Source organism: Pseudoxanthomonas helianthi (assembly GCF_017939625.1).
GTDB classification, from domain to species: domain Bacteria; phylum Pseudomonadota; class Gammaproteobacteria; order Xanthomonadales; family Xanthomonadaceae; genus Pseudoxanthomonas_A; species Pseudoxanthomonas_A helianthi.
Genome location: NZ_JAGKTC010000001.1, coordinates 413 through 114,318, shown reverse-complemented (window position 1 = coordinate 114,318; position 113,906 = coordinate 413). Strand labels below are relative to the sequence as shown.

The 113,906-nt window shown below is 66.9% G+C and carries 105 protein-coding genes and 1 pseudogene (1 of these 106 cut by a window edge); 68 read left to right on the top strand and 38 right to left on the bottom strand.

Going from position 1 to position 113,906, the window contains the following annotated elements:
• On the top strand, positions 1-525 hold the 3' portion of the coding sequence (locus tag J5837_RS00535; RefSeq protein ID WP_244755457.1) for an aldehyde dehydrogenase family protein. The gene continues 921 nt to the left of window position 1, outside the view; 525 of the gene's 1,446 nt are visible here — the last part of the coding sequence; its start codon lies off the left edge, out of view; it ends in the stop codon at positions 523-525.
• A gap of 146 nt (positions 526-671) precedes the next feature.
• Here the strand turns inward: J5837_RS00535 and J5837_RS00530 are convergent, their stop codons facing one another.
• From J5837_RS00530 to J5837_RS00520, 3 genes are all read right to left on the bottom strand, one after another.
• On the bottom strand, positions 672-1,997 hold the full coding sequence (locus tag J5837_RS00530; RefSeq protein ID WP_210534774.1) for an NAD(P)/FAD-dependent oxidoreductase: 1,326 nt from the start codon (positions 1,995-1,997) through the stop codon (positions 672-674).
• Positions 1,998-2,293: 296 nt separating this feature from the next.
• The gene (locus J5837_RS00525; protein WP_210534773.1) at positions 2,294-2,698 is read right to left on the bottom strand and encodes a RidA family protein; all 405 of its coding nucleotides are present in this window, start codon (positions 2,696-2,698) and stop codon (positions 2,294-2,296) included.
• Entirely contained in the window at positions 2,698-3,861 is a 1,164-nt protein-coding gene (locus tag J5837_RS00520; RefSeq protein ID WP_342345486.1) for a DSD1 family PLP-dependent enzyme, read from the bottom strand. The genes J5837_RS00525 and J5837_RS00520 overlap by 1 nt, the downstream gene beginning before the upstream one ends.
• Before the next feature lie 153 nt (positions 3,862-4,014).
• Here J5837_RS00520 and J5837_RS00515 point away from each other — a divergent pair, with 153 nt between their 5' ends.
• The 9 genes from J5837_RS00515 (at position 4,015) to aspA (ending at position 14,974) form a co-directional block, all read left to right on the top strand.
• Positions 4,015-4,953: a LysR family transcriptional regulator gene (locus tag J5837_RS00515; RefSeq protein WP_210534772.1), complete on the top strand. Its 939-nt coding sequence runs from the start codon at positions 4,015-4,017 to the stop codon at positions 4,951-4,953.
• A gap of 232 nt (positions 4,954-5,185) precedes the next feature.
• Positions 5,186-5,851, top strand: coding sequence for a haloacid dehalogenase type II (locus J5837_RS00510; RefSeq protein ID WP_210534771.1), 666 nt, complete (start codon positions 5,186-5,188; stop codon positions 5,849-5,851).
• Positions 5,852-5,863: 12 nt separating this feature from the next.
• Complete coding sequence (locus J5837_RS00505) at positions 5,864-7,480, top strand: ABC transporter substrate-binding protein (protein ID WP_210534770.1); 1,617 nt, start codon at positions 5,864-5,866, stop codon at positions 7,478-7,480.
• Entirely contained in the window at positions 7,477-8,433 is a 957-nt protein-coding gene (locus J5837_RS00500; protein ID WP_210534769.1) for an ABC transporter permease, read from the top strand. Before J5837_RS00505 ends, J5837_RS00500 begins: the two co-directional genes overlap by 4 nt.
• Positions 8,430-9,296, top strand: a complete 867-nt coding sequence (locus J5837_RS00495) for an ABC transporter permease (protein ID WP_210534768.1) — start codon at positions 8,430-8,432, stop codon at positions 9,294-9,296. The genes J5837_RS00500 and J5837_RS00495 overlap by 4 nt, the downstream gene beginning before the upstream one ends.
• On the top strand, positions 9,296-10,948 hold the full coding sequence (locus J5837_RS00490) for an ABC transporter ATP-binding protein (protein ID WP_210534767.1): 1,653 nt from the start codon (positions 9,296-9,298) through the stop codon (positions 10,946-10,948). The genes J5837_RS00495 and J5837_RS00490 overlap by 1 nt, the downstream gene beginning before the upstream one ends.
• Positions 10,945-12,030 (top strand): tartrate dehydrogenase, encoded by a 1,086-nt coding sequence (locus J5837_RS00485; protein WP_210534766.1) that lies wholly within the window; start codon positions 10,945-10,947, stop codon positions 12,028-12,030. Before J5837_RS00490 ends, J5837_RS00485 begins: the two co-directional genes overlap by 4 nt.
• A gap of 38 nt (positions 12,031-12,068) precedes the next feature.
• On the top strand, positions 12,069-13,541 hold the full coding sequence (locus J5837_RS00480) for an NAD-dependent succinate-semialdehyde dehydrogenase (protein ID WP_210534765.1): 1,473 nt from the start codon (positions 12,069-12,071) through the stop codon (positions 13,539-13,541).
• A gap of 35 nt (positions 13,542-13,576) precedes the next feature.
• Positions 13,577-14,974 (top strand): aspartate ammonia-lyase, encoded by a 1,398-nt coding sequence (gene aspA / locus J5837_RS00475; RefSeq protein WP_210534764.1) that lies wholly within the window; start codon positions 13,577-13,579, stop codon positions 14,972-14,974.
• 158 nt (positions 14,975-15,132) lie between these two features.
• Here the strand turns inward: aspA and J5837_RS00470 are convergent, their stop codons facing one another.
• On the bottom strand, positions 15,133-15,570 hold the full coding sequence (locus J5837_RS00470; protein ID WP_210534763.1) for a hypothetical protein: 438 nt from the start codon (positions 15,568-15,570) through the stop codon (positions 15,133-15,135).
• A 115-nt stretch (positions 15,571-15,685) separates the two neighbouring features.
• Positions 15,686-16,702, bottom strand: a complete 1,017-nt coding sequence (dmeF, locus tag J5837_RS00465; protein ID WP_210534762.1) for a CDF family Co(II)/Ni(II) efflux transporter DmeF — start codon at positions 16,700-16,702, stop codon at positions 15,686-15,688.
• Positions 16,703-16,757: 55 nt separating this feature from the next.
• On the opposite strand from dmeF, the gene J5837_RS00460 reads away from it, so the two are divergent.
• Together J5837_RS00460 and J5837_RS00455 are read left to right on the top strand one after the other, a co-directional pair.
• Entirely contained in the window at positions 16,758-17,030 is a 273-nt protein-coding gene (locus J5837_RS00460) for a metal/formaldehyde-sensitive transcriptional repressor (protein WP_210534761.1), read from the top strand.
• Between the two features lie 117 nt (positions 17,031-17,147).
• Entirely contained in the window at positions 17,148-18,953 is a 1,806-nt protein-coding gene (locus J5837_RS00455; RefSeq protein ID WP_210534760.1) for a hypothetical protein, read from the top strand.
• A 39-nt stretch (positions 18,954-18,992) separates the two neighbouring features.
• Here J5837_RS00455 and J5837_RS00450 read toward each other — a convergent pair whose 3' ends face one another.
• The gene (locus tag J5837_RS00450) at positions 18,993-19,913 is read right to left on the bottom strand and encodes an AraC family transcriptional regulator (RefSeq protein ID WP_210534759.1); all 921 of its coding nucleotides are present in this window, start codon (positions 19,911-19,913) and stop codon (positions 18,993-18,995) included.
• 97 nt (positions 19,914-20,010) lie between these two features.
• Between J5837_RS00450 and J5837_RS00445 the strand changes: the two genes are divergently transcribed.
• Positions 20,011-20,754, top strand: a complete 744-nt coding sequence (locus tag J5837_RS00445) for an SDR family oxidoreductase (RefSeq protein ID WP_210534758.1) — start codon at positions 20,011-20,013, stop codon at positions 20,752-20,754.
• Positions 20,755-20,805: 51 nt separating this feature from the next.
• Here J5837_RS00445 and J5837_RS00440 read toward each other — a convergent pair whose 3' ends face one another.
• Positions 20,806-22,266, bottom strand: a complete 1,461-nt coding sequence (locus tag J5837_RS00440; protein WP_210534757.1) for an NAD-dependent succinate-semialdehyde dehydrogenase — start codon at positions 22,264-22,266, stop codon at positions 20,806-20,808.
• Positions 22,267-22,492: 226 nt separating this feature from the next.
• On the opposite strand from J5837_RS00440, the gene J5837_RS00435 reads away from it, so the two are divergent.
• The 5 genes from J5837_RS00435 to J5837_RS00415 all read left to right on the top strand — a co-directional run bounded on the left by J5837_RS00435 (position 22,493) and on the right by J5837_RS00415 (position 28,038).
• Positions 22,493-23,950, top strand: coding sequence for an OprO/OprP family phosphate-selective porin (locus J5837_RS00435; RefSeq protein ID WP_210534756.1), 1,458 nt, complete (start codon positions 22,493-22,495; stop codon positions 23,948-23,950).
• Positions 23,951-23,969: 19 nt separating this feature from the next.
• A complete protein-coding gene (locus J5837_RS00430) occupies positions 23,970-24,983 on the top strand; it encodes a sulfate ABC transporter substrate-binding protein (protein ID WP_210534755.1) in 1,014 nt (337 codons plus the stop codon).
• A gap of 13 nt (positions 24,984-24,996) precedes the next feature.
• Positions 24,997-25,863 (top strand): sulfate ABC transporter permease subunit CysT, encoded by an 867-nt coding sequence (gene cysT, locus J5837_RS00425; protein ID WP_210534754.1) that lies wholly within the window; start codon positions 24,997-24,999, stop codon positions 25,861-25,863.
• A 106-nt stretch (positions 25,864-25,969) separates the two neighbouring features.
• A complete protein-coding gene (gene cysW, locus J5837_RS00420) occupies positions 25,970-26,857 on the top strand; it encodes a sulfate ABC transporter permease subunit CysW (RefSeq protein WP_425504824.1) in 888 nt (295 codons plus the stop codon).
• A 125-nt stretch (positions 26,858-26,982) separates the two neighbouring features.
• Positions 26,983-28,038 carry a sulfate/molybdate ABC transporter ATP-binding protein gene (locus J5837_RS00415; protein WP_210534752.1) on the top strand — a complete coding sequence of 352 codons (1,056 nt, stop codon included), beginning with the start codon at positions 26,983-26,985 and terminating at the stop codon, positions 28,036-28,038.
• A gap of 85 nt (positions 28,039-28,123) precedes the next feature.
• Here J5837_RS00415 and tdh read toward each other — a convergent pair whose 3' ends face one another.
• Positions 28,124-29,146, bottom strand: coding sequence for an L-threonine 3-dehydrogenase (gene tdh / locus J5837_RS00410; RefSeq protein WP_425504823.1), 1,023 nt, complete (start codon positions 29,144-29,146; stop codon positions 28,124-28,126).
• A gap of 237 nt (positions 29,147-29,383) precedes the next feature.
• Here tdh and J5837_RS00405 point away from each other — a divergent pair, with 237 nt between their 5' ends.
• The 7 genes from J5837_RS00405 (at position 29,384) to J5837_RS00375 (ending at position 36,193) form a co-directional block, all read left to right on the top strand.
• The gene (locus J5837_RS00405; protein WP_210534750.1) at positions 29,384-30,028 is read left to right on the top strand and encodes a histidine phosphatase family protein; all 645 of its coding nucleotides are present in this window, start codon (positions 29,384-29,386) and stop codon (positions 30,026-30,028) included.
• Between the two features lie 17 nt (positions 30,029-30,045).
• Entirely contained in the window at positions 30,046-30,630 is a 585-nt protein-coding gene (locus J5837_RS00400; protein ID WP_210534749.1) for a hypothetical protein, read from the top strand.
• On the top strand, positions 30,627-31,895 hold the full coding sequence (gene folC / locus J5837_RS00395) for a bifunctional tetrahydrofolate synthase/dihydrofolate synthase (RefSeq protein ID WP_210534748.1): 1,269 nt from the start codon (positions 30,627-30,629) through the stop codon (positions 31,893-31,895). The genes J5837_RS00400 and folC overlap by 4 nt, the downstream gene beginning before the upstream one ends.
• A 65-nt stretch (positions 31,896-31,960) precedes the next feature.
• Positions 31,961-32,971, top strand: a complete 1,011-nt coding sequence (locus J5837_RS00390; RefSeq protein ID WP_210534747.1) for an SPOR domain-containing protein — start codon at positions 31,961-31,963, stop codon at positions 32,969-32,971.
• Between the two features lie 206 nt (positions 32,972-33,177).
• Entirely contained in the window at positions 33,178-33,753 is a 576-nt protein-coding gene (locus tag J5837_RS00385; RefSeq protein WP_210534746.1) for a CvpA family protein, read from the top strand.
• Positions 33,754-33,796: 43 nt separating this feature from the next.
• A complete protein-coding gene (gene purF, locus J5837_RS00380) occupies positions 33,797-35,263 on the top strand; it encodes an amidophosphoribosyltransferase (protein WP_210534745.1) in 1,467 nt (488 codons plus the stop codon).
• A gap of 129 nt (positions 35,264-35,392) precedes the next feature.
• On the top strand, positions 35,393-36,193 hold the full coding sequence (locus J5837_RS00375; protein ID WP_425504806.1) for a ferritin-like domain-containing protein: 801 nt from the start codon (positions 35,393-35,395) through the stop codon (positions 36,191-36,193).
• Positions 36,194-36,303: 110 nt separating this feature from the next.
• Here the strand turns inward: J5837_RS00375 and lpxH are convergent, their stop codons facing one another.
• Positions 36,304-37,041, bottom strand: coding sequence for a UDP-2,3-diacylglucosamine diphosphatase (gene lpxH, locus J5837_RS00370; RefSeq protein ID WP_210534743.1), 738 nt, complete (start codon positions 37,039-37,041; stop codon positions 36,304-36,306).
• A 167-nt stretch (positions 37,042-37,208) separates the two neighbouring features.
• Between lpxH and gltX the strand changes: the two genes are divergently transcribed.
• Both gltX and J5837_RS00360 read left to right on the top strand, forming a co-directional pair.
• Positions 37,209-38,615 carry a glutamate--tRNA ligase gene (gene gltX, locus J5837_RS00365; RefSeq protein ID WP_210534742.1) on the top strand — a complete coding sequence of 469 codons (1,407 nt, stop codon included), beginning with the start codon at positions 37,209-37,211 and terminating at the stop codon, positions 38,613-38,615.
• A 9-nt stretch (positions 38,616-38,624) separates the two neighbouring features.
• Entirely contained in the window at positions 38,625-39,164 is a 540-nt protein-coding gene (locus J5837_RS00360; RefSeq protein ID WP_210534741.1) for a Fur family transcriptional regulator, read from the top strand.
• 97 nt (positions 39,165-39,261) lie between these two features.
• On the opposite strand, the gene J5837_RS00355 is transcribed toward J5837_RS00360, so the two are convergent.
• The 4 genes from J5837_RS00355 to J5837_RS00340 form a co-directional block, all read right to left on the bottom strand.
• Positions 39,262-39,603 (bottom strand): DUF3175 domain-containing protein, encoded by a 342-nt coding sequence (locus tag J5837_RS00355; RefSeq protein ID WP_244755455.1) that lies wholly within the window; start codon positions 39,601-39,603, stop codon positions 39,262-39,264.
• Between the two features lie 128 nt (positions 39,604-39,731).
• Positions 39,732-40,955 (bottom strand): MFS transporter, encoded by a 1,224-nt coding sequence (locus tag J5837_RS00350; protein ID WP_244755453.1) that lies wholly within the window; start codon positions 40,953-40,955, stop codon positions 39,732-39,734.
• Positions 40,952-41,383, bottom strand: a complete 432-nt coding sequence (locus J5837_RS00345; protein ID WP_210534740.1) for a MarR family winged helix-turn-helix transcriptional regulator — start codon at positions 41,381-41,383, stop codon at positions 40,952-40,954. The genes J5837_RS00350 and J5837_RS00345 overlap by 4 nt, the downstream gene beginning before the upstream one ends.
• A 302-nt stretch (positions 41,384-41,685) precedes the next feature.
• On the bottom strand, positions 41,686-43,728 hold the full coding sequence (locus J5837_RS00340; RefSeq protein ID WP_210534739.1) for a TonB-dependent receptor: 2,043 nt from the start codon (positions 43,726-43,728) through the stop codon (positions 41,686-41,688).
• Between the two features lie 89 nt (positions 43,729-43,817).
• Here J5837_RS00340 and J5837_RS00335 point away from each other — a divergent pair, with 89 nt between their 5' ends.
• Together J5837_RS00335 and J5837_RS00330 are read left to right on the top strand one after the other, a co-directional pair.
• On the top strand, positions 43,818-44,237 hold the full coding sequence (locus J5837_RS00335; RefSeq protein WP_210534738.1) for a MerC domain-containing protein: 420 nt from the start codon (positions 43,818-43,820) through the stop codon (positions 44,235-44,237).
• 211 nt (positions 44,238-44,448) lie between these two features.
• On the top strand, positions 44,449-44,625 hold the full coding sequence (locus J5837_RS00330) for a 30S ribosomal protein THX (RefSeq protein ID WP_210534737.1): 177 nt from the start codon (positions 44,449-44,451) through the stop codon (positions 44,623-44,625).
• A gap of 67 nt (positions 44,626-44,692) precedes the next feature.
• Here the strand turns inward: J5837_RS00330 and J5837_RS00325 are convergent, their stop codons facing one another.
• Together J5837_RS00325 and hutI are read right to left on the bottom strand one after the other, a co-directional pair.
• A complete protein-coding gene (locus J5837_RS00325; RefSeq protein WP_210534736.1) occupies positions 44,693-45,889 on the bottom strand; it encodes a dipeptidase in 1,197 nt (398 codons plus the stop codon).
• Positions 45,890-46,006: 117 nt separating this feature from the next.
• Entirely contained in the window at positions 46,007-47,233 is a 1,227-nt protein-coding gene (hutI, locus tag J5837_RS00320) for an imidazolonepropionase (protein WP_210534735.1), read from the bottom strand.
• A gap of 125 nt (positions 47,234-47,358) precedes the next feature.
• Here hutI and J5837_RS00315 point away from each other — a divergent pair, with 125 nt between their 5' ends.
• Complete coding sequence (locus tag J5837_RS00315) at positions 47,359-48,591, top strand: formimidoylglutamate deiminase (RefSeq protein ID WP_210534734.1); 1,233 nt, start codon at positions 47,359-47,361, stop codon at positions 48,589-48,591.
• Between the two features lie 152 nt (positions 48,592-48,743).
• Here the strand turns inward: J5837_RS00315 and J5837_RS00310 are convergent, their stop codons facing one another.
• The 3 genes from J5837_RS00310 to J5837_RS00300 all read right to left on the bottom strand — a co-directional run bounded on the left by J5837_RS00310 (position 48,744) and on the right by J5837_RS00300 (position 52,054).
• Positions 48,744-49,247, bottom strand: a complete 504-nt coding sequence (locus J5837_RS00310) for a methylated-DNA--[protein]-cysteine S-methyltransferase (RefSeq protein ID WP_210534733.1) — start codon at positions 49,245-49,247, stop codon at positions 48,744-48,746.
• A complete protein-coding gene (locus J5837_RS00305) occupies positions 49,244-50,749 on the bottom strand; it encodes a DNA-3-methyladenine glycosylase 2 (RefSeq protein WP_210534732.1) in 1,506 nt (501 codons plus the stop codon). The genes J5837_RS00310 and J5837_RS00305 overlap by 4 nt, the downstream gene beginning before the upstream one ends.
• 66 nt (positions 50,750-50,815) lie before the next feature.
• Positions 50,816-52,054 (bottom strand): alkaline phosphatase family protein, encoded by a 1,239-nt coding sequence (locus tag J5837_RS00300; protein ID WP_210534731.1) that lies wholly within the window; start codon positions 52,052-52,054, stop codon positions 50,816-50,818.
• Positions 52,055-52,115: 61 nt separating this feature from the next.
• On the opposite strand from J5837_RS00300, the gene J5837_RS00295 reads away from it, so the two are divergent.
• Positions 52,116-52,652, top strand: coding sequence for a YybH family protein (locus J5837_RS00295; protein ID WP_244755451.1), 537 nt, complete (start codon positions 52,116-52,118; stop codon positions 52,650-52,652).
• Between the two features lie 4 nt (positions 52,653-52,656).
• Here J5837_RS00295 and J5837_RS00290 read toward each other — a convergent pair whose 3' ends face one another.
• The gene (locus tag J5837_RS00290; RefSeq protein WP_210534730.1) at positions 52,657-53,388 is read right to left on the bottom strand and encodes a ThuA domain-containing protein; all 732 of its coding nucleotides are present in this window, start codon (positions 53,386-53,388) and stop codon (positions 52,657-52,659) included.
• A 71-nt stretch (positions 53,389-53,459) separates the two neighbouring features.
• On the opposite strand from J5837_RS00290, the gene hutU reads away from it, so the two are divergent.
• The 14 genes from hutU (at position 53,460) to J5837_RS00220 (ending at position 71,305) form a co-directional block, all read left to right on the top strand.
• Complete coding sequence (hutU, locus tag J5837_RS00285) at positions 53,460-55,127, top strand: urocanate hydratase (protein ID WP_210534729.1); 1,668 nt, start codon at positions 53,460-53,462, stop codon at positions 55,125-55,127.
• A gap of 4 nt (positions 55,128-55,131) precedes the next feature.
• On the top strand, positions 55,132-57,363 hold the full coding sequence (locus J5837_RS00280; protein WP_210534728.1) for a CocE/NonD family hydrolase: 2,232 nt from the start codon (positions 55,132-55,134) through the stop codon (positions 57,361-57,363).
• A gap of 11 nt (positions 57,364-57,374) precedes the next feature.
• Positions 57,375-57,941 (top strand): GNAT family N-acetyltransferase, encoded by a 567-nt coding sequence (locus tag J5837_RS00275; RefSeq protein WP_210534727.1) that lies wholly within the window; start codon positions 57,375-57,377, stop codon positions 57,939-57,941.
• Positions 57,938-58,825, top strand: a complete 888-nt coding sequence (locus tag J5837_RS00270) for an ATP-grasp domain-containing protein (protein WP_210534726.1) — start codon at positions 57,938-57,940, stop codon at positions 58,823-58,825. The genes J5837_RS00275 and J5837_RS00270 overlap by 4 nt, the downstream gene beginning before the upstream one ends.
• On the top strand, positions 58,822-59,472 hold the full coding sequence (locus tag J5837_RS00265) for a DsbA family oxidoreductase (RefSeq protein WP_210534725.1): 651 nt from the start codon (positions 58,822-58,824) through the stop codon (positions 59,470-59,472). Before J5837_RS00270 ends, J5837_RS00265 begins: the two co-directional genes overlap by 4 nt.
• 115 nt (positions 59,473-59,587) lie before the next feature.
• Positions 59,588-61,450, top strand: coding sequence for a PQQ-dependent sugar dehydrogenase (locus tag J5837_RS00260; protein WP_210534724.1), 1,863 nt, complete (start codon positions 59,588-59,590; stop codon positions 61,448-61,450).
• 332 nt (positions 61,451-61,782) lie between these two features.
• Positions 61,783-62,838 (top strand): MBL fold metallo-hydrolase, encoded by a 1,056-nt coding sequence (locus J5837_RS00255; RefSeq protein WP_244755449.1) that lies wholly within the window; start codon positions 61,783-61,785, stop codon positions 62,836-62,838.
• 102 nt (positions 62,839-62,940) lie between these two features.
• Complete coding sequence (locus J5837_RS00250) at positions 62,941-64,500, top strand: PQQ-dependent sugar dehydrogenase (RefSeq protein ID WP_210534723.1); 1,560 nt, start codon at positions 62,941-62,943, stop codon at positions 64,498-64,500.
• Positions 64,501-64,590: 90 nt separating this feature from the next.
• Positions 64,591-65,289: a GNAT family N-acetyltransferase gene (locus tag J5837_RS00245; RefSeq protein WP_210534722.1), complete on the top strand. Its 699-nt coding sequence runs from the start codon at positions 64,591-64,593 to the stop codon at positions 65,287-65,289.
• Complete coding sequence (locus J5837_RS00240; RefSeq protein WP_342345485.1) at positions 65,286-66,116, top strand: glycoside hydrolase family 16 protein; 831 nt, start codon at positions 65,286-65,288, stop codon at positions 66,114-66,116. Before J5837_RS00245 ends, J5837_RS00240 begins: the two co-directional genes overlap by 4 nt.
• A 24-nt stretch (positions 66,117-66,140) precedes the next feature.
• A complete protein-coding gene (locus J5837_RS00235) occupies positions 66,141-66,656 on the top strand; it encodes a DUF1697 domain-containing protein (RefSeq protein WP_210534721.1) in 516 nt (171 codons plus the stop codon).
• Between the two features lie 79 nt (positions 66,657-66,735).
• On the top strand, positions 66,736-68,175 hold the full coding sequence (locus J5837_RS00230) for an MATE family efflux transporter (RefSeq protein ID WP_210534720.1): 1,440 nt from the start codon (positions 66,736-66,738) through the stop codon (positions 68,173-68,175).
• Positions 68,176-68,785: 610 nt separating this feature from the next.
• Positions 68,786-70,057 (top strand): MFS transporter, encoded by a 1,272-nt coding sequence (locus J5837_RS00225; RefSeq protein ID WP_210534719.1) that lies wholly within the window; start codon positions 68,786-68,788, stop codon positions 70,055-70,057.
• Between the two features lie 120 nt (positions 70,058-70,177).
• Positions 70,178-71,305, top strand: coding sequence for a COG3904 family protein (locus J5837_RS00220; protein ID WP_210534718.1), 1,128 nt, complete (start codon positions 70,178-70,180; stop codon positions 71,303-71,305).
• A gap of 19 nt (positions 71,306-71,324) precedes the next feature.
• On the opposite strand, the gene J5837_RS00215 is transcribed toward J5837_RS00220, so the two are convergent.
• From J5837_RS00215 to J5837_RS00205, 3 genes are read right to left on the bottom strand one after another with little or no spacing between them, the layout of a single operon-like run.
• On the bottom strand, positions 71,325-71,546 hold the full coding sequence (locus J5837_RS00215) for an RNA-binding S4 domain-containing protein (RefSeq protein ID WP_210534717.1): 222 nt from the start codon (positions 71,544-71,546) through the stop codon (positions 71,325-71,327).
• A 23-nt stretch (positions 71,547-71,569) separates the two neighbouring features.
• Positions 71,570-72,229 (bottom strand): serine/threonine protein kinase, encoded by a 660-nt coding sequence (locus tag J5837_RS00210; RefSeq protein WP_210534716.1) that lies wholly within the window; start codon positions 72,227-72,229, stop codon positions 71,570-71,572.
• Positions 72,230-72,256: 27 nt separating this feature from the next.
• Complete coding sequence (locus J5837_RS00205; protein ID WP_210534715.1) at positions 72,257-72,769, bottom strand: RNA polymerase sigma factor; 513 nt, start codon at positions 72,767-72,769, stop codon at positions 72,257-72,259.
• Positions 72,770-72,890: 121 nt separating this feature from the next.
• Between J5837_RS00205 and J5837_RS00200 the strand changes: the two genes are divergently transcribed.
• The 4 genes from J5837_RS00200 to J5837_RS00185 all read left to right on the top strand — a co-directional run bounded on the left by J5837_RS00200 (position 72,891) and on the right by J5837_RS00185 (position 79,085).
• Positions 72,891-73,754: an endonuclease/exonuclease/phosphatase family protein gene (locus J5837_RS00200; protein WP_210534714.1), complete on the top strand. Its 864-nt coding sequence runs from the start codon at positions 72,891-72,893 to the stop codon at positions 73,752-73,754.
• Between the two features lie 167 nt (positions 73,755-73,921).
• A complete protein-coding gene (locus tag J5837_RS00195) occupies positions 73,922-75,757 on the top strand; it encodes a DEAD/DEAH box helicase (protein WP_210534713.1) in 1,836 nt (611 codons plus the stop codon).
• A gap of 188 nt (positions 75,758-75,945) precedes the next feature.
• Positions 75,946-78,351 carry a putative bifunctional diguanylate cyclase/phosphodiesterase gene (locus tag J5837_RS00190; RefSeq protein WP_210534712.1) on the top strand — a complete coding sequence of 802 codons (2,406 nt, stop codon included), beginning with the start codon at positions 75,946-75,948 and terminating at the stop codon, positions 78,349-78,351.
• Positions 78,348-79,085 (top strand): pseudouridine synthase, encoded by a 738-nt coding sequence (locus tag J5837_RS00185; RefSeq protein WP_210534711.1) that lies wholly within the window; start codon positions 78,348-78,350, stop codon positions 79,083-79,085. Before J5837_RS00190 ends, J5837_RS00185 begins: the two co-directional genes overlap by 4 nt.
• 183 nt (positions 79,086-79,268) lie before the next feature.
• Here J5837_RS00185 and J5837_RS00180 read toward each other — a convergent pair whose 3' ends face one another.
• On the bottom strand, positions 79,269-79,922 hold the full coding sequence (locus tag J5837_RS00180; protein ID WP_210534710.1) for a general secretion pathway protein GspB: 654 nt from the start codon (positions 79,920-79,922) through the stop codon (positions 79,269-79,271).
• 13 nt (positions 79,923-79,935) lie between these two features.
• Positions 79,936-81,564 carry an ExeA family protein gene (locus J5837_RS00175; protein ID WP_210534709.1) on the bottom strand — a complete coding sequence of 543 codons (1,629 nt, stop codon included), beginning with the start codon at positions 81,562-81,564 and terminating at the stop codon, positions 79,936-79,938.
• Positions 81,565-81,674: 110 nt separating this feature from the next.
• On the opposite strand from J5837_RS00175, the gene J5837_RS00170 reads away from it, so the two are divergent.
• Positions 81,675-82,313: a Pr6Pr family membrane protein gene (locus J5837_RS00170; protein WP_210534708.1), complete on the top strand. Its 639-nt coding sequence runs from the start codon at positions 81,675-81,677 to the stop codon at positions 82,311-82,313.
• A gap of 280 nt (positions 82,314-82,593) precedes the next feature.
• Here J5837_RS00170 and J5837_RS00165 read toward each other — a convergent pair whose 3' ends face one another.
• On the bottom strand, positions 82,594-83,421 hold the full coding sequence (locus tag J5837_RS00165) for a DUF72 domain-containing protein (RefSeq protein ID WP_210534707.1): 828 nt from the start codon (positions 83,419-83,421) through the stop codon (positions 82,594-82,596).
• A gap of 103 nt (positions 83,422-83,524) precedes the next feature.
• On the opposite strand from J5837_RS00165, the gene J5837_RS00160 reads away from it, so the two are divergent.
• From J5837_RS00160 to J5837_RS00150, 3 genes are read left to right on the top strand one after another with little or no spacing between them, the layout of a single operon-like run.
• Positions 83,525-84,553 (top strand): lipid A deacylase LpxR family protein, encoded by a 1,029-nt coding sequence (locus J5837_RS00160; protein ID WP_210534706.1) that lies wholly within the window; start codon positions 83,525-83,527, stop codon positions 84,551-84,553.
• 47 nt (positions 84,554-84,600) lie between these two features.
• On the top strand, positions 84,601-85,083 hold the full coding sequence (rraA, locus tag J5837_RS00155) for a ribonuclease E activity regulator RraA (protein ID WP_210534705.1): 483 nt from the start codon (positions 84,601-84,603) through the stop codon (positions 85,081-85,083).
• Positions 85,083-86,912 (top strand): ABC transporter ATP-binding protein, encoded by a 1,830-nt coding sequence (locus J5837_RS00150; RefSeq protein ID WP_210536082.1) that lies wholly within the window; start codon positions 85,083-85,085, stop codon positions 86,910-86,912. The genes rraA and J5837_RS00150 overlap by 1 nt, the downstream gene beginning before the upstream one ends.
• Before the next feature lie 172 nt (positions 86,913-87,084).
• On the opposite strand, the gene J5837_RS00145 is transcribed toward J5837_RS00150, so the two are convergent.
• The 3 genes from J5837_RS00145 to J5837_RS00135 all read right to left on the bottom strand — a co-directional run bounded on the left by J5837_RS00145 (position 87,085) and on the right by J5837_RS00135 (position 92,097).
• Complete coding sequence (locus J5837_RS00145) at positions 87,085-88,047, bottom strand: hypothetical protein (RefSeq protein WP_210534704.1); 963 nt, start codon at positions 88,045-88,047, stop codon at positions 87,085-87,087.
• Positions 88,044-90,218 (bottom strand): M1 family metallopeptidase, encoded by a 2,175-nt coding sequence (locus tag J5837_RS00140; protein WP_210534703.1) that lies wholly within the window; start codon positions 90,216-90,218, stop codon positions 88,044-88,046. Before J5837_RS00140 ends, J5837_RS00145 begins: the two co-directional genes overlap by 4 nt.
• 70 nt (positions 90,219-90,288) lie before the next feature.
• Positions 90,289-92,097, bottom strand: a complete 1,809-nt coding sequence (locus tag J5837_RS00135; protein ID WP_210534702.1) for a DUF885 domain-containing protein — start codon at positions 92,095-92,097, stop codon at positions 90,289-90,291.
• 127 nt (positions 92,098-92,224) lie between these two features.
• On the opposite strand from J5837_RS00135, the gene J5837_RS00130 reads away from it, so the two are divergent.
• The 6 genes from J5837_RS00130 to J5837_RS00105 all read left to right on the top strand — a co-directional run bounded on the left by J5837_RS00130 (position 92,225) and on the right by J5837_RS00105 (position 96,889).
• A complete protein-coding gene (locus J5837_RS00130; RefSeq protein WP_210534701.1) occupies positions 92,225-92,575 on the top strand; it encodes a GFA family protein in 351 nt (116 codons plus the stop codon).
• Positions 92,576-92,616: 41 nt separating this feature from the next.
• Positions 92,617-93,360 (top strand): SGNH/GDSL hydrolase family protein, encoded by a 744-nt coding sequence (locus J5837_RS00125; RefSeq protein WP_210536081.1) that lies wholly within the window; start codon positions 92,617-92,619, stop codon positions 93,358-93,360.
• 70 nt (positions 93,361-93,430) lie between these two features.
• Positions 93,431-94,267, top strand: coding sequence for a DUF2785 domain-containing protein (locus J5837_RS00120; protein ID WP_210534700.1), 837 nt, complete (start codon positions 93,431-93,433; stop codon positions 94,265-94,267).
• A gap of 43 nt (positions 94,268-94,310) precedes the next feature.
• Positions 94,311-95,582, top strand: coding sequence for an SGNH/GDSL hydrolase family protein (locus J5837_RS00115; protein WP_210534699.1), 1,272 nt, complete (start codon positions 94,311-94,313; stop codon positions 95,580-95,582).
• A 126-nt stretch (positions 95,583-95,708) separates the two neighbouring features.
• Positions 95,709-96,032 (top strand): cupin domain-containing protein, encoded by a 324-nt coding sequence (locus J5837_RS00110; protein ID WP_210534698.1) that lies wholly within the window; start codon positions 95,709-95,711, stop codon positions 96,030-96,032.
• Complete coding sequence (locus J5837_RS00105) at positions 96,029-96,889, top strand: MBL fold metallo-hydrolase (protein WP_210534697.1); 861 nt, start codon at positions 96,029-96,031, stop codon at positions 96,887-96,889. The genes J5837_RS00110 and J5837_RS00105 overlap by 4 nt, the downstream gene beginning before the upstream one ends.
• Positions 96,890-96,929: 40 nt before the next feature.
• Here the strand turns inward: J5837_RS00105 and J5837_RS00100 are convergent, their stop codons facing one another.
• The 3 genes from J5837_RS00100 to J5837_RS00090 form a co-directional block, all read right to left on the bottom strand.
• Positions 96,930-97,859 carry a peptidylprolyl isomerase gene (locus J5837_RS00100; RefSeq protein ID WP_210534696.1) on the bottom strand — a complete coding sequence of 310 codons (930 nt, stop codon included), beginning with the start codon at positions 97,857-97,859 and terminating at the stop codon, positions 96,930-96,932.
• Positions 97,860-97,941: 82 nt separating this feature from the next.
• Positions 97,942-98,544 carry a TetR/AcrR family transcriptional regulator gene (locus tag J5837_RS00095; protein ID WP_210534695.1) on the bottom strand — a complete coding sequence of 201 codons (603 nt, stop codon included), beginning with the start codon at positions 98,542-98,544 and terminating at the stop codon, positions 97,942-97,944.
• 7 nt (positions 98,545-98,551) lie between these two features.
• Entirely contained in the window at positions 98,552-99,037 is a 486-nt protein-coding gene (locus J5837_RS00090; protein WP_244755446.1) for a hypothetical protein, read from the bottom strand.
• Positions 99,038-99,184: 147 nt separating this feature from the next.
• Between J5837_RS00090 and J5837_RS00085 the strand changes: the two genes are divergently transcribed.
• Positions 99,185-99,562, top strand: coding sequence for a PadR family transcriptional regulator (locus J5837_RS00085; RefSeq protein WP_210534694.1), 378 nt, complete (start codon positions 99,185-99,187; stop codon positions 99,560-99,562).
• Complete coding sequence (locus J5837_RS00080; RefSeq protein ID WP_210534693.1) at positions 99,559-100,464, top strand: sensor domain-containing protein; 906 nt, start codon at positions 99,559-99,561, stop codon at positions 100,462-100,464. Before J5837_RS00085 ends, J5837_RS00080 begins: the two co-directional genes overlap by 4 nt.
• Positions 100,465-100,535: 71 nt before the next feature.
• Here the strand turns inward: J5837_RS00080 and J5837_RS00075 are convergent.
• A pseudogene (locus J5837_RS00075) lies at positions 100,536-101,774 on the bottom strand (polyhydroxyalkanoate depolymerase); the annotation flags it as partial.
• 80 nt (positions 101,775-101,854) lie between these two features.
• Complete coding sequence (locus tag J5837_RS00070; protein ID WP_210534691.1) at positions 101,855-102,445, bottom strand: class I SAM-dependent DNA methyltransferase; 591 nt, start codon at positions 102,443-102,445, stop codon at positions 101,855-101,857.
• A gap of 229 nt (positions 102,446-102,674) precedes the next feature.
• Between J5837_RS00070 and J5837_RS00065 the strand changes: the two genes are divergently transcribed.
• Positions 102,675-103,097 (top strand): CopD family protein, encoded by a 423-nt coding sequence (locus tag J5837_RS00065; protein ID WP_210534690.1) that lies wholly within the window; start codon positions 102,675-102,677, stop codon positions 103,095-103,097.
• Between the two features lie 41 nt (positions 103,098-103,138).
• Here J5837_RS00065 and J5837_RS00060 read toward each other — a convergent pair whose 3' ends face one another.
• Positions 103,139-103,735: a GNAT family N-acetyltransferase gene (locus tag J5837_RS00060; protein WP_210534689.1), complete on the bottom strand. Its 597-nt coding sequence runs from the start codon at positions 103,733-103,735 to the stop codon at positions 103,139-103,141.
• Positions 103,736-104,102: 367 nt separating this feature from the next.
• Between J5837_RS00060 and J5837_RS00055 the strand changes: the two genes are divergently transcribed.
• Positions 104,103-107,102, top strand: a complete 3,000-nt coding sequence (locus J5837_RS00055) for an autotransporter family protein (protein WP_210534688.1) — start codon at positions 104,103-104,105, stop codon at positions 107,100-107,102.
• Positions 107,103-107,172: 70 nt separating this feature from the next.
• Here the strand turns inward: J5837_RS00055 and J5837_RS00050 are convergent, their stop codons facing one another.
• Entirely contained in the window at positions 107,173-107,541 is a 369-nt protein-coding gene (locus J5837_RS00050) for a helix-turn-helix domain-containing protein (protein ID WP_210534687.1), read from the bottom strand.
• 292 nt (positions 107,542-107,833) lie between these two features.
• Here J5837_RS00050 and J5837_RS00045 point away from each other — a divergent pair, with 292 nt between their 5' ends.
• The 5 genes from J5837_RS00045 (at position 107,834) to J5837_RS00025 (ending at position 112,034) form a co-directional block, all read left to right on the top strand.
• A complete protein-coding gene (locus J5837_RS00045; protein ID WP_210534686.1) occupies positions 107,834-109,099 on the top strand; it encodes an HlyD family secretion protein in 1,266 nt (421 codons plus the stop codon).
• A gap of 65 nt (positions 109,100-109,164) precedes the next feature.
• Entirely contained in the window at positions 109,165-109,311 is a 147-nt protein-coding gene (locus J5837_RS00040; protein ID WP_210534685.1) for a hypothetical protein, read from the top strand.
• Between the two features lies 1 nt (position 109,312).
• A complete protein-coding gene (locus J5837_RS00035; RefSeq protein ID WP_210534684.1) occupies positions 109,313-109,465 on the top strand; it encodes a hypothetical protein in 153 nt (50 codons plus the stop codon).
• Positions 109,466-109,570: 105 nt separating this feature from the next.
• Complete coding sequence (locus tag J5837_RS00030; RefSeq protein WP_210534683.1) at positions 109,571-109,834, top strand: hypothetical protein; 264 nt, start codon at positions 109,571-109,573, stop codon at positions 109,832-109,834.
• Between the two features lie 91 nt (positions 109,835-109,925).
• Positions 109,926-112,034, top strand: coding sequence for a peptidase domain-containing ABC transporter (locus J5837_RS00025; protein ID WP_210534682.1), 2,109 nt, complete (start codon positions 109,926-109,928; stop codon positions 112,032-112,034).
• A gap of 196 nt (positions 112,035-112,230) precedes the next feature.
• Here the strand turns inward: J5837_RS00025 and J5837_RS00020 are convergent, their stop codons facing one another.
• The 3 genes from J5837_RS00020 to J5837_RS00010 form a co-directional block, all read right to left on the bottom strand.
• Positions 112,231-112,614: a tautomerase family protein gene (locus tag J5837_RS00020; protein WP_210534681.1), complete on the bottom strand. Its 384-nt coding sequence runs from the start codon at positions 112,612-112,614 to the stop codon at positions 112,231-112,233.
• 88 nt (positions 112,615-112,702) lie between these two features.
• Complete coding sequence (locus J5837_RS00015; RefSeq protein ID WP_484573292.1) at positions 112,703-113,110, bottom strand: GFA family protein; 408 nt, start codon at positions 113,108-113,110, stop codon at positions 112,703-112,705.
• 44 nt (positions 113,111-113,154) lie between these two features.
• Positions 113,155-113,424, bottom strand: a complete 270-nt coding sequence (locus J5837_RS00010; RefSeq protein ID WP_210534679.1) for a hypothetical protein — start codon at positions 113,422-113,424, stop codon at positions 113,155-113,157.
• Positions 113,425-113,906 lie beyond the last annotated feature (482 nt).

The window sequence follows — 113,906 nt, the reverse complement described above, 5'->3', positions numbered from 1 at the left end:
GAAACGGCCGACGCCATCGTCGTCGGTGATCCGCGCGAGGAAGGCACGGCGCTGGGGCCGTTGGCCAACCGCGCGCAATTCGACCGCGTGCAGGAAATGATCCGCGTCGGCATCGACGAGGGCGCGAAACTGCTGTGCGGCGGCCTCGGCAGGCCGCAAGGCCTGGCCCACGGCTTCTTCGCCAGGCCGACGATCTTCTCCGAAGTGACCACCTCGATGCGGATCGCGCAGGAAGAAATCTTCGGACCGGTGCTGTGCATCCTTCCCTACGACGGCGTGGACGAAGCGGTCGACATCGCCAACGACACCCAGTACGGGCTGGGTGGGCACGTGCAGGGCACCGACCTGGCGCAGGCCCGCGCGGTGGCGCTGCGCATCCGTACCGGACAGGTGCACATCAACCATCCGGCCTGGGATCCGAACGCGCCGTTCGGCGGCTACAAGCGCTCCGGCAACGGCCGCGAATACGGCGAGCACGGCCTGGGCGAATTCCTCGAAACCAAGTCGATCCTCGGCTTCGATTGAGCCGTTCCCGCGTCCAGCCGACGCGGCGACGAACGACGGAAATCCACTCGATGCCGGTCCGTCGAAGGGCGGAAAAGTAGCTTCCGGTCGGTCTGCGCTGGAGCGGCGGCAGGAGCGCCTGCCTGGCGTCGCGACGAGAGCGCCGATCAGAAATCGGCGACCTGGGTTTTCTGCGAGCTGGCGAAGCGATCCGGATGGTACGGGCGCGGATCGACGATGGGATTGGCGCCGCTGGCGATATCGGCGATCAGGTGACCGGCGCCGGGGCCAATGCCGAAGCCGTGGCCGCTGAAGCCCGCGGCCAGGATGAAGCCGGGCAACTTCGGAATTTCGCCCACGCCGGGTACGCCGTCGGGCGTGCTGTCGACATAGCCCGACCACGACGCGACAACAGGCCGGTTCTTCAGCGCGGGAATGAGTTCGATGGCGCGCGCACGGGTCAGTTCGACCGTCGCGCGATCGACGGCGGGGTCGAGGATGCGCATGCGCTCCATCGGCGTCACCTGGTCGTTGCGCCAACGCGACAGATTTTCATGGCCCGAGCGGACGCCTTCCAGGCCGCCGAGGGAAAGGCTGCGCCAGCGCTTGCCGAACATCGGCAGGAACTGCGGCGAGAAGCGCAGCAACTGCGGCGTGGGATCCACGCGCGCACGGCCGCTGATCGCCAGCGTGTGTCCCAGCGTGCCGCGGCGCGTGATCGAAAGGGACGAGGTATACATCGCGTCGGGCAACGGCTCGGGGCCGTCGGCAACGGCGAGGATCGACTGGCGAATGGCCGCTTGCGGGAAACGGATGCCGAGCTGCCTGCAGAACGACGAGGCCCACGCGCCGGCCGCGAGGATGGCGATGGGCGTACGGATCGTGCCTTTTTCGGTGACCACGCTCGAGACCTTGCCGCCTTCCGTTTCCAGTCCGCGCGCCGCGCAATGCTGGTGGATGGTGCCGCCCAGCGCGAGGATCGCCCGTCCGACCGCGGGCGCGGCATTGATGGGGTCGGCGATGCCGTCGCTCGGCGAATAGACGCCGCCGCGCCATTGCCGGTTGGTCAGCTTTCCGCGCTCGCTGGCTTCGGCGCTGCTCAGCATGTGGGTGGTCACGCCCGCGGTCCTGGCGAAATCGCGCCAGCTCGCCCAGCCGGCGAGTTCCGCTTCGTCGTTGCTGAGGTACAGCAGGCCGCAGCGCCTGAACCCGGTGTCTTCGCCGGTCTCCGCTGCGAAACGCTCCCACAGGTCGAGGCTTCTGGTCACCAGCGGCAGCTCGCGCGCGTCGCGGTTCTGCTGGCGGCACCAGCCCCAGTTGCGGCTCGATTGTTCCGCGCCGACCAGGCCCTTCTCGACGACGGCGACCTTCATCCCGCGTTGGGTGAGGTAATAGGCGGTGAAAACCCCGATGATGCCGCCGCCGATTATCACGGCATCGGCGCTTGCGGGCAGTTCGGTCGAGGTCTCGATCCGGGTCAGCGGTGCGGGCATGCGAGGTTCCTGTTTCAGGTCAGGATAGCCAGAGTGGATCCATGCAGGTTGCTGTATTCGCCTGTTCCGACAGCACGGAATCCCGTGCTTCGGTGCGGCAAGTCCTGCGGCGTTTGGCGGGCCTGCATGGAAGATGGAAACCATGTCGGCCGGAACGGCCGCGCAACGTGTCCAGGGCGCGCGGCCGCGCTCGGACCTCGGCCTGCTGGCGCGGCCCCGAAGCCGGTGGCTGCGCGTTCGCCTGCGCTTGATCGGCAAGGGTCGCCATGGTTCTTCCCGTCGCCTAGGCCAAAGGCTTATCGGCAATCGCCGGCCGCAACGGCGTCGATTTCGATCAGATAGCCGTAATGCAGTTCGGGAACCGGGACCACGGAGCGGGCCGGTCGCGCCTCTCCCATCGCTTCGGCATAGATCGCGTTGAAGCGCGGCCAGTTCTCGACGCCCACGATGTAGGCCGTCACCTTCAACAACCGTCCGGGATCGCTGCCGGCCGCACGCAATATCGCGAACAGGTTGTCCAATGCCGTCCGCACCTGCGCATCGAAACCGGCTTCCGGCTGGTGCGAGCCGTCCGGCAGCAGGGGAAGTTGTCCCGAAACATGGACCAGGCCGCCGTGAACGATCGCCTGGGCATAGTGTCCCTTCGGTTCGGGTGCGTTCCCGGTGGAGATGGATTCGATGCGGGCGCGGCCTGCGGCCATTACCAGCCTCCGAAGCGCGGCCACTCCGCTTCGACCGCTTCGGAAGCGCCGCGCACCACGTGGTAGCTGCCGTGCTGCGCACCGGTGGCGCAGGCATGGTTCGGCAGTATCCGCACGCGGTCGCCGATCGCCAGGTCGGGCAGCCTTGCGTTCGAACCGGGACGGACCGCGATGATGCCGTGCTCCTGGTTGGCGTCGGCGAGGATCAGGTCCGCATACGGCTTGCCGGCCAGATCGCACACCACGCCGTAGCCCTGGTTGATCTCCTGCTTCGAGGTGCCGCGGTCCTGCGACATCGCCATCCAGCCGGCATCGACCAGGATCCAGCCTTTTTCGCGCTGGTGCCCGATCACGGTCGCCAGCACCGAAAGGGCGATGTCCTCGATCCGGCACACGCCCACGCCGGCCATGAACAGATCGAAGAACACGAACACGCCGGCGCGGACTTCGGTCACGCCGGTCAGGTCGGTGGCGTTGTGCGCGGTGGGCGTGGAGCCGACGCTGACCACGGGGCAGGGCAAGCCGGCCTCGCGCAGGGTCGTGGCGGCATCCACCACGCTGCGGCGTTCGGCTTCGGCGCATTGCCGCAGCGCTTCGACGCCGCGCGCGGCATAGCTCGCGCCGGCATGGGTGATGACGCCGCGCAGTTCCGCCCCCTCGGCCAGGCAGCGGCCGATCTCCAGCAACTGCGCGCTGTCGCCCGGCCGGATGCCCGAACGATGGCCATCGCAGTCGATCTCGATCAACGCCGGAATGCGCACGCCCGCATCGAGCGAAGCCTTGGCGACCGCCCGCGCTTGTTCCGCGGTGTCGAGCACCACGGCGATGTCGACGCCCTGTGCGCGCAATTCGAGGACCTGGGGCAGCTTCGACGGCGCGATGCCGACCGCATAGATGATGTCGCGCACGCCGGCCCCCGCGAAGCGGGAGGCCTCGCGCAATGTCGAAACGGTGGCGGGGCCGGCGGGCGAAGCCATGACCCGCCGCGCCACTTCGACGCTTTTGCTCGTTTTCAGATGGGGGCGCAGCGTCACGCCCAGCGAGTCGAGCCGGGTCCTGAGCCGCGCGATGTTGCGATCCATGCGCTCGACGTCGAGGATCAGGCAGGGCGTGTCGAGGTCGCGCAACGTGGCCTGTCCGGCCCGAATAGGTTGTTCGTTCACCGTGGGTCCTCTGTCGCTGGGTCCGAAAATTGAAGTTGCCTTTGGTTTGAAGCCAGCCACCGGAGCGGGGGTTCAAACCACCATTGCATCCTGATCGCCTGCAATGAAGAATGGAATTAATCCAGCTTGGCTCCTTCATTAAGGCGGGAATTAATGATTACGTCGGACGACCTGGTGTTCTTCAACGTCGTGGCCGGTTCTGTCTCGCTGGCGGAAAGCGCGCGCAAATTGAATGTCACCGCCCCGGCCGTGACCCAGCGCCTGCGTGCGCTGGAGCAGCGCGTGGGCATGCGTCTGGTCGAACGGTCGGGGCGCAGGCTGAGCCTCACCGACGAAGGAGCCTTGGTCGCGTCGCACGGCATGGCCGTGGTGGACGCGCTGGAAGCGCTTTCCGACATGCTGGCGGGCCGCCGGAATGCGGTCAGCGGACATCTGCACGTGGTTGCCCCGCACGGCTTCGGCCGCCTGCACGTGGCACCGGTGGTGGACGCCTTCGCCCGGGCGCACCCCGGGGTCACGGTCGCGCTGGACCTGACCGACAATCCGGCCGCGGGCATGCTCGAAAGCAGCGACGTCATCGTTCACATCGGGCGGCCCGGCCCGCTGGACCAGATCGTCACCACGCTGGCGCCGAACCGCAGGATCCTTTGCGCCAGTCCCGGTTACCTGGCCGGGGTTCCCGCCCTTCGCGCGCCGGCCGACCTGACCCGGCATCGTTGCCTGGTCGTGCGCGAGAACGCGGAGGACGTCACCTTGTGGCGGTTCCGCCACGCCACCCGCGGCCAGGCCACCGTGCGCATCCATCCCGCGCTGTCCAGCAACGATGGTGCGGTCGTGCGCGAATGGGCGCTTGCGGGCCAGGGCATCGCCATCCGCTCGGAGTGGGACGTCGCCGCGGATCTGGCGCAAGGTCGCCTCAAACAGGTATTGCCGGGTTGGGAACCGCCCTCCGCGGCCGTGGTGGCGATGCTGGGTACCCGCCATGGCCGCAGTGCACGGACCACCGCTTTCCTGTCCAGCCTGCGCCAGTCGCTGAGCCCGCCGCCGTGGCGCAGGAAGGATCCCGCAGGCCCTGCGGCCGGCCGCGGATGACTGGCGACGATGCTGCGGCAAGGCATCCGGGCGGGATCCGACGCGCCGGAATCGGTCCGGGGGCGGGGAGACGCCACACAGGATCTGCTGAGCGGCGCGCGTAAACCGCAGTTTCGCGCCGGCGCCGTGCCGAGTACGCGATAACGCTGCGGCAGGCGCATGCTTCAATTTCGTGCATGCAACGGGGACGCGTCCCGCCACCCGACCACTTCCATCGATCAGGCGCATTGCGATGACCTTCAGGCCCAAGTACATCTCCTTCGACTGCTACGGCACGCTGATCAACTACAAGCCGAACGACATGGCGAAAGTGATCTTCGCCGACCGCGTCGCGGCCGAGCGCATGCCGCAGTTCCTCGCCGACTTCACCGCCTATCGCCTGGATGAAGTGCTGGGCCCGTGGCAGCCGCTCGGCGACGTGCTGAAGAACGCGCTGCGCCGCCTGACCCGCAAATGGAAACTGCAGTACATCGACGCCGAAGCGCAGAGCATCTGCGACGCGGTGCCGACCTGGGGTCCGCACCCCGATGTCGTCGCCGGGCTGGCGAAGATCGCCGACAAGATCCCGCTGGTGATCCTGTCCAACGCCGACGACAAGGACATCCTGAAGAACGTCAAGCTGCTGGAAGTGCCGTTCCACCGCGTCTACACCGCCGAACAGGCGCAGGCCTACAAGCCGCGCATGCGTCCGTTCGAGTACATGATCGACGCGCTGGGCTGCAATCCGGAAGACATGCTGCACGTGTCCTCGAGCCTGCGCTACGACCTGATGACCGCCAACGACGTCGGCATCCGCGACAAGGCGTGGATCAACCGCGGCCATGGCCCGGGCAATCCCGAATACGGCTATACCGAAATCGCCGACGCCGGCGGCCTGGCCGCGCTGGTCGGCCTGTAAGCGAAACGGCGCATGAGCGACGACGCGCTGCGCGATCGACTGGGGCCGGCCGACAGCGGCCGTGTCCTCGACGCGCTCGCGCGGGGCGCCTCGCGCCGCGACGTGCTGAAGCTGCTGCTCGGCGCGGGCGTCGGCCTGGTGGCCTCGTCCGGCATCGTCACCCTGGCCGAGGCCGCAGTCGCCGCGCGCCCGCGCTACGGCGGGCGCGTGCGCGTGGCCACGGCCACCGCATCGATCGCCGACACGCTGGACCCGGCCAAGCTGGCCAACCAGACCGACTATGCGCGTTCGCGCATGCTGTACAGCTGCCTGACCCGTTTCGACGCGCGGTTGACGCCGGAACCGGCCCTGGCCGAACGCTACGAGACGCGCGATGCGAAGCGCTGGACGCTCAAGCTGCGCAACGGCGTGACTTTCCACGACGGCCGGCCGCTGCGCGCGCAGGACGTGGTGTTCTCGCTGATGCGGCACAAGGATCCGGCCACGGCATCGAAGGCGAAGATCTTCGCCGACCAGATCGACAGCGTGCGCGCGTCCGCGCCCGGCGAAGTCGAAGTGCTGCTGCACGAGCCCAACGCCGACCTGCCAGCCATGCTGGCGACGTTCTGGTTCGCCATCGTTCCCGACGGTACCCGCGACTTCAATCGCGGCATCGGGACCGGGCCGTTCAAGCTGAAGGAATTCAAGCGCGGGCTGCGTTCGGTGATGGTGCGCAATCCGGACTACTGGCGCGATGGCCGTCCGTACGTGGACGAGATCGAAGTCTCGGGCCTGGGCGACGAAGGCGCGCGGGTCAATGCGCTGCTGTCCGGCGACCTGGACCTGGTTGCGGCGATCGATCCGCGCTCGGTGCGCCGCGTGGAGGGTGATCCCGGGTTCCGCGTGTTCCGCCAGTCGTCCGGCCAGTACAGCAACCTGGCGATGCGCCAGGACATCGCGCCGGGGCGCAACCGCGAATTCGTGCGCGCGGTACAACTGCTGTTCGACCGCAAGCGCATCGTCGATTCGGTGGCGCTGGGCAACGCGATCGTCGCCAACGACCAGCCGATCCATCCTTCCAACCGCTTCTGGTTCGCCGGCCTGCCGCAGCGCGAGCTGGACCTGGACAAGGCCCGTTACCACTTCCGGCGCAGCGGGCTGGGCAGCGCGCCGATCCCGGTGGTCGCTTCGCCGGCGGCCAGCTATACCGTCGAGATGACGTTGGCCTTGCAGCAGGCCGCGCGCGCCATCGGCATGAACCTGGAATTGCGGCGCATGCCGCCGGACGGGTACTGGTCGAACCACTGGGGCAAGAGCCCGGTCGGTTGGGGCAACGTCAATCCGCGCCCCAACGCCGACGCGGTGCTGACCCAGTTCTTCAAGTCCGATTCGAGCGGCAACGACGCGCACTGGCGGGATCCGAAGTTCGACCGGTTGCTGCTGACGGCGCGTTCCGAAATCGACGAGGCCAAACGCAAGGCCCTGTACGCCGACATGCAGGTGATGATCCACGAGCAAGGCGGAGTGGCGATTCCGTTGTTCATTTCCTCGCTGGACGCGCACAACGCGCGCCTGAAAGGCCTGTCGGCGATTCCGGTCGGCGGCCTGATGGGTTACGAGTTCGCCGAACACGTATGGTGGGACGCATGAAGTCGGTCCTGCGCCTGTTGCTGCAACGGCTGGGGCTGGGCGCACTGTCGCTGCTGCTGGTTTCGGTGGTGGTATTCACCATCACCGCGGTGCTGCCGGGCGACGCCGCCGCGGAACTGCTCGGCCAGGACGCGACACCGGAAACACTGGCCGCGCTGCGCGCGCAGCTGGGCCTGGACCAGCCGATGGCGTTGCGCTACCTGCATTGGCTGGGCGGATTGCTGACCGGCGATCCCGGCCGTTCGCTGGTCAGCGACGCGCCGGTGATGGAACTGATCGGCAACCGCCTGCCCAATTCGCTGCTGCTGGCGGCGGTGACCGCGGCGATCGGCGTGCCGCTGGCGTTGTTGCTGGGCACGCTGGCCGCGGTGTTCCGCGGCAGCTGGTTCGACCGGCTGCTCAACAGCGGCGCGGTCGCGCTGGTGTCGGTGCCGGAATTCCTGATCGCGACCATCGCGGTGCTGGTGCTGTCGGTCAAGCTCGGCTGGCTGCCGGCGCTGTCTTACGCCAGCGACATCGATTCGTTCTCCGGCGCGGTGCGCGTGTTCGTGATGCCGGTGCTGACCCTGTGCTGCGTGATCGTCGCCCAGATGATGCGCATGACCCGTGCCGCGCTGGCCGACCAGCTCGACGCACCGTACATCGAGATGGCGCGGCTGAAAGGCGTGCCGCCGGTGCGGCTGGTGCTGGGACATGCGTTGCCCAATGCGATCGGTCCGATCGCCAACGCCATTGCGCTGAGCACGTCCTACCTGCTGGGCGGCGTGATCGTGATCGAAACCATCTTCTATTACCCCGGCGTGGCCAAGCTGATGGTCGATGGCGTCAGCCAGCGCGACATCCCGCTGGTGCAGACCTGCACGATGATCTTCTGCGCCGGCTACCTGCTGCTGGTCATGGTCGCCGACATGATCGGCATCCTCGCCAACCCACGGTTGCGCCACGCACGATGAACGCACCCGCCGCCAGCAATGCCGCATCCGCAACGACGCGCCGCAAGCGCGCGCTGGGCCTGGGCGTGCCCGGCACCCTCGGCCTGCTGGTCGTCGTCGCCTGGCTGCTGGTCGCGCTGGTCGCGCCGTGGTGGGTGTCGGCCTCGGCGCAGGACATCGGCGTGCTGCCGGTGTTCGCGCCGGCCCAGGCAGGCCATTGGCTGGGCGCGGATTACCTCGGCCGCGACATGCTGGCGCGCGTGCTGCTGGGTGCGCGCTATACGGTTGCGGTAGCCCTGGTCGCGGCGCTCGCGGCCAGCGCCATCGGCACCTGCCTGGCCATGCTCGCCGCGGTCAGCGGCGGCTGGCTGGATGCGGTGCTCAGCCGCGGCATGGACACGCTGATCTCGATTCCCAGCAAGCTGTTCGCGCTGATCATGGTCGCCGCGTTCGGCGCCTCGGTGCCGCTGCTGGTGCTGACCGCCGCGGTCATCTACGTGCCGGGTGCGTACCGCATCGCCCGCGCGCTGGCGGTGAACGTGGCGGCGCTGGACTACGTGGTGGTCGCGCGCACGCGCGGCGAGTCGCGCTGGTACCTGATGCGGCACGAAGTGTTGCCGAACATCATCGCCCCGGTCACGGTCGACCTGGGCCTGCGCTTCGTCTACGTGGTGTTGTTGCTGGCCAGCCTGAGCTTCCTCGGCCTCGGCGTGCAGCCGCCCGCCGCCGACTGGGGCACGCTGGTGCGCGAGAACCTCGGCGCGTTGTGGGAAGGCGGACTGGCCGTGGTCGCGCCCGCGCTGGCCATCGCCAGCCTGACCATGGCGGTGAACCTGGTGGTCGACGCGCTGCCCGGCCGCGACGCGCGCAAGGCGGTGCACTGATGGGCGCGCGGATCGAAGTCGAAGGCCTGCGCATCGCCGCGGGCGCCAACGTGCTGGTACACGACGTCGGCTTCATCGTCGAGCCGGGGCAGGTGCTGGCCCTGATCGGCGAATCCGGTTCCGGCAAGACCACGATCGCGCTGGCGCTGATGGGCTACGCGCGGCGCGGTTGCCGCATCGCCGGCGGCCGGGTGAGGATCGGCGACACCGATGTGCTGGCGCTGCCGGAATCCGGCAAGCGTGCGCTGCGCGGACGCCGCGTGGCCTACATCGCGCAGAGCGCGGCGGCTTCGTTCAATCCCTCGCGGCGGATCATCGACCAGGTGGTCGAACCGGCGTTGCTGCACGGCGTGCTGGCGCGCGATGCCGCCGAACGCAAGGCCATCGAGCTGTTCCGCGAGCTGGCGTTGCCGAATCCTGAAACCATCGGCCAGCGTTATCCGCATGAAGTCTCGGGCGGGCAACTGCAACGGGTGATGGCGGCGATGGCGCTTATCGCGGATCCGGACGTGGTGATCTTCGACGAGCCGACCACCGCGCTGGACGTCACCACCCAGATCGAAGTGCTGGCCGCGTTCCGCCGCGTGGTGCGCGAACGCGGGGTCAGCGCGATCTACGTCAGCCACGACCTCGCCGTGGTCGCGCAGATGGCCGATCGCATCCTGGTGTTGCGCCACGGGCGCATGCGCGAATGCGCCGGCACCGCGCAGGTGCTGGCGACCCCGGCCGACGAATACACACGCAGCCTGCTCGACGCCGCGCGCATCGGCGAACGCCCGCCGGACGTGCCGCCGCCGACGGCGGGCAAAGCGTTGCTCGAAGTGTCGGCTCTTTCGGCCGGCTATGGCCGCGTGCGCGACGGCAAGCCCGAGATCCCGGTGTTGGCGGATGTCGACTTCAAGTTGTATCGCGGCCAGGCCATTGGCGTGATCGGCGAATCGGGTTCCGGCAAGTCGACGCTGGCGCGCTGCATCGCCGGCCTGATCGAGCCGGCTTCCGGCGAGGTCCGTTTCGACGGACAGACCTTGCCGGGCACGCTGGCGAAGCGCGACCGCGAAACGCTGCGCCGCGTGCAGATCGTGTTCCAGCACGCCGACACCGCGCTGAATCCATCGCACACGGTGGGCCGCATCCTGGAGCGTCCACTGGCGTTCTTCCACGGCATGGACGCGGCGGCGCGCCGCCGGCGCGTGGCCGAGTTGCTCGACCTGGTCAAGCTGCCGTCGGCGCTGGCCGAACGCACCTCGGTCGGCCTGTCCGGTGGGCAGAAGCAGCGCATCAACCTGGCGCGCGCGCTGGCTGCGCAGCCGGACCTGATCCTGTGCGACGAAGTGACCTCGGCACTGGATCCGGTGGTCGCCGCGGCGATCCTCGACCTGATCGCCGAGTTGCGCCGTGAGGTCAACGCCTCCTACCTGTTCATCAGCCACGACATGCACAGCGTGCGCGCGGTCTGCGACGGCATCGTGGTGATGCGCCACGGCCGCAAGCTCGCCCAGATCGCCCGCGAGGACTACGCGCGCGGCCCCCACCATCCCTATTACGAACAACTGGCGCGTTCGGTACCCGAACTGCGGATCGGCTGGCTGGACGACGTGCTGGTCGCGTCCGGCCGCGGAACCCCCGCGCCGACAGGAGAAACCGCAACGTGAGCAAGCATCGCATCGCCGTTCTTCCGGGCGACGGCATCGGCCAGGAAGTGATGCCGGAGGGCCTGTGCGTGCTGGAAGCGGCTGCGGCGCGCTTCGGCATCGAACTCGACTTCGTGCATTTCGACTGGGCTCACTGCGACTACTACGCACGACACGGGCAGATGATGCCCGACGACTGGAAGGCCCAGCTGCAGGGCATGGATGCGCTGTACTTCGGTGCGGTCGGCTGGCCGGCCACCGTACCCGACCACGTGTCGCTGTGGGGTTCGCTGCTGAAGTTCCGCCGCGAATTCGACCAGTACATCAACCTGCGCCCGGTGCGCCTGTTCGAAGGCGTGCCGTGCCCGCTGGCCGGACGCAAGCCGGGCGACATCGACTACTACGTGGTGCGCGAGAACACCGAGGGCGAATACACCGCGCTGGGCGGCGTCATGTACGCCGGCACCGAACGCGAGATCGTCGTGCAGGAAACGGTGATGTCGCGCTTCGGCGCCGACCGCGTGCTGAAGTACGCCTTCGAGATGGCCAATGCGCGCCAGCGCAAGCACCTGACCGTGGCCACCAAGAGCAACGGCATCGCGATCAGCATGCCGTGGTGGGACGGCCGCGCCGACGCGGTCGGCGCCGGCTATCCGCAGGTGACCGTGGACAAGCAGCACATCGACATCCTGTGCGCGCGCTTCGTCATGCAGCCGACCCGTTTCGACGTGGTGGTCGCGACCAACCTGTTCGGCGACATCCTCTCCGACCTGGGCCCGGCGACCACCGGCACCATCGGCTTGGCGCCTTCGGCCAACCTCAACCCCGAGCGCACGTTCCCGTCGCTGTTCGAGCCGGTGCACGGCTCGGCGCCGGATATCGCCGGAAAAGGCATCGCCAATCCCATCGCGATGATCTGGTCGGGCGCGTTGATGCTCGATTTCCTCGACCACGGGCAAGGCGCCGGCCGCGCCGCGCACGATGCGATCCTCGGCGCCATCGAACAGGTGCTGCGCGAAGGCCCGCACACCGGCGATCTCGGCGGCCAGGCGACGACCCGCGAAATCGGCGAGGCCATCGCCACGCTCGTCGCCGGCCACTGAGCCGTCGCGTTTTTCCCGAATCCAACCAGGCCGCCACCATGTCGCTGACCCTGCAACGTTCCGATCTGCTGCGTTCGACCCACTACGTGGGCGGTCGCTGGTGCGAAGCGCTCGGCGGCGCGCGTTACGACGTGGAGGATCCGGCGCTGGCCCGCGTATTCGCCAACGCGCCGGACGGCGACGCGCGCGATGCCGCCGCGGCGCTGGAAGCCGCGCATGCCGCATTGCCTGCATGGCGCGCGGTGCCGGCGCGGGATCGTTCGCGGCTGCTGCTGCGCTGGAACGCGCTGGTGCTGGAACACCGGGAAGACCTGGGCAGGCTGATCTCGCGCGAGCAGGGCAAGCCGTTGGCCGAAGCCATCGGCGAGATCGCCTACGCCGCCAGCTACGTCGAATGGTTCGCCGGCGAAGCGGCGCGCATCACCGGCGACGTGATCGCCGCGCCCGTGGCGGGGCGGCAGATGCTGGCGGTGAAGGAACCGGTGGGCGTCATCGCGGCGATCTCGCCGTGGAATTTCCCCGCGGCGATGATCGCGCGCAAGATCGCGCCGGCACTGGCCGCGGGCTGCACCGTGGTCGCCAAGCCCGCGGAAGACACGCCGCTGACCGCGCTGGCGCTGGTCGCGCTGGCCGAGGAAGCCGGCGTGCCGCCGGGCGTGCTGAACCTGGTCACGGCCTCGCGCGCCAACGCGGCCAGCGTGGTCGACGTGTGGCTGGCCGATGCGCGCGTGCGCAAGCTGACCTTCACCGGCTCCACGCCGGTCGGCCGCCACCTGGCGCGCGGTTGCGCGGACACCTTGAAGAAACTGTCGCTGGAACTGGGCGGCAACGCGCCCTTCATCGTGTTCGACGACGCCGATCTCGACGCCGCGGTCGATGGACTGATGGCGGCCAAGTTCCGCAACGCCGGGCAGACCTGCGTGTGCCCGAACCGCGTCTACGTGCACGATGCGGTGCACGACGCCTTCGTCCGCAAACTGGTCGCGCGGGTGGCGGCGCTGAAGGTCGCGCCCGCCACCGATCCGCAGGCGCAGATCGGCCCGTTGATCAACGCCAAGGCGGTGGAGAAGGTCGATCGTCATGTGCAGGACGCCTTGTCGAAAGGCGCGACGCTGGCGACCGGTGGCAAGCGCCTGCCGGAGCTGGGGCCCAACTTCTACCAGCCGACCGTGCTGACCGATGTCTCCAACGACATGGACTTCGCCTGCGAGGAAACCTTCGGCCCGGTGGTGCCGGTGTTCCGTTTCGCCGACGAGGACGCCGTGGTCGCCGAAGCCAACGGCACGCCGTACGGCTTGGCGTCGTACTTCTACACCCGCGACGTGCGCCGCATCGCGCGGCTGGCATCGGCGCTGGAATCCGGCCTGGTCGGCATCAACGAAGGCGCGGTGGCGTCCGAGGCCGCACCGTTCGGCGGCATCAAGGCTTCCGGCTACGGGCGCGAAGGTTCGCGCCACGGCCTGGACGAGTACATGCACTTCAAATACCTGTGCCAGGGTGGGCTGGGCTGAATCGGGTAGGAAAAGCAGACAACCGGGGAACTGCGATGGCGACGCGAATCGAACACGACCTGCTCGGCGACCGCGAGGTCCCGGCGGATGTCTATTGGGGCGTGCACACCCTGCGCGCGGTGGAGAATTTCCCGATCAGCGGCGTCAGCATCGGCCAGTACGCATCGCTGATCGAAGCGCTGGCCGCGATCAAGCAGGCGGCCGCGCTGGCCAACGGCGAGCTCGGCCTGCTGGATGTCGCGCATGTCGACGCGATCGCGCGCGCCTGCCAGGAAGTGCGGGCTGGCGCGTTGCACGACCAGTTCGTCGTCGACGTGATCCAGGGCGGCGCCGGCACTTCGACCAACATGAACGCCAACGAGGTGATCGCCAACCGCGCCCTCGAACTGATGGGACATGCGAAGGGCGATTATCGCCACCTGCATCCGAACGAACACGTCAACCTGGGGCAGAGCACCAACGACGTCTACCCGACGGCGTTGAAGCTGGCCGCCTGGTTCGACGCGCAGGCCCTGCTGGTCGCGATGGCCGAGCTGCGCGACGCGTTCGCCGCCAAGCGCGACGAGTTCGCCGACATCCTGAAGGTGGGACGCACGCAGCTGCAGGATGCGGTGCCGATGACCCTGGGGCAGGAGTTCGGCACCTATGCGGTGATGATGGAAGAGGACATGCTGCGCCTGCGCGAAGCGATGGCCTTCCTGCGCGAGATCAACCTCGGCGCCACGGCCATCGGCACCGGCATCAACTCGCATCCGCGGTATGCCGCGCTGGTATGCCGCAAGCTTTCGGACCTGACCGGCATCGACCTGCTGACCGCGCCCGACCTGATCGAATCGACCCAGGACTGCGGCGTGTTCGTGCACCTGTCCGGGGCGCTGAAGCGCGTCGCGGTGAAGCTGGGCAAGGTCTGCAACGACCTGCGCCTGCTGTCGTCGGGGCCGCGCGCCGGACTGGGCGAAATCAGCCTGCCGGCGCAACAGGCCGGTTCGTCGATCATGCCGGGCAAGGTCAACCCGGTGATCCCGGAAGTGGTCAACCAGATCGCCTTCGAGGTGATCGGCAACGACCTGACCGTGACCCTGGCCGCGCAGGCCGGGCAGCTGCAGTTGAACGCCTTCGAACCGATCCTGGCGCTAAGCCTGTTCCGCAGCCTGTCGCACCTGCGCCGCGGCTGCGAAACGCTCGCGCGGAACTGCGTGGTCGGCATCACCGCCAACACCGATCGCTTGCGCGAGCAGGTCGAACGCTCCATCGGCATCGCTACCGCATTGAATCCGCACATCGGCTATGTCGCCGCGACCGAGGTGGCGATGGAAGCGCAAGCCACCGGCGGCAGCGTCAGCGAGATCGTGCTGCGCCGGGGCCTGCTGTCGCAGCAGGCGCTGGATGACATCCTGCGCCCGGAAAAACTCGCGCGGCCGCACGCCGGGTAGGGTCCGAAGGTCTTTGCAGAGAGATCCGGGGCTATCGACTCGTGGGAGCGACCTTGGTCGCGAATGCTTTTCCGGAAGCTGCGAGGACGAGCAACGGCATTCGCGACCAAGGTCGCTCCCACAAAAGCCGTGTAGCGGTAGCGATCCGCCGTCGAGCTTCAGTCGCCGAAATCCCGGTGGCAAGCCTTGCACGATTCCACCGCCTTGGCCCGCGCCGCGCGCGCCGCGCCGCAATCGGCGGGGGCCGCGGCGATGGCGGCATCCAGGTTGGCGCGCAACTGCCGGGCATGGCCGGCGAACCGGGCGTCTTCCGCCAGGTCGGGGTAGGCGGTTTCGATGTCGTTGCCGACCAGGCGCAGCGTCTGCAAGCGCGGCAGGGTGTCCGTGGCCATGCAGCGATTCGCCGCGATGCCGGCATCGAGCAGGGTGAACTGCTTCTCCATGACCTGCATGACGCTGTCGGGGAACGGATCCTGGCGCGCCTTGATCGCGCGGAAAGCGAATACCGCGAGGACCACGCCGACCACCAAGCCCAGCAGGAACAGGAACAGGTAGCGAGAGGCGTTCGAGCTTCGGGCGGGCGTTTCGCGGGTCATGGCGGGCTTCGCATGCGGGACGACCGCATGGTACGGCGCGCGTTGTGGCATTTTTGTCGGATAACCCGCGCGAATAGAGGAGGAACTGCGCGTATTCCCCTCGCCGCGCCATTTCTCACCGGGCCGGGACCGGCCGGGTCTCGATGGTCACGTGCACGATCTCTTCGTGGATCGCCAGGGCGCGCTTGAAGTGGTCGGCATCGGCATCGTCGCGGGTAACGACTTCGGCGACGCAGGCGAACTTGCCGCGCGCGACCTGCCATACGTGCAGGTCGCTGATGCGCGCGGGCACGTCGCCTTCCTCGATCGCCTGGCGGATTTCCTCCACCACGGGCGCGTCCATCTGCGCGTCCAGCAGCACGCGGCCGGTTTCCCGGATCAGCCCGACTGCCCAGATCGACACCAGGGCCGCGCCGACCAGGCCCATCACCGGGTCCAGCCATGCCGCGCCGAAATACATGCCGCCCAGCAGGGCGACGATCGCCAGCACGGAAGTGGCGGCGTCGGCGACGACATGCAGGTAGGCGGAGCGCTGGTTCAGGTCGTGGTGGTGCCCATGTCCATGGTCGTGGCGATGGTGGTCGTGGGCGTGATCGTGTCCGTGGTGACGATGGTCGTGCGCGTGATCGTGTCCGTGGTGATGATGGTCGTGCGCGTGATCGTGCCCGTGGTGGTGGTGATCGCGCAGCCACCACGCGCAGACCAGGTTCACCGCCAGTCCGACCACGGCGATGGCGATGGCCTGTTCGTAATGGATGGCGCTGGGACGGAACAGGCGTCCGACCGACTGCCAGGCCATCAGCGCGGCCACGCCCAGCAGCAGGATCGCGCTGGTGTAGCCGCCGAGGATCTCGATCTTCCAGGTGCCGAAGGCGAAGCGGCGGTCGCCGGCATACCGGCGCGCGCAGGCGTAGGCGAATACCGACAGCCCCAGGGCCAGTGCGTGCGAACTCATGTGCCAGCCGTCGGCCAGCACGGCCATGGAATTGAACCACCAGCCGCCGGCGATCTCGATCACCATCATGGCCAGGGTCAGGATCATCGCCCGTCGCGTGTTGCGCTCGGCGAGGGGATTGCCCTGGTCGAAGGCATGGGAGTGGCTGCGGGCGGCGGCGAGGGCGTCGAGGTTCATGGGGGTGGGCTGGCCAGCTGGCGACATACCCCCCTAGGGTATATGATCCCCGTCCATGGCGCACGTTCGACGCGACAAGAAGAAGCTGCTGACCCGCATCCGGCGCATCGCGGGCCAGGTGGCCGCGCTGGAGCGCGCGATGGAGACGGAAGCCGATTGCTCGGACGTCCTGATCCAGATCGCCGCCACCAAGGGCGCCATGCACGCGCTGATGATGGAGGTGCTCGCCGGGCATTTGAGCGAGCACGTGGTGGCGGGGAAGACCGAACGCGGGCGCGCCGAAGAGGCGCGGACCATCATGGAGTTGCTGGCCAAGTACGCGCGGTGATCCGGGCTGCCGGGAGCGTTCGCCGGCAGGTTGGCGCCGAAAGGGCAAACCGGCGTTCGAGGTCGGCGACATGACCCGAGTGGGGTGGTATCGTCCGGCAATCTTGGGGGGATACCAATGGCCGACTTCATTCGAGCCGCGGCAGTCGCTGCGCTTTGCGGGGCGCTGCTGGTGGCCGCACCGGTTCCGACCGGTGCCCAGACACGGTCCTCGGCGCAGATCGACGCCGCGACGTGGGGCTTGTACGCCCGTCTCGCCGGCAGCGAGCGCCAATCGCCTGAGAGCTTCAGGGTCCGCTGGCACTGGTCGGCACCGGGCCGGGCCCTGGTGGAGGAATACTTCAAGCCGGGCAACGACAAGCCCGTGCAGACCGGGACGATCACGCTGGGCGCTTCGGCCGGGACGTTGGTCCTGAAGGCATCCACCTTCGTAGGCGACAAGGTCTGGAACGGCACGGTGCAGCCCGACGGAAGCGTCGTCTTCGTCGGCACTGGCCTGCTGAAGTTCCACTACAAGGCGGTGCTTGCCAGCGACGGCGCCTACGAATTGCGTCCTGTGAAGATGCGCAATGGCGCCGTAGCTTCCGTCGCCGAGCCTGGCCAGTTCAACCGCTACCTCGCGGTCGACCAAGCTGGAAGTCCTGCCGCTGCTTCCTCGGTCGCAACTGCCGCGCAGACCGCTCCGATGGCCGCAACGCCAACGGCATCACCAGCTGCGGCCCCACCGGCGTCGGTGAGCTTCGGTTTCTTGGATAACTACGTAGGCCGCCCGATGGTCGGCAACTCGGCTAGCGGCATCACGTTCACGTTATCCATTCGACGTGAGGGCGACACCCTGGTCATCGATCGCGGCCTCATCGACGGTCGCGGTTACGGACGCATCGTGCTGCGGGCAACGGCGGTGCCGGGTGCGTTCGAGCTCGTCGAGATGTGGGACGGCGATGTAGGGGGCAATCGTTCCGCCTACTTGGTGGGCAGCCCGGGCGCGCCGGTGTCTAGCCCACTGGACGGCTACTACGCGGACCCGCGCAATCCGGGTGACCTAGTGCTCAGCTACGACGTTTCTGGCGGCTATGTGGTGCTCAATCTTCATCCCACCGAAACCGGGAACTTGGGGTATCACCGGAACGGCGGAAATCGGCGGTTTGGTATTCGCGGCAAGATCGGCGACATAGACTACGCCGACGTAGGTTGGTTTAGCCCGACGACCGACAAGACGATCGCCGATGCGGAAGCATTCACCCAATCGGAGTCACGGCGGCAGGAAGAAATGCGTCGCGAAGAAGCGCGTGACCGTGCGGAACAGCAGAGCAATGCGCAGGCCGCGTTGTACAACACCCTGCAGCAGGCCGTGGCGGTTGCGACGGAGAACGAAGCGCGCTCCCGAGCCGCGCTGGACGCGACGCTTGAGCAAGCTGCAAGGCAAGCGGCGTACGAGCAACAGACACGGAATGACCGTGTGTACTCCGGCCAAGATGTGCAAAGCACCCGGGCGACGACGGAGCACCAGCCTGACGGGCAGAAAACGATCGCGAGCGAGCCGGCCGCCTCCGCCAAAACTTCCGCCACGGCGGATCAACAAGCCGCGACACCCGACAAATCGCTGCGCTTCGTCCTGAGCATCGGCTTGCAGCCGCGCGCTGGCGACAGCGTGAATCCGACCTGTTACTCCAACGTGATCACGCGTGCGGGACCGCCAGGTTGGGGGCAACGCGGTTTCCTTCCGCCCGGGTCGGCGCAGGCTGCCCAGGCCGAGGTGCAAGGGATGAAGTCGCGCTTCATCGCAGCCTGCCGAGCTGCTTCCGGTCGCGAGGTCACCAGCGAAGGCGATTTCCATTGGACCTGGAATGAATTGCGGGACGGCGAGGCGCGGATCGCGAACACGCATGCGCAATATCGTGAGGACGTGACCGTCAGCCTGTAGAGGGATCGCCGGGTGTGCGCTTGCGGCCCATGGCCGGCATCAGGCTGCGCGCGAGCGTAATTGGCGCCTCTCGCGGGCATAACCACTCGGCGAGCGACCCACGTAACGGGCGAACGCAGTGCTGAACGTACTTGCCGACGAGTAGCCCACGCGCTCCGCGACCTTCTCGATCACCAGATCCTGGCGGTCGAGGATGTCCTTCGCGATCGCCATGCGCCAAGCGAGCAGATATTCCATCGGTGGCATGCCGACCGCGCGGGTGAAGCGCTGGAAGTAAGCCGATCTGGAAAGTGCCGCGGCCTTGGCCAACTGCTCCACCGTCCACGCGCGCGCTGGATCGCGGTGCATCTCCCGTATCGACAGGGCCAGACGCTCGTCCGCCAGGCCGCGCAGCAAGCCGGCAGGCGCCGCGTCGCTTGGTGCCGCGCGCAAGGCTTCGATGAGCAGGACCTCGACCAGCCGCGTCAGGATGAGCTCGCGTCCCGCCTTCGATTGCATGGCTTCCTCGCGCACGAGGCGCACCAGCACGCCGAAGCGCTCCTCGCCCCGGACGTGGATGACCGGTGGAAGCAGCGCCACCAGCAGCGCCGTGTCGGGCGAATCGAATACGAAATAACCGCCCAGCATGCGCACGTCAGGCTCTCCTTCGAAGGAACCATGCCGCAGTTCATGGCCTTGTTCCGCGATGGCGGTGGGATCGATCTGTCGGGGCTCGACAGCCTCGAACCCCGACAGGACGAATCCCGGCGTAGCGGGCAAGAACACGAAGTCGCCCGCCTCAAGGCGCAGCGGGTCCGTGCCATCGACCTGCAGAAGGCACGCGCCGTCGGTCACCACGCAAAAGCCGGGGTGCCCGAACGGCGCATAGCGGACGCCCCAGCGCCCGGCGCCGGAAATGCTCTTTCCCATGACCCGGGCAGGTCGGAGCAGGGCGATCAGCTCGGCAAGGGGGTCGGTCATGGCAGGACTGTGGCAAATGTTTTATGGACTTTACAGCATCGATAGTCCTTCGTGGCGGGCCTATCGTGGTCGCACCAACCACCATGGAGTCCCCGCAATGAAAACCGTCCTGATCACTGGCAGTTCCTCCGGCTACGGGCTCGAAACCGCCCGTTACTTCCACGATCGCGGCTGGAACGTCGTCGCCACGATGCGCCGCCCGAATCCCGCCCTCCTGCCCGCGTCCGACCGCATCAAGCTGGTCGCGCTGGATGTCGCCGATGCCGGCAGCATCGCTCGCGCCATCGAGGAGGCGGGCCCGGTCGACGTCCTCGTCAACAACGCCGGCATCGGCGTCGTCGGCGCGTTCGAGGCCACGTCGATGCGAACGGTGCGCGAAGTGTTCGAGACCAACACGTTCGGCACGATGGCGATGGTGCAGGCCATGATTCCGCAGATGCGCGAGCGCCGCGCGGGGACGATCGTGAACGTCACCTCGAGCGTGACCCTCGCCAGCATGCCGCTGGCTGCCGCCTACACGGGCAGCAAGACCGCGATCGAAGGTTTCACCGGTTCGTTGGCGCACGAACTCGGCGCATTCGGCATCCGGGTCAAGCTGGTCGAACCCGGCTACTGCCCGACCACGCGCTTCGCCGAGAACGGGGCAGAGCGCATGAACGGCCTCATCCCGGACACCTACGCGGACTTCGCTCGTCCCATCTTCGAGGCCTTCGCCCGTCCGCAGGCGACGACGCAGCCCGAAGATGTCGCCGAGGCTGTCTGGCAGGCCGTGCATGACGGCTCCGACCAGTTCCATTTCCCGGCAGGCGCCGATGCCGTCGCATTGGCGGGGCCGCGGTGAATGCGCCTGCACCGTCAAACCTGATCGCTCATGTTTCGCTGGCCTGCGCGTTCAGATCCCGCCGATGCACGCATACTTGAGCTCGGTGTAGTCGAGCAATCCGTACTTCGAGCCTTCGCGTCCGCTGCCGGATTGCTTGACGCCGCCGAACGGCGCGACTTCGGTCGAGATCAGGCCGGTGTTGATGCCGACCATGCCGCATTCCAGCGCTTCCAGCACCCGCCAGCTGCGCGCCAGGTCGCGGGTGTAGAAATAGCCGGCCAGGCCGAATTCGGTGTCGTTGGCCATCGCGATGACCTCGTCCTCGGTCTTGAAGCGGAACAGCGGCGCGACCGGCCCGAAGGTTTCCTCCTGCGCGAGGCGCATGCCGGCGTCGACATCGAGCAGCACGGTCGGTTCGTAGAACGTGCCGCCCAGCGCATGGCGATGGCCGCCGAGGGCGACGCGCGCGCCCTTCGCCTGCGCGTCGGCCACGTGCTCCTCGACCTTGGCCAGTGCCTTCGCGTCGATCAGCGGGCCTTGGTCGGTGGCGCCCTGCAGGCCATCGCCCACGCGTAACGCGCGCACCGCTTCCACCAGCTTCCCGGCGAACGCATCGTAGATGCCGTCCTGCACGAACAGGCGGTTCGCGCACACGCAGGTCTGGCCGGTGTTGCGGTACTTGCTGGCGATCGCGCCGGCCACGGCCGCATCGAGGTCGGCATCGTCGAACACGATGAACGGCGCGTTGCCGCCCAGCTCCAGCGAGATGCGCTTCATGCCTTGCGCGCATTGCGCCATCAGCTGCTTGCCGACCGCGGTGGAGCCGGTGAAGCTGAGCTTGCGCACCTTCGGGTTCGAAGTCATCTCCGTGCCGATCGCCGGCGCGTCTTGGCCGGTGACGATGTTGAGCACGCCCGGCGGCAGGCCGGCGCGTTCGGCGATCACGCCGATCGCCAACGCGGAGTAGGGCGTCTGGATCGCAGGCTTGCACACCACGGTGCAGCCGGCCGCCAGCGCCGGCCCGAGCTTGCGGCCGAGCATCGCCGACGGGAAGTTCCACGGCGTGATCGCCGCGACCACGCCGACCGGCTGGCGCAGGGTGACGATGCGCTTGTCCGCCGCATGGCCGGGGATGGTGTCGCCGTACATGCGCTTGGCTTCCTCGCCGAACCATTCGAGGAAGCCGGCCGAATACGCGACCTCGCCCTGCGACTCCGCCAGCGGCTTGCCCTGTTCGGCGGTCATCAGCGCGGCGAGGTCGTCCTGGTGCTGCATCATCAGGTCGTACATGCGGCGCAGGACCTGCGCGCGCTCCTTCGCGGTCTTCCGGGCCCACGCCGGGAAGGCCGCATGCGCGGCCTCGATGGCGCGACGCGTCTCGGCCGCGCCCATGTCCGGCACCGTGCCGAGCGGTTCGCCGTTGGCCGGATTGCGCACTTCGCAAGTGGCGCCGGAATCGGCATCGCGCCATTCGCCGCCGATCAGGCCGCGTTGACGCAACAGGTCGGGATCTGAAAGCGAAAGTTTCATGGGACGTTTCCTGGGATCCGGGAGGAGCGCACCGGCCGGCGCGGCGAACGCGGACAAGGCGAGAATAGCGGGGCAGGCGGCGACAGGCGCGTGAGCGCCGGGCCGCCGCCAGTATTCATGCCCGCATGGCATAAGCGTCGCGGTTTTCGTCATTTCCCGCCTTGGTTGTGCGCTTGCAGCATGCGGTTTCTGCCCTGACCGGGCCTTCACGACGGGGAAATGTGCAATGCGGACACCATGGGACAGCGGCAGGGCGAATCCGAGGGCGGGCGTCTGGCTTGCGGGTGCGCTGGCCTGTTCGCTGGCCGCGCCGGCGTTCGCACAGCAGGGACAACCGACGGTGGAGCAATTGCAGAAACGGCTGGAATCGCTGGAACGCCGCCTCGGCCTGAGCGCGGATGGCGAAACCGCGGGCCAAAGCGAAGGTGCTGGGCTCGCCGACCTGGACCAGCGCCTGCGCATCATCGAGCGCAAGCTGGAACTGCAGGAAGAGGACCGCATCGCCAAGGCCAAGGAAGCGCCGGTGGTGACGGTCAACGACAAGGGCGCGTCGCTGAAGTCGGCCGACAGCGCCTACGAAGTGAAGATCCGCGGCCTGCTGCAGGGCGACGGACGTTTCTTCACTTCCGGCGAGGCCAGCGGCACCAACGACACCTTCCTGTTGCGCACCGCGCGCCCGACCATCGAAGGCACCCTGGGTGGCTGGGTCGGCTTCCGCTTCACCCCGGAATTCGCCGGCGACAGCGCCAGCATCGTCGATGCCTACGCCGACCTGAAGTTCAGCCCGGCGGCGACGGTGCGGCTGGGCAAGTTCACCTCGCCGGTCGGGCTGGAGCGCCTGCAATCCTCGTCGGCGCTGTCCGACGTCGAGCGCGCGCTGCCCAGCGAGATCGCGCCGAACCGCGACATCGGCGTGCAACTGCAGGGCGACCTGGCGCAGGGCCGCATCGGTTATGCGATCGGCGTGTTCAACGGCACGGTGGACGGGCGCGACGCGATCACCAGCAACCCCGACAACGAATTCGAGTACGCCGGACGCGTGTTCTTCGAGCCGTTCAAGAACGACGCCGGTTTCTGGTCCGGCCTGGGCTTCGGCCTCGGCGCCAGCATCGGCGACGTGCGCGGCAGCGGCAACAACTTCCTGCCGCGCTACCGCACGCCGGGGCAGCAGCAGTTCTTCGCCTATCGCAGCGCGGTCAGCGCGGTCGGCACGCACACGCGCTGGTCGCCGCAGGCGTATTTCTACCGCAACGCTTTCGGCCTGCTGGCCGAGTACATCGAAGCGAAGCAGGAATTGCAGGTCGGAACGACGACCCGCTACCTGGAGAACACCGCCTGGCAGGCCACCGCCAGCTACGTGCTGACCGGCGAGGACGCCAGCTATCGCGGCGTGGTCAGGCCCTCGCATCCGTTCGCGCCCGGCAAGGGAGGATGGGGCGCGTGGGAGCTGGTCGGCCGTTACGGCGAACTGGACGTGGACGACGCGACCTTCCCGCTGTTCGCCGACCCCGCAGCATCGGCCAGCAAGGCCAAGGCCTGGACGCTGGGCGTCAACTGGTACCTGACCAGCAACCTGAAGCTGGTCGCCAACTACCTGGACACCACGTTCGAAGGCGGTGCCGCGGCGGGCGCGGATCGCGAAGACGAGAAAGCCGTGTTCACCCGATTGCAGGTTGCGTTCTGAACCCCCAGGAACCCTCACCATGAAGAACCATCGACCCATCCGCACGCTGCTGCTGGCTTTCGGCCTGACCGTCGCCGCCGCCGCGGCCGCCAAGGACGTGGAACTGCTCAACGTGTCGTACGACCCGACCCGCGAGTTCTACAAGGATTTCAATGCCGCCTTCGCCGCCGACTGGAAGGCGAAGAAGGGCGACAACGTCCGCGTGGAAACCTCGCACGGCGGTTCCGGCAAGCAGGCGCGTGCGGTGATCGACGGCCTGGAAGCCGACGTGGTCACCCTGGCGCTGGCCTACGACGTCGATTCGATTGCGCAGAAGGCCAAGCTTTTCCCGGCCAACTGGCAGAAGCGGCTGCCGGACAACAGCGCGCCGTACACCTCGACCATCGTGTTCCTGGTGCGCAAGGGCAACCCGAAGCAGATCAAGGATTGGCCCGACCTGTTGCGTCCGGGCGTTTCGGTGATCACGCCGAACCCGAAGACCTCCGGCGGTGCGCGCTGGAATTACCTGGCCGCGTGGTCGTACTTCGATTACATCTTCAAGGGCGACATCGAGAAGGTGCGGCGCAGCATGGTCGCGCTGTTCAAGAACGTGCCGGTGCTGGACACCGGCGCGCGCGGCGCCACCACCACCTTCGTCCAGCGCGGCATCGGCGACGTGCTGCTGGCGTGGGAGAACGAGGCCTTTTTGTCGGTCGAGGAACTGGGTCCGGACAAGTTCGACATCGTGGTGCCGCGCAAGTCGATCCTGGCCGAACCGCCGGTGGCGCTGGTGGACAAGAACGTCGACAAGCACGGCACCCGCGAAGTCGCCCAGGCCTACCTGCAGTTCCTGTATTCGCCGACCGGGCAGAAGTTGGCGGCGAAGCACTACTATCGTCCGCGCCATCCCGAATACGCCGATCCGGCCGACGTCGCGCGCTTCCCGAAGGTGGAACTGGTGACCCTCGACCAGGCGTTCGGTTCGTGGGCGAAGGCGCAGGCCACGCATTTCGCCGACGGCGGCGAATTCGACAAGATCCAGGCGGCGAAGTAGGCCGAATATCGCGATGAGCGTTTCCGTTCTTCCCCGCGTACTCAAGCCCCTGCGATCGCGACGGGTCATGCCCGGGTTCGGCCTGAGCCTGGGCTACACGCTGTTCTGGCTGGGCCTGATCGTGCTGGTGCCGCTGACCGGCCTGTTCGTCAAGGCCAGCGGCCTGGGCCTGTCGGGCCTGTGGCAGGTGTGGACCGAACCTCGCGTGCTGCATGCGTTGGGATTGAGTTTCGGCACTGCATTGGCAGCAGCGGCGTTCAACGCGGTCGCCGGCACGCTGGTGGCGTGGGTGTTCGTGCGCTATTCGTTTCCGGGCCGGCGCTTCTTCGATGCGTTGATCGACCTGCCGTTCGCGCTGCCCACCGCGGTGGCGGGCATCGCCTTGACCGCGCTGTATGGCTCGAACGGCTGGATCGGGCGCTGGCTGGAAGCGGCCGGCATCAAGGTCGCGTACACCCCGCTGGGCATTACGGTCGCGCTGGTGTTCATCGGCCTGCCGTTCGTGGTCCGCGTGGTGCAGCCGGTATTGGCCGAAACCGAGCGCGAACTGGAGGAAGCCGCCGCGACGCTCGGCGCGAACCGCTGGCAGACCGTGTGGAAGGTGGTGCTGCCGACGTTGTGGCCGGCGGTATTGGCCGGTTTCGCGTTGGCCTTCGCGCGCGGCGTCGGCGAATACGGTTCGGTGATCTTCATCGCCGGCAACCTGCCGTCGGTCACCGAGATCGCGCCCTTGCTGATCACCATCAAGCTGGAGGAATTCGACTACGCGGGCGCCACCGCGATCGCGGCGGCGATGCTGCTGCTGTCGTTCGCGCTGCTGCTGGCGGTGAACACGTTGCAGGCGAAACTTGCACGCGCGGAAAAGCGGGCAGGGGGCTAGGATGGGCGACGTCGCCACCACCGCATCCACGATCGCAATCGCCGTGCCTTCCGAATTGTTCCGCGATCCCGCCGAAGGAAGACCCGCCGCCGAGCACGGTCGGCGCGTGCGTTCGCGCTCGGCGGTGACCGAGCCGCGTTGGGCGCAGGCCTTGCTGATCCTCGGCGCGCTGGGCTTCCTGCTGGCCTTCCTGCTGTTGCCGCTGGTGCTGGTGTTCGCGGAAGCGCTGCGCGGCGGCTGGCAGGTGTTCGCCGAGGCGGTGACCGAGGCGGACGCATGGAGCGCGGCCAGGCTGACCCTGATCGTCACCGGCATCGTGGTGCCGCTGAACCTGTTGTTCGGCGTCGCCGCGGCCTGGGCGATCAGCAAGCACCAGTTCCGCGGCAAGCGCTGGCTGGTCACCCTGATCGACCTGCCGTTCGCGGTGTCGCCGGTGGTCGCCGGCTTGATCTACGTGCTGATCTTCGGCGCGCAGGGCTGGGCGTATTCGCTGATCGACGAAGGCTGGCACGCGTCGCTGCCGCTGTTCGGCGAATTCACCGTGCAGTTGCCGAAGATCATCTTCGCCCTGCCGGGTATCGTGCTGGCGACGGTGTTCGTCACCTTCCCGTTCATCGCCCGCGAGCTGATGCCGCTGATGGAACAGCAGGGCACCGACGAGGAACTGGCCGCGCTGAGCCTGGGCGCGAGCGGCTGGCAGACGTTCTGGCGGGTGACCCTGCCGAACATCCGCTGGGCGCTGCTGTACGGCGTGCTGTTGTGCAGCGCGCGCGCGATGGGCGAATTCGGCGCGGTGTCGGTGGTGTCCGGGCACATCCGCGGGCGCACCAACACGCTGCCGCTGCACGTGGAGATCCTCTACAACGAATACCAGTACAGCGCGGCCTTCGCCGCGGCCTCGCTGCTGGTGCTGAGCGCGCTGGTCACGCTCGCATTGAAGACCTGGCTGGAATGGCGCCACAGCGAAGCGCTGGCGGCGAGCCACCGGCATTGACGGGGCGGGAGTGTTTTTGGACGCGGATCGACACGGAAAAAGCGGATGGAAGAAAGTCCATTAAAAAAGCTTTATCCGTTCTGATCCGCGTGATCCGTGTCAGAAAGTCCTTATCGGAATCCATCATGAGCATCCGCATCGAAAAACTGGGCAAGCGTTTCGGCGCGTTCACCGCGCTGGACGACATCGACCTGGACATCCGTCCCGGCGAGCTGCTCGCGCTGTTGGGACCGTCGGGTTCGGGCAAGACCACGCTGTTGCGGGTGATCGCCGGGCTGGAGCAGGCCGACAACGGCCGGGTGCTGTTCGATGGTCGCGACGCGACCCGGCTCAGTGTGCAGGAACGCCGCGTGGGCTTCGTGTTCCAGCACTATGCGTTGTTCCGCCACCTGAACGTGCGCGACAACATCGCCTTCGGCCTGCGCGTGCGCCGCGGCGCCGAACGCTGGCCCGAGAAGCGCATCCGCGAGCGCGTGACCGAACTGCTGTCGCTGGTGCAGCTGGAAGGGTTGGAGTCGCGCTATCCGGCGCAGCTGTCCGGCGGCCAGCGCCAGCGCGTGGCGCTGGCGCGCGCGCTGGCGATCGAACCGAACGTGCTGTTGCTGGACGAACCTTTCGGCGCGCTGGACGCGCAGGTTCGCCGCGATCTGCGCCGCTGGCTGCGCGAACTTCACGACCGCACCGGGCTGACCACGATCTTCGTCACCCACGACCAGGAAGAAGCGCTGGAGCTGGCCGACCGCGTCGCCATCCTCAACCGTGGGCGCATCGAGCAGCTCGGCAGTCCGGCCGAAGCCTACGACGCCCCGGCCACGCCGTTCGTGTATTCGTTCGTCGGCGAAGTGAATCGCCTGCCCGGCGAGCGCCGTGACGCTGGGCTGACCGTGGCCGGCGCGCATTTCGCTGCGCCGCCGGAAACCTTGGCCGGCGAAGGTGCGGTGGAGTTGTTCGTGCGCCCGGAAGACTTCGATGTCGGCGTCGACGGTGCGGGCTGGGATGCCGTGGTGCTGGGCAGCCAGCGCAGCGGCCCGCGCCTGCGCCTGCGCGCGCGCCTGCAGGCGGGGCAGGGCGAGGAAGTCGAAATCGAACTGCCGGCCAGCGAACGCGCGCCCGAGGCCGGCGCGCAGGTGCGTTTGTCGCCGCGGCGCTACGGCGTGTTTCCCGCGTCGGCCACAGCCTAAAACGTATCTCGTAGGGTGGGCACGCTTTTCGTGCCCACCGAATGCGACAGGATGGTGGGCACGAAAAGCGTGCCCACCCTACGGGTCAATTCCAGCTCAACACGACCTTGCCGGACTTGCCGCCTTCCATCAGGTCGAAGCCCTGCTGGAATTCGTCGATCGGCAACTGGTGGGTCAGCACCTTGCCCAGCGGGAAACCGCCCAGCACCAGCTGGGTCATCTTGTACCAGGTCTCGTACATCTTGCGGCCGTAGATGCCGTGCAGGGTCAGGCCCTTGAAGATGATCTTGTCCCAGTCCACGCCGGCGCCCTTGGGCATGATGCCGAGCATCGCGATCTTGCCGCCGTTGTACATGCAGTCGAGCATGTCGGCGAAGGCGCGCGGGTTGCCGCTCATTTCCAGGCCCACATCGAAGCCTTCCATGTGCAGGTCGGCCATCACGTCCTTCAGCGACTGGTTGGCCACGTTGACCACGCGCGTCGCGCCCATGTCGGCGGCCAGCTTCAACCGGTAGTCGTTGACGTCGGTGACGACCACGTTGCGCGCGCCGATGTGCTTGCAGATGCCCGCGGCGATCACCCCGATCGGGCCGGCGCCGGTGATCAGCACGTCTTCGCCGACCACGTCGAACTCCAGCGCGCAGTGCGCGGCGTTGCCGAACGGATCGAAGAACGCGGCCAGTTCCGACGGGATCTGGTCGGGGATCGGCCACAGGTTGCTGGCCGGCATCACGATGTATTCGGCGAACGCGCCGTCGCGGTTGACGCCGATGCCGACGGTGTTCGGGCACAGATGCTGGCGGCCGGCGCGGCAGTTGCGGCAATGGCCGCAGACGATGTGGCCTTCGGCCGAAACGCGCTGGCCGACCTTGTAGCCGGTCACGCCGGGGCCGAGTTCGACGATGCGGCCAACGAATTCGTGGCCGATCACCAGGCCCGGCTTGATCGTGCGCTGGCTCCATTCGTCCCACAGGTAGATGTGCAGGTCGGTGCCGCAGATCGCGGTCTTCTCCAGCTTGATCAGCACTTCGTTGGCGCCCGGCGTCGGCACCGGCACCTGTTCCATCCAGATGCCCTTGCCGGCTTCGCGCTTGACCAGCGCCTTCATCGTGTCCTGGGTCATGAGCTGTGTTCCGGCTGCGGATTCGAGGGCGCGGATTATACGCCGCGGGGTCGCTGCCACCGGCAGATCGAACCGAATTCCCGGGCGGATTCGCCATGAATCCGCGGCAATCGAAAGTTTCGCTCGCCGCGGTTGTCGAATGTGCCTCAACCGGCGGCGCAGGCGGGTATGATGCCGGTCCTTTTCCGCGGCCCCCGGGCCGACCCCACCGGAACCCGTTGCATGCGCATCCTGCTTGCCCGCCATGGCGAAACGCCATGGAACGCCGAAGGCCGCTACCAGGGCCAGATCGACATCCCGCTTTCGCCGGTCGGCGAAGCGCAGGCCGCGGCGCTGGGCCAGCGCCTGCGCGAACTGCAGATCGACCGCGCGGTGGCGTCGCCGCTGTCGCGTGCGCGTCGCACCGCAGAGCTGGCGCTCGGCGAAGCGCGCGCCGAACTGCTGGGCATCGATCCGGATCTGCAGGAAATCGCCCATGGCGAATGGGAAGGCCTGCTGGCCAGCGATATCCACGAAAAGGATCCGGCGCGCCTGCGCGCATGGCGCGAGGAGCCCGACACCGTGCTGATGCCCGGCGGCGAATCGCTGCGCCACGTGCTGGACCGTTCGTGGCGCGGGCTGGCGCGGGCGATGGAAGGCCTCGGCGATGAAGATACCTTGCTGGTGGTCGCGCACGACGCGGTCAACCGCGTGCTGTTGTGCCGCATCCTCGGCCTGCCGTTGTCGAAGCTGTGGACCTTCCGCCAGGCGCCGACCACGATCAACCTGCTGGAAGGCCCGGGCATCGACTCCCTCGAAGTCGTCCGCCTCAACGATTGCGCGCACCACACGCCGTTCTTCGGCGAGGCGAAGCACCGGGCGCTGTAACCCTTCACGGAGGCCGGATGAGCTGGAGGACGACCTGGTTCGGCAGCGAACGGCCCAGCCGCGGTTGGGCCGTGGCGGTAAGCGCGCTGATGGGAATCATGTTGCTTGGGCTGGGCGGCCTCTTCGTCCGCTTCGTCCCGGTGGCCGGCATGCGTGGCGTGCCCATGGTCATCGTCTTCGGGGTTTTCGGCGCGGCGTCGACCCTCGCATTGGTGGTGTTTTCGGCGCGCGAGGGCAGGCTGCGGCCGGGCAACGGATTCGTGCAAACCGCCGGCCGTTTGCTCGCGATAACCCTGTTCATGCCGGCTTTGCTGGGCTTCTGCGCCTGGGCATCGGTCTGCAAGGCCCTGCCGTGGGCCTACACCCGCGCATTCGGAGTGCCGCACGAAGAGCGAACGGTGATGCGGACCGACTATTCCCATCGCCGCCGCAGTTGCGATTACCGACTGGAAGGCGGCGCCATGGAGAACTCGATGCCCGGTTACCTGTGCATTCCCGAGTCGTACTACCGCCAGCATCCGGACCAGGACGTGGAAGTGGTGATCTACGGCAGGAAGTCGGCGCTGGGCTTCAGCGTGCAAGGCGTGCGTTCGGTGCAATGAACAGGAATCTCGCCGACTGGCTCGACTACATCGAGCGACAACACCCCAGGTCCATCGAGATGGGTCTCGACCGCGTGCGCGAAGTCGCGCAGCGGCTCGGCCTGAAACAACCGGCGAAGCGCACCATCATCGTCGGCGGCACCAACGGCAAGGGTTCCACCGTCGCCTTCATCGAAGCCATCGCCCGCGCCGGCGGCTGGAAGGTCGGCGCGTACACCTCGCCGCACCTGCTGCGCTACAACGAGCGCGTGCGCATCGATGGCGAAGAGGTTGGCGATGCCGCGTTGACCGAAGCGTTCGAGGCCGTCGAGGCTGCGCGCGGCGACGTGCCGCTGACCTACTTCGAATTCGGCACGCTGGCCGCGTTGTGGCTGTTCCAGCGCTCCGCGCTCGACCTCGCCGTGCTCGAAGTCGGCCTGGGTGGGCGCCTCGACGCGGTCAACATCGTCGATGCCGACGTCGCGGTGATCACCACCGTCGATATCGACCATGTCGATTGGCTCGGCCCGGACCGCGAAAGCATCGGCGCGGAGAAGGCCGGCATCGCCCGTGCGTGGAAACCGCTGGTGCTGGGCGAAATCGACCCGCCTTCCAGCGTACTGCGCCGCGCCTACGCCATCGGCGCCAGCGCGATCCGCGCGGGCAGCGATTATTTCCACGATCCGGTCGACGCCACCCATTGGCGCTGGCGCGAGGTCGGCTTCGAAATGGAACTGCCGAATCCGCAGCTCGCCGCGCCCGCGCAGCAGGCCAATGCCGCCGCGGCGGTCGCCGCGTTGCGCGCCCTGGACGCGCGCCTGCCGCTTTCCGCGTTCGCCGCGGGCATCGCCGGCGCGCAGTTGCCGGGACGTCTGCAGCGTTTCGAATTCGACGGCGTGGAGATCCGCGTCGACGTGGGCCACAACCCGCAGGCCGCGCGCGAACTCGCGGCGTGGCTGCGCGCGCATCCGGTTCCCGGCCGCACGCTGGCGGTCTTCGCCGCATTGGCCGACAAGGACGTGGCGCCGGTTGTCGAGGCCTTCGACGGCCTGGTCGACGGTTGGCATCTCGCCGGCATCGACGACGCCGGTGCGCGCAACCAGGACGCAGGCGCGCTCGCCGCCAAGCTCGCGCCCACCGGTGCAGGCGCGGGCGCGCGCCATGCCACCGTCGCGCGGGCGCTGCTCGCGGCTTTGGCGCAGGCGCAGGCGGACGACCGCGTGCTGGTGTTCGGCTCGTTCCACACCGCCGCCGCCGCGCTGGACGCCTTGCGTTCAGGCGAATGACGGGGAGGCCCGCGAAGCCGGGCCTATAATCCGGCGCGGCATTCCCGCCGTGTTCCGGTTCCCCGATGGATACGACCCTGAAGCAGCGCCTGATCGGCGCCGTCGTGCTGATCGCCCTGGCGGTGATCTTCCTGCCCATGCTGATCAAGGGACCCGCGCCGGACAGCGGCGTGTCCGATGTGTCGACCAAGGTGCCGGATGCGCCGGAAGGGCAGTTCGTCGAAATCCCGTTGAACACCGTCGGCGAAGTGCCGGCCGGTGGCGCGGTCGGGTTGAAGCCGGGCGAGCCGGCCGCGCCCGCAGCCAGCGAAGCGATCCCGCTGGGCGCGGATGCCGCCGCGCCGGCCTCCACCACCTTGCCCGAAGCGACCGCGGCGGGCGATTACGCGGTCAACTTCGGCGCCTATGCCACGCCCGCCGACGCGGCGCAGATGGTGGCGATGCTGAAGAAGGCGCAATTGCCCGGCTTCAGCGAATCGACCACGATCAACGGCAAGCCGGCCTACCGCGTGCGCATCGGCCCGTATGCCGACCGCGCCCAGGCCGAAATCGTCCGCCTCGAGGCGGTGAAGGTACGCAGCGATGTCAACGCGCAGGTCGTGGCGCTGGATGCGCCGACCGCCGTGGCGACGCCTGCGACCGCCAGCACGGCGCAGGCCGCGCCCAGTGCGGCGGTCACCACCCAGGCGCTGCCGCCGGAACCGCCGAAGCCGGCTGCCCCGAAGCCCGAGCCGGCCAAGCCGGTCGCCACGACTGCGCCGAAGCCCGCCGAGACCAAGCCGGTCACGCCCCCGGTGGCCGCACCCAAGCCGACCACGACCGCCGCTCCTGCGCCCTCGGCTACCGGCTACGCGGTGCAGGTCGGCGCTTTCGCCAATGCCGCCAGCGCCACCGCCTTGCGCGACAAGCTGCGCGCCAGCGGTTTCAGCGCCTTCATCGAGCAGGTGAAGACCGACAGCGGCACGCAGAACCGCGTCCGCGTCGGCCCCGTCGCCACCCGCGCCGCCGCCGACCAGCTCAAGTCGCAGGTCGCCGCCAAGGCCGGGATCAGCGGCCAGGTGCGTCCGCATCCCTGAGCCGGAAGGCCCGTGCCGCGACGAAATCCGATGTGGGAGCGACGTAAGTCGCGAAGCTTTGTCGCGCCCCATTCGCGACTTACGTCGCTCCCACACCAAGTTTTTATACACATTGGGTTTCTCCGACACCGGGTTTCATCGCCAGGTCGCGGGCGAAGAGGCAGTGAACGCATGCCGACCGAGACAGCCCGCATCGGCTTGCCCATATGCTTGATCTGATCCTGTTCGCCCTCATCTCGGTTTCGGCGCTGTTCGGTCTGATCCGCGGGCTGATCGGCGTGCTGGCCTCGATGGTCGCGTGGTTGCTGGCCGGCTGGGCGGCGTTCCGCTTCGGCGGAACGGTCGCGCTGCAATTCGTCGACGGTCCGCAACCGACCGCGACCGAGCTGTTCGGCGGTTATGCGCTGTGTTTCCTCGCGGTGCTGGTGTTCGTCGGCGTGGTCGGCTGGGTCGTGCGGCGCCTGGTCCATGGCATCGGCCTGTCGGGCGTGGATCGCCTGCTGGGCGGGGCGCTGGGCGCGCTGCGCGGGGTTTTCGTCGCCTGCGTCCTGCTGTTGCTGCTCGGTTTCACCCATGTGCCGCAGGAAGTGGCGTGGCAACGGTCGCAACTGGTGCCGCTGCTGCTGCCGGGCGCGCAATGGCTGCGCGGCTGGCTGCCTGAATGGGCCGCGGCGCAGGCCGATTTTGGCAATGGGACCCGCGCGGGCGATAATAGGCGGCAGATCGACCTGCCCATTCCGCTGGACGAAGGCGTCCCGCAAACCGATTCCCCGTCTTCCTGAAAGACATCCTGGCCCGGTTGGGGCCGAACGGAGAACGCGAAACATGTGCGGCATTGTCGGTATCGTCGGCAACCAGAACGTCGCCGGGCAGCTTTACGACGGCCTGACGGTGCTGCAGCACCGCGGCCAGGACGCGGCCGGCATCGCCACCGCGGACGGCAACAAGCTGCGCCTGCACAAGGGCAACGGCCTGGTCCGCGACGTGTTCAACGCGCAGGGCATGAGCGTGCTGGAAGGCCGCGTCGGCATCGCCCATTGCCGCTATCCAACCGCCGGCTCCGAAGGCATGGACGAGGCGCAGCCGTTCTACGTGAACTCGCCGTACGGCATCGCCCTGGCCCACAACGGCAACCTGATCAACACCGACGCGTTGCGCCAGGAGGTGTTCGCCCAGGACCGCCGCAACGTCAACACCGAATCCGACAGCGAAGTGCTGCTGAACGTGTTCGCGCACGAACTGGGCATGCAGCACACGCTGACGCCGGAAGCGGCGATCCGCGCGGTGGCCGGCGTGCATCGTCGCTGCAAGGGCGGCTACGCGGTGGTCAGCGTGGTGCTGGGCCTGGGCCTGGTGGCGTTCCGCGACCCGCACGGCATCCGCCCGCTGGTGCTGGGCAAGCGCGAGCACAACGAAGGCGTCGAATACATCGTCGCTTCCGAATCGGCGGCGCTGGACATCCTCGGCTTCTCCCGCGTGCGCGACGTGCGCCCCGGCGAGGCCGTGGTCATCACCCCGCGCGGCGAACTGTTCGCCGAAATCTGCGTCGAAACCGGCCAGCATTCGCCGTGCATCTTCGAGTACGTGTATTTCGCCCGCCCGGACTCGATGATCGACAACGTCAACGTGCACAAGGCGCGCATGCGCATGGGCGTGAAGCTGGGCGAGAAGATCCTGCGCCTGCGCCCCGACCACGACATCGACACGGTCATCCCGATCCCCGACACCTCGCGCGACGCCGCGCTGGAAATCTCCAACGTGCTGGGGGTGAAGTACCGCGAGGGCTTCATCAAGAACCGCTACGTCGGCCGCACCTTCATCATGCCGGGGCAGGGCGAGCGGGTGAAGTCGGTGCGCCGCAAGTTGAACCCGATCAACCTGGAGTTCCGCAACCGCGTGGTGCTGCTGGTCGACGATTCCATCGTGCGCGGCACCACCAGCCAGCAGATCGTGCAGATGGCCCGCGACGCCGGCGCGCGCAAGGTCTACCTGGCCAGCGCCGCGCCGCCGGTGCGCCATCCGAACATCTATGGCATCGACATGCCGGCCGCCGACGAACTGGTCGCGCACGGCCGCAGCATCGAGGAGATCGAGAAGCTGCTCGGCTGCGACTGGCTGGTCTACCAGGACCTGGAAGACCTGGAAGCGGCAGTGCGCGAAGGCAACCGCGAGTTGACCCAGTTCGATTCGTCGTGCTTCGACGGCAAGTACGTCACCGGCATCGAACCGGGCTATTTCGAGCGCATCCAGCAACTGCGCTCCGACGAGGCCAAGCACAAGCGGCGGGCTTGATGGCTCAATGCGTCGTCATTCCGGCGCAAGCCGGAATCCATTTTGCCGGTGCTTCCGATTTTCAAGCGAAAGACAGGAGCGATATGGATCCCAGCTTGCGCCGGGATGACGGCAAAAAGCGAAAGCGTGATGATTTCTCTTTTTGATGCCGCCCGCGCCTGCCTCGACGCCGCCGATCCGGTGGAAAAGGTCGCCCTGACCCAGCATCACGCCGCCGCCTTCGCGCGCGGCGAACTCGCCGTTCCCGACGGCGCGCCATCGCCCGAACCGATCCGCATGCCCGGCCGGCCGCCGTTGCCGGGGCTGGTGCACCCGCGCGAGCTGCCGCGGCGCGGCTTCGGCACGCAGGAAGGACGCGCTGCGTTCATCCACGCGGTCGCGCACATCGAACTGAACGCCATCGACCTGGGCTGGGATGCGGTCTACCGCTTCCGCGGGTTGCCGCATGCGTTCTACGCGGACTGGGTATCGGTGGCGAACGACGAATCGCGCCATTTCGCGTTGCTGCGCGAGCGTTTGCGCGAACTCGGACACGATTACGGCGATTTCGATGCGCACAACGGCTTGTGGGAGATGTGCGAGAAGACCGCGCACGACGGCCTGGCGCGGATGGCGTTGGTGCCGCGTGTGCTGGAAGCGCGCGGGCTGGATGTGACCCCGGGGATGATCGTCAAGTTGCGTTCGCTCGGCGACGACGCCACTGCCGATATCCTCGAAATCATCCTGCGCGAGGAAGTCTCCCATGTCGCCGCCGGTTCGCGCTGGTATCGCTGGTATTGCGAACAGCAGGACGTCGAGCCGCGTTCGCGCTTCCGTGAATTGCTGCGGGAGTACGCAGGCGGTTACCTGCATGGACCGTTCAATCTAGAAGCGCGATTGCAGGCGGGGTTCGACGAGGACGAGCTGGCGGCGCTGGAAGCTGGCGCCTGATTCTCCCTGGTGGGAGCGACGTAAGTCGCGATGCTTTCCGTTCAAGCTGCCGTGTACTTCGATCGGTAGAGCGCGTCGAAATCCTGTTCGCGACTTACCTCGCTCCCACGTCAGATTTTCTTGAGATCCGCACGGTTTTCATCCACCCGCAACACCGACCCCTGCTCGTACCAGTCGCCGAGCACGATCCGCTGGCAAGCATGGCCGCCGACGTCCAGGTCATGGATCGCCGGCCGATGCGTATGCCCATGGATCAGCGTATCGATGCCGTAACGGGCGAAAGTCGCCTCGACCGTCGCCGGGGTCACGTCGGTGATCGTCTCGAACTGCGCGCGGTTGTCGCCCTTCATCTCTTTCTGTCGGGCCATGCTGGCCGCGCGCGCCTGCGCGGCGAAGGCGAGGCGCGCGGCCAGCGGCTGGGCGAGGAACTGCGCCTGCCACGCCGGGTTACGGGTCTGCGCGCGGAACTGCTGGTAGGCGACATCGTCCGTGCACAACAGATCGCCGTGCATCAGCAAGGTCGGCTTGCCGTAAAGCACCACCACGGCCGGATCGGGCAGGATGCGGAAGCCCGCGCGTTGCGCGTATTCGTCGCCGACCAGGAAATCCCGGTTGCCGCGGATGAAATACACCGGCACCCCGGCATCCGCCACTTCACGCAGGTGCGCGGCCACGTAGGCGCCGACTTCGGAACTGTCGTCATCGCCGACCCAGGCCTCGAACAGGTCGCCGAGGATGTACAGCGCATCGGCCCCACGGACTTCTTCGCGGAGGAAACGGCCGAACAATTCGGTGACTTCGGGCCGGCTGGCGTCGAGGTGCAGGTCGGAGATGAAGAGAGTGGCCATGCGGGGATTCTAAGTCGTGCGAGAGGCGCTTGACTTCCCCCTTTGAAAAAGGGGGGATTGAGGGGGATTTGCTCCCGAAGCGCAAATCCCCCGCCGCCTGCTGCGCAGGCGCCCGCCCCTTTTGCAAAGGAGGCTAAAATGCACGCCTCATTTTGCCCGAGCCCCGCATGACCTGCCGCACCCGTTTCGCCCCTAGTCCCACCGGCTACCTGCACATCGGCGGCGCGCGCACCGCGCTGTACTGCTGGCTGGAGGCGCGCCACCGCGGCGGCGAATTCATCCTGCGCATCGAAGACACCGATCGCGAACGCAGCACCCAGGCGGCGATCGATGCGATCCTCGAGGCGATGGAGTGGCTGGGCCTGGATTACGACGAAGGCCCGATCTACCAGACCGACCGCGTCGCCCGCTACAGGGAAGTCGCCGAACAACTGGTCGCCGCCGGCAAGGCCTATTACGCCTACGAGACCAAGGAAGAACTCGACGCGATGCGCGAAGCCGCGATGGCCAAGCAGGAGAAGCCGCGCTACAACGGCGCCGCGCGCGAGCTGAACCTGCCGTACCGCGACGATCCGAACCGGGTGATCCGCTTCAAGAACCCGACCGAGGGCGTGGTCGCCTTCGACGACCTGATCAAGGGCCGCATCGAGATCGCCAACCGCGAACTCGACGACATGGTGATCTTCCGCCCGGACGGTTACCCGACCTACAACTTCGCCGTGGTTGTCGACGACCTCGACATGGGCATCACCGAAGTGATCCGCGGCGACGACCACATCAACAACACGCCGCGGCAGATCAATCTGTACGAAGCGCTCGGTGCGCCGGTGCCGAAGTTCGCGCACATGCCGATGATCCTGGACGAGCAGGGCGCCAAGCTGTCCAAGCGCACCGGCGCGGCCGACGTGATGCAGTACAAGGACGCCGGCTATCTGCCGCACGCACTGATCAATTACCTGGCGCGGCTGGGCTGGTCGCACGGCGACCAGGAGCTGTTCTCGCGCCAGGAACTGATCGATCTGTTCGACGTGAAGGACGTCAATTCGAAGGCCGCGCGCCTCGACATGGCCAAGCTGGGCTGGGTCAACCAGCATTACCTGAAGAGCGACGATCCGCAGTCCATCGCCCCGCAGCTCGAATACCAGCTGCGCAAGCTCGGCCTCGACCTCGCCAACGGCCCGAAGCCGGTCGACGTGGTCGTCGCCTTGCGCGATCGCGTGCAGACCTTGAAGGAAATGGCCGAGAAGGCCGTGGTCTGGTACGTGCCGCTGGAAAACTACGACGAGGTCGCCGTCGCCAAGCACCTGAAGCCGGAAGCCGCGACCCCGCTGTCCAAGGCGCGCGAGCTGCTGGCCGCGTTGGGCGAGTGGAGCGCCGAAACGGTTTCGACCGCCTTGCACGACGCGGCCGCGCAGCTCGGCCTGGGCATGGGCAAGGTCGCGCAACCGCTGCGCGTGGCGATCACCGGCACCCAGGTCAGCCCGGACATCTCCCAGACCGTGTACCTGGCCGGCAGGGACGAGGCGCTCAAGCGGATCGGCGCGGCGGTTGAAATGGCGTCGAAAGGCGCCTAAATAGGGATCATGGCCAGCAAGCACGCCTGCACCGACCCCAAGCACCACGTCCACGACGCCCGCGGCTTCGTGGCGGCGGTCGAGCTCGCCTGCCAGGAACGCGGCCTGCGGCTGACCCCGATCCGCGCGCGCGTGCTCGAACTGATCGCGCAGGCCGGCAAGCCGGTCAAAGCCTACGAGCTGCTGGATTGGGTGCGCGAAGGCAAGTCGGGCAAGGGCGTGGGCGCCGACGCGCCGCCGACCGTTTATCGCGCGCTCGACTTCCTGATGGCCAACGGTTTCGTGCACAAGCTCGAGTCGGTCAACGCCTTCGTCGCCTGCCATCATCCGAACAGCGCGCAGCACTCGGTGCCGTTCCTGATCTGCGACCGCTGCCACAGCGCGGTGGAACTGGAAGACCTGGAAGTGGTGTCGCAGCTGGAAGCGCGGGCCAAGGCGCTGGGTTTCCAACCGCAGGCGCAGACGCTGGAAGTGCACGGCCTGTGCGCGCGCTGCGCCGGCGCGGCCATCTCCACAACCGCTGCAGGAACCGTCGTGGGAGCGACGTAAGTCGCGAACCTTCCAGCGAGACTCCTGCGAAAAGCATTCGCGACCTCCCGGCTGCAGCTCCCCGCAACCACTCTCACGTTGAAGACGCTGGGCAGCTTCACTTCCGGCGATGGACCGGGTGCCGGCGCGGACGGCCGTACAGCGCGCGCAGTTCGTCCTTCGCCGCTTCCAGCGTGGAGCGCCGTTCCGCGGGCAAATCCTCGCCGGCGCGGTTGACGTAGAAGGTGATCATCGACATCGCCGAACGGAACGGATCGGCCTTGCGCCGGTGGCTGGATTCGGCGGAGTCCTTCAGCGACTGCGCGATCCTGCGCGGACTGCGCCAGGTGAACACGCCCTTGTCCAGGTCCAGCGCGTGACTGTTTTCCGTCACTTGCGCCGACCAGCGCTTTTTCGTCGTATGGCGGGAATGGCGGGTGTCGGGCATGGCGGGAGCCATGAATCGGCGAATCCGGATCGATGCAGGGCGGACCTTGTCACCGTGCCGGTTAGCGCAGCGTGGTCAGGAGAATCGCTCGCACCGAACAATCCGCTTTCGGCGGCGGAGCAGGCTGCGCATCGCTTCGGTCATGCCATCGCCGTCGCCAGCTTCGGCGACTGTTCCCGGATCGGCAGGTTGGCGGCCGCGGCGACCAGCGCCAGCGCGATGTCGGCGTACCACATACACGAGTAGTCGCCGAAGCGATCCAGCGCCAAGCCGCCCAGCCACGCGCCGAGGAAACCGCCGACCTGGTGCGAGAGCAGGGTGAAGCCGAACAGGGTGGCGAGGTAACGCGCGCCGAACAGCTTGCCGATGATCCCGGCGGTGGGCGGTACGGTGGCCAGCCAGGTCATGCCGAGGCCGGCAGCGAAGGCGTAGAACACCATCGGCGTCGGCGGCAGCACCAGGTACAGTGCGATCAGCAAGGCGCGGCTGGCGTACATCAGCGCCAGCAGCCACTTCATCCTGTAGCGCTGGCCCAATGCGCCGATGGCCAGGCTGCCGCCGACGTTGAACAGGCCGATCAGCGCGAGCGCGGTGGCCGACACCTTGTCCGACAAGCCGCACAGGGCGATTTCGGTGGGCAGGTGCGTCACCAGGAATGCGATGTGGAAACCGCAGGTGAAGAAACCGACGTGCAGCATCCAGTAACTGCGGTCGCGGAAGGCGATGCGCAGTTGTTCGGACAGGCCGATGCCGGCGTCGACGGTTTGCGCGCTCGCCGCAGCCGCCGGAGCTTCGCGCCTGCGCAGCGGCCAGGCCAGCGGCAGGGTCGCAAGTGCGGCCGCCGCCATCGCCCACATGCCCGCCGCCCAGCCGGCGGCGGAAATCACGGCCTGCGCGAACGGCGCGAACACGAACTGCCCGAACGAACCGCCGGCATTGATGACGCCGGCCGCCATCGAGCGCTGGTCGGCCTCGATGCGTTGCGCCACCGCGCCGATCAGCACCGAAAAGCTGCCCGCGCCCGCGCCTGCAGCGCCGAGGATGCCCAGCGTCAGCACCAGGCCCCATTGCGAGGTGAGGAATGGCGTCAGCGCCATGCCGATCACCAGCAGTGCGCCACCGAAAACCAGAACGCGGCCGGAGCCGCGCTTGTCCGCCCACATGCCGAACAGCGGCTGCGCCGCGCCCCACACCAATTGCGCGACGGCAAGGGCGAAACTGATCTGCACGATGCCCAGCCCGGTGCCGGCACGGATCGGCTGCACGAACAGGCCCAGCGACTGGCGGATGCCCATGGTCACCAGCAGCGTCATCGTGGCGGCCAACAGCAATAGCCAAGGCATGCGAGGGGTCGGGCGGGTCATGCGGGTTCTCCCGGAAGTCGATCGACCAGCGCGTCGAGGTCGCGATGCAGGCGAGCGATCCGTTCCACGCCGAAGCCTTCGTCGATCGCGCGTTGCGCGCATTGCCAGTGCGGCATCGCGGCTTCGAGGCGCTTGCGGCCGGTGGCGCTGAGTTCGACCAGCCGTTGGCGCGCATCCTCGCCGCGGACTTCCTTCAACAGTTTCGCTTCGAGCAAGGGCTTCAGGCCGCGACTCAGGGTAGTGCGGTCCATGCCCAGCTCGTCGGCCAGCTCGCCCAGTGCGCGCGGTCCGTGGCGCGTGCGGCGCAGGATCGAATACTGGTTCAGGCTCAAGCCGACCGCGGCCAGCTCACGGTCGTAGATCTGGGTCACCCGCCGCGCGGCGCGGCGCAGATGGTGGCAGGTACAGGGTGAGGGATCGGATGCCATGCCGGCATGATAGGTGCATATGCACCTATTCCACAAGTCGACTCCGCGAACCAGGCCATGCCAGGGCCTTGTAGAGCCGAGCATGCTCGGCTGCCGTTGCCGTTGCCGTGGCTGTCGTAGAAGCCGGGCTTGTCCCGGCTTGCGTTTGCCATTCGTCGCGAAAACAAGAGCGTGCCGGAACAAGCTCGGCACCCCTGCCTTCGCGGGGCCGGCTCGGCGAAAGCAAAGCGATCGAGCGAGTCCGATCGCGAAAAAGGCAAGAGCAGCCGAGCATGCTCGGCTCTACAAGGCCCGCCGGCGGCTCAGAAGAACAGACGCACGCCGAACGCCACGCTGCGCCCGGGCAGCACCACCGAATCCTTCAGGAACGACGTGTGCACGCGCGCGGTCTGGTCGGTCAGGTTGCTGCCGTCGGCGAACACTTCCCATGCCGCGTGGTCGCCGAAATCGCGGTGGTAGGCCACGTGCGCGTCGACCAGGGTGTAGCCGGCGGTCGGCGTTTCGCCCACGGCCACTTTGTCCTGCTTCGCGTAGCGCAGCGCACCCAGCGAAGCGCGCCAGCTTTCGTTCTCCCAGCGCAACTGCGCGCCGAGGCGCGACGGCGCGATGCGCGGCAGGTTGCCGCCCGACGCCAGCGTGGCGCGCACGGTGTCGCCGTATACGCGCAAGTCCCAGTCGCCGCGGGTTTCGTCGTCGACCAGGTGGAAGGTCGCCTCGCCCTCGAAGCCGCGGAAGCGCGCGTCGGCCTGCGCCCACTGGCGCACCGGCAGGAATTCATCCTCTTCCTCGAAGTGCCATTGCTCGCCGGTATCGACCAGGTAGATGAAGTCGTCGAAGCGGTTGTAGTAGGCCGACGCCTTCGCATCCATCCAGTCGGACTTGTACTGCAGGCCCAGTTCCAGCTGGTTGGCCTTTTCCTCGCCGAGGTTGGCGTTGCCCACTTCGTAGGCCAGCGTGGCCAGGTGCGGACCGTCGGAGAACAGCTCCTCCTCGGCCGGCGCGCGTTCGGCATGGTCCAGGTTGGCGGTCAGCCTCCAGCGTTCGTCGAGCTTCCAGCCGCCGGCCACCGACAGGCTGACCGGCTTGAAGTCGCGTGCAGGCCCGGTGACCGGATCGGCCTTGACGCTGTCGAAGCGCGCGCCGAGGTCTAGCTGGAAATCGCTCCACTGCTTGCGCGCCACGCCGAACACGCCGGCGGCCCGGGTCGTGGTTTCGGGCACGAACGACTCCTCGCCGACCGCCGCGAACGTCGCATCGCTGGCCTGCGCACCGATCGCGCCGCTCCAGCCGCCGCCCCAGGCGAAAGCGGCCTCGACCCGGCCTTCGTCGGCCTTCTTGGTGAACGTGGTGCCCGGCTCGTCGCCTTCGAATTCGACGTGTTCGTAGTCGGTGTGGCCCAAGCTGTAGCGCAGGCTGCTGCCTTCGCCCCACGGCTGGGTCAGGCCACCCTTCAGGTCGTAGCGGTCCTGGCGCATGCGGATCCACACCCCGCGTTCGCCGATCGACAGGTCGCCCGGCTCGCCGGGATTGCCGTAGTCGTCCTCGAAGCGCGACGCCGACGCGCCGACGAAGCCCCAATCGCCCAGCAGCGACGCGCCGACCGCGCCGGTCTTGGTGTCGATGAAGGTGTTGGCCTGCTTGCCGTGGGGCGTGTCGTAGTCCTTGTTGTTGCGGTACACGCCGTCGGCGTGCACGGCGAAGCGGTCGTTGCCGCCGTCGACGCGGAACATGTCGCTGTTGCCGTCGTTGACCGTATCGAAGCGCATCTCGGCGCGGCCGCTGAAACCGTTGTCGATCGGCTGCTCGGCGATGCGGCCGTCGACGATGTTGACGATGCCGCCGATGGCGCCGCTGCCGTAGAGCAGGGTCGAGGGGCCCTTCAGCACTTCGATCTGGTCGGCGAGGAAGGCTTCCACCGCCGGCGAATGGTCCTGGCTGACCGTGGACACGTCGGCGCTGGCCAAACCGCCGCTCAGCACCGCGACGCGCGGGCCGTCCATGCCGCGCAGCACCGGCCGGCCGACGCCGGGGCCGAAGTTGGAGCTCTGCACGCCGGGCAGGCTGGAAATGGTTTCGCCGAGGCTGGCGGCGCGGTTCTCGTCGAGGCGTTCGCCGGCCAGCACCTCGGCCGGCTTGCTCAGCGCATCGGCGGTGTCGCGCAGCGGACTGGCGGTCACCTGCACCTTGTCCAGGTCCTTGACGTGGCGGTCGCCTTCGCCGTGGTGGCGGGTATCGGTGGCGGACTGGTTCGCCGGGTCGCTGGCGACCTGGGCCCAGGCGGGCGAGGCGAGGGCGACGGACAGGGCCAGGGCAAGGCTGGAGCGGGCGAGCAGGGTACCGGGCATGGGGGTCCTCGGGGGAAGATGGGGCTTGAATGATGTTATAATATACCAATATCGGAATCCGACCCCTCCCGAAAGTCATACTTGCCGCCATGGACCCACGCTCCGACAGCTCACTGCGCAGCCTGCTCGACCGCTTCGGCGCCACCGGCTCGATGCTCTGCGCGATCCACTGCGCATTGACCCCGGTGCTGCTGGCGGCGATCCCCTCGCTGGGGCTGTCGGCCTGGTTCGGCAGCGGTTTCGAACTGGGCTTCGTCGGTTTCGTCAGCGTGCTCGGGCTTTTCAGCCTGTTGTGGGGTTACCGCCGCCACCGCAGCTTCCGCGCCTTGGGCCTGCTGCTGGCCGGCTTGGCCGCGCTGTGGGCGGGCGTGCTGGTGCCGGTGCTGCATGCGCCGCCGGTGACCCATGCGGTGGTGATGACCCTCGGCGGCACCCTGGTGGGGCTGGCCCACCTGCTGAATCTGCGCCTCAACCATTGGCATATCCACGACGCGACTTGCGCGCATTGACGCTGCTGCGCATCGTCAATCCCGAGATTCCGCTGCGCGCAATCTCGCGCCCTCGCTACGTACCTCCGATCCCGCCCTTCGGGGCGCCCCCTTACCAAGGGGCTCCGCTGCGTTCGGAGGTCAGGAACGGGGCCGCATGATAGACTTCGCGGCCGATATTCTCGCAACCCCGCACCCAGTGCGGATTTTTGACAGTTTCAGGAGCACGAACATGGGCAAGGGTGATCGCAAGACCGCCAAGGGCAAGCGCTACAACAGCAGCTACGGCAACGCGCGCAAGCAGGTGTCGAAGGGTGCGGTGGTGAGCGCATCGGCAACGGCGAAGAAGGCCGTGGCCAAGGCCCCGGTGAAGAAGGCCGTGGCGAAGAAGGCCGTGGTCAAGGAATAAAGCGCCCTATTCGGGTTGCGCAAAAAAGCCCCGCATCGCGGGGCTTTTTTCGTTCCGGGCCGCGCGGTTATTTGGCGCCGGCTTCGATTTCCGTCCAGACCCGCAGCAGGTTGCCACCGAGGATCTTGCGGATGTCGGCGTTTTTGTAGCCGCGCGCCTGCAGGCCCGCCACCAGCTTCGGGTAATCGGCGACGGTCTTCAGCTCGTTCGGCAGTTCGCCGTCGACGCCGTCGAAGTCGGAACCGATGCCGACGTGGTCGACGCCAATCAGCTTCACCCCGTAGTCGATCTGGTCCAGAACCTGCGCCAGCGTGCTCTGGAGCGGCGGATGGGCCGCTTCCCAGGCCTTGTCGAAGGCTTCGCGCGATTCCTCGGGCTTGCCCTGCGCCTTCAGCTGCGCGTTGCGCTGGTTGAAATCGTTGATCGCACGGAAGTGCGCCTGGGTATTGGCCGCACTGGCCGGGTCAATGAACGCAGTGCCGAACGGCACCTGCACCACGCCGCCCTTGGCCGCAACCGCCTTGGCGAGTTCGTCGCTGATGTTGCGCTCGAAGTCCGGGGTGAAATGGCGGAACGCGGAATGACTGGCGATCACCGGCACCGTGCTCAGCGCGATGGCCTCCTTCGCCGACGCGTCGCCCAGGTGCGAGACATCGACCATGATGCCGACCCGGTTCATTTCCCTGACCACCTCGCGCCCGAACGGGCTCAACCCGTTCCACTTCTTTTCCAGCGTGTACGAGGAATCTGCGATGCGGTTGTTGGCGCTGTGCGCCAGGGTGATGTAGCGCACGCCGCGGTCGAAGAAGAACTTGACGTTGTCGAGCTTGTCGACGAGCGGCGCGCCGTTCTCCATGCCCAGCGGCAGCAGCACACGGCCACCCTGGATCAGGCGCGCGGCGTCCTTCGGCGACGTCAGGATGGCGAACTTGTCAGGGTGGCGCTGCACCAGCGCCTCGATGCCGTCGATCATCGCGTTGGCGGCCTGCCACGCCGAGCCGTCCTCGTCTTGCGCCGCCGAGGTGTAGATCGACATGAAGGCGACATCGAGGCCGCCCGCGCGGGCCTTGGCGTAATCGAATTCGCGGTCCTTCGCTTCCATGCCGAGATCGGCCCAGTGGTCCATCAGGATGCCGGGCGCGTCGATGTGCGTATCGACGATGGTCGCGTCCTGGGCGAGTCGATGCGCGGGGTCATTGGAGGTCTGCGCGAAGGCAGGGGAGACAACGAGAAGGCAGGCCAACGCAAGCGGAGCAAGACGCATAAGGGAACTCCCACGGGTTGAATCGACATTGTGCGGCAATTCGCCGCTTATGTAGGAGCGCCCTTCAGGGTGCGACCCGAACCATGCAAGCGACCTGTCGCGCCCTGAAGGGCGCTCCTACATCAGGCGACGGCCGCTCGCGTAGACGGCCTGGGCCAACCTGCCGCCGAGCCAGTAGCAAAGCTCCGCGGGACGGTCGATGTCCCACAGCGCGAAATCCGCGCGCATGCCCACCTTCAACGCGCCGCGATCGGCCAGGCCCAGCGCCTTTGCCGCGTTGACCGTGGCGCCGCGCAGTGCTTCCTCGGGCGTCAGGCGGAAATGAGTGCAGGCCAGCTGCATCGCCTGGCGCAACGACAGCAGCGGCGAAGTACCGGGATTGCAGTCGGTGGCCACGGCCATCGGAACGCCATGTTCGCGGAACGCAGCGAGCGGCGGCAAGCGGGTTTCGCGCAGTACGTGGAAGGCGCCCGGCAACAACACCGCCACGGTACCGGCGGCGGCCATCGCCTTGACCCCGTCCTCCGAGGTGTACTCGACGTGGTCGGCGGACAGGCCATCGAACTCCGCGACCAGCGCCGCACCCTGGCCATCGCTCAATTGGTCGGCATGCAGCTTGACCGGCAGTCCCAGAGCACGCGCCGCTTCGAACACGCGACGGGTCTGTGCTGCGTCGAAGCCGATGCGTTCGCAGAAGGCGTCGACCGCATCGACCAGGCCTTCGGCATGCAGCTTCGGCAGCCATTCGACGACCGCATCGATGTAGTCGTCCGCTCGCTCCGCGTATTCCGGCGGCAGCGCATGCGCAGCCAGATAGGTGGTGCGCACCATCACGCCGAGTTTCTCGCCAAGCCGGCGGGCGACACGCAGCATCTTGCGTTCGCCGTCGAAGTCCAGGCCGTAGCCGGATTTGATCTCAAGCGTGGTCGCGCCGTCGGCGATCAGGGCGCGGGCGCGCGGCAGCGACTGCACCAGCAGTTCCTCCTCGCTGGCGCCTCGAGTCGCGCGTACGCTGGATACGATGCCGCCGCCGCTGCGGGCGATTTCCTCGTAGCTGGCGCCCTGCAGGCGTTGTTCGAATTCGCCCGCGCGATCGCCGGCGAACACCAGGTGGGTATGGCAATCGACCAGGCCGGGCGTGATCCAGCCCTTGGCTTCGATCACTTCGTCGGCGAGGGTAATCGGGTCGCCGGGCAAGGCGTCACGGGGTCCGACGAACGTCAGCAGGCCGTCCTTCCAGCCCAGCGCCCCGTTCTCGATGGCGCCGTAGCCGTGCGCGCCATCGAGCGTGGCCAGCGAAGCGCCGACGATCAGGCCATCCCATTGGTTTCGCGATTCGCCCATGCGGTCATTGTACGCAGGGCTGCCTTGGTGGAGCGGCTACGGCCGCGATGGGCGTTCTCGCGAAAGCGCAATCGCGGCCGTAGCCGCTCCCACCAGGCTGGCTTTGCCGGACTTACAATCGACGCATGAACGAGCCCATCGCTGTGCGTGTTCCTGCCGGCTGGCGCCTGCCGGGCGTGGCCAACCTGCATTCGCACGCGTTCCAGCGTGCGATGGCCGGTTTGGCCGAGCGGCAGACGAACCCGGAGGACTCCTTCTGGACCTGGCGCGAAACCATGTACCGTTTCGCTGCGCGGATGACTCCCGAAAGCAATTACGCCGTCGCCCGCCAGTTGTATGCGGAAATGCTCGAAGCCGGTTACACCACGGTCTGCGAATTCCACTACGTCCACCACCGACCCGACGGCGCGCCTTACGCAGACCCGGCGGCGATGTCGCAGGCGCTGGTTGCCGCCGCGCGCGATACCGGCATCCGCCTGACCTTGCTGCCGGTGCTGTACATGAGCGGCGGTTTCGACGGCCGCGCGCTGGGCGAACGGCAGAAGCGTTTCGGCCACGACGTGGACGGCTACCTGCGCCTGTTCGAGTCCCTCCACGCCAGGCAGGGCGACCAGCTGCGGGTCGGCTGCGCCCTGCACAGCCTGCGCGCGGTGCCCGAAGCCGCGATGCGCGAAGTGCTGGCGGCCTTGCCGGCCGATGCGCCCGTGCATATCCACATCGCCGAACAGATCGGCGAAGTGCAGGATTGCCTGGCGATCCGCGGCGCGCGGCCGGTGGAGTGGCTGCTGGCGAACGCCGAGGTCGACCCGCGCTGGACGCTGGTGCATGCCACTCATCTGACGGATGCCGAAGTCGCCGGCATCGCCCGCAGCGGCGCGACCGTGGCGATCTGCCCGACCACCGAAGCCAATCTCGGCGACGGCCTGTTCCCCCTGCGCGACTACCTTGATGCGGGCGGACGCTGGGGCATCGGTTCGGATTCGCACGTGTCGGTGTCGCCGGTCGAAGAGCTGCGCTGGCTGGAATACGGGCAGCGCCTGGCCACGCGCCATCGCAACATCGCGGTCGCCGCGAATACGCCGAGCGTGGGCGAGACCTTGCTGCGCGGGGTGATGGCGAGCGCGGCGAATGCCACGGGCTTCGAGGCGGCTGCCGACGCCATCGTGCTCGATGCCGAGATGCCGGCCTTGGCCGGCGCGCGCGAAGAAGACGTGATCGACCGCTGGATCTTCGCCAGCAACCGGCCGATGGTCCGCGACGTGTTCGTCGGCGGCCGGCAGGTGGTCGCGGAAGGCCGGCATTTCGACCGCGACGCGATCGCGGCGGAATTCGCGATGACGGTGCAGGCGCTGTTGTAGGAGCGCGCCTTGCTCGCGCCGCGACGCGACGATATCTGACGTGGGAGCGACGTAAGTCGCGAGCTCTTCGCGACGATTCGCGACTTACGTCGCTCCCACATCGTTGCCTTATCGAGCAACGTCCACCTTCCGGTCGCGGGCAAGATCCGTTCCTACAGGGGGAACAGGTCGTTTGCGCGCGGCAGCGCCCCTTCCAGTTCCAGCAGGAAACGCTTGGTCGGCAGGCCGCCACCGAACCCGGTCAGCGAGCCGTCCGCGCCGATCACCCGATGGCAGGGCAGCACGATCGGCAATGGATTGCGCCCGTTGGCCGCGCCGACTGCGCGCATCGCCGTCGGTTTTTCGACGCGTCGCGCCAACTCCGCGTAGCTGATCGTCTCGCCATAGCCGATGCCGGCCAGCGTGTGCCAGACCTTCTGCTGGAATTCGGTGCCCTGCGGCGCCAGCGGCAGGTCGAAGTCGCGCAGTTCGCCGCTGAAGTACGCTCGCAATTGCTTGCGGGTTTCGCGCAGCGTCGCGTGGTCGCCGGCCTGCCACTGGTCCAGCTTCGCCATGGGATGGCGAGGGTCGCGGAATTCGATCAGGCGCAGGCCTTCATCATCGGCAGCCAGCAACAGCGGGCCGACCGGGCTGTCGATCGTGGTGTGGATAATCATGATTGCTTCGCCGGCGCGAGCATCGATTCGCGCCACAAGTGGATCACCGCGTAGCCGCGCCACGGGCGCCAGGCTTCCGCGCGGGCGGTCAGCGCCTTCGCGCTCAATCGCGAGCCATCGACGGGCACGGCCTTCTGCAGCACCAGGTCCTCGGCCGGAAACGCGTCCGGATGGCCCAGCGCGCGCAGCGCCATGTAATTCGCGGTCCAGGGACCGATGCCGGGCAGGGCGACCCAGCGCGAGACGAAATCCTCCAGCACGCGCTCGCTGCGGAAATCGACACTGCCGTCGAGCAGGGCGCGCGACACCGTGCGCACCGCCTGCGCCCTTGCGCGGGTCAGGCCGATTTCGGTGGCATCCGCGTCGGCCAATGCGTCGGGCGTGGGGAACAGATGGGTCAGGGGCGTCGGGAATCCCGTGGTCGCGGCGCCTTCCAGCGCATGGCCGAAGCGCTGCGCCAAACGCGCGGTCAGCGTGCGCGCGGCGGCCACGCTGACCTGCTGGCCGATGATCGCGCGCACCGCGATCTCGAAACCGTCCCAGCCGCTGGGCAGGCGCAAACCGGGCCGCTTGCGCAGCAACGGGCGCAGGCGCGCATCGCGCGACAAGGCGGCGGCGATTGCCTGCGGATCGGCATCGAGATCGAACATCCGCCGCAGGCGCTGCACGATGCCGAGCAATTCGCCCGGCGCGGCGCCATGCAGTTCCAGCGACAGCGCATGCTCGCCGGCCCTGGCGTCGGCGCGGCTCACCCGCAGCCAGCCGGGTGCGGCGGGCGTGCCGATCACGCGCATGTAGCTTTCGTCGTCGACGTGCTCGACCCCGGGCAGGGCGCGACCGCGCAGGAAATCCAGCATCGCGTCGAAATCATAGGGCGGGCGATAACCCAGCCGCAGCGACAGGCCTTCGTCGCGCGCCGCGGCGTCGCGCTTGCGCAGGTCGCGCGGCGCCATACGGTAGGCGTCGCGGAACGTGGTGTTGAACCGGGTCAGGCTGCCGTAGCCGGCGGCCAGTGCGACCTGGGTGATCGGCAACCGCGTTTCGGTCAGCAATTGCTTGGCGAACAGCAGCCGTCGCGTCGCATGGACCCCGACCGGACTGGCGCCCAGGCGCTCGTTGAACAGGCGGCGCAACTGGCGCTCGCCCAAGCCTAGCGATTGCGCGAGTTCCGCCAGCGGGCGTTCGGCCAGGGCGCCCTGGTCGATCAGCTTCAATGCGCGCGCCACGGTTTCGTCGCCGCGCCGCCAGGTGCCGTCGCCGGGCGCGAGCTCCGGCCGGCAACGCAGGCATGGGCGGAAGCCCGCCGATTCCGCGGCGGCGGCGTTCGGGTAATACACCACGTTGCGCGGTTTCGGCGAAGGCGCGGGGCACATCGGCCGGCAGTAGATCCGCGTGCTGGTGACGGCGACGAAGAACAGGCCGTCGAAGCGTGCGTCGCGGCTGCGCCGCGCTTCCTCGCAGACCTGCGGATCGGGCAAGACGGAATGGGCGGGGGATGTCATGGGTGCAGGCTAGCACCGGCATCCGGGCCGGACTAACCGTTTTCGGACATCAATGCCGGGCGACGTTCAGGGGGCTTTCAATGCCGGCAACAGGGTCTGCGGATTGCCGTCGTTCGGCGCCGGCGCCACCCCGGCCAGCTTCGCCAGCAACGGATACACGTCGACGTTGTCGAACGCGGGCAGGACCACGCCTTGCCGGAACGAAGGGCCCTTGGCGATGAAGATCGCGCGCATCGAGGGCAAGGCCGGGTCGTAGCCGTGCGAACCGCGGGTCGCGCCGGCCTTGCGCCTGGCGATCTGGGCGCGCGGCAGGGCGTCCCAGCCCTCGTGCATCTGGCAGACGATGGCCGGCACGCGCGGATGCGTGCCGTAATGCCAGCGCGCCGGCAACTCGCCCTTGCGCCAGCAGTCGTAATGGTCGTGCGCGCCCAGCAGCTTCTTCTCGACCCGCGCTTCGAAACCCGGGTTCGGGTTGATGCCGATCACCTGTCCCACCGACGCGACTTTCGCTTCCTCGACCGACGCCATGTCCTCGATGGCGACCACGTGGTCCGGTGCGACCGTGGCCATGCCGTGGTCGGAAACGACGATCAGGTCGACGCGGTCGCCGAGTCCGCGCGAATCCAGCCCGTCGACCAGGCGGCCGATGGCCTTGTCCGCCTCGACCAGCGCGTCGCGCACCTGCGGAGAATCCGGTCCGTGGTCGTGGCCTTCGTGATCGACGTGGTCGAAATACAGCGTCGCCACGCGCGGCCGCGTCGCCGCAGGTTCCGACAGCCAGGCCAGCACCTGGTCGACGCGTGCGTCGTAGCTGACGGTTTCGTCGTAGGGCTTCCAATAGGTCGGATGCACGCCGCCGATCGGCGCCTCGCTGCCCGGCCAGAACAGCGTCGCGGCCCGCTGGCCCGACTTCATCGCGCCGATCCAGATCGGTTCACCGCCCCACCAGCGCGCGTCGCCGACCGCATCGCGGTCGGACAGCTTGAATGTGCCGAGTTCCGCATCGCTCATGCTGTTGTGGATGATGCCGTGGTGGTCCGGCCGTAGCCCGGTGACGATGGCGTAGTGGTTGGGGAAGGTCAGCGCCGGGTACGAAGGGTTCATCCACTGCGCGCGCACGCCTTCGCTGGCGAGGCGCGACAGGTTCGGAGTCAGCCCGCGCTGGAGGTAGTCGGCACGCAGGCCGTCGATGGAAACCAGCAGTACGGAAGCGGGCGGTTGGGCGGCGGAGCGGGGCGGGGTAGCGCAGGCGGCGAGCAGCGACAGGCAGGCCAGCCACGCGACCCTGACGAATGGCAGGCGCATCGGCGAAGGGAATGGCGTCGAATCGTAGGCCGCAAGCTTCGCAGAAACCGGAGAACCTTGCATGACAGGACTGCATGGCATCGTCGTCGCGGGCCTTTGCGCCCCGCTGTTCGTCGCCTCCGCGGCATGGGCGCAGGCGTCGGCGGACAAGGGCGACCCGCGTTGCGAAGTGTGGAAACGCGAGCTGGGCTTCGCCCGTTCGGTCGCCGACCACGACGCCGGGGCGTTCGCCGAGCATGTCGATGCGAGCGCCGTATTCGGCGTCGGCGGACCGCGCCGCACGCGCGGGCGCGAGGCCATCGTCGCCGAGTGGAAGGGCATCATCGACGGCAGCGCGCTGGAACTGCGCTGGTACCCGGACCAGGTGTCGCTGGCGCCCGATGGCCGCACCGCGCATTCCAGTGGTCCGGGGCTGTACCGCGATCCGAAGGATGGCGGCGTGCGCCTGAGGCGCTTCGGCTCGGTATGGCAGCGCGGTGGCGATGGCGCATGGCGCGTGGTCTTCGATGGTGGCGTGCAACCGCCGAGGCCCGCGAACGCCGCGGCGGTGCAGGCGTTCGAAGCCGGCCGCCGCGATCAATGCCCGGCGGAAATCTGAGCGCTCAGCAGTCTTCGGAAAGCCGCGTCGCGTAGCGCAGTCCGCGGGCCAGGTGGCGCAGGAACACCGGGTCTGCGTACAGCTTCGCGTCGTGGCCCAGCCCGGTGTACCAGGCGCGGCCACGCCGCGACTCGTGGCACCACGCAATCGGGTGGTCCGCGCCCATGGTGCCGCCGGCGTAATCGGCTTCCTGCACCGTGGCCAGCACGCGCACGCGGCCACGCGGATTGTCCCGGTAGTTGTAGATCTCGTCGGTGACCTGCCATTCGCGGCCCTGCGCGGCGATGCCGTCCTGGACGAAGCGCACGCGCGTGGTCTGCAGCCCGGGCGGGTGGTTGCGGAACCATGCGCCCACCAGCCTGCCGTACCACGGCCAGTCGTATTCGGTATCGGCCGCGGCATGCACGCCGACGAAGCCGCCGCCTTCCTCGATGAAATCCTGCAGCGCACGCTGCTGCGCGTCGTCGAGCACGTCGCCGGTGGTGCTGACGAAAACCACCGCGCCGTAGCGCGACAGCCGCTCCGCAGTGAACACGCCCGCATCCTCGCTGGTGTCGGCGTCCATCATCTGTTGCGCGGCCAGCCGCTGCAGCGCAGCAACCGCGACCGGAATGGATTCGTGGCGAAAACCGGCGGTCTTGCTGAAGATCAGCACGCGCGAAGGAGCGGCGGCCGCCGCGGACACCGCGCCGCACAACAGCAGGGCCAATGCGCCGCGCAGGAAATTCAGGGTCATGGCGAACCTCGGGCCACGGGCAGGGGACAGGCCTGCGATAATGCCGCATCGAACAGCAAGGTGCCGTTTCCATGTCCGACCCGCGTCACGATCCGTCCCGCGTCATCCGCGCGCCGCGCGGCAACCAGCTCAGCTGCCGCTCCTGGCTGACCGAGGCCCCGTTCCGCATGCTGCAGAACAATCTCGACGCGGAAGTGGCCGAGCGTCCGGAAGACCTGGTGGTGTACGGCGGCATCGGCCGCGCCGCGCGCGACTGGGGCTGTTTCGATCGGATCCTGGAAACCCTGAAGACCCTCGGCGACGACGAAACCCTGCTGGTCCAGTCCGGCAAGCCGGTCGGCGTGTTCCCCAGCCATCCGGACGCGCCGCGCGTGCTGCTGGCGAACTCCAACCTCGTACCGCACTGGGCGACCTGGGAACACTTCAACGAGCTCGACCGCAAGGGCCTGATGATGTACGGGCAGATGACCGCAGGGTCATGGATCTACATCGGCTCGCAGGGCATCGTGCAGGGCACCTACGAGACCTTCGTCGAGATGGGCCGCCAAAACTACGGCGGCAGTCTGCGCGGCAAGTGGATACTCACCGCCGGCCTCGGCGGCATGGGCGGCGCGCAGCCGCTGGCGGCGTCGCTGGCCGGCGCGTGTTCGCTGAACATCGAGTGCCGGCAGAGCAGCATCGATTTCCGCCTGAAGACGCGTTACGTCGACGAACAGGCCAGCGATATCGACGACGCGCTGGGCCGCATCGCGAAGTACACGCAAGCCGGCCAAGCCAAGTCGATCGCCCTGCTTGGAAACGCGGCGGAGATCCTGCCGGAACTGGTGCGGCGCGGAGTCAAGCCGGACTGCGTCACCGACCAGACCTCCGCGCACGATCCGGTGCACGGTTACCTGCCGATCGGCTGGACGGTCGAACAATGGCTGGACGAACAGAAAGCCGATCCCGACAAGGTCCGCGATGCGGCGAAGAAGTCGATGCGCGTGCACGTCGAGGCGATGCTGGCCTTCCATGCGCAGGGCATTCCCACCGTCGATTACGGCAACAACATCCGCCAGATGGCCAAGGACGAAGGCTGCGCGAACGCGTTCGACTTCCCCGGCTTCGTCCCGGCCTACGTGCGCCCGCTGTTCTGCCGCGGTGTCGGTCCGTTCCGCTGGGTCGCGTTGAGCGGCGACCCGGAGGACATCTACAAGACCGATGCGAAGGTGAAGGAACTGATTCCCGACGACGCGCACCTGCACAACTGGCTGGACATGGCGCGCGAACGCATCAGTTTCCAGGGACTGCCGGCGCGCATCTGCTGGGTCGGCCTGGGCCAGCGCCACAAGCTGGGACTGGCGTTCAACGAGATGGTGCGCAACGGCGAGCTGAAGGCGCCGGTGGTAATCGGTCGCGACCACCTCGACAGCGGCAGCGTCGCCTCGCCGAACCGCGAAACCGAAGCCATGCGCGACGGTAGCGATGCCGTGTCCGACTGGCCGCTGCTCAACGCGATGCTCAACGTGGCCGGCGGCGCGACCTGGGTCTCGCTGCACCATGGCGGCGGCGTCGGCATGGGCTATTCGCAACACAGCGGCGTGGTCATCGTCTGCGACGGCACGGAGGCCGCCGACAAACGCCTCGCCCGCGTGTTGTGGAACGACCCTGGCACGGGCGTGATGCGCCATGCCGACGCGGGTTACGAGATCGCGCAGCAGTGCGCGAAGGAGCAGGGCCTCAAGCTACCGATGCTGTAAGCCGATGAAACGGCTACCGGGGTTGCTGCTGGCATTGTTCGCATGGCCCGCGTTCGCGCAGGCGCCTGATGTCCGCGTGCCGGAGGGTTTGAACGGCGAGGGAATCGATCGCGCGATGCCGGTATTGGCGCGCGAGGCGATGGCGGCTTATCGCGAAGACGACCGCCAGCGTTACCTCGGCAACCTGTTCCGCTTGCAGATGGTCGCCGGGCAGTACGCCCAGGCTATCGAAAGCGTCGATACGATCCGCGCGTTGCGCAACGATGCACCCGGGCAGCCACCGCTATATCTGCAATACGAGGTGTATGCGCGGGCGAAAGAGCAGGCACGGCGTGGTATCCCGTTCGCGCAAGCCTGGCTCGAAGCGTTTGCCCGGCGCTTCGGCGAACTGGATGACAAGGTCGCACTGCAGGCGGAATTCGGTTTCGGCGGCGGCTTGCCGCGCATGCGCGGAGAACTCGATGCGGCCTTGGCGAAGGCGGCCGGCAGGAAGCGGTTGCCGTTGGCCGAGGCCATCGACCTGGTCCGTGCCTACCAGGTGCATGCGACCTACTCGGCATTCCTGCCCCTGTTCGATGCGGCGCTCAAGGACGACGACGCGCGCCGCTACACCATCGACCGCGAGACCATGGTGCGCACGCCGGATGGCGCGGGGATCTCCACGCTGGTCGTACGCCCGGCGAAGTCCGGGCCATTGCCGGCGCTGCTGACGTTCACCATCTACGCCAACGACGACTGGGCCTGGGCCGACGCGAAGAAGATGGCTGCGCACGGCTATGCCGGCGTAGTGGCCTACACGCGGGGCAAGGGGCGCAGCACCGACGCCATCGTCCCCTTCGAACACGATGGCGCCGACGCCGCCGCGGTGATCGACTGGATCGCACGGCAACCGTGGAGCGACGGTCGCGTCGGCATGTATGGCGGCAGTTACAGCGGTTTCACCCAATGGGCCGCGCTGAAACACCGGCCGAAGGCGCTGAAGGCGATCGCCGCTTCTGCCACCACCGCGCCCGGCATCGACGTGCCGATGGAAGGCGGCATCTTCCTGAATTTCATGTATCCGTGGCCGTTGTACACGACGAGCAACCGCTTGCTGGACGACGCGCGCTACGGCGATGCGCAACGCTGGGCCAGGCTCAATCGCGACTGGTACGCAGGCGGTCGCGCCTATCGCGGACTGCCGGCCATCGATGGCGACGCGAATCCGGTATTTGCCAAGTGGTTGCAACATCCCGGTTACGACGCCTACTGGCAGGCGATGATCCCGCAAGGCGAGGAGTTCGCCGGTTTCGATATCCCGGTGCTGGCGACGACCGGCTATTTCGATGGCGCGCAGATCGGGACGCTGCACTATTTCCGCGAGCACCTGCGGCATCGCCCGGAAGCCGACCATACCCTGGTCATAGGGCCGTACGAGCATTACACGATGCAGACCGGCGTTCTGCCGGCGGTGCAGGGGTACGATGTCGAGCCGTCCGCACGCATCGACCTGCAGGCGCTGCGGCTGGACTGGTTCGACCATGTGTTCAAGGGCAAGCCGAAGCCGGCCCTGCTGGCCGACCGGGTGAACTGGCAGGTGATGGGCGCCGATAGCTGGCGACACGCGCCGACGCTGGAAGCGATGGCCACGCGCACGCAGCGGCTGTACCTAGTGCCGGGCGATACAGCCGGATCGAACGCGCTGTCCGCACAGCCCAAACCCAAGGCGGAGATCGTGCAGCGCATCGATTTCACCGAGCGCAGCGATGCCGCCTGGACGCAGCCGCCGAACGTCGTCAACAAAATGCTGGATCCGCACCTGGGCCTGGTCTTCGTCGGTGAGCCGATGCAAGGCGATACCGAGCTCTCCGGTCCGTTTTCCGGCGTCCTCGAGTTCACCGCGAACAAGCGCGATGCAGACCTTGCCATTGGCATCTACGAGTTGAACGCCGCAGGCGAATACCTCGATCTCGCTTTCTGGCTGCAGCGCGCCAGTTACAACGCCGATCGTCGCGAACGTCGCCTGCTACAAGCAGGCAAACCGCAGCGCATCGTGGTGAAGGACACGCGCCTGCTCGGCCGCAAGCTGGCCGCCGGCAGCCGCATCGTGGTGGCAGTGGGCGCGATCAAGCAGCCCGATCGCCAGCTCAACCTCGGCAGCGGCAAGAATCCGGCGGACGAAACCATTGCGGACGCGGGAGCGCCGCTCGAAATTCGCTGGAACAGCAGCAGTTATCTCGATCTGCCGCTGCGGTGATCGAGCGACCCATGTCCCACATCTCCTCGCCCCGGCTCGATCTCATGCCGCTTGCGCCGGACTTCCTGCGCGCGTCCCTGGCCGGTGACCGTGCTGCCTGCGCCGCGATTCTCGGTGCGACGATGCCGCAGGAATGGCCGGAGCCGGAATACCGCGACGTGCTGGCCATGCGCTTGCGCGAACTGCGCGTCGATCCCACGCTGCAGCCATGGCTGATGCGGGCGATGGTCGATCGCGCCTCGCGTGCGATGGTCGGCACCATCGGCTTCCATACCGCGCCTGCGCCGGAATACCTGCGGCCGTATTCGCCGAAGGCGGTGGAGCTGGGGTTCGGCGTATGCGAATCCTGTCGACGTCGTGGCTATGCTCGCGAAGCGGTCGAAGCCATGATGCAATGGGCGCATGCGCAACATGGCGTGACCGAGTTCATCGTGAGCATCCGCCCGGATAACCTCCCTTCCCAGGCGCTCGCCGCGGGCCTCGGCTTCGTGAAAATCTCGTCCCACGTGGATGAAGTCGACGGCGTGGAAGACATACTCGAGTTGCGTATGAACGATACCCCCAAGGTTCGCCCATGACCGAAGTCGCCATCCTCACCCCCGACCCGGCGGACATCGCCTATCCCGATTTGTGGCCGAAGGTGCTGGCTCGCTTGCAACGTGCGCTGGATGGGGCCGACATCCGCACCGTGCCCACGCCCTGGACCGACCATGTCGACAGCGGCGAGGGATTGAAAGGCTACGCGCACGTGCTGCCGTTGCTGGTCTGGGGCTACCACCGCGACCACGCCCGCTGGCTGCGGGCATGCGCCAGCTGGGAGCGGGATGGCGCGGCGATATCGAATCCGGCGAGCGTGCTGGCGTGGAATTCGGACAAGCGCTACCTGTCGGTGCTGGCCGGGCGCGGCGTGGCGATTCCGCCAACCGCGTGGACCGAGCGGTTGACGCAGGCACAGGTCGACCGCGCGTTCGATGAAACCGGCGCGGACGAGCTGATCGTCAAGCCCAGCGTTTCCGGCGGCGCGTGGAAAACCCGGCGCCTGCGCCGTGGCGATGCCGTCGAAGAGACGACGGGCATTACCATGCTGATCCAACCCTATCTGCCGACCATCGAGAGCGAAGGCGAGACCTCGCTGCTGTATTTCGGTGGCCGCCTGAGCCATGTGGTCAACAAGCGGCCGGTCGCCGGCGATTTCCGCATCCAGGAGGAATTCGGCGGCCGGTACACGCTGTTGCCGTCGCCGCCCGCGGGTGCGGTCGCGCTGGCCGAACAGGTGCTGGCCGCAGTCGACGAGCCCTTGTTGTACGCGCGCATCGACGTGGTACCGGACGCCGATGGGCGCTGGCTGCTGATGGAAGCCGAACTGATCGAGCCCGATTTCTACCTGGGCGTCGATCCCTCGCAAGGCGCCGGCTTTGCACGAGCCATGCGCGCATCCCTCGCCGATGGAGTCCCTGCATGACCACGCTGCGCATCGATTTCGTCTCCGACGTGGTCTGCCCCTGGTGCGCCATCGGGCTGGCTTCGCTGGACCAGGCCCTGCAGCGCCTCGCCGGAGAAGTGCAGGCCGACATCCACTTCCAGCCGTTCGAGCTGAATCCGCAGATGCCCGTAGAGGGCGAAAGCATCGCCGGGCACCTGCAGCGCAAGTACGGCCTCACCGATGCGCAGTTGGCCGAGAACCAGGAGCGCATCCGCCGGCGCGGCGCCGAACTCGGCTTCGTGTTCGACTTCAACGCGCGCAGCCGCATCTACAACACCTTCGACGCGCACCGGCTATTGCACTGGGCTGAACTCGAAGGGAGGCAACCGGCGCTGAAGCATGCGTTGTTGCGCGCTTATTTCAGCGAGGGGAAAAACGTCAGCGACCGCGATACGCTGGTAGCCGTCGCCGCAGGCGTCGGACTGGATGCCGAACGCGCGCGGACGGTCCTCGACGCGGACGAATATGCGACCGAAGTGCGCGAGGCGGAGCAGTTCTTCATGCGCAACGGCATCAACGGGGTGCCGGCGATCATCATCGAGCGCAAACACCTGATCAGCGGCGGGCAGTCGCCGGAGGTGTTCGAACAGGCGCTGCGGCAGATCGCGACGGCGAAAGGGAGCTGACGCGGTCCTGCGGCGCCGTGGGCGTCTCCCGGGGTCAGGATCGTCAGCCGTCTTCCCTGCGGACCGGATACCGCGATAGGATCGCAGTGCAGGGGCCTGTTGTTTGGAGTGTCAGATGACGACTTCACGAGGCTTGGGAGTAGGTGCGGTAGGGATGATGGCGCTGCTGCTGGCCGCTTGCGGCGGCGGTGGAGGTGGAGGCGGCGGAGGAGGAGGTACGACACCGCCTCCGGCGAACCGGGCACCGGTTTTCACGTCTGCGGCAACGGTCAGCGTGGCCGAAAACACCGCGGGTACGTTCCATACGGCCGCGGCGACCGATGCGGATGGCAATGCGCTGACTTTCTCGTTGAGCGGCGGCACCGACCGTGCCCGCTTCCAGATCAGCGCGGCCGGTGCGCTGTCCTTCATCGCGGCGCCGGATTTCGAGGCGCCTGTCGACGCCAACGGCGACAATGTCTATCAGGTCGAACTGTCGGTCAGCGATGGCACGGCCAGTGCTACGCAGATGGTGACCGTGACGGTGACGGATGTCGCCGACACGCCGAATCGGGCCCCGGTATTCACTTCGGCGGCGGCGGCCAGCGTGGCGGAAAACACCGCGGGCGTGTTCTACACGGCCACGGCGACCGATGCGGACGGCGATACGCTGACCTATTCGCTGAGCGGCGGCACCGATCGCGCCCGCCTGCAGATCACCGCCGGCGGCGCCCTGTCCTTCGTCGCGGCGCCGGATTTCGAAGCGCCCGTCGACGCCAACGGCGACAACGTCTACCAGGTGGTGGTATCGGTCAGCGACGGCAAGACCAGTACCACGCTGGCCCTGGCGGTGACGGTGACCAATGTGTCCGAAAGCACCGCATACCGGGTGCGCCGGGTGGCGACCGGGTTCGATCAGCCGGTGTTCGTTGCGGGCGTGCCGGACGGCAGTGGTCGCGTGTTCGTGGTCGAACGCAATGGCCGCATCCGCCTGCTGAACCCCGCGACCGGCGCGATCGCTTCGACGCCGTTCCTCGACCTGACCGGACAGATCGGGGTCAGCGGCGAACGCGGCCTGCTCGGTTTCGCCACCGCGCCGGATTACCCCACCAGCCACAACTTCTACGTGTTCGTCACCGTGGCCGACGGCACCATCGAAATCCGCCGCTATAAGACCCAGGCCGGCAATCCCGACCGTGCGGATACGGCTACCGCCGATCCCATCCTGCGCGTGGCGCATCCGGACAGCGGCCACAACGGCGGTTGGATCGGCTTCGGCAACGACAACAACCTGTACATCGCCATCGGCGATGGCGGCGACGCGGCCAGTCCCAATGATCCGCAGGATCCCAACATGCTGCTGGGCAAGATCCTGCGCATCGATCCCTCGCGCGACGATTTCCCGGCCGACGCGGCACGCGATTACGCCATCCCCGCCGGCAATCCGTACGCCAGCGGCGGCGGTGCGCCGGAAGTGCTGCTGCGGGGCCTGCGCAATCCGTTCCGCAATGGGTTCGATCCGGCCACCGGTAACCTGTGGATCGGCGACGTGGGCGAGGGCGAAATCGAGGAAGTCGACCTGTGGCGTACCACCGAAGGCGGACTCAATTACGGCTGGCCGATCTTGGAAGGTACGCGGGTGAACCGCGGCGGTTCGACCGTTGGCCTGACGGCGCCGGTGGCCGAATACCCTCACGCTACCAGCGGCACCTTGGCGGGCAACACGGTGATCGGCGGCCCGGTGTACCGCGGTCCGGTGCAGTCACTGCGCGGACTTTACGTGTTCGCCGACTTCATCCTCCACAACGTGTGGACGTTGCCGATATCCCAGGTCGCACAAGGTACGACCTTGCAACCATCCGCTTTCACCGTGCGCAATACCGATTTCGCGCCCGATGCGGGCAGCTTCGACATGCTGGTGAGTTTCGGCGTGGACACGGCGGGAAATCTCTACCTGGTCGACATGGACGGGGAGATATTCGTGCTGGAGCCGCGCTGACGATACGTGGAGCGTTCCGTGGCGGCCGGTGATCCGGCCGCCGTTGCCTTGCGCTCTCCAGCGGGAAATTCGGGCATGCGTCGGATCGACGCAGGGCACGACGGGTGCGGACCGCGCGGACGCCGCGGCGACGAGCCCGTGCTTGCCTGGGCGCCAGCGCATGCCAGTCCCGCCTGCCATCGGGGGAATGAAGGGGGCTTGCGTCCGTTCGATCCGACCCCAGTTCCAAGGTTCCATGCCAATTCGCCGACAATCTCTGGGCAAGCCGGATAGTGCCGCGAAGCCCAGGCGTCGTCGGGTGGGCGTGTCCCCCTGATGCCGGAGTCATCGTCTTGACCGCTTCCCAATGCCTGCGTACGCCTCTCGGCGATTACGCGGATTCCCGGCAGTACGCCGATGGCCAGTTCCGCAACACCACGCCCAGACCGGCCACCGCGCCGCAACCCGGCGCGGGGACGATGTGGGACTTCTTCTTCAACAAGCCGAAGAACACCGAACCGCGCGCGCCGATCCCGGTGCGCCGATTGACCCGCGCCGAACTGGATGCCGCGCCGGACCGCAGCCTTTACCGGTTGGGGCATTCGACCCTGCTGATGAAATTGCGCGGCCAATGGTGGCTGACCGATCCCGTGTTCTCGAAGCGCGCCTCGCCGGTGCAATGGTTCGGCCCCAAGCGTTTCCATGCACCGCCCATCGCATTGGACGAACTGCCGCCGATCCGCGGCGTGCTGCTGTCGCACGATCACTACGACCACCTGGACAAGGCGGCGATCAAGGCATTGGCGAAGAAGACCGACCTGTTCCTCGCGCCGCTCGGCGTCGGCGACCGCCTAGTCGCCTGGGGCGTGCCGCGGGCGAACGTGCGCCAGTTCGACTGGTGGCAGGGCGCGACGGTTGATGGCGTGCAGTTCACTTTCGCGCCGGCCCAGCATTTCTCCGGGCGCGGGTTGCGCGACGGCAATCGCACGCTGTGGGGTTCCTGGGCGATCGTGGACGGCGAACGGCGCGTGTTCTTCAGCGGCGACAGCGGTTACTTCGCCGGCTTCGCCGAGATCGGTCGTCGGCTGGGCCCGTTCGACCTCACCCTGATGGAGACCGGCGCCTACAACGCGCAGTGGCCGTACGTGCACATGCAGCCCGAACAGACGGTGCAGGCGCACCAGGACCTGCGCGGACGCTGGCTGCTGCCGATCCACAACGGCACCTTCGACCTGGCCATGCATCCGTGGTTCGAGCCGTTCGAACTCGTGCTGGCCTTGGGTGGCGAACGCGGCATCGAAGTGGCGACGCCGGTCATGGGCGAACGCATCGACCTGGACGCGCCGCATGCCGGCGAACGCTGGTGGCGTGGCGTGGTGGCGCAGGAACAGCAGGTTCCGGTTTCCTGAGCAATCGAGCGACGTTGCCCGGCCGGATGGGACCTGGTCTCTTCACGCAGAACTAGCGTTCGCAGGAACACCCTCCGCCGAACATGCGCGGGGAGAGATCCGATGACGGTGTCACGGCGATGGGGCGTGGGCTTGGCGGTGTCGCTGGCGCTGGCGGTCTCCGGTTGTGGCGGTGGCGGCAGCAGTAGCGGTGGTGGCAATGGCGGTGGTGGAACTCCGCCGCCCGCATCGAACCGGGCACCGGTGTTCACCTCGCCCGGGACGGCGGCGGTCGCGGAAAACGCCGCCGGCGTGTTCTACACTGCGATGGCCACGGATGCGGACGGCAATGCGCTGACGTTTTCGTTGTCCGGCGGCACCGATCGCAACCGGTTTCAGATCACTTCCGCCGGCGGCCTGTCGTTCGCGTCTCCGCCGGATTTCGAAAATCCAGGTGATGGCAATCGCGACAACGTCTACCAGGTCGACCTGGCGGTCAGCGACGGCATGGCCAGGGCCACCCTTTCCTTGTCGGTGACGGTGACCGATGTCGGCGAAACCGCATTCCGCGTGCGCCGGGTCGCGGCGGGACTGAACCAGCCCGCGTTCCTGGCACCGGTGCCGGATGGCAGCGGGCGCGTATTCGTCGTCGAACTGGGCGGCCGCATCCTGTTGTTGTCGCCCTCGGCCGGAACGATCGCGCCGACGCCTTTCCTCGATCTGACCGGGCAGATCGCGACGGACGGCGAGCGCGGCCTGCTCGGTTTCGCGACCGCGCCGGATTTCCGCGACAGCGGTACGTTCTATGTGTTCGTCACCATTCCCGGCGGCACGATAGAGATACGCAAATACCGCACGATGAGCGGCAACCGCGACCGCGCCGATCCCGCGACCGGCGATGCGATCCTGTCGGTGCCGCATCCGCGCAGCAACCACAACGGCGGCTGGATCGGCTTTGGCCCGGACAACCTGCTGTACATCGGCGTCGGCGACGGCGGTGGGGGTGGCGATCCGGACAACAACGGGCAGAATCCCAATACCCTGCTGGGCAAGATCCTGCGCATCGACCCTTCGCGCGACGCCTATGCCACCGATACGTTGCGCGATTACGCGATTCCGGCGAATAACCCGTTCGCCACCGGCGGCGGCGCGCCGGAGGTGCTGGCCTATGGTCTGCGCAATCCGTTTCGCAACGGATTTGACCCGGCCACCGGCAACCTTTGGATCGGCGACGTGGGGCAGGATGCGGTCGAGGAAATCGACCTGCTGCGTCCGACCGACGCCAGCGCCAACTACGGCTGGCCGATCATGGAAGGCACGCGGGCGTATCGCGGTGGATCGACCGTCGGCCTGACCCCGCCGGTTGCGGAATACCTGCATGGCTCGGGTACGCGCCAGGGCAACACCGTGATCGGTGGTTACGTCTATCGCGGTCCGATAGAGCAGTTGCAGGGCCAGTACGCGTTCGCCGATTTCATCGTGCCGAACACGTGGACGATCCCGGTTTCGCGGGTGGCGCAGGGAACCACGCTGGCCAGTTCCGAGTTCGTCTTGCGCAATGCGGATTTCGCACCGGACGCCGGGCAATTCAACAACCTGGTCAGTTTCGGCGTGGACGAAGCCGGCAATCTATATCTGGTCGACCTGGATGGTGAAATCTTCGTGGTCGAACCCGTGCGGTGACGGCGCTGCCCGCATGGCGCTTGCCTGAGGCCATCCGAGGATCGAACATGCACGGGTGGCGTCGCCGCCACGCCGCCACTTTATCGTTGAATGCCCGTTTCCGAACTCGACCAACCGTTCTGGTCGGCGCTGCGCAGCATCCACGCGCACCTGGCCGTGGCCGCCGACGATGTGGCCCGTTATCCGGCCGAATACGCGCCGTTCCTCGGCGTCGCCCGCGATGGCGCCCGCGTCGATGCGGCGCTGGGCAGCCTGGTGGCGCCGGGCGAATCCGTGTATCTGCTCGGCACTACGCCGAAGGTGCCGGAAGGCTGGCGGCTGGAGGCTTATCGTCCATTGGCGCAGATGGTCTGCGACGCGCCGCTGCCGGTTCCCGACGGTCCCGAAATCGTGCCGCTGGACGAACGCCATCGCCATGACGTGCTGGCGCTGACCGCGCTGGTCTATCCGCATTATTTCCGCGAGCGCACGATGGAGATGGGCCGCTACTTCGGCATCTACGAAGACGGCCGGCTCGCGGCGATGATCGGCGAGCGCCTCGGCGCTTCCGGTTGCCGCGAGATGAGCGCGATCTGCACCCACCCCGATTACAACGGCCGAGGTTATGCGCGTCGCCTGACCGCGTGGCTGGGCAACGACACGCTGCAGCGCGGCGACCTGCCATTCCTGCACGTCAGCTACGAGAACCCGCGTGCCAAGTCGATGTACGAGCGCATGGGCTACCGTTTGCGCCGCGACATCGGGTTCTGGTCGTTGACGCGGCCTGGGGTCGAAGGGATGAAGGCGTGAAATCCGGGCGGGCAGCGATCTGTTTGCTCGCGCTGCTGCTGCTCGCATGCGCGGGACACGCGACCGGCCAGTTGCCGACGCAGCAGGCCGCATGGCGTTTCGCGGACGTGCCGGCCTGGCAGGACGAATTCGATTACCAGGGAAAGCCTGACCGGGCGAAGTGGGGCTACGACATCGGCGGCGACGGCTGGGGCAACCACGAGCTGCAGTACTACGGCAAGCGCAAGGCCAACGCCTACGTCGAAAAGGGCGTACTAAACATCGTCGCGCGCAGGCAGCGCCGCAAGGGCAGCGACTTCACTTCCGCGCGGCTGGTGTCGAAGGGCAAGGGCGATTTCCTCTACGGCCGCTTCGAGGCGCGGGCGAAACTGCCTCCGGGCGTCGGTACCTGGCCGGCGATCTGGCTGCTGCCCACCGATTGGGCCTACGGCGGCTGGCCGCGGTCGGGCGAGATCGACATGATGGAGCACGTAGGCTACGACCCCGGCCGCGTGCACGTCAGCGTGCATACCCAGGCCTACAACCACATCGCCGGCACGCAGAAGACCAGCGTCACCCCGGTCCCCGACGCGACTTCGCAATTCCATCGCTACCGCATCGACTGGACCCCGGATGCGATCCGCGGCTACATCGACGATGCGCCGGTATTCGAATTCCGCAACGAAGGCAGCGGCGCAGATGCCTGGCCGTTCGACCGGCGCTTCCATTGGCTGTTGAACGTGGCGGTTGGCGGCGACTGGGGCGGCAAGCAGGGCGTGGACGCCGCCGCGTTCCCCGCCACGATGCAGGTCGATTACGTGCGCGTGTATCCGCTGCTCGGCAACTGAAACCCACGTCGGTTAAGCTGGGACATGGATACCTTCATTGCCCTTTTGCGCGCGGTCAACGTCGGCGGCACCGGCAAACTGCCGATGGAGGACCTGCGCGCGCTGTGCGCGAAGGCGGGATTCCGCGATGTGCGTACCTACATCGCCAGCGGCAATGTGGTGTTGCGCGGCGGCAAGGACGAGCGACAGGTGAAGCAGGCGCTGGAGGCGGCGCTGCAGGCCTATGCGGGCAAGCCGGTCGGCGTGCTGGTGCGTTCGGTCGCGCAGATGCGCGAGGCGCTGGACGCCAACCCGTTCGCGGATTCGGCGCCAAACCGGGTGGTGGCGATCTTCCTCGACGAAGTGCCGCCAGCCGGTGCGCTGGACCAGGCCAAGGGCCTGCGCAACGAGCGGGTGGCCCTGGGCACGCGCGAAATCTACGTCGATTACCGCGATGTCGACGGGATGCGCGATTCGAAGCTGCAGATCCCCGCGGCGAAGGCGGGCACGGCCCGCAACATGAACACGGTGGCCAAGCTGGTGGAAATGGCGGGCGGCTGACGCAACCGTGCGCAGGCGTGTCGATCCACGCCTTTCCCGTTCGTCATGGCAGTATCCGCATCGCAATCACGGAGCCGACATGCAGCCCGAACAGCCCGCCGCCGAATCCCCGGAAGCCCACGAAACCGCCGCGCCCCAGTCCCTGTGGGCCGAACTGCGCGACGCGGTCCGCGGCACCCACGCCGACTACACCCGCATCCCGCTGCGTCGCGCAGTGTTCCTGCTCGCGGTGCCGATGGTGCTGGAGCTGGTGCTGGAATCGACCTTCGCGGTGGTCGACATCTTCTTCGTCGCCAAGCTGGGGCCGTCGGCGGTGGCCACGGTCGGGCTGACCGAAAGCTACCTGTTCCTGGTGTATTCGGTCGCGATGGGCCTGGCGATGGCGGTGACCGCGGTGATCGCGCGGCGCATCGGCGAGGGCAAGCGCGAGGAAGCCGCGATCAGCGCGGTGCAGGCGATTTTCGTCGCGCTGCTGGCGTCGGTGCTGCCGGCGCTGGCCGGCATCGTCTGGGCGCAGGACCTGTTGCGCTTGATGGGTGGCGATGCGTGGACCCTCGAGCACGGCTACCGCTATACCCAATGGATGCTCGGCGGCAACGCGGTGATCATGCTGCTGTTCGTGATCAACGCGATTTTCCGCGGAGCCGGCGACGCGGCCATCGCGATGCGTGTGCTGTGGCTGTCGAACGGTCTGAACATCCTGTTGTGCCCGCTGCTGATCTTCGGTCTCGGCCCGGTGCCGGCGCTGGGCATCGAGGGCGCGGGCATCGCCACCAACATCGGCCGCGGCGTCGGCGTGCTGTTCCAGCTGTGGGTGCTGTTCCATGGCGGCAAGCACATCCGCGTGGCCGCTTCGCAGATCGCCTGGCAGGGCGCGGTGTTGTGGAACATCGTGCGCACTTCGCTGGGCGGCATCGGCCAGATGATCGTGGCGATGACTTCGTGGATCTTCCTGATGCGCGTGCTCGCCAGCATCGGCAGCGAGGCGGTCGCCGGGGCGACCATCGCGATCCGGGTGATGATGTTCACGATGATGCCGGCCTGGGGCATGTCGAACGCGGCGGCGACGCTGGTCGGCCAGAACCTGGGGGCGCAGCAGCCGCAGCGCGCGGAGGCTTCGGTATGGCGCATCGGTTGGTACAACATGGCCTACCTGCTGGTGGTGTCGGTGGCGTTCTTCCTGTTCCCGCATGGCATCGTTGCGTTCTTCACCGACGATGCGAAGGTGGTCGCGGTCGGGGCGGAATGGCTGCGTATCCTGTCGTATTCGCTGTTCGTGTACGGCTGGTGGATGGTCAGCGTGCAGGCGTTCAACGGTGCGGGCGATACGATGACGCCGACGCGGATCAACCTGGTGTTCTTCTGGCTGATCCAGATTCCGCTGGCGTGGTTGTTGGCGTTGCACTTCGACTGGAAGGAGCTGGGGGTGTTCTGGGCGGTGTTCGTGTCGGAGACGTCGGTCGGTTTGTTCACGCTGTGGTTGTTCAGTCGCGGCAAGTGGAAGACGGTGCAGGTGTAGTTTCTGCTCGTCGTCGCCGCGAAGGCGGGAATCGATTTTGCTCTGCTCTGTTTTGCGCCTTCCCCCTTGACGGGGGAGGACTGGGGTGGGGGTGCGCCCGGAATTAACGGTGTTCCACCACCGTGTGTACCGGCTGCAGCTTTGTAGAGCCGAGCCTGCTCGGCTGCCTTTGCTCGTCATTCCCGCGAAAGCGGGAATCCATGGACGTTGCTCCCGGTCTCCAGAAAGCGTTTCGCGCTGACGCGCGAGTTACTTTCTTTGCTTGTGCAAAGAAAGTAACCAAAGAAACACACCCTTCCTCGCGCCCTTCGCTACGCGAAGGGTCCGCGGAGCCGGCGGGAATTTTCGGGCGAGGCATCCTGCCCCTTCCGAAAACGGCGCACATCCCTGTGCGCCGCCCCTGCGGGGTCTACCCACCGGCTCCGCCGCTGCGGACGGGGTCGAAGGCAAGTAACGGCAATCGCACAAGCAGATTCGAATCGCTGGTCGTGGCCGAGCAAGGGTCGGCAGCCGCGAGCTTCAAGCGGATGGATGGCAGCGTTCCGCTCGTGATCGTGCGGGATGGGGTCGGGCTTGGGACAATGGCGGTCCCCCACGCTGTATCGTTCCCATGCCCGCATCCGAAAATCCAACGCTTCTCGCCGGAACGCCTCGGGGAGGCCTGCGACATGGTCGCTGGCTGGCGCTGGCGGGCATCCTGCTGGCTGCATTCAACCTCCGCACCGCGGTCACGTCGCTGACGCCGCTGTTGCAGACGGTCGGCGAGACCTTTGGTTTCGGTTCCGCCGTCACTGGCGTGGTCGGCATGTTGCCTACCGCGAGTTTCGCCTTCTTCGGCGTCATGACCGCGCGCATCGTGCATCGGCTGGGCCTGGAGCGCACCACGGCGCTGGCGATGGCGCTGGCCACCGCCGGATTGCTGGCGCGCGGCTTCGTGCAGGGCACGACGGGGCTGATCGTCACCTCGCTGCTGGCGCTGGCGGGCATGGGCATCGGCAACGTGGCCTTGCCGCCGCTGGTGAAACGGCATTTCCCGGGTCGAGTCGGCGTGCTGAGTTCGCTCTACATCACCTTGCTGCAGCTGGGCACGATGTTGCCGGCGTTCGCGGCGGTGCCGTTGGCGAATGCCTACGGCTGGCGCGTGTCGCTGGCGTCGTGGTCGGTGGCGTCGCTGGTGGCGCTGCTGCCGTGGATCGTCCTGTTGCGCCAGCAGGGCCACGCGCACGGCGGCGACCTGCCCGATACTCATCCGCCGCGCAAGGCACGCGCGTGGCATTCGGGACTGGGTTGGGCGATGTGCGCGATGTTCGGCATGACCTCGCTGGCGACGTATTCGATGTTCACCTGGTTGCCGCGCTGGTTCGTTGAGGCGGGCGCGACGCCGCAGGCGGCGGGCAACCTGCTGGGCGTGTATTCGGCGGTGCTGCTGCCGCTGGCCTTGCTGGTACCGCTGGTCGCCACGCGCATGCGCCGGCCGTTCCTGATCGTGCTGGCGGCCGTCGCCTGCTATGCCGTCGGTTTCCTCGGCATGCTGTGGAAGCCGCTGGCGTTCCCCAATCTGTGGGCTGCGTCGCTGGGCATGGCCGGCATGACCTTCCCGCTGGGCTTGGTGCTGATCAACCTGCGCACGCGCACGCCGGCCGGCTCGGCGATGCTGTCCAGCTTCGTGCAGGGCGTGGGTTACACGTTGGCCTGCCTCGGGCCGTTGTTGTTCGGCCTGCTGCATGAATGGAGCGGGCATTGGGCCTGGCCGGTGGGCTTCCTCGGCCTGTGCATCCTGGCGCTGGCCTGGGGCGGTTGGCAGGCGTGCAGGCCGCGTTACCTCGAGGACGAATGGTTGCCGCGCCCCGTGCTGGCGCCGTCGACGCGCACCGCGGACTGATGTTGGCGCGTATTTGCCGAAGCTGAAGCGTTCGCGACGATTCAGGCTGCAGGCGGGCAGCCGCAAGGGCGGCCGTTACACTGGTTCCATTCCCGTTGCATGCATTGTCCCGCCGTTTCCATGTCCAAACTGCCTTGCCTGCTGATCGCTTGCCTGCTGATCGCCGCCTGCCGGCCAAGCCAGCCGGAGGCCGTGGCGAACAAGTCGAAGACCATCGAGGTCGCCAACCCGGAAGAGGGTGGCGCGGTCAGTACGGCGCCGGTCGAGAAAACGCCGTCGCAGAAGCGGCCCGCGCCTCGGCGTGAAGAGCCCAAGCTCGACTGGTCGCCGCTGTCGCTGGCCGCGGGCGAAGGATCGTTGAGCTGCGAACTGGACTACGCCGGGCAGGGCGATGGCGAGGCGCTGACCGACCTGGACCGGCAGAGCCTGCTAGCCGTGATGGCGCCGTGCGTGGAACGCGGCGTGTTGCGGCTGCGCTACACCGGCAAGATCGACGCCAAGTTCACCGCGCTGTTGCAGCGCGTGGTGCACGTCGCCGACGAGCTGAAGATCGGCAAGCGCGTGCTGGACCTGGACTCCGTCGGCGGCATGGTCGAGGACGCGATCAAGGCCGGCGACGTGATCGCCGGGTCGCACTGGACGCTGTGGGTGCGCGAGGGCGCGGTCTGCCACAGCGCCTGCGTGCTGGTGCTGGCTGCCGGCGACATGCGCATGATCCGCGGCAACGTCGGCATCCACCGCATCATCCGCATGAGTTCCACCGCCACCACGCGCGCGCAGTTGAACGAGGAGCTGCGCGCGGTATACGGCCGCGTGCGCGACTACCTCGAACGCAACGGCGCCGCGGTGGCGATGGCCGACCAGATGATGTCGGTGCCGAACCGCAACCTGCGCCTGCTCAGCACCGACGAGCTGCAATGGTACGGACTGGACGGGGTCAATCCGGTGCAGGACGACCTGGACCGCCTGCGCCTGATGCGCGAATGCGGGCAGGATTTCGTTACCCGCCGCGACGCCTTCATCCGCGCCTTCGACAACCGCTGCCGCAGCGAGGTCGCGGGGCTGGAAGCGCTGAACGCCTGCGGCATCGAGCTGCGAAAGCAATACGGGTTCCCCGACAAGACCTGCGCCAACGAAAGCCCGCTATCGGAATTCGACCTGGTCGCCGTCGCGACTGCGCCCAAGCCGGCGAGCACCGCCAACGCGGAGCCGGCTCCGGCCGACGCGGCAAAGACCACGACCCAGTGATTCGACGGGGCGCCGCCGCTCAGCTGGCGGCGACGACCCTGATGCGCCAGTCGCCGGTCTCGACGACCTGTCCGGCGCGGATCTTGCAGGTCTTGCGCAACTCGGTCTCGCCATCCACCCGCACCCGGCCTTCGGCGACCCGATGCTTGCCGCTCGCGCCGCTGTCGACGACGCCGGCCAGCTTGAGCAATTGGTTCAGCTCGATGTAGTCGCCGTCTAGTTCGAAATCGAGGGTCTGCATCGCCGCAGTCTAGCGAATCGCGCTCAATCGCACTCGAACTGGCGCACTTCGTCCAGCCGCGCCTGCGCCTTGCGCAGGCTGGCGGTCGAGATGGCGTCGTCCATCCATTTGGCCAGCTTCGCCCGCTTCGGATCGGCGTGCGACCAGCGGTACAGGCCCCAGGTCGCCAGCAAGCCCAGCGCGCCCACGGCCAGGTTGATCCAGATCCACGCCGGCGTACCGCCCTGCAGCGGGTGCCCGGCGAGTCCGGCGAACGCGATCACCACCACGATCCACATGATCCACCACGGCAAGCCGACGAGAACGGCGCCGAACAGGTAGAACTTACGCAGCAGGGTCAGCCGCTTCTGGATGTCCAGCACCGGCGCAGCATGGTCGATGCCGCCGATCAGGCCCATGGTGATGCCGCCCAGCGCCGCATTGGCGACGCCGAAAGCGTGCAGCACGACCCCGGCCAGCAAATAGCCCGCGGCATGCAGGTTGTTTTTCCAGCAGGCGATGCCGAGCAACGCCAGCGCCACGCCGAGCAGCACCTGCAGGAACTGCCCCCAGAACAGCGGGCGCAGATTGCTGCGCAATCCGTCCAGTTTGCGTTCCCGCAGCAATTGCAGGTTCAGTGCGTCGTGGCGATCGAGGCGCTGGTTGATCGCCTGCCAGGCGGACTTCAGTTCGTCGGGTTCCATGGGCGTTTCCCTTATCGTGGGCCTGCGTCAGAGTTCTTCGCGGAGGCGTTGCTTCAGGCGGCCGATCTTGGTCGCCACGTTGGTTTCGCTGATGCCGAGGATCTCGGCGATGTCGCGCTGGCTGCGGTCGTCCAGGTAAAGCAGCAGCAGGGCGCGGTCGAGCGGCTTCTGCCTGCGGATGAACGCGTGCAGCAGGCGGATGTGCTGTTCGCGTTCGTGGTCGACGGCGTTGTCGTCGGCCAGTTCGTGCAGTCCTTCGTCCAGCGGCATGTCGCGCCTGCCGCGCAGGCCGTTGTCGCGGACGTACGAGATCGCCACGTTCAACGCAATCCGGTACATCCAGGTGGAAAGGTTCCGGGTGCCGTCGTAACGCGGGAACGAACGCCACAACTGCGCGGCGATTTCCTGGGCCAGGTCGGCGCGGTCTTCGGGGTTCCACGCGTAGGTCCTGGCGACCCCGACGACGATGCCGTGGTGCCTTTCCAGCAATTCCCGGAATTGCAGACGTGAGTCCTGGGTCATCGGGGCGGCGAGTTCCATGGTCGTCGGTACGATTATGCGAGGCGTGCGATGCGGGTCATGGAGGTGATTCGCGGCGGAATCGATAAAATCACATCCCGAAGCGCAAAATTCCGCCCGTTCGCCTCCGGAGGATCGATTCATGCTGAAAACCCGTGCAATCGCCATGTTCCGCGGCCTGTTGGCCGGATTGGCGTTGGTGGCCGTCACCGCATCGGCGGCCGGTACCCCGCCAACGCTGCGGGTCATGAGCTTCAACGTGCGGCTGATGCCGGCGGACGATGGCGTGAACCGCTGGGAAGCGCGGCGCGACCTGCTGGTGCAGACCATCCGCCGCGCCGATGCCGACGTGTTCGGCACGCAGGAACTGTTCAAGGAACAGGGCGATTACATCGTGGCCGGGCTGCCGCAGTACGCGTGGTTCGGTCGCGGCCGGCGCGGCGACGACGGCGATGAGCACATGGGCGTGTTCTATCGCAAGGACCGTCTGCGTGTGGTCGAATCCGGGGATTTCTGGCTGTCGGACACGCCCGAAGTCGCCGGCAGCATCACCTGGGGCAACCTGTTCCCGCGCATGGTCACGTGGGCCCTGTTCGAGCGCAAGTCCGACGGCCGGCGTTTCTATTTCTTCAACACCCATTTCCCGTATCGTGAGCAGGACGGCGAGGCGCGGACCCGTGCGGCGGCGTTGATCGCGCAAAGGTTGGCGAAGCTGCCGCAGGGCGTCCCGGTCGTGGTCACCGGCGACTTCAACGACGTGCCCGATAGCGGCGCTTACCGCGCGTTGGCCGCCACCCTACAGGACGCGTGGACGACCGCGCCACGCCGCAGCGGGCCCGAGGCCACGTTCCACGATTTCACCGGCAAGGCCGACCGCCGCATCGACTGGGTCTGGTCGAAGGGATTGCAGGTCCGCCGCGTGCAGACCATTACCGACCAGCGCGATGGCCGCTATCCGTCCGATCATTTCCCGGTGCTGGCGGAGTATCGCTGGCCGGCCTTGTAGGAGCGCCCCTGGGCGCGACCGTGAACCTCACAATCGACGGAATCTTCCGCGTAGCGCCAGTCTTTCTGTCGCGCCCAGGGGCGCTCCTACGGGCTCGCCGAAGCGGATTCGAGCGACAACACCACTGGCAGGGCGCACAATACGCAGCCATCAGCCCTGAGCCTGCCATGTCCGCCGATTCCGAAACCACCGTGCCGTTCTCCGCTCTGGGCCTGTCCGCCCCGGTGCAGGCGGCGCTGGCCGAGGTCGGCTACGAGTCGCCTTCGCCGATCCAGGCGGCAACCATTCCCGCACTGCTGGCCGGCCGCGACGTGCTCGGCACCGCGCAGACCGGCACCGGCAAGACCGCGGCGTTCGCGCTGCCGGTGCTGTCCGGACTCGACCTGGACAGGAAACTGCCGCAGGCGCTGGTGCTGGCGCCGACCCGCGAGCTGGCGATCCAGGTGGCCGAAGCGTTCCAGCGCTACGCGGCCAAGTTGCCGGGTTTCCACGTACTGCCGATCTACGGCGGGCAGAGCTACGCTCCGCAGCTGCAGGCGCTGAAGCGCGGCGTGCACGTCGTCGTCGGCACGCCGGGGCGGGTCATCGACCATCTCGAACGCGGTTCGCTGGACCTGTCGGGCCTGACCACGCTGGTGCTGGACGAAGCCGACGAAATGCTGCGCATGGGTTTCATCGACGACGTCGAGGCGGTGCTGAAGAAGACCCCGGAATCGCGCCAGGTCGCGCTGTTCTCGGCGACCATGCCGGCCCAGATCCGCCGCATCGCCCAGACCTACCTGCGCGAGCCGGCCGAGGTCAACATCGCGGCGAAGACCACCACCGCGACCAACATCCGCCAGCGTTACTGGTTCGTCAGCGGCATGCACAAGCTGGATGCGTTGACCCGGATCCTCGAGGTCGAGCCGTTCGACGCGATGATCGTGTTCGCCCGGACCAAGGCCGGCACCGAGGAACTGGCCGAGAAACTGCAGGCGCGCGGCTTGGCCGCGGCGGCGATCAACGGCGACATGCAGCAGGCGCAGCGGGAACGCACCATCGGCATGCTGAAGGACGGCAAGCTCGACATCCTGGTCGCCACCGACGTGGCCGCGCGCGGGCTGGACGTGGAGCGGATCAGCCACGTGCTGAACTACGACATTCCCTACGACACCGAAAGTTACGTGCACCGCATCGGCCGCACCGGACGCGCCGGGCGCAGCGGCGAGGCGATCCTGTTCGTCACCCCGCGCGAGAAGGGCATGCTGCGCGCGATCGAGCGCGCGACCCGCCAGCCGATCCAGGAAATGCCGCTGCCCAGCGTCGAGGCGGTCAACGACAAGCGCATCGAACGCTTCCTCGCCCGTATCGGCGAAGCGTTGGCGACGGGCCAGTCAGGCGAATTCCGCGGCCTGATCGAGAATTACGAACGCGAGCACGACGTGCCGGCGGTGGAGATCGCCGCGGCCCTGGCCAAGCTGTTGCAGGGCGATACGCCGCTGCTGCTGGAGCCGGACCGCAAGCCGGAACGCGCGCAGCGCGAGTTCGGCGACAGGGTTCGCGAGTCGAGGCCGCTGCGCGAGCGCGACTCCCGTTTCGAGGACAACCGCTTCGACGACAAGCCCCGCCGCGAGAAGAAGCCGCGCGGAGCATCCGAATTCGGCATGGAAAGCTTCCGCATCGAGGTCGGCCATGCGCACGGGGTGAAGCCGGCCAACATCGTCGGCGCCATCGCCAACGAGGCGGGATTGGAAAGCAAGCACATCGGTCGCATCGACATCCACGACGAACACAGCGTGATCGACCTGCCGGAAGGCATGCCGCGCGAGACCCTGATGCACCTGAAGAAGGTCTGGGTCTCCGGCCAGCAACTGCGCATCAGCCGGCTGGGCGAAGGCGAAGAGGGCGGCGGACAGCCGCCGCGCAAGTTCGGTGCGCGGGCGGGACGCCCCGGCGGCAAACCGGGGTTCAAGCCCGGCGGGCCGAAGAAGCCGCATCGCAAGGGTCCGCCGAAGCAGTCCTGACGCCTGGGGGTGCGGCCGCGTTCGCGACCACGTGAATGTGCCGGCATTCCCGTCGCGGACCGGCGGGCTCTGCTACATTCCGGTCAACGACCAGGGATGGCGGGTATCGCGGCCGGGGACGCGATGCAACCGACCATGCAGGTCGCTCGGGCGCGGGGGGATGCGTGGCGAGGGCGGATGCGCGTGTGGTGGACGACGAGATCGACCGTGGCCATGCCAGGGCGTTGCGGCGGCTGCCCGGCCGCGCCTATTGGCTGATCGGATTGGTCGCGCTGGGCATGCTCGGCGCGTGGCTGGTGCTCGAAATCCAGGCCAGCGTCACCGCCTACGTCAATGCCGAAGGCCTGTGGTCGAAGATGCAGAAGCAGTCGGTACTGGCGATGTACCGCTATTCCGGCAGCGGCGATCCGCGCGACCTGGCCGAGGCGCGCCAGACCCTGCGCACTCCGCTCGAGGACCTGGCCCTGCGCCAGGCGCTGGATCGCGACCCGCCGGACCTCGAGGCCGCGTATCGCCACGTGCGCGCGGCCGGCAACCGGCCCGAGGACCACGACCGGCTGATCTGGGTCTATCGCCTGCTGGCCGATGCGCCATACCTGCGCGATTCGGTGCGGGCCTGGCGACGTACCGACGCCGACCTGCGGACCCAGGCCGGTATCGCCGACGAACTGGAAGCGCGCTGGCGCCGGGGAACGCCCGACGCGGATGAGATCGCCGCATACCGGAGCCGGTTGTACGAGATCAACGCGCGCATCTATCCGCTGACGGTGGAGTTCTCTGATTCGCTGGCGCGCGGCGCCGCGGCGATCCGCCGCCTGCTGCTGCTGTCCAGCGCCGTCGCGTTCGCGCTGCTGGCCTGGTATTCGTTGCGGGTGATGCAGCACACCTTGCGCCACGTGCGCGAGACCGAGGCCGAATTCCGCATGGCCTTCCACCAGGCCGCGGTGGGCATGCTGAAGCTCGCGCCGGACGGCCGTATCGTCCAGGCCAACGAAGCGCTGGCCAAGCTGCTGGGCACGTCGTTGGCGGAGCTGCGCGACATGCGCGTGCAGGACATGGTCCCGGCCGAGGACCTGGACAGGACCGCCGACGGAGCCGATTGGCAGCAATGGCTGCAGTCCGGCGAGCGCCGGCTGCTGACCCGCGACGGCCGCGTACGCTGGGTGCGCTGGACCGCTTCGCCGCTGGCGCGCCCGGGAGCTTCGGCGGACCGGATCTTCGTGCTGCTGGAGGACGTTTCCGACGCCCACGCGATGGCCCGCGAAATCGCCCACCAGGCCACCCATGACGAACTGACCGGATTGATCAACCGGCGCGAGATCGGCCGTCGGCTGGGCGAGGGCCTGGCGCAGGCGCGCCGTGGCGACATCGTCCATACGCTGGCCTTCATCGACGTGGACCGGTTCAAGCTGGTCAACGACACCTGCGGGCATGCGGTCGGCGACAGGTTCCTGCGCCGCTTTGTCAATCTGCTGTCGGAGCAGTTGCAGGGCGGCGACTGGCTGGGCCGACTGGGTGGCGACGAATTCGCGGTGTTCCTGCATGGCGCCGACCTCGGGCACGGCCTGCGCACGATGGAGGAAATCCACGGCCTGCTTTCGCGCACGTCGTTCCGCTGGGACGGACGGGAAATGCCGTTCCATTGCAGCGTCGGCCTGGTCGAGGTCAACGCTTCCGCCGCCGACGTCGAATGGCTGTTGTCCGCCGCCGATGCCGCCTGCTACCTGGCCAAGGAAGAGGGGCGCAATCGCGTCCGCGCCTACAGCGATGCGAACCGGGCGTTGGCGCGCCGCCGCTACGACCTGGACTGGGTGACCAGCGCGCAGGCGGCGATCGCCGAGCGGCGCCTGTTGATGTATGCGCAGAAGATCGTCCCGCTGCATGCGCCGGAGGCGGGCCTGCGCTACGAAGTGCTGGTGCGCATGCGCGGCATGGACGGGGTGCTGCATCCGCCGGGCGAATTCCTGATGGCGATGGAGCGCTTCGGCCAGGCCACGGCGGTGGATGGGCATGTCCTGGACGCGGTGCTCGGCGAATTCGACCGCCATCCCGGCCACCTGCAGCGGCTGGCCTCGTGCCACGTCAATATTTCCGCGCAATCCATCGCCGACCCGGCCTTCCTGGCCCGGGTGACCGAACGGCTCGACCGTCGTCCCGCCGTCGCCTCTAGGCTGTGCTTCGAGCTCACCGAAACCGCGATGATCGGCAACCTGGCCGACGCGCGACGCTTCATCGATGCGGTGCGCGAACGGGGTTGCCGCGTGGCCCTGGACGATTTCGGCAGCGGTCTGTCCTCGTTCGCCTACCTGAAGGACCTGCCGGTCGACATCGTGAAGATCGACAGCGCCTTCGTCCGCGACATCGGCAAGGGCGGCAGCGACCTGGCCATGGTGCGCTCGATGGCCCAGGTCGCCCGGGCGCTGGGCAAGGAAACCATCGCCGAAGGCATCGAATCGGCGGAAACCCCGCCGCGGCTGGCGCGCATCGGCATCGACTTCGCCCAGGGTTATGCGTTGCACGAGCCCTGTCCGCTGGAGGAATTGATCCGCCAGGCGGGCGCGGGTGGCGAGGCTTGGCCGATAATGCAGGCATGATCGAAAGCCCCAGCCTGCCCCGACTCAGCAAATTCATCGCCGAAACCGGCTTCTGTTCGCGCCGCGAGGCCGACCGGCTGATCGCCGCGCGCCATGTCACCGTCAACGGCGTGGTCGCGGGCATCGGCGCGGTGGTCGGCGAGGGCGACGAAGTCCGCGTCGACGGCCAGTTGCTGCGTGCGCGCAGTGCCAAGGCCGGCAAGCGCCGGCACGTCTACATCGCGCTGAACAAGCCGGTCGGCATCACCTGCACCACGGAGAGCTCGGTCAAGGGCAACATCGTCGATTTCGTCGGCCACGAGCAGCGCATCTTCCCGGTCGGCCGCCTCGACAAGGATTCGGAAGGCCTGATCCTGCTGACCAGCAACGGCGACATCGTCAACCAGATCCTGCGCAAGGAAAACAACCACGAGAAGGAATACCTGGTGGCGGTGAACCTGCCGGTGACCGACGAATTCCTGCGCGGCATGGCCAAGGGCGGGCTGTGGATCCACGGCCAGCAGACCTTGCCGTGCCGCACGTCCCGGCATGGCAAGTTCGGTTTCCGCATCGTGCTGACCCAGGGGTTGAACCGGCAGATTCGCCTGATGGCGACAGCGTTCGGCTACCGGGTCAAGCAACTGCGCCGCGTGCGCATCGACAATCTCAAGCTCGGCGAGCTGAAGCCGGGTCGCTGGCGCAACCTGACCGATGCGGAACTGCGCGGCCTGTTGCCGGGGCATTCCGATTGGTGAAGCCAGCGATCGCTGGCCGCGCTGCACACCCGCAGAATTCTCCCGGTGTGGGAGTGGCAGTGCCGGAGCACTGCCGGTAAGTCGCGAATGCTCTTTGTCCTGAGTTGTTCCGTGTTCACTTGAAAAGCATTCGCGACTTACGTCGCTCCCACTCCCGAAACCTTGACATTCCTATGTCGATCGTCAGGGCAAACGCAGCCGCGAACGCTGGCCGTTGCGCTCGATCACCACGCCGTCGCGTTCGATCGACACGACCTGCAACTCGCCGTTGCGATCGCCTTCGCCCATGCGTTGGCCGTTGAGGATGACGAAGCGCCGCGCAGCGGATTCGTCCCACACGTGCATGGTCAGTTCCGTGCGCGACGCAGTCGTGGTCGGAATGTCCTCGGGCGCGGGCAGCGGCGGTGGCGCGATAGTCGGCGGCAAAGCGGACGCAACGGAAGGTTGCGGCGGCTGGGGCTGCGGGGCCGCGGGCGTGGAAGCGGGTGGCGCGGCGGGCGCCGGTGCAGGCCGCGCTTGTGTTTGTGCGGGCGATGGCGCGGTGGTCGATGGCGCCGGACGCGAACGAACGACCAGTGCCGGTGGCGCGACTTCGGTTTCCGCGCTCGCCTGAGGCGGAAGGGGCGCCACGGGAACGGGTGGGGACGCATCGCGCAACGACCACCAGAACGCGCCGAGCAAGACCAGCACGCCGGCGACGATCGCGGGCCGCAGCCATGCCGGCGAACGGCGCGCGTGCGCCGCGGGTGCTGGCGGCAGCTCCGCGGCGACGTCGGGTACCTGGCCACGGCGGCGTTCGGCTTCCGATTTGCGCAGGGCTTCGAGGATCAGGGACATTCGCCGGCTCTCGTCAGTTCGGTTGCAGCACGCGCAGCAGGTGCGGGCCCGGCGCGTCGCTGGCCAATGCCATCAGGGTCAGCGGCCCGGCGACGCCGTCCGCCGGCAAGCCGCGCGCGTTCTGGAATTCGCGCACCGCCCGGGACAGCGCGGCATCGTAGGGCGTTCCGGCTGCGGCATCGGTGGTTGGCGAAAGGGCATGCCGGATCCAGTCCACTGCAGGTCCGGAGGTACGGGGTTGAGGTGGCGCGACCAGCATCGCCGGGCCTTGCCACAGACCGACGTAACCGCCATCCCAGCGCGATTGCAGCAACACCCGGTCGAGATCGACGCTGCGCTGGCCGATGCGCACGCGCGCATTGCGCACGTCGGCGCCGAGCAGCACGGCCCAGGCATTGGCGTCGCCATCGCGCAGATGCAGCAACAAGGGCCGGTCGAGCGCGAGCAGCGCGTCCAGGCGCGAACTGCCCTGCACGCAGTGCACGTCGGTTCGCGCGGCCGGCGTGCAGGGGCCCGACGGATCGACGGTGATCGCGTCCGCGGGCAACTTCCACAATCCCAGCAGGTGCTGCCAGGCAGGCAGCGGGGTGTCGCCGGTCGCACCGATCAACTGGGTCAGCGCGGCGGCATCGACAGCTTCCACGGGAACGGGTTTCGGTCGCGACGGCGCCGGTGCCGGTGTCCGCACGGGTGCCTCGACGGCAGTCGTCGCCGGAGCCGAGGCGGGCGTCGTCGGCCCGTTCCGCCATTGCAGCGCCGCGAACGCGGCGACCGCGACGGTTGCGGCGCCGGCGGCGACCAGCCATGGCCACCACGTGCGCTTGGCGACGGGCGGCAGTACTTCGTCCGCGGCGGCATCGATCAACTTCGCATCGATGCCGGCGGTGTCGCGCGCGTAGCCGGCGAGCAGGGCGCGCTCGGCGATCACGTTGATCAGGCGCGGCACGCCGCCGGACCGCGTGTGCACGCGCTGCACGGCCTTCGTATCGAACGGGAAACGCTCGCCGCCGGCCACGCGCCAGCGATGGCGCAGGTACTCGCCGGTTTCCTTCGGATCCAGCGGAGTCAGGTGGAAGCGCGCGGTGATGCGCTGGGCGAGTTGGCGGAGCTCAGGTTTCGCCAGCATCGCGCGCAGTTCCGGCTGGCCCAGCAGCAGGATCTGCAACAACTTCTGCGTATCGGTTTCCAGGTTGGTCAGCAGGCGGACCTGTTCCAGCGCGTCGGCGGGCAGGTTCTGCGCCTCGTCGATCAGCAGCACCACGCGCAGGCCCCGGGCGTAGGCTTCGAGCAGGTGGGCGTTCAGCGCATCGACCAGGGCCTTGGCCGAGCCCTGCTTGCCGGCGATGTCGATGTGCAGTTCTTCGCAGATGGTTTCCAGCAACTCGACGGCGGTCTGTCGCGGGTTCAGCACCAGGGCGATGCGCGTGTCGGCCGGCAATTGTTCCAGCAGCAGGCGGCTCAGCGTGGTCTTGCCGGTGCCGACCTCGCCGGTGAGCTGGACGAAGCCGCCGCCACCGCCCTTGTCGATGCCGAACAGCAGGTGCGCCAGCGCGTCGCGGTGGCGTTCGCTGAGATGCACGAAGCGCGGGTCCGGCGTGATCGAGAACGGCGCTTCGTGCAGTCCGTAATAACCTAGGTACATGCGGGTGCCGCGGGGCTGGAGAGCGACAGCATGCCATGCGCGCTGGGCCCGCGCGACGGCGCCGCGCCCGTGTGGCAAGCTGGGCCGACCGGTTGCGAAGGGGACGGGCGATGCAGGTAACGGACGGAATCGGCAGGACCGGACGCGTCCTTGCCGCGCTGATCGCGGCGGTGGCGCTGGGCTCGCTGCTGCTGCAGTACGTGCTGTTGCTGGAACTGGTGCGCTCCAGCATCGGGCCGTGGATGGGCACGCTGCGCTATTTCAGTTACTTCACCATCCTCAGCAACGTGGGCGTGCTGCTGGTCGCCGTGCATGCGGCGCTGGCCAGCCCGGGTTTCTTCGCCAGTGCGCGCGGGCGCGGGGCGCTGGCGCTGTACATCGGCGTTACCGGCGCGATCTATTTCCTGGTCCTGCGCCATCTGTGGCAGCCGCAGGGCGCACAGTGGTGGGCGGACACCGGCCTGCATTACGCGGTGCCGTTGCTGTACTGGGCGTGGTGGCTGGGGTTCGTTCCGCACGGAGATCTGCGCCGTGGCGATGTGTTGCGCTGGCTGGCGTTCCCGTTGGCTTACGTGGCGTGGACGCTGTTGCGCGGGCAGTGGGTGGACGAATACCCGTATCCCTTCATCGACGTGAACCTGCTGGGTTGGGTCACGGCTGCGCGCAATGCGCTGGGGGTGCTGGTGCTGTTCGTCGTCGGTGGCGCGTTGGTCGTGTGGCTGGACGGGAATCTTCGCAAGCGTGGTTAGGCGGTATTCCGCCTGACGGCGACTTACTTTTCTTTGCTTGTGCAAAGAAAAGTAAGCAAAAGAAACACACCCTTCCTCGCGCCCTTCGCTGCGCGAAGGGATCGCGGAGCCGGCGGGAATTTCCGGAAGCCGCATCCCCGTATCAAGTACGGGGCAGGCTCTGCGGCTCCGGAAACGGCGCACATCCTTGTGCCTCGCCCCTGCGGAGGTTTACCCACCGGCTCCGCCGCTGCGGACGGGGCCTTGAAAAGCAACAGCAGATGCGTTGCTTTCTTGGCGATCAAGGCGAACTCATACGCTCCAGCAATGCCATCGCTGCCGCCGGGTTGCGTTCCTTGGCGCTGGCGATGAAGAACACGAACACTTCGCGCGGTCGTCGCGGTGCCGATGCGCCGAGGTGCGGCAGGTCCGCGGGGTCACCGCCGTCGCGCCAGTCGCGGATGCGCCGTGCCCACGCGTCGAGTTCGTCGGCCGGATAGCCGCTGGCGACGTCCGCGCGCGAGCGCATCAGTCGCGCGTAGACGAAATCGGCGGTCAGGTCGGCGAACGAGGGGTGTTCGTCCGAGTCGGTGAACACCGTCGCCATGCCGTGCGAACGGGCGAGGGCGAGGAACTCCGTGCCGACGAAGCCAGGGTCGCGGACATCCAGCACGTGGCGCATTGCGCGCCCGTCGACGGTCGCCGGCAGCAGGTCGAGGAACACGGCGAAATCGTCGCGGTCGATGCGCACGCCGGCGTCGAACTGCCAGACGATCGGGCCGAGGCGGTTGCCGAGCGAGGCGATGCCGCCGAGGAAGTCGTCGATCTGCGGGCCGGTCTTCGCCAGGGTCCGCGACTGCATGATCCGCATCGGCGCCTTGGCCGAGAACAGGAAACCCTCGGGCGTTTCGTCGCGCCACTTGGCGTAGGTCGCCGGCTTCTGCGCGCCGTAATAGGTGCCGTTGATCTCGATGGCGGTGACGTGGCGGCTGGCGTATTCCAGTTCGCGTCGCTGTACCAGGCCCTTGGGATAGAAATTGTCCCGCCAGGGCGCATAAACCCAGCCGCCGATGCCGACGCGGATGCCGTCCGCGGCGGTTGGCGCGGAAGTGAACAGGTCGTTCTTCATCCGATCATCGTGGCACGGATGGGATGCTCTGTCGCGAGACCCCGATTGGAATCGGTCCGTCCCGGCCGCATTGTTCCGCCACCCCCCGAAAAGACCCGTCCCCATGTCCCGAGTCGTCGCCTTGCTGGCGCTGCTATGGCTGGCCGCTTTCCCCGCATTCGCAGACGAAACCTGCGAGCGCCGCACCGAATTGCCGCCCACGGTGAATTTCCGCGTCGACAACGATCTGTTCGGCGGCCAGGACCAGGGTTACAGCAACGGCGTGCAGCTGACCCTGGTGTCGCCGAACCTGGCCGACTACACCCAAGACCCCTGCCTGCCGCGTCTCGCGCGACTGGTCAACCGCTACCTCGGCGCGATCCAGCCCAGCGGTTTCGAACAGCAGAACATGGTGGTGACCTTCGCTCACGCGATCTTCACTCCCACCGATTTCAGCCGCAGCGACCTGATCGAGGACGACCGGCCCTACGTGGGCGGTTTCCTGGTCGGCCTGGGCTACAACGCGCGCAATGGCGACCAGTTGCAGACCACGCAGCTGCGCCTGGGCATGATCGGTCCTTCGGCGCGCGGCGAAGAAGTGCAGAACGGCGTGCACCGGATCATCGGCGCGGACCGTTTCAAGGGTTGGGACAACCAGCTGCACGACGAACCGGTGTTCATGCTGCAACACGAACGCATGCGCCGTTTTGGCGGCAGCGAAGGCGTGTGGGGCTGGGATGCGATCTCGCATTACGGTGGCGCGGTCGGCACCCTGGCCACCTTCGCCAATGTCGGCGGGGAAGTGCGCTTCGGCCTGCGCCTGCCCGACGACTTCGGCAGCACGCCGCTGCGTCCGGCCGGCGAGAACACCGCGCCGCGCAGCCAGACCCGGCGCGGCGGCGCATGGCGCTGGCACGGTTTCCTGACCGCGGACGCGCGCTGGGTGCTGCGCGACATCACCCTAGACGGCAATACCTGGCGCGACAGCCATAGCGTCGACAAGGAACCCTTCGTCGCCTACGTCGGTTTCGGTTTCGCGTTGATGAAAGGCAGCTGGAAGTTCGCGCTGGCCCGCTACCAGGGCACCCGCGAGTTCGAGACGCAGAAGGAACCGCCGGTGTTCGGCAGCTTCACCATCAGCCGGGCCCTGTAGACGCGCTTCCTGTAAAGTCGGCGCATTCCCCCGCGACGAACCCCGCGATGAGCTGGACCACGCCCGACCTGTGCGACCTGCATCCCGACGTGCAGGTCGCCGAACCGCTGTTCCGCGATTTCGGCGGCAGCCGCCGATTCGCCGGCCGCATCGTCACCATCCGCTGCTTCGAGGACAACTCGCGTGTGCGCGAGCAGGTCGGCAGCGACGGCCGCGGCAAGGTGCTGGTGGTCGACGGCGGCGCCTCGGTGCGCAAGTCGCTGCTCGGCGACATGCTGGCCGAGCTGGCGGTCGGCAACGGCTGGAGCGGCCTGCTGATCAATGGCGGCGTGCGCGACGTGGAGGCGCTGGCGGCCTTGCCACTGGGAGTGAAAGCGCTGGCCGCCACGCCGATGAAGACCGAAAAGCGCGGTCTGGGCGAAGTCGGCGTGCCGGTGAATTTCGCCGGGGTCGATTTCATCCCCGGCCATTGGCTGTACGCGGACGCCAACGGGGTGATCGTGTCCGCCACGGAGCTGTCGCCGCCGTGATCGTGCGATGGTTCGAATCGCTGGTCGACATCTTCGCCCAGCCCGGCGAAGGCATGCCGCCGCGCGGCGTGTGGCGTTTCTACTGGCATTACCTGCGCCAGGTGCGCGGCATCCTGCTGTGGGCGTGCGTGCTGGGCTTCTTCGGCGCGCTGGTCGAAGTGGCCTTGTTCGAATTCCTCGGCCGGCTGATCGACCTGGCCGGAAACACGCCGCCGGCGGATTTCTTCCGCGCGCACGGCCGCGAGCTGGCGTGGATGGCCTTCGTCGCGCTGGTCGCGCGGCCGGTGCTGTTCGTCCTGCACGACCTGCTGGTGAACCAGTCGCTGGTGCCGGGACTAACCGCGCGGATCCGCTGGCAGCAGCACCATTACGTGGTGCGGCAGAGCCTGTCCTTCTTCCAGAACGATTACGCCGGACGCATCGCCAACCGGATCATGCAGACCGGCGCCGCCCTGCGCCAATCGGCGGTGCAGGTGGTCGATGCGATCTGGCACGTGCTGATCTACACCGGCTCGGCGCTGGTGCTGTTCGCCGAAGCCGATCCGTGGCTGATGCTGCCGCTGGCGCTGTGGCTGGTCGGTTACGTCGCCTTGCTGGCGTACTTCGTGCCGCGCACCAAGCAGCGTTCGTGGCTGGCTTCGCAGGCGCGTTCGCGATTCATGGGCCGGGTGGTGGACGGCTACACCAACATCGCCACGCTCAAGCTGTTCCCGCATGACGGGCGCGAGGACGCCTACGTGGCCGAGGCCGTCGCCGACAACGCGGCGAAGGTGCGCGCGATGACCCGGCTGACCACGGCGATGGATTTCAGCATCACCGCGTTGAACGGCGTGCTGATCGCATCGACCTGCGGGCTGGCGCTGTGGCTGTGGAGCCGCAGCGCGATCACCCTGGGCGCGGTCGCGCTGTCGACCGGGCTGGTGATCCGCATCAACAACATGTCCGGCTGGATCATGTGGGTGGTCAACGGCATCTTCGAGGACATCGGCACCGTGCAGGACGGCATGGAAACGGTGGCGAAGCCGCGCGCGGTGCAGGACCACGCCGATGCGCAGCCGCTGCAGGTGACGCGCGGCGAGGTGCGCTTCGAGGACATCCATTTCCACTACGGCAAGCAAGGCGGCGTGATTGCGGGGCTGGACCTCGTGGTCGGTCCCGGCGAGAAGATCGGCCTGGTCGGGCCCTCCGGTGCCGGCAAGTCGACCCTGGTCAACGTGCTGTTGCGGCTGTACGACCTGGAAGGCGGGCGCATCCTGATCGACGGGCAGGACATCGCCGCGGTGACCCAGGAAAGCCTGCGCGGCCGGATCGGCGTGGTCACCCAGGACACTTCTCTGCTGCATCGTTCGATCCGCGACAACCTGCTGTACGGCCGCCCGGACGCGAGCGACGCGCAGTTGCAGGCAGCGGTGCGCAGTGCGCGCGCCGACGGTTTCATTCCCGACCTGGTGGACGGCGAAGGCCGCACCGGCTACGACGCCACGGTGGGCGAACGCGGGGTCAAGCTGTCGGGCGGCCAACGCCAGCGCATCGCCATCGCCCGCGTGCTGCTGAAGGACGCGCCGATCCTGGTGCTGGACGAAGCGACTTCGGCGCTGGATTCGGAAGTGGAAGCGGCGATCCAGGACAGCCTGGATACGTTGATGCGCGGCAAGACGGTCATCGCCATCGCCCATCGCCTGTCGACCATCGCGCGGATGGACCGGCTGGTGGTGATGGACCAGGGCCGCATCGTCGAAACCGGTACCCATGCGGAACTGGTCGCGCGCGATGGCTTGTACGCGCGGTTGTGGGCGAGACAGACCGGAGGGTTTGTCGGCGCCGCTTAGCTTTCCTTCTCCCTCCGGGATCGAAGCCGCATCAAGCGGCTGAGGGTGCCCCGCAGGGCGGATGAGGGCGGAAGCCATCATGCGCGTGGACGTAGCGTGTGCGCCTGAGAATTTCTTCCCTCATCCGTCGCTTCGCGCCACCTTCTCCCGGTGGGAGAAGGGAAGCAGAAGATCACCCGGCCGACTCGCTTGCCACTGGTTCCAGCGATGCATCAGCCTCTGCATTCGTCTTCGCGGCGATATGTCCCTGCGCCAACGCCGCGAAACCATACAAACGCGCGATGCGTCCCCAGGCCAGCGCAACGACGGTCGCCTGGGTCAGCACGAACCCGAGCAGGAACGCGCCCAAGCCCGCGCCGTCGGCGCCGATGCGCAGATAGCCGCACAGCGCGGCCAGCGCATAACCGACTAGGCTGCTGCCGAGGTAGACGACCAGCGTCGCCAGCGGACGCTTGAACACCAGCTTGGTGCCGCGCCACCACGCGCGGAAGATCGAACGCAACGACGCTTCCGCACCCAGCCAGCCGCGCGCGGCTTCGATGGTCGAGTGGGCGACGACGAACAACACCGCCGCGACGGCGATCGCCAGATAGCGGCTGTGTTCGACCTCGCTGGCCAGGATCGCCGTCTCGGCCCGCTTGTCGACCAGGGCCAACAGGCCTGCGGCCACGGCGAAAGCCACGCCGAGCGGAATAAGCGACCACAGCAGCAGGCGCAGCATGCGCAAGTATTCGGCAAGGCCGCCGTGCGCCAGCTCGCCCATGCGCAGCGTGCGGCCGGCGCGGATCGCGGCGACCGCCATGCCGGTCAGCCACGGCGTCAGCAACAGCGCCAGCGCGATCGCCGAGAGCATGCCGAAGCTCACCGCCTTGCCGCCGCCATCGTCGCCAAGTCCGGCGAAGCCTTCGACCAGCATCGGCACGTTGCGGCCCGTGGCGATGTCCGCCGCGTGCACGGAATGGCCGAACTGCGCCTGCAGTCCGCTCCACAGCGGCAAGGCGAACAGCAGGGTCGGCAGGCCCAGCGCGAGCAGCCACCACAGCAGCAGGCGCCATTGCAGCGCGGACTTCAGCCCGGAAAACAGGGCGGCGAAACCATTGGGACGTCGGTCGCGGGAATGCGGTTTCGGGCTCATACGCTCACCAGCAGGGCAAGGAAGGTTTTCAGCAGCGCGGCCGCGGCGGCGGCCCAGCGGCTGGCGGCGGAACGGTCGGTCTCGCGCGTGCGGCTGTCGTCGAGCTTGTCCTGGTCCAGGTAGACTTGGCCGGCGGGATCGAGCTCCGCCGATACCGCGCGCACCGGCTTGGTCCAGGCGAAGCGTTGCCAAGGCTGCTGGCCGGAGAAGCGCACGGTTTCGCTGCTGCCGTCGGCGAATTTCACCCGCAGCAGCTGCGGCACGTCGGCGCCGTCGCGCCGGACCAGCACCGTGGTGAGGTAGGGGAACGGACCGGTGCCGGGCTTGGCTTTCGGGTGGCGCTTGCTCCATGCCTCGCGCTGCCGCTCGATCTCCTTCTGCACGCCTTCGTCGGTCGATTCGATCAGCTTGCCGGCATGCTCGACGTAGCCGGGCAACGGCAGCACTTCCTTGCTGGCGAATTCGGCGATGCGGTCGTCGACCTTGCGGGTAGCGTAGACCTGTTGCGCGAACACCTGTTCCACCGCCGCGCGCTGGCCGGTGCCTTCGGCGAGCGCCTCGCGGAAATCGGCGATGCTGGGGTGGCGGAATTTCCAGCGTTCGTAGTACAGCTTGAACGCGCGCTCCAGCGCTGGCGTGCCGACCCGCGCCTCTAGGTCGCGCATGGTCGTGGCCGTGCGCGAATACACCGTGCCGTAGCTGCCGCTGGACATGCGGTCCCACGAATTGCGGCCCAGCCCGTCGGCCGGGTTGCGCAGCATCGCGCCGAGGCGTTCCGCGGCGAAGCCGTCCAGCGCCGGGGCGATGCCCAGCCGCTTCAGCAGCGGCGTGGTCGCGTGCAACTGCTGCTTGCGCTCGCGCAGCATGCGTTGGTCCCAGTATTCGTTCAGGCCTTCGTCGAGCATCGGTTCCTCGAATTCGTTGGAACCGAGCAACCCGTAGAAATAACCGTGGCCGAATTCGTGGATGGTGACGAAGTCCAGCGCGTATTCGCTGAGCGTCTTCGGTTCGACCGTGGCGAAGGAATCGGCGGTGAAAAATGTCGGGTATTCCATGCCGCCCGCCTCGCCGGCGTTGTACGGCGGAATCACCACGGTCACGGTGCGGTACGGATACGGTCCGAGCGTGCGCGAGAAATAGGCCAGCGAATCGATCGTCGCCTTCAGCGCCGGCTGCGCGCTGGCCGCGTACTCGGGCGGGTAGAGCACGCGCACCTTGACCTTCGGGCTGCCCGGGCCTTCGTAGACGCCGTCGAGCGGCTTCGCGTAGCGCTTGTCGGCGGTCCAGGCGAAGTCGTGCACGTCGCCCTGCACGAAGCGGCGGGTGACCTTGCCGTCGCGTTCGACCGGCGCGCCGGTCTCTTCGCCGGTGGCGCCGACGGTGTAGCCCTTGGGCACGGTGATGCGCACGTCGTACTCGCCGTAATCGGCGTAGAACTCGCTGTGCAGGTGGAATTCGTGCACGTTCCAGCGCGGCGCGGTGGCGCCGCGCTCGCCCGGCAGTTCCAGCACGCCGATCTTCGGGAACCACTGGCCGACCAGGTGGAAGCTGCCGAAATGGCCGGTACGCGCGACCACGCGCGGCAGCTTGTCGAGGAAGCCGATGTCCAGCGTGGTGCTGGCGCCCGGCGCGACAGGTTTCGGCAAGTCGAGGCGGACCACGGTGCGGTCGGTACGCGGGCCGTTGTCGGGCTGCACGTACTGCCATTTCACCGCCTGTCCATCCTGCTGCACCCGCTGCAGCCGGGTGTAGCCCCAGTCGCCGTCCTTCACCGGCACATCGCTGCGGAAGGCGAAGTTGAGGTTGCGCTGCTCGCTCATGAAGGTGCTGTCCGCGCCTTCGAACGCATTGAGGTACAGGTGCAGGTACACCGCGCAGACCGGCTGGGCGCTGCGGTTGCGCCAGGTCAGCTTCTGCTTGCCGTCGATGGTGTGCTTGTCGGGATCGAGCGTCGCGTCGATCTCGTAGCGGACCACGCGGTCGGACAGGGTCGGTTCCTGGCCGCTGCGCGGCCCGCCCCAGGCGTTCGCGTCGCTGGGCGTGGCGACCGCCGCGGCGTCGGGACCGGCGAAGGGGATCGCGGCGCAGCTGGCGGGCGCGGCGCCCGCCGTTTCCGCATGCAGCGGCGCGGCAGCCAGCAACACAAGGGACAACAACGCGTATCGCAGCATCGAAGGTACTCCCGTGGGTGTCCGCGGGAGGATACGTGAAGTCCCTCCCGCGCGACGGAAAGGGTTGGCGTCAGTTGATCGGTTCGTCCAGCATCAGTTCGCGCACGTAGCGCACCGGCGGCGCGCCGTAGGACAGCACCTGGTCGTGGTACGCCTTCAGGTTGAACTTGTCGCCGAGTTTCGCTTCCATCGCCTTGCGCAGGTCGAAGTGTTCCTGCGCACCGACGAAGTAGGTCGGCAGTTGCGCCGAAGTCAGCTGCGCGCGCGTCCACTTGCCCGCGGCTTCGCGCTCCTGCTGGAAGGTCTGGCGCACCATCAGGTCCATCGCCTGCTCGCGGCTCCAGCCGTCGACATGCACGCCCTGGTCGAGGATCGCGTTGCCGATGGTGCGCAGGTAGAACTTCAGTTGCACCAGGTGGAACAGCGGATCGTTATCCAGGTACCCCTGCTGCTGCATCATCCGCTCGGTATAGACCGCCCAGCCTTCGGCGAACAGGCCGGAGCGCAGCACGCCGCGCAGCGTCGACGGGAACTTGGCCGAATGCCAGCCTTCCAGGTAATGGCCCGGCGTGCCTTCGTGGATGCTCAGCAGGTGGATCATGCGGCTGTTGTATTCGCGCAGGAACGAATCGACCTGTTCCTTGCTCCAGTCGTCGGGGATCGGCGAGACCGCGTAGAAGGTCGCCAGGTTCTTGTCCAGCGGGCCGGGCGAATCGCAGTACGCGACCGACACGCCGCGCTGGAATTCCGGCATCAGGATGATCTTCACCGGCGAATCGGGCAGGGTCACCAGGTCCTTGGCGCGGACGAAGTCGGTGGCCGACTTCAGTGCGGCCTCCGCGTCGGCGACGACCTTGTCCCGCGCGGGGCGTTCGGCGTAGGCGAGGTCCAGCGCGGCTTCGATGGCCTTCTGTTGCTCGTCCGCGCTCGGCGTTTCCGGCAGCGCCGGGGCGTTCGGCCTGTCCTTCAGCACGGTGCGGGCGATGCCGTACATCTCCTCGCGCACGCGCTTCAGTTCGGCCTCGGCGCGCTGCTTGATCTCGGCGCGCGACAGCGACGAGGACAAGGCGAACTTCAGCTTCTGGTCGTACAGCTTTTCGCCGATGCGGAAGTCGCCCTTGGCCTGCGGCACCAGCGTCTTGTCCAGCCAGGTCTGTTGCTCGGCCACCGCTTTCTTCAGCCCATCGATGGCGGCTTCGGTGCGCTTGCGATCGGTTTCGGGCAGTTCCTGCAGGTGCGGCGCGATGAACGTATCGACGATGCTCAGGATGCCGGCGTTCTGCTTCGCGACCGTCTCCGCGTGGACCTTCGGCACGCGCGCCGGGTCGAGGTTGGCGCGAGCCTGCGCCAGCAGCGCGGGGATCTTCTCCATGCGCTCGGTAGCCGAGCGGATGCGCTGCGGCAACGGCGCGAATTCGCGCGCCATCAGGTTGTAGAGGGCGCCGCCGGCCAGGCCGCTGTAGACCTGCGGGTCCCAGGCCCAGCTCTGCAGCGTTTCGCTATTCCAGATGTCCGATTGCAACTGGTTGCGCAGGATCGCCGCGTCGACCTGGTTCTCGCGCGACAGCTTCGATGCATCCACCGCGTCGAGTTCTGCCAGCGTCTGCCTAGCGAAATCTAGGTACTTCTTGCGGCCTGCTTCGCTCAGGTCGTCGATCTGGCCGTCGTACTTGTGCTCGCCGATCTGGGTCGCGCTGACCGGCGACAGCTGCAGCCAGCCGTCCAGCGCCCGCTTCGACAGGTCGGCGAAAGCCGCGTCGGCCTGCGAGGTGTCCGTGGCGGCGGCGGGCGCGGCCGGAGCCGCAGGACCGGGTGCTTCGGTCTTGCCGCAGGCGGACAGGGCGGCGATCAGGGCAAGGGCGAGCAGGCTGTGGCGCATGGGCGTTTTCCGTTGCGGTGCGTCATCGCACGAAGGACCGGAGCATAGGCAAAAGCCGGACGCCGCGCATGTGCCGCAAGCGGCGGATGGCTTATGCTCGGCGCCACCCATCCTGGAGGCAACGCACATGAAGCACGCGGGAAGCTGCCACTGCGGCAAGGTCGCGTTCGAGGTGGAAGGCGATATCGCCGAGGCGATGGATTGCAACTGCTCGCTGTGCCGCCGTCGCGGCGGCCTGCTGTGGTTCGCGCCGCGCGAAGCGCTGACCCTGAAGACCCCCGAAGCGGACCTGTCCACCTATACCTTCAACAAGCACCACATCAAGCATCGTTTCTGCGCGAACTGCGGGGTCGCGGTGTTCGGCGAGGCCATGCATCCAAAGACCGGGGTGCCGACCGTCGCGGTCAACGTGCGCTGCCTGCCGGACGTGTATCTGCCGGCGCTGAAGATCACTCACTTCGACGGTGCCAGCCTGTGAGCGGGAACTCGGCGAAGGCTACCTGGCTCGGCCTGCTGGCGATGCTCGCGACGGCGGGCGCGCCCGCCGCGCAGCAGGCGCCGGTCGCCACCGATCCGCTGTTCGTCGCGCCGGCCGATTCGCTGAACCCCGAACAGGTGCGCTCGTTGCAGCAACGCCTGGCCGACTGGCCGCAACTGGATCGCTATCGCGCGGACAATGCCGCATTGCCGCCGCCGGCGAAGGGCGAGCGACGCGTGGTCTTCTACGGGGATTCGATCACCGACGGCTGGGGCCGCGTGCAGGGCACGACGTTCTTCCCCGGCAAGCCCTACGTCAATCGCGGCATCTCGGGGCAGACCACCGCGCAGATGCTGTTGCGCTTCCGCAAGGACGTGATCGCGCTGAAGCCGGCCGCGGTGGTGATCCTGGCCGGCACCAACGACATCGCCGGCAATACCGGCGTGGCGACGCAGGCGATGATCGAGGACAATCTGCAGTCGATGGCCGAACTCGCTCGCGCGCACGGCATCCGCGTGGTACTGGCTTCGGTGTTGCCGGTCAGCGACTACCCCTGGCGCCCGGGCCTGCAACCCGCGGACAAGGTGCGGCGCCTGAACGCATGGATCCGCGACTATGCGCGCCGCAGCGGCGCGACGTACCTGGATTACTGGTCCGCGCTGGCGAACGCGCAGGGCGGGATCGACGCGAAGCTGGCCGCCGACGGCGTGCATCCCACCCCGGCCGGCTATGCGGTGATGGCACCGCTGGCGCAGAAGGCCATCGATCGCGCGCTGGCGAAGTAGCCGGATGGAACGCCCGATAAGGGGGACGGGTCTGGCGCTCGTGCTATGGCTGGCAGGCGCATGGCCCGCCATGGCCCAGGCGCCTTGCCCGCCGCCGGGTTTCGACAAGCCGGCGCTGTTGCAGCTGGCGCAGCGCGGGTTCGCCATCGACGACGATGCGACGCGCACCCGGCTGGCGCATGGATTGCTTGCCTGCTTGGGCGACGCCGATCCGGCGCTGCGCGACGAGGTTGCCTTTTCCGCATACAGCGCGTGGATGCGCGGCAAGCGGCTCGACACGACGACGCTGCGCTCCTTGCGCGACAACCTGTACGGGCTGCTCAGGCAGGAGGACGGGCAAGGTTTCCACCGCCCGTTCGCGGCATTGGTGCTGTCGGAAATCGCGCGCACCGATCGCATCGAGCCCTGGATGTCGACGGAGGAACGCGATGCGATGGTGATGGAGGCTGCGGCCTACTTGAAGTCGGTGCAGGACTATCGTGGTTACGACCCGGTGGAGGGCTGGCGCCATGGCGTGGCCCATGGCAGCGACTGGTTGCTGCAATTGGCGATGAATTCTGCGCTGCAGCGCGCTCAGTTGCAGGCCATCCTGGAGGCGGTTTCCTCGCAAGTAGCCCCCGCGGCGGGACATGCGTACGTGTTCGGCGAGCCGGCGCGCCTCGCGCGACCGGTACTGTACGTCGCCCAGCGCGGCCTGTTGCCCGAAGCCGAATGGAACGCCTGGTTCGATGCGCTGGCCGCGAGTCTCGGCGGCTCGCCGCAGCGCTACAAGGACAGTGGCTGGCTTGCACGGCGCCACGACCTGCAGGCCTTCCTCGATGCGGTTTACGTCAATGCGGACCAATCCGCGGATCCGCACATCCATGCCCTGAAAACATCGGCCGCCGCGGCCATGCGGCGGTTCTGAACAAACAGCCGCGCCTACAACGCATCCCAAGCCAAGGACTGACATGAAGCATTCGCTGATTCGATTGGGCATCGCCACCTTGTTCTGTGGGTTCGCCGCGACCTCCATCGCTTTCGCGGAAGAAGCGGCGAACGCAACGAAACCGCAGTGGGTCGCGACCTGGGGCGCAGCACCCGTAGCAGCCGGTCCCGCCCTGAAAGCACAGACCGTGCGCCAGGTCATCCGCACCAGCATCGGCGGCACGGACCTGCGCCTTCATTTTTCCAACCTATTCGGCAAGGAAGCGGTGACCATCGGCCCGGTTCGCCTGGCGCGGCACGCCAACGGCCCTGCGATCGCAGCGGGAACCGACCAGCCGGTGACCTTCGAAGGTGCGGCCACGGCGACCATTCCCGCAGGCGGCGAGGTAATCAGCGACGCGGTTTCCCTTCCGGCAAGCGCGCTGGAAGAACTGGTCGTGAGCGTGTACCTGCCCCAGGGCGCACCGACGCCGACAGTGCACCAGGTCGGCAACCAGACCGTGTTCATCGCTTCGGGCGACGTCACTTCCGCCCTCAGGATCGTCCCGGAAGGCGAAGCCGACGATACGCGTTACTTCCTGACCGGCATCGACGTGGCGGCCGCTCCGGGCGCCTGCGCGATCGTTGCGCTGGGCGATTCCATCACCGATGGCGTGGGTTCCACCGAAAACGGCAATGCACGCTGGACCGACCGGTTGGCAGAGCGGCTGCAGGCCGATCCATCGCTGGCGCATATCGCCGTGGTCAACGCCGGCATCGCCGGCAATCGCATCCTCAACGATGCCGTCGCGCCGTATCGCGGACCGAGTTCGTTGTCGCGCGTGGATCGCGACGTACTGGATCAGGCGGCGATAGGCTGGATGGTGCTGCTGCAGGGCGGCAACGACATCTCCGCGTCCGACGTGCTGAAGAAGGTACCCGGCCAGAACGTATCGGCGCAGCAGATCATCGAAGGCATGAAGGCCCTAGTCGCCCGCGCGCATGCGCGTGGCATCAGGGTCGTCGGCGCCACCTTGCTGCCGAGGGGCGGCACCGAATTCCCGGCACCACCGACACCCGCGGCCAATGCCAAGCGCGAGGCGGTCAATGCATGGATCCGCAGTTCCGGCGCCTTCGATGCGGTCGTGGATTGGGACAAGACCATGGGCGATCCCGCCCAACCGGACCGTTTGGCGCCCGCCTACGACAGCGGCGACCACCTGCATCCGAACGATGCGGGTTATCAGGCGATGGCGGCCGCGATCGACCTGCAACTGTTCGCCGGTGGGCGATGCGGCGCGAACGCAGGGAAATAGTTCGTCCATCGCCGTCTTGAATTCTGTTTGAGGCTGCGTTGCGGATTATGCGATTGCCGCAACGATCCCCTGCATGAACCATACCCGCCGTCGCCGGATCGAGTCCGGCCCGATGGAGACGCGGACATGGATTCTTCTGGCGTGGCACTGGACCCCGAACGCCTGGTCGCAGTGGAAGTGGGTTCCGGTTGTTCGCGTCGCGACTTGCCGGCACCCGCAGGCGTGCGCGCCTGGGTGGTCGACATGGCGCCCGGCAGCGAATGGCCTTGGGTCGATCATCATCCGGAGGGCGAGGCGTATTACGTGGTCAGCGGGGAGGTGATCGAAGACGGGCACCGCCACGCCGCCGGCACCTATGTCCGCTTCGCGCCCGGCAGCAGCCATCGCCCGCGCAGCGAGCTTGGCGTACGCCTGATCGGTTTCAACCCCGGCGCGAGCGTCTCCGAATGAAGCCCGCACAGCGCCTGAGCCGGCGGCGGTTCCTGGCGGCGGCCGGCACGGCGGCGGTTGCACTGGCGGTTCCGTGCCACGCCGCTTTCGCGGAGCCGGAGAGCGCCGGACCGACGTTGCGGGCACAACGCCTGGCCTGGGCGGGCGTGCGCCTGCGCCTGGGCAAGGACGATCTGTTCCTGGATCCGCTCGCCAACGCCGATGTCTGGGGAACCGCGCTTCGCGACAAGCTGGTGCCTTTCGACGATGCGGAAGGCGCGCGTTTCGTGCTGATCACGCATCGCCATCCCGATCATTTCGATCCGATCGCGATCCGCAGGATCGTCGGCACTTCCGGCACGGTGGTGTGCACGCCGGACAATGCAGCGGCGGTGGCCGCCGCGGGATTCAAGGTGCGCATCGGCGCGCTGTACGAGCCGGTGCTGCTCAACGACTTCACCGCCACTGCCGTGCCTGCGGTGGACGGTTACGGCGACCCGCAGGTGTCGTGGGTGGTCAATGCAGGCGGCCGCCGGATCATCCATTGTGGCGATACGCTGTGGCACGGCGCTTGGTGGCATATCGGCCGCCAGCTGGGGCCGTTCGATGCCGCGTTCCTGCCGATCAACGGCGCGCGCTTCTCATGGCGCAAGCCGGTCAGCGACGTGCCTGCGGTACTGACCCCGGAACAAGCCGTCGCCGCCGCGCAGGTATTGGGCGCCCGCTTGATCGTGCCCATCCACTACGGCGTCAGCGGCGCCGAAGGCTACGCGGAAATGCCGGATGTCGAACAGGCATTGCTGGCCGCCGCGCGCAAACGCCACCAGGGCGTGGAAATAGTCCGTCCTGGCGAATGGGTTGAATGGCGGGCGGCCTAGATCTGCCCGCAGGCGAAATGTTCCGCCTGCGTCCCTGCCGTCACTTCTTCGCCTTCGGATCCCGCGCCGGCAGCGGCACGTTGCACAGATCGATGTGCCCGGCGGGCCGCTTGTAGAAATCGTCGATGCGATTGCGCCGCGCTTCGACCGCGTCGGCGAAGGTCTTCGAATCGGCGCGCAGCAGCTGGATCGGCGTGCGCTCGGCTTCCGGCACTTCGCTGGCCAGGCGGATCGACTTGATCGGCGTGCGTTCGCTGGCGTTCTCGTAGAAACCCATCGGCTCCGGCCCGCGCGGAATCACGCTGAGCAATTCGATGCCCTTGATCACCCGTCCGACCACGGTGATGTTGTCGTCCAGTTGGCGCGGCGATTGCCCGGTCACCACGTACAGTTCAGCGCCGACGCTGCTGTCGTCGGCGTTGTTGCGACCCGCTCCGACCATGCCGTAGCAATGCGCCAGCCATGCGGTGCCCTTCTTGGGATCGCGCGCGGCCGGGAAGCCATCGACGAAGCCGACCTGCGGCGCCCAGCCGTCGCTGTCGGGCAGCACAGTGAAATCCAGGCCCTTGGCGGCGCGATGGAATTCCGCCGGCAGGTGCTTCTTCGCCGAACCGAGCGATTTGGCCTTGGCCGGATCGTCGCCATCGACATCGCCGAATTGCACGACGAAGTTGTCCTGCGAACGATAGATGCTGGTGCCGTCCCAGAAATGTTCGCGGGCGAAGGTGCGGATGTTGCCAGCGTGCTCGGGCGCGAAGGCCGGCGCCAGTTCAATGATCACCCGGCCGGCCGACAGTTCCATGTACAGCAGGTTGGCGGGGTCGGGCGTACGCCAGTCGCTGTCGGGCGAGGCCTTGATGATTTCCGAGGCGCTGCGGTACTTCGGTTTGGTCGGCTCAGCGGCATGGGCGGCGGGCAGGGACAGTCCCAGGGCAAGCAGGCAGGCGGTCAGCAGCGGAGTCGGGCGCATCGGTCGGTTCCTGGACGAGGTCGCCGGATTGTAGCGACAGCGCTTTCCTCAGGGCGGCTTTGTCCGCGGCAGGGTCGTGCGGCTACGCCGCCCTCAGCCGTTCGACAGACCGTTCCGCAAGTTGCCAGAAAAGCGACGCGTCCCCCGTTGCACGGGCGGAAAGCATGGCGCCGTGTATCGAAGCCATGAACGCTTCGGCTTCGGAGGAAGCGCTGCCGGTCAATCGCATGGTTCCGGTCCGGGAACCTTCCTCTAGGGTTGCGGAAAGCCAGGCCTGGAGGTCGCGGAAATGCGCCTTGACCTGGTCGGCGACTTCGGACGGAACTGCCGGCAATTCCGCCGCCAGGAGGGCGCATATGCAGATGGGAGGATTCGACTCCCGAATGCACTCCGCCCAGTACCGGGCATAGGCGGCGAGCCGGGCAAACGGATCCGGGATCGATTGGTCCAGCGAATGCAGCCCTTGCAACATCGCCTGGCGATGCAGCGCAACCGTCGCCGTCACCAGGTCCGCCTTGGTGGGGAAGTGGTGGTGGATGCTGGCCTTTCTTACGTTCACCAGCCCGGCGATGTCCGCATAGCTGAAGCCGTTGTATCCGCCGGAGGCGAGCAGCTCGTTCGTCCGCTGAATGATCTCCCGGGCCTTCGGCGAATACTCCAACGAATCAGGTTCCGAAACAGACATCGATTCCTCACTGGCCTCCAATGGCACGTTGCTTGTACAGCGCACGCAGCTGCAGGGGAACCCCGACGATCAGGATCAGGAAGAGGGTGCCTTGCACGCCCAGCAACAAGGGATCCTTCAGGTCCGTCACCAGCGGGTTGCCGACCGGCAGCCTGCGCAGGCTCTCGGTCACGGCAGGGATCATCAACAGGAAAGCGCTGATGCTCAGCGAGATCGTCTGGATGTACGCCCCGAGGCGGGCTTCGGGCTGCCATTTCGCCAGACCGTATCCGAGTAGCAGGAACACGAGCGTGGCGGTGGCGATGACCGTGCTTACCGGCTGGTGCGCAACCGGATATGCGCTGAGCGCCCCCAGCAACATGGACCAGAAGTAGGCGCGTCCCGTGCTGGTTTCGGGAGTAATTCGTCCATGCCTGACCAGCATGTAGGCGGCAAGCGGAATGGCCGGGAGGCTTCCGAGTGTGTGGATCCAGCCGATAGGTGAAATGCCCACGGGGTCGTTCCGTTTGGAGGGGAAATAAATCTACCTACCAGTTGGTAGGTAAGTCAACAATGCAGAAACTTCGCCTCGGATGACTATTGGCACATTCGCTATATCGAACTTGAACATAGTATTCCCTCCAACCTAGTGGAGGTCGCCATGACCGAGCCCGAATCCAGCGCCGACAGCCAGCTGAAGAAGTTCCAGAAAGAACTCAGCGCCGGCACCGTGTCGCTGGCCCTGCTGGCGGTGCTGGCCCGCGCCGAGGAGCCGATGTACGGCTACCTGATCGCCAAGAAGCTGGAGCGCGTCGGCGACGGCGTGCTCAGCGGCAAGCAGAGCGCGCTGTACCCGGTGCTGCGCAACCTGGAAGGCGCCGGCCTGCTGGACAGTTTCGTCGAGCCGTCGATGACCGGCCCGCCGCGCCGCTATTACCGCATCACCGAAGCAGGGCGCGCCGCCCTGCGCGAATGGGCCGCCGCCTGGCGCGCGACCCGCGACTCCGTCGATTCCGTCCTCGAGGGGATACTTGAATGAACGCCCAGGGCCTGCCCACCACCATTCCCGAATACCTGGACCAGCTGCGCCTGGCGTTGAAGGGCGCCGATCCGGCGATGATCCAGGACGCGCTGTACGACGCCGAGGAGTACCTGCGTTCCGAACTCGCGGAACAGGCGGGGAAATCCGAAGCCGAAGTGATCGCCTCGGTCGCCGGCAGCTACGGCGCGCCGGAGGAAGTGGCGGAGATCTACCGCGAAACCGAAGTGACGGTCAGCCGCGCGCTGCGTCCGCCGGCGCCGCCCAAGCGCAAGTCCGCGCTGGGCCGCTTCTTCGGCGTGATCGCCGATCCGCGCACCTACGGCGCGCTGTTCTACATGTTGCTGTCGCTGGCCACCGGCATCTTCTACTTCACCTGGGTGACGACCGGCGCCAGCCTTTCGATCGGCCTGTCGATCCTGATCATCGGCATTCCGCTGCTGTTGCTGTTCCTGATGTCGGTGCGGCTGCTGTCGCTGGTCGAAGGCCGCATCGTCGAGGTGCTGCTGGGCGAACGCATGCCGCGCCGCCCGCTGTACACCCAGCGCGACAAGCCGTGGGCGACGCGCCTGAAGGAACTGTTCACCAGCGGCAGCACCTGGACATCGATGCTGTACCTGCTGTTGATGCAGCCGCTGGGCACCCTGTATTTCGGCCTCGCGGTGACGCTGCTGACCGCAGCGGTGATGCTGGCCGCCGCGCCGCTGAGCGTGATGATCCCGGGCGTGTTCGACGTGACCATCGCGCACTGGACCATCAGCACGATGGGCACCTGGCTGCTGCCGCTGGTGTCGCTCTTCGGCATCCTGCTGCTGTTCGCCACGCTGCACCTGGCGCGCGGCATCGGCAAGTTCCATGGCTGGCTGGCCAAGCAGTTGCTGGTGCGCGACCCCGTCGTGTGATCGCGTGCCGCAACGAAAAGGCCGCCCTCGGGCGGCTTTTTCGTTCTCACGGACCGAATAAATCAACCGGCATATTTCGCGATGAAATCCCGCACCTGCGGATAGACCACGTCGCGCCAGCGGCGGCCGCTGAAGATGCCGTAGTGGCCCGCGCCTTCCACGGTCAGGTGCTGGTGCTTCGCCTTCGGGATGCCGGTACACAGTTCGTGCGCGGCGGCGGTCTGGCCGAGGCCGGAAATGTCGTCCAGCTCGCCTTCGATGCTCATCAGCGCGGTCTTGCGGATCGCCGCCGGATCGACCTTCTCGCCCCTGACCTTCCACCTGCCGCGCGGCAGCAGGAATTCCTGGAACACGGTGCGGATGGTGTCCAGGTAATACTCGGCCGGCATGTCCAGCACCGCGTTGTATTCGTCGTAGAAGCGGCGATGCCCTTCCGCGTCCTGCAGGTCGCCCTTGACCAGGTCCGAATAGAAATCCCAGTGCGACATGAAGTGGCGGCTGGGATTCATCGCGATGAAGCCGGCATGCTGCAGGAAGCCCGGATAGACCTTGCGGCCCTCGCCCGGATAGTTCGCCGGCACGGTGTGGATCACATGGTTCTCGAACCACGCCAGCGGATTGCGCGTGGCCAGGCTGTTGACCGAAGTGGGGCTTTTGCGCGCGTCGATCGGTCCGCCCATCATCACCAGCGAACGCGGCGTGGCTTCGCCGCGCCCGGCCATCAGCGACACGGCGGCCAGCACCGGCACGGTCGGCTGACACACGCTGATCACGTGCAGCTTGTCCGCGCCGATGTGGCGGATGAATTCCTCGACGTAGGCGATGTAGTCGTCCAGGCCGAAGCCGCCGTCGGCCAGCGGCACCATGCGCGCATCGACCCAGTCGGTCACGTAGACCTTGTGGTCGCGCAGCAGGGTCTTGACGGTGTCGCGCAACAGGGTGGCGTGGTGGCCGGACAGCGGCGCGACCACCAGCACCGACGGGTCGTCCTTCAGCGCGGCGATGTTCTTCGCGTCGTCGGTGTAGCGCTTGAAGCGCAGCAGCCGGCAGAACGGCTTGCGCAGCACTTCCTGTTCCACCACCGGCGTGATCACGCCATTGGTTTCCACCTGGTGGATGCCCCACTCGGGCTTTTCGTAGTCCTTGCCGAGGCGATGCAGCAGTTCGTTATAGGCGGAAACGCGCTCGGCGCCGGGCAGGGTCGACAGCCAGCTGCTGGGATCGGAAAAGATCTTCGCGTTGGCCTCGGCCAGGTGCACCCACGGGGCCATCCAGTGGCGGTTGAGTTCATGCCATTGGTAAAGCAGCATCGTTCAGGTTTCCGGATGCGATATTGCGGCGCAGCATACCGCAAAGCGCCCCCTTCCGGACCGCGGATTGGTCGAATGGTTCAGCCTTCCAGCGCAGCCATTTCCCCGGCCAGCCGGGCCGAGAGCCAGCAGTGCGAACCCGCTGAGCGCAGGCCCTGGGCGGCGAACTGGCGCCGGTACCAGGCGGCGGGGCGGGCTTGGAAGCCGTCGTGGTCGCCTTCGAATTCGTCTTCGCGGGCGAAAGTCTCGAGGAAGGCCACGCCGGCGCACAGTTCGGCCAGGCCCGGCAGGCCCCGTCGCAGTTCGGCGGACGGCAGGTAGTGCAGCACGTCGCTGCATACCAGCAGGTCGACCGGCGGGCAGGGACGCAAGTACTCGAAATCGCCGAAACGCGCGAAGTGCAGGTTGCGTTTCGCGCCGTGACGGGCGATCGCGTATTCGCTGCTGTCGAAGCCGAGGTAGCGCAGCTTCGGCCGCAGCTTCAGCAGCGGCGCACGCCACGCGCCTTCGCCGCAGCCGATGTCGAGCACCGTACGCACCGGACGTTCGAGGTAGTACTCGGCGCAGGCCACCGCCAGCGCCACCTTGCGCGCGAGCCGTTGCGGCCCGCCGATGTCGCCGTGGCGGTACCAGCGCTGGAAGTAACGTTCGTCGTATTGCTTGGTGGACACGGCAATCGGGTATTCGTGTTGGAAACGCGAGAAGCGTACCGCGCTTTTGTCCGAGAGCCCGCTTTTGGTTCGTCATCCCGGCGAAAGCCGGGACCCAGCTCTTGCTTTGCTCGTGCTTCGATTCGCAAGGCATCAAATGCCGGGTCCCGGCTTTCGCCCGGATGACGGTTGAAACATGACGGCTGCGGAAGGGTATCCTCTCGCACTTCGTCATCAATCCGCGAACGCCATGCAAGCCTACTTCTGGGTCAAGACCGCGCACCTCGTCTTCGTCATGGCCTGGATGGGTGGCGTGTTCTACCTGCCGCGCATCCTGGTCAACCTGGCCGAAAGCGCGGGCAACCTGGAAGTGCAGGCGCGGCTGGCCCTGATGGGGCGGCGGCTGTACCGCTTCGGCCACATCATGTTCGGGCTGGCGTTCCTGATGGGCCTGGTGCTGTGGCTGGGCTTCCACGTCAGCGGCGGCTGGTTGCACGCCAAGCTGGCCCTGGTGGTGCTGATGCTGGCGCACTACACCGTGGCGGGGCGCTGGCTGAAGGGCCTGGACAAGGGACGCGCGCTGCCCTCGGCGAAAACGCTGCGCTGGTTCAACGAATTGCCGGTGCTGTTGCTGGTGGCGATCGTTTACCTGGTGCTGGCCAAGCCGTTCTGATCCCGTAACTAGGTGGGCCCGATCGGTCGGCCCATCCATCGTCATGCCTGCGTGCGCCTCGGTTTGCGCAGCATCGGAAAAATGGGCGGCGATGTTCCCGCCTGGATGGTGCCCAGCAATTCGAACCCGTGTCGCTCGTAGAACGGGATGTTCCTGGGGTTGCTGGACTCCAGATAGGCCAGCGCTCCGTCGCGATCGCACGGGACAAGCGCGTGTCGCATCAACGCCGCTCCGTAGCCTTGGCCCTGCCGGAACGGATCGACGCCAATGAACGGCAGGAACCAATGCGGTTCCTGCGGGTGATAGCGGGCCATCTGTTCGAAGAGGGCGGACAGGTCCTTCTGGACCGGACCGTGCCCCGTGCGTTGCAGCAAATCGGCCAACTCGTCTTCGTCAGGACCGACCCCCGGAGGCAGCCACATTGCCGCGCCTGCGTAGCTGTCGACATGGCACGCACCTCCATGCGAAAGCGCCTTGCCTCCGAGCGCCTTCACGAGGTCGGGGAAATGCCGCAGGTATTGCCCAGGATCGGGCCACGTCCAGCGCGCCGCGGGGTCCGCGCTGAATGCCAGGGTCATCACGGCGACAAATGACGCCTCATCGGAAACGGTAGCGGTACCGAGGGTATGGTTCGTCATGTCGGCCTCGTTCGGGGCTCCAGGGCTTGATATGCCCGGTGCGGGCGGCGCAGAGGAAGGGCCATCTTGAATTCGCCGATGCAAATGCGGCGCGAAGATTCGAACAAAGCGGGTTTTTCGCTCGCCATGCCTGCGACGCGCAACAGCACGAAACGTGCATGACGGACGTCACTGTTCCCTCACGGCCTTGGCGATTGCATTCGTTCGGACGTCGCAAACTGTTGCAACAGCGCCGTGCCTCATCTATTTAGTGACCGATCTCGATGCGGAACGCGTTTCGTCGAAGTCGGAAGGTCTGTCGTATCCGAATCGCATTCCCGGATTTCAATCGCGCACGTGCAAGCAATTTCCAGGATGAGGATTGCCCATGTCCGTTTCGAAGCGTTGGCTCTCTGCCTGCATTACCCGGATCCTGCACCACGGCACGTCCGGTCTCGTGAGCGGTATCGCGCTGGGACTGCCGTTCGCTGCGCAGGCCGAATGCGACCTTACCGCTCCGGCCAGCGGCCAGACCGTCACCTGCACTGCCGCTGCCCCCAATCCCAGTACAACCGCCATCGCCGCCGCCGGCAGTACCGGCGTGACCGTCAATGTCGCCAGTGGCGCCGCGCTGGACATTGCGGCGGGGCCGGCAGTGCAGTTGGGCGACCAGGGGCGGGTCAACAATGACGGCAGCCTTCTCGCGCAGGGCGGGGCGGGTGTGCTGTTCACGGGTAGCCTCGGCAGCACGCTGATCAACCGCGGCAACATCACCGGCGCCGGTATCGGTGTCGGCTTCGGCGCGGGCAACGACCGCATGGAGATGCTTGCCGGGCGGATCGTCGGCGCGGTGACGCAAGGCGACGGCGATGATGTGCTGCTGCTTGAAGGCGGCCAACTGGATGCTGTTGACCAGGGCGCCGGCGCCGATCGCATGACGGTCAACGGTGGCGGTGTCACCGGCACCGTGCAGCAAGGCGGCGGCGTGGACGATTTCGTGATGAGCGGCGGCGAGGTCGGCGCGTTGCTGCAGGGCGACAACCTGGACACGTTCCGCATGAGCGGCGGACGCATCGTCGGCGCTTTCGAGGACGGCGACTACGCCGAGATGACCGGGGGACGCATCGGCCGGGTCAACATGAAGCTGGACGACAATACCTTCGACATGTCCGGCGGCACCATCGACGGCAACCTGGTCACCGGTTTCGGCAACGACACGATCCGCCTGAGCGATGGTTACATCGGCGGCAACATTAGCGTCAGCGGCGGCAACGACAACGTCAGCGTCAGCGGTAGCATCGTGCGCGGCGAAGTGCGCATCAGCAGCGGCGACGACACGTTCTCGTGGAACGGCGGTGGCGTGATCTATGGCGCGGTCGACCTGGGTGACGGCACCGACAGCGCAACGCTGGCCAGCCTGAATCGATCGCATCTAGGCGCGACGCCGGGCATCCTCGGCGGTCTCGGCAGCGACACGCTCAACTTCGACAACGTCAGCACCGACGGCGTCGCCCGCTTCCAGCAGTGGGAAACGGTGAACGCACGCGACGACACCGAACTGACCTTCGACGGCGACCTGGTGCTGGGCGATTCGGGCAGCGGGACCGGCAGCCTGATGGTCGACCCAACCAGCACGTTGTTCGCGGGCAATGGGGCGAACGCCTCGATTCGCGCTTTCGACGCCGGCCAACTGGCCACCGTGCTCAATGGCGGGCGCATCGATTTGACCAATGGAAGCTCTGGTGCCACCGATCGTTTCACCATCGCCGGCAACTACATCGGCAACAACGCCGCGGTGTATCTGCAAACCGTGCTTGGCGACGACAGTTCAGCGTCGGATCGGCTGGTGATTTCCGGCGGCAATGCCAGCGGCGGCACCGGCTTGGGCATCGTCAACCTGGGCGGAACGGGCGGCGCCACCGTGCTGGACGGCATCCTCGTGGTCGAAGCCATCGATGGCGCCACTTCGACCGGCGATGCCTTCGCGTTGACTGCGCCGGTCGCGGCGGGAGCGTTCGAATATTTCCTGTTCAAGGGCGGCGTCAGCGCGGGCACGGCCGAGAACTGGTACCTGCGATCGGCCCTGGCGGTCGCTCCTGAGCCGCCCGCGCCGGCACCGGCGCCGGATCCCCTGGAGCCCACACCCACCATGCCTCCGCCGGCACCACCCGAGCCGCCGGCAACTCCGCCGCCCGCTCTGCCGCCTCCGCCTTCGCTGGAAACGCCGGACGATCCCGATCCGGAAGTGCCGCCTGCGCCGCCGCCAGCTCCGCCGTCCGAACCGCCGCCCGCGGAGCCGCCGTCGCCGCCGCCCGCCGAGCCACCGTTAGCGATGGATCCCGCACCGGTGCCAAGTCAATCGACAGCTCCATCTCCTCCCACTCCCGGCGCTATTGCGGCAACCGCAAACGATCAAGGCGTGATTCCGCTCTATCGCGTCGAGACGCCGACCTACGCAGTCGTGCCACCGGTCGTGCATCAGCTGTCGCTCGCAAGCCTGGGCACCTTCCACGAGCGCCAGGGCGAACAAATGCTGCTGCAGGGCGATGGCGCCGCGCGTGCGGCATGGGTTCGCGCGATCGGCCAGGACACCGAGCAGCATTGGCGCGGCACGGTGGCACCGGTCTTCGACGGTTCCATTACGGGGCTGCAGATCGGTGTGGACATCTACGCGCACGAAGGCGACAACCGGCGCGATCACTTCGGCCTGTTCGTGGGCCGCACCCGTGCCGATGGCGATGTGCGCGGCTTCGCCCTGGGCTGGAACAACCTGACCGTCGGCAAGACCGAGCTCGACGACGATCACCTCGGCCTGTACTGGTCGCGCATCGGGGAACAAGGTGGCTACCTGGATGCCGTTTTGCTGGGCAGCCGCTACGACGGCAAGTCCACGTCCTCGCGCGGGCTGGGCATCGACCTGAAAGGCGACGGCCTAACCGCGTCCCTCGAAATCGGCCGTCCCGTGCGTTGGCGCGAAGGCGGACGCTGGGCGCTGGAGCCGCAGGCGCAGGTCGTCTGGCAACGTGTGTCCTTCGACAGGCAGCACGATGCTTTCGCCGATGTCGCTTTCGATTCGGACAACGCGCTCACCGGCCGTGTCGGCTTGCGGCTGTCGGCCGACTACGCCACGGCGCGCGGATCATGGCAGCCGTACCTGAAGCTCAACTACTGGCGCGGCTTCGGTGGCCAGGACGAGGTTCGTTTCGACGCCGACCGCATCGTCACGCAGCAGAAATACAACGCGGTCGAATTCGGTGCTGGGCTGGTCGCGAAGTTCGACGAGCATGCCAGTTTCTATCTGGCCGTCGACTACACCTCCGACACCGGCGACGAAGGTCTGGACCGCGAAACCGTCGAGGGTAATCTGGGGCTGCGCGTGGCTTGGTAGTGAGGGCGCCCGGTAATCCGTGGCGCGCTTTGCCGGCGGCGATCGTTCATCGGATGCTGACGAAACCGTCCTAGTCGGATGATATGGATTTCCGGCCCGCAAGGCTCTGGACGGAGTCGACGATGCGCATGCGGTCGTGGCGGGAAATGTTCCGGAATGCTCTTAGCAGGCGCAGTTCCAAGGGATCGAACACCGTTTCCGTCACGGTGTCCAGGGCATGGACTTCATCCGGGGGCGAGTCCCTCTTCACCGGTCCGCGTCCAGTTGCGAGCCATTCGAAATTGACGCGAGTGACTTGTGCGATACGTTGAAGGCGCTTCGTGGCGGGAGCGACATTGTCGCTTTCCCAATTGGCAACCGCACCGCGGGTAACGCCCAGACGCGTCGCCAGCTCCCGCTGGGACATGCCTGCGCTGCGTCTCGCGGCACGAATGCGCATGGCAAACTCCATTTTCACCCCTGCTTCGTCCTTGCGCCACTGTATTTGCAATGCAAGTTAATGCGATACCCCTCGTGCGGCAAGATCAAACACCGCATCTGAGATTTTCTGGTTGCAAGCAATATTGACTGCAACTTGTAGAGTTCAGCTTGCGACAGACGATAAGCAATTGATTTGCTTGTGACGCATTTGTAGGAAAAGTCACATTGCGTCGGTTTCGAAGGAAGGCGTCGCTTGACGCGAGTTTGATTTTTACCGACAAAGCCTGCAAGGACGATTTGGGCAGGCAGCAATGACGCAGGGACTGTTCCGCAAGGAAGTGCTGGAGGCAAAGCGCACGAGCTGGCTAGGTGGCATTTCGCTTGCCCAGCCAATAGGGCTTTGGGTTCTCACGGGTGTCGCTGCAGCAGTTGCGTCAACGATTGTTCTCTTCCTCGCGCTCGGTACCTATACGCGGCGTTCTCATGTGGTCGGCCAGCTGGTGCCCGATCGGGGCCTGTCCACCGTCGTTGCGCCCACGGCAGGCATCGTGGGGCGCCTTTATCAGGAAGAAGGCGCACAAGTCGGTGCGGGCTCACCGTTGGCCAGGATCGACGTGCCGCGAGTCACGGCATCAGGGAGCGACGCACTGGCCGTTATTCGAGAGGGCTTGCGAACCCGCAGCAGCAGCCTAGTAGATTTGGGTCGCTCGCAGGTGACGCAGATAGATGTCCAGATGGCCGGGGCGGTGCGCCAACTGACTGCGGCCCGCCGGGAACTGGCCCAGATCGAGAATGAAATCACCAGCCGTCGCGAGCAGGTGCGCATCGGCAACGAGACCGTGTCCCGCTACAAGAGTGTGGCCGAGCAGAAGTACGTCAGCCAGGTGTCGCTGGCTCAGCAGCAGCAGTCAGTGCTGGACCTGCTCAATGCACAGCAGGCATTGGAGCGCCAGGCTACCTCTTTACGACGCAACATCGCACAATTGGAACAGTCGATACACGAATTGCCGACTCAGCGGGATGCATCGCTGGCGGCCACGCGTCGTGATCTGGCAGCGCTAGATCAGGAGCGCGTGCAGCAAGAGGCCAATGGAGAATTGCGCGTCGATGCGCCTGTGGGCGGTCTGGTTGCCAGTCGTTTGGCGGAACCGGGGCAGGCAGTGCAGGCAGGTCAGCCGCTGATGACTCTATTGCCGTCCAATTCGAAGTTGCAGGCCCAGCTGCTTGTGCCGAGCCGTGCCATCGGCTTCGTCGAACCTGGCGATAAGGTGTTCCTGCGATATCAAGCCTATCCGTACCAGAAGTTCGGACACTACCAGGGACAAGTGGTAAGGATCAGCCGCAGCGCCTTGGGCTCCGGCGAGTTGGGCGCATTGATCGGCAACGCGGACTTCAGCGAGCCGTTCTATCGCATCACCGTATCGCTGGCGAAGCAGGCGGTGACAGCCTATGGCAAGCCGGAACCGTTGAAGCCGGGGATGCTGGTAGATGCAGACATCTTGGGCGAGAAACGCCGATTAATTGAATGGGTGTTCGAGCCCCTGTACTCATTAAAGGGGAAATTCGCCAATGTATGAATGGAAATTGTTAGGTGTAATCCTAGCCCCAGGCACAGGGAATGTGTCTCTATTGGAGAAGTAAGATGCGTGACCTTAATGAGCATGAAGTTTCCATCGTTGATGGTGGCAATGCCGCCCTATTAGCTGGGTTGGCATTTGTCTACTACGAGCGGAACAATATCAGAGACTTCTTTGATGGCTTCCTTGATGGATTTGACCCGGAGAATTGAGATGAAGAAAGAAATCCAGGAACTTAGTTCTTTCGAGGTTGACCAGGTTTCCGGCGGTGATGAAATGACCTATGAATGGGGAAGCTGGCTGGGAAGGGCGCTTAGGGGTGCCCTTGAGTCAATGCCTGCTCTGCCGACGACTTATATCAATTAGAGCTGGCGTGGCTGTAGATCGGGATTCCATGACGTAGCTGTTTTATGCCATCCGGGAGCGATTCCCGGATGGCGAGTTCTGGGATTTTGATTTCTGGAGATGAAAATGACGAGTCAAAAACGAAGCCTGATTTCGGTCGGTCTTTTTACATTAGGTATTGTGGCGGAACGGCTAGGTTCAGGTGCTACAGGGTGGTATGGAATGGCGGGCTTCTTTCTCCTGGCTCTTGCGGTAAAGGTTGATATAGGGTCGGGTCAATATTCGAAAGATCCTGAGATCTCGTCCTTTCGTCGCGCGTTTGTCCTCGTTCTATTTGCGCTGGGGTTATTTTCGCTTGTGGCAAGCGTTGTCATTTGGCAGGAGCGCTAGCACGAGTTGCGGCGGACATTGCACATGCCGGTGAAGCGTGGTCGATATTCATTCTGACGCGCGTACGGCGAGGTGAAGATCGTCATACGTCATGAAACTCATTTTGCAATCCGAAGCGGCCGAATGCGGCTTAGTGTCTCTGGCCATGGTTGCCGATGCACATGGGATACGTGTCGGGCTGCCGGATATACGCCGTCGCTTCTCGTTGTCGCTGAAGGGCGCAAAGCTCAACCAGTTGATTCATATCGCCCAGCAGCTAGGTTTTTCCACCCGTCCGTTGCGGTTGGAAATGGAACACTTGGGGCAACTCAAATTGCCCTGCGTGCTGCATTGGGATCTGAATCACTTCGTCGTGCTGGCCAAGGTCGGCAAGTCGAAGGTCACGATCTTCGATCCGGCCATCGGCGAACGCCGGCTTTCGCTTTCCGAGGTCTCCGACCACTTCACCGGCGTGGCGCTGGAACTGGCGCCCACTGCCGAATTCAATCCGCAGAAGGCGACGCCTGCCGTTACCGCCCGGCAATTGACAGGCCCCGTAGATGGCTTGTGGCGCGCATTGACGCAAATCCTGCTGCTGTCGGTGGCCTTGCAGGTCTTCGTCATCCTGGCCCCGTTCTTCATGCAATGGGTCGTGGATCAGGTGCTGGTGTCAGCCGACAAGGATCTGCTGACCGTGCTGGGATTGGGCTTCGGACTGGCATTGCTGTCGCAGATCGGCATCGGCCTGCTGCGCGGCTGGTCGGTGGTGTACCTCTCGTCGAAGCTCGGCCTGCAATGGACGGGCAACGTCTTCGCCCATCTGCTGAAGCTGCCGCTGGATTTCTTCGAGAAGCGCCATCTGGGCGACATTACCTCGCGGATGTCGTCCGTGCAGGCCATCCAGAAGACCCTGACCACCAGTTTCGTCGAAGCCATGATCGATGGATTGATGGCCGTGGTCACACTGGGGCTGATGCTGTTCTACAGCTGGAAGCTGGCCTTGGTCACCTTGCTGGCGGTGGGGCTATACGTCGCCATCCGCGCCGTTGCCTTCCGTCCTGTCCGCGACCGCACCGAGCAGCAGCTGATCGCCGGGGCCAAGCAACAAAGCCATCTGCTGGAATCCTTGCGCGGCATGCAGAGCGTCAAGGTGGCCGGGCAGGAATCCCAACGCCGCGCGACCTACGACAACCTGATGACCGAGACCGTCAATCAGGAGGTTCGGCTGGCGCGCATGGGCTTGGGTTTTAGCAGTGCCAGCCAACTGGTCTTCGGCGCCGAACGCATCGCTGTGATCTGGATCGGCGCGGTGCTGGCCCTGCAGAATGTGTTCTCGGTGGGCATGCTGATCGCCTACCTGGCTTACAAAGACCAGTTCGCCCAGCGCATGGGCGCGTTGATCGACAAATGGGTCGAGTTTCGCATGTTGCGCCTGCACGGCGAACGCCTCTCCGACATCGTGTTGACCCCGCCGGAGGAGGCACTGGGCAGGCCGGAAGTCCCACCGCCGGCCGACACCCGCATCGCGGTGGAAAACCTGTCGTTCCGTTATGCCGACGGCGAACCGTGGGTGTTGAAGGATTGCAGCTTCACCGTGGAGTCGGGTGAGTCCGTCGCCGTGATTGGCCCATCGGGATGCGGCAAAACCACCTTGGTCAAATTGATGCTGGGTCTCCTGCAGCCGACGACAGGCAGCGTCAGTGTCGGCGGCTACGATTTGCGCAAGATCGGGCCGCGCAATGTCCGGGCCATCGTGGGTGCGGTGATGCAGGACGACCAACTGTTCGCTGGCAGCATCGCAGACAACATCGGCTTCTTCGATCCGGACTTCGATCAGGGCCGTGTCGAAGCGGCTGCGCGGCTGGCGGCCGTCCATGACGAGATCGCCGCGATGCCGATGGGCTACCACAGCCTGATCGGCGACATGGGCAGCTCGCTATCGGGCGGGCAGAAGCAGCGGGTCATTCTGGCCAGGGCGTTGTATCGCGAGCCCAGGTTGCTGTTCCTCGACGAGGCTACCAGCCATCTGGATGTGATGAGGGAACGGCTGGTAAACGATGCGGTGAAAGCGCTGAGATTGACCAAGGTCATCGTGGCCCATCGTCCCGAGACCATTGCCAGTGCGGATCGAGTGCTGGTAATGGAACAAGGGCGGATCGTTCGGGAGATGCGGCACCACGTTCGGAGCCAGCAGCCGGGGCTGGCTGAAGCCGCTACATAGCCGCAAGCGACGAGTCCGAGGGTCAGCGTCGCGGCGCCACGGTCCCGACCAAGCGCGCTGGCTTGAACGAAGCGCCATAGGAGCGTCAGGGCAAAGCATCCAAGGCTTTCCGACACCCATCCGTGATCTGTGCCGGCGAGTGCGGTGCCGGAAAACTCAGGCGACGAGGATATATCTCATGGCGTGGGGCCGGGATTCACTGCACGTGGATCTGGCGTCCGCCGGCGAAAGCCCAGTTCTCCCATGTCGTTTCCTTGAAGACGACCATCACGTTCTCAGGGTTGTGCCCAGCAGACGATAGGCTGTCCATGAGGTGGTTCAGGAACTGTCGCTTCACCTTGACGCTACGGCCGGCGGACAGAAGGATCTCGATAAGGATGAAGTCGTCCGTTCTTCGGCCCTGTACGTCCGGGTAAGTCCGATCGAAGCGGAAGTCTTCCGCAGGCAGTTCGAGTACGCGGTGGAATCGATCGGCTTCGGGAACCCCGATGCTGACCAATGCCGCGTGGACGGCGGCGAGCACGGTGTCCTTGAATTCGACGGACTTCGGCCGGAGAACTGTTACGGTCACGAGTGGCATGCTGGGGCTCCTGTGAGGCCTAGTGTGCGGATTGAGCGCCGCTACGAAGCGGCTTGTAATGAGTTGCCAGGCTGTGTCTCGTTACTCCTCACTGCGCGCCTGGAAGCGCCACATGCTCGGCAAGCGGCGTAGCGAGCTTCGCCCAAGCGGGACGGTGTCCGGTGAAGATGGCCTCCCGTGGCTGGAAGAGCGTCGGGTCGTCAAGCGTGCCGACGTAGATGGTCACCAGATCGGGCGCCGACTCGGGAGTGCCGAAGAGCAGGCTGCCGCATTCAGGACAGAAGTTGCGGAGCGCTTGCAGGCCGCTGCCGCCCTTTGTGCATGACTGTTTTATCGGCCCGGAGACGGTGAAGGAAGTCTTGGGCACGCCGAGGACGGGGACGCCGCCAGTCCCCGACGTTCGCTGGCAGTCGCGGCAATGGCAAATGGCGGAAAACAGCATCGGACCAGCCGATTGGTACTGGACCGCCCCGCACAAGCATCTGCCCGTGAGCATTCGGCTGTCTCCTGAAATGCTTGTCAGCGGCCTAACGTTAGCACTTACCGCCAGAAGCGCATGACGATTGCCGCCAGTACCAAGCCCGCGCCAACGATGGATGCGTAGCGGCCGTTTGCATCTGGAGCGGTCTTGCCGAAACCATTTTTGTAAACGCCAAATGCCATGAGGGAGAAACCAATCCCGGCCAGCAGGTCGCGCGTTTGTTGTCCGTAGAAGATGAAGTCAACAACCCGAATGGCGCCAAATACCACAAATAGGACGAGCACTAGCTTGGATGAACTGCTTATGGGTGTTTTACGGATTGAGTTCATCGGGATTCTTGTTGTGAGTGCTAACGCCGGAACTAGACCTGCACGCGGAGCGGCTTTGGTTCGAATGAATGGCGAAACCCCAGCCCGCTCACGGAGTGATCGTCATCTCTACTGTGACGGGGTATGCATTGCCCCATTGGGTGGGGTACGGCGGCACAGGGAGTTCGCTGGCCCCAAACTTCTCTGCGAAGCAACGAGACACGGGAGTAACGGGCTCGACCTCTATCCCGGAGAGATGGCCGGAGGCGTCAACATAGCCAACGAGGGCAAATTTTCCGGTACGCCCGTCAGCAGGTGAGCCTGGAGGAACACAGGCAAGCATTGCTGATTGGATAGCCGGGGCCAAAGCCCCGTCATAAGCTTTGCCCTCGGGAGTTGCAATTGCCTTGTTGCCAGCGGCCACTCGCGCCGAAAGGTCTCCGCCTGAGGCATCGCATGAAGCGAATAGCAATAAAATGATGGCGACGTATCTCATAGTCCTG

Coding starts and splice junctions, on each gene's coding strand:
- J5837_RS00530 (WP_210534774.1), bottom strand. CDS start 1,997: ATGCCCGCACCGCTGACCCGGATCGAGACCTCGACCGAACTGCCCGCA.
- J5837_RS00525 (WP_210534773.1), bottom strand. CDS start 2,698: ATGGCCGCAGGCCGCGCCCGCATCGAATCCATCTCCACCGGGAACGCA.
- J5837_RS00515 (WP_210534772.1), top strand. CDS start 4,015: ATGATTACGTCGGACGACCTGGTGTTCTTCAACGTCGTGGCCGGTTCT.
- J5837_RS00510 (WP_210534771.1), top strand. CDS start 5,186: ATGACCTTCAGGCCCAAGTACATCTCCTTCGACTGCTACGGCACGCTG.
- J5837_RS00505 (WP_210534770.1), top strand. CDS start 5,864: ATGAGCGACGACGCGCTGCGCGATCGACTGGGGCCGGCCGACAGCGGC.
- J5837_RS00500 (WP_210534769.1), top strand. CDS start 7,477: ATGAAGTCGGTCCTGCGCCTGTTGCTGCAACGGCTGGGGCTGGGCGCA.
- J5837_RS00495 (WP_210534768.1), top strand. CDS start 8,430: ATGAACGCACCCGCCGCCAGCAATGCCGCATCCGCAACGACGCGCCGC.
- J5837_RS00490 (WP_210534767.1), top strand. CDS start 9,296: ATGGGCGCGCGGATCGAAGTCGAAGGCCTGCGCATCGCCGCGGGCGCC.
- J5837_RS00480 (WP_210534765.1), top strand. CDS start 12,069: ATGTCGCTGACCCTGCAACGTTCCGATCTGCTGCGTTCGACCCACTAC.
- aspA (WP_210534764.1), top strand. CDS start 13,577: ATGGCGACGCGAATCGAACACGACCTGCTCGGCGACCGCGAGGTCCCG.
- J5837_RS00470 (WP_210534763.1), bottom strand. CDS start 15,570: ATGACCCGCGAAACGCCCGCCCGAAGCTCGAACGCCTCTCGCTACCTG.
- dmeF (WP_210534762.1), bottom strand. CDS start 16,702: ATGAACCTCGACGCCCTCGCCGCCGCCCGCAGCCACTCCCATGCCTTC.
- J5837_RS00460 (WP_210534761.1), top strand. CDS start 16,758: ATGGCGCACGTTCGACGCGACAAGAAGAAGCTGCTGACCCGCATCCGG.
- J5837_RS00455 (WP_210534760.1), top strand. CDS start 17,148: ATGGCCGACTTCATTCGAGCCGCGGCAGTCGCTGCGCTTTGCGGGGCG.
- J5837_RS00450 (WP_210534759.1), bottom strand. CDS start 19,913: ATGACCGACCCCCTTGCCGAGCTGATCGCCCTGCTCCGACCTGCCCGG.
- J5837_RS00445 (WP_210534758.1), top strand. CDS start 20,011: ATGAAAACCGTCCTGATCACTGGCAGTTCCTCCGGCTACGGGCTCGAA.
- J5837_RS00440 (WP_210534757.1), bottom strand. CDS start 22,266: ATGAAACTTTCGCTTTCAGATCCCGACCTGTTGCGTCAACGCGGCCTG.
- J5837_RS00435 (WP_210534756.1), top strand. CDS start 22,493: ATGCGGACACCATGGGACAGCGGCAGGGCGAATCCGAGGGCGGGCGTC.
- J5837_RS00430 (WP_210534755.1), top strand. CDS start 23,970: ATGAAGAACCATCGACCCATCCGCACGCTGCTGCTGGCTTTCGGCCTG.
- cysT (WP_210534754.1), top strand. CDS start 24,997: ATGAGCGTTTCCGTTCTTCCCCGCGTACTCAAGCCCCTGCGATCGCGA.
- J5837_RS00415 (WP_210534752.1), top strand. CDS start 26,983: ATGAGCATCCGCATCGAAAAACTGGGCAAGCGTTTCGGCGCGTTCACC.
- tdh (WP_425504823.1), bottom strand. CDS start 29,146: ATGAAGGCGCTGGTCAAGCGCGAAGCCGGCAAGGGCATCTGGATGGAA.
- J5837_RS00405 (WP_210534750.1), top strand. CDS start 29,384: ATGCGCATCCTGCTTGCCCGCCATGGCGAAACGCCATGGAACGCCGAA.
- J5837_RS00400 (WP_210534749.1), top strand. CDS start 30,046: ATGAGCTGGAGGACGACCTGGTTCGGCAGCGAACGGCCCAGCCGCGGT.
- folC (WP_210534748.1), top strand. CDS start 30,627: ATGAACAGGAATCTCGCCGACTGGCTCGACTACATCGAGCGACAACAC.
- J5837_RS00390 (WP_210534747.1), top strand. CDS start 31,961: ATGGATACGACCCTGAAGCAGCGCCTGATCGGCGCCGTCGTGCTGATC.
- J5837_RS00385 (WP_210534746.1), top strand. CDS start 33,178: ATGCTTGATCTGATCCTGTTCGCCCTCATCTCGGTTTCGGCGCTGTTC.
- purF (WP_210534745.1), top strand. CDS start 33,797: ATGTGCGGCATTGTCGGTATCGTCGGCAACCAGAACGTCGCCGGGCAG.
- J5837_RS00375 (WP_425504806.1), top strand. CDS start 35,393: ATGATTTCTCTTTTTGATGCCGCCCGCGCCTGCCTCGACGCCGCCGAT.
- lpxH (WP_210534743.1), bottom strand. CDS start 37,041: ATGGCCACTCTCTTCATCTCCGACCTGCACCTCGACGCCAGCCGGCCC.
- gltX (WP_210534742.1), top strand. CDS start 37,209: ATGACCTGCCGCACCCGTTTCGCCCCTAGTCCCACCGGCTACCTGCAC.
- J5837_RS00360 (WP_210534741.1), top strand. CDS start 38,625: ATGGCCAGCAAGCACGCCTGCACCGACCCCAAGCACCACGTCCACGAC.
- J5837_RS00355 (WP_244755455.1), bottom strand. CDS start 39,603: ATGGCTCCCGCCATGCCCGACACCCGCCATTCCCGCCATACGACGAAA.
- J5837_RS00350 (WP_244755453.1), bottom strand. CDS start 40,955: ATGACCCGCCCGACCCCTCGCATGCCTTGGCTATTGCTGTTGGCCGCC.
- J5837_RS00345 (WP_210534740.1), bottom strand. CDS start 41,383: ATGGCATCCGATCCCTCACCCTGTACCTGCCACCATCTGCGCCGCGCC.
- J5837_RS00340 (WP_210534739.1), bottom strand. CDS start 43,728: ATGCCCGGTACCCTGCTCGCCCGCTCCAGCCTTGCCCTGGCCCTGTCC.
- J5837_RS00335 (WP_210534738.1), top strand. CDS start 43,818: ATGGACCCACGCTCCGACAGCTCACTGCGCAGCCTGCTCGACCGCTTC.
- J5837_RS00330 (WP_210534737.1), top strand. CDS start 44,449: ATGGGCAAGGGTGATCGCAAGACCGCCAAGGGCAAGCGCTACAACAGC.
- J5837_RS00325 (WP_210534736.1), bottom strand. CDS start 45,889: ATGCGTCTTGCTCCGCTTGCGTTGGCCTGCCTTCTCGTTGTCTCCCCT.
- hutI (WP_210534735.1), bottom strand. CDS start 47,233: ATGGGCGAATCGCGAAACCAATGGGATGGCCTGATCGTCGGCGCTTCG.
- J5837_RS00315 (WP_210534734.1), top strand. CDS start 47,359: ATGAACGAGCCCATCGCTGTGCGTGTTCCTGCCGGCTGGCGCCTGCCG.
- J5837_RS00310 (WP_210534733.1), bottom strand. CDS start 49,247: ATGATTATCCACACCACGATCGACAGCCCGGTCGGCCCGCTGTTGCTG.
- J5837_RS00305 (WP_210534732.1), bottom strand. CDS start 50,749: ATGACATCCCCCGCCCATTCCGTCTTGCCCGATCCGCAGGTCTGCGAG.
- J5837_RS00300 (WP_210534731.1), bottom strand. CDS start 52,054: ATGCGCCTGCCATTCGTCAGGGTCGCGTGGCTGGCCTGCCTGTCGCTG.
- J5837_RS00295 (WP_244755451.1), top strand. CDS start 52,116: ATGACAGGACTGCATGGCATCGTCGTCGCGGGCCTTTGCGCCCCGCTG.
- J5837_RS00290 (WP_210534730.1), bottom strand. CDS start 53,388: ATGACCCTGAATTTCCTGCGCGGCGCATTGGCCCTGCTGTTGTGCGGC.
- hutU (WP_210534729.1), top strand. CDS start 53,460: ATGTCCGACCCGCGTCACGATCCGTCCCGCGTCATCCGCGCGCCGCGC.
- J5837_RS00280 (WP_210534728.1), top strand. CDS start 55,132: ATGAAACGGCTACCGGGGTTGCTGCTGGCATTGTTCGCATGGCCCGCG.
- J5837_RS00275 (WP_210534727.1), top strand. CDS start 57,375: ATGTCCCACATCTCCTCGCCCCGGCTCGATCTCATGCCGCTTGCGCCG.
- J5837_RS00270 (WP_210534726.1), top strand. CDS start 57,938: ATGACCGAAGTCGCCATCCTCACCCCCGACCCGGCGGACATCGCCTAT.
- J5837_RS00265 (WP_210534725.1), top strand. CDS start 58,822: ATGACCACGCTGCGCATCGATTTCGTCTCCGACGTGGTCTGCCCCTGG.
- J5837_RS00260 (WP_210534724.1), top strand. CDS start 59,588: ATGACGACTTCACGAGGCTTGGGAGTAGGTGCGGTAGGGATGATGGCG.
- J5837_RS00250 (WP_210534723.1), top strand. CDS start 62,941: ATGACGGTGTCACGGCGATGGGGCGTGGGCTTGGCGGTGTCGCTGGCG.
- J5837_RS00245 (WP_210534722.1), top strand. CDS start 64,591: ATGCCCGTTTCCGAACTCGACCAACCGTTCTGGTCGGCGCTGCGCAGC.
- J5837_RS00235 (WP_210534721.1), top strand. CDS start 66,141: ATGGATACCTTCATTGCCCTTTTGCGCGCGGTCAACGTCGGCGGCACC.
- J5837_RS00230 (WP_210534720.1), top strand. CDS start 66,736: ATGCAGCCCGAACAGCCCGCCGCCGAATCCCCGGAAGCCCACGAAACC.
- J5837_RS00225 (WP_210534719.1), top strand. CDS start 68,786: ATGCCCGCATCCGAAAATCCAACGCTTCTCGCCGGAACGCCTCGGGGA.
- J5837_RS00220 (WP_210534718.1), top strand. CDS start 70,178: ATGTCCAAACTGCCTTGCCTGCTGATCGCTTGCCTGCTGATCGCCGCC.
- J5837_RS00215 (WP_210534717.1), bottom strand. CDS start 71,546: ATGCAGACCCTCGATTTCGAACTAGACGGCGACTACATCGAGCTGAAC.
- J5837_RS00210 (WP_210534716.1), bottom strand. CDS start 72,229: ATGGAACCCGACGAACTGAAGTCCGCCTGGCAGGCGATCAACCAGCGC.
- J5837_RS00205 (WP_210534715.1), bottom strand. CDS start 72,769: ATGGAACTCGCCGCCCCGATGACCCAGGACTCACGTCTGCAATTCCGG.
- J5837_RS00200 (WP_210534714.1), top strand. CDS start 72,891: ATGCTGAAAACCCGTGCAATCGCCATGTTCCGCGGCCTGTTGGCCGGA.
- J5837_RS00195 (WP_210534713.1), top strand. CDS start 73,922: ATGTCCGCCGATTCCGAAACCACCGTGCCGTTCTCCGCTCTGGGCCTG.
- J5837_RS00185 (WP_210534711.1), top strand. CDS start 78,348: ATGATCGAAAGCCCCAGCCTGCCCCGACTCAGCAAATTCATCGCCGAA.
- J5837_RS00180 (WP_210534710.1), bottom strand. CDS start 79,922: ATGTCCCTGATCCTCGAAGCCCTGCGCAAATCGGAAGCCGAACGCCGC.
- J5837_RS00175 (WP_210534709.1), bottom strand. CDS start 81,564: ATGTACCTAGGTTATTACGGACTGCACGAAGCGCCGTTCTCGATCACG.
- J5837_RS00170 (WP_210534708.1), top strand. CDS start 81,675: ATGCAGGTAACGGACGGAATCGGCAGGACCGGACGCGTCCTTGCCGCG.
- J5837_RS00165 (WP_210534707.1), bottom strand. CDS start 83,421: ATGAAGAACGACCTGTTCACTTCCGCGCCAACCGCCGCGGACGGCATC.
- J5837_RS00160 (WP_210534706.1), top strand. CDS start 83,525: ATGTCCCGAGTCGTCGCCTTGCTGGCGCTGCTATGGCTGGCCGCTTTC.
- rraA (WP_210534705.1), top strand. CDS start 84,601: ATGAGCTGGACCACGCCCGACCTGTGCGACCTGCATCCCGACGTGCAG.
- J5837_RS00145 (WP_210534704.1), bottom strand. CDS start 88,047: ATGAGCCCGAAACCGCATTCCCGCGACCGACGTCCCAATGGTTTCGCC.
- J5837_RS00140 (WP_210534703.1), bottom strand. CDS start 90,218: ATGCTGCGATACGCGTTGTTGTCCCTTGTGTTGCTGGCTGCCGCGCCG.
- J5837_RS00135 (WP_210534702.1), bottom strand. CDS start 92,097: ATGCGCCACAGCCTGCTCGCCCTTGCCCTGATCGCCGCCCTGTCCGCC.
- J5837_RS00130 (WP_210534701.1), top strand. CDS start 92,225: ATGAAGCACGCGGGAAGCTGCCACTGCGGCAAGGTCGCGTTCGAGGTG.
- J5837_RS00125 (WP_210536081.1), top strand. CDS start 92,617: ATGCTCGCGACGGCGGGCGCGCCCGCCGCGCAGCAGGCGCCGGTCGCC.
- J5837_RS00120 (WP_210534700.1), top strand. CDS start 93,431: ATGGCCCAGGCGCCTTGCCCGCCGCCGGGTTTCGACAAGCCGGCGCTG.
- J5837_RS00115 (WP_210534699.1), top strand. CDS start 94,311: ATGAAGCATTCGCTGATTCGATTGGGCATCGCCACCTTGTTCTGTGGG.
- J5837_RS00110 (WP_210534698.1), top strand. CDS start 95,709: ATGGATTCTTCTGGCGTGGCACTGGACCCCGAACGCCTGGTCGCAGTG.
- J5837_RS00105 (WP_210534697.1), top strand. CDS start 96,029: ATGAAGCCCGCACAGCGCCTGAGCCGGCGGCGGTTCCTGGCGGCGGCC.
- J5837_RS00100 (WP_210534696.1), bottom strand. CDS start 97,859: ATGCGCCCGACTCCGCTGCTGACCGCCTGCCTGCTTGCCCTGGGACTG.
- J5837_RS00095 (WP_210534695.1), bottom strand. CDS start 98,544: ATGTCTGTTTCGGAACCTGATTCGTTGGAGTATTCGCCGAAGGCCCGG.
- J5837_RS00085 (WP_210534694.1), top strand. CDS start 99,185: ATGACCGAGCCCGAATCCAGCGCCGACAGCCAGCTGAAGAAGTTCCAG.
- J5837_RS00080 (WP_210534693.1), top strand. CDS start 99,559: ATGAACGCCCAGGGCCTGCCCACCACCATTCCCGAATACCTGGACCAG.
- J5837_RS00065 (WP_210534690.1), top strand. CDS start 102,675: ATGCAAGCCTACTTCTGGGTCAAGACCGCGCACCTCGTCTTCGTCATG.
- J5837_RS00060 (WP_210534689.1), bottom strand. CDS start 103,735: ATGACGAACCATACCCTCGGTACCGCTACCGTTTCCGATGAGGCGTCA.
- J5837_RS00055 (WP_210534688.1), top strand. CDS start 104,103: ATGTCCGTTTCGAAGCGTTGGCTCTCTGCCTGCATTACCCGGATCCTG.
- J5837_RS00050 (WP_210534687.1), bottom strand. CDS start 107,541: ATGCGCATTCGTGCCGCGAGACGCAGCGCAGGCATGTCCCAGCGGGAG.
- J5837_RS00045 (WP_210534686.1), top strand. CDS start 107,834: ATGACGCAGGGACTGTTCCGCAAGGAAGTGCTGGAGGCAAAGCGCACG.
- J5837_RS00040 (WP_210534685.1), top strand. CDS start 109,165: ATGCGTGACCTTAATGAGCATGAAGTTTCCATCGTTGATGGTGGCAAT.
- J5837_RS00035 (WP_210534684.1), top strand. CDS start 109,313: ATGAAGAAAGAAATCCAGGAACTTAGTTCTTTCGAGGTTGACCAGGTT.
- J5837_RS00030 (WP_210534683.1), top strand. CDS start 109,571: ATGACGAGTCAAAAACGAAGCCTGATTTCGGTCGGTCTTTTTACATTA.
- J5837_RS00025 (WP_210534682.1), top strand. CDS start 109,926: ATGAAACTCATTTTGCAATCCGAAGCGGCCGAATGCGGCTTAGTGTCT.
- J5837_RS00020 (WP_210534681.1), bottom strand. CDS start 112,614: ATGCCACTCGTGACCGTAACAGTTCTCCGGCCGAAGTCCGTCGAATTC.
- J5837_RS00015 (WP_484573292.1), bottom strand. CDS start 113,110: ATGCTCACGGGCAGATGCTTGTGCGGGGCGGTCCAGTACCAATCGGCT.
- J5837_RS00010 (WP_210534679.1), bottom strand. CDS start 113,424: ATGAACTCAATCCGTAAAACACCCATAAGCAGTTCATCCAAGCTAGTG.